Raw genomic sequence first — 111,283 nt, forward strand, 5'->3', positions numbered from 1 at the left:
AGCGTCGACCGCGACCAGCTTGCCGCCGCCGCGGGCCTCGACACCCGCACCGCCGCGCAACGCAACCACGACGCAGTCAAGGAAGCACTGCGCGCACTCCTCGCATCCGGCATCCTCGGTTCCCATCGCGGGCTTCCCGCGACGACGATCATCACCATGACCCTCGATCAGCTCGAACACGCCACGGGTGTCGCCACCACCGCGTCCGGCGGGATCCTCCCCATTCGAGACGCACTGAAGATGGCCGAACGCTCGCACCCAGTACTGGTGCTCTTCGACCACAACGGCAGACCCCTGCACCTCGGACGTTCGAAACGCCTCGCCACCGCAGACCAACGACTCGCGTTGATCGCCGCCGATCGAGGTTGCACCCGACCCGGCTGCGACGCCCCCGCCACGATGACCGCCGTCCACCACGTCCATGACTGGTCCAAGGGCGGCGCCACCGACATCGGCAGCATGACCCTCGGATGCGACGGCTGCCACGCACTCATCCACGACGGCCCCGGCGGCTGGCAAACCCGCACCGCGTCCAAAGCCTCCGAATACGCCGGACGCACCGAATGGATCCCACCGCCGCACATCGACCCCGAACAGAAACCCCGGATCAACCACCGCCACCACCCGAAAGAGCTCCTCGAACGCGCCCGGCGAAAAGCGCAGGCGCGTCGAAAGACAGCGAGCGCCCACAATGCAGCCGTACGTTCAGCTCGCGGGGTCGTAGTGGAACGCGCGTACCTCCTGCGCGCACTGGCAGGCAACCGCGATCTTCGCAGCCCATTTCAGTGCCGCCTCGCGGGAGGGCAACTCCAGCACCGTGTAACCGCCTTCGAGCTGCTTCGTCTGCGGGTACGTGCCCTCGGTCACCGTGCCATCCCCATCGACCAGGACAGGCGGAACGCTCTCGTCGATTCCACCGCCGAACACCCAGACGCCGGCGTCCTTCGCCTCCTCCACCACCGCGTGCGACGCATCCGACGCTGCCTGCAGAACCTCGTCGGGAAAGTCCATGGCGCCACTCGGGAACGAGATCAGGTACTTCGTCATCGCGTCGACTCCTTCTTGACGTTTCAGGGATCGGATCCAATCCTCGCCCACGCGGCGCGCGCTGCACACAGGAATGAGACCCGACTCGGACCCATTACCCGCACTCTCCGGATCCGACAGGGACGTGTCATCACCCCAGTTCAGGACCTGATTAGGATCTCCGGGTGACAGAGGAACGATTCGACACCAACGGGACTAACCGCATCACCGGCGTCGCCCTCACCGATGCCGCCGTCGTGCTGACCCTCGCCGACGGGCAAACACTCACTGAGCCGCTCCGGCGCCATGTTCGTCTGGAGAAGGCGACACCCGCGGAGCGGGAGCGGTGGGCGCTGACCGATGACGGTCACGGCGTGAACTGGCCGGAACTGTGGGAGCCGAGCCCGGAGGGAATGGTGAGCGTGTGGGAGATCCTGCAGGATCGCCTCTACGACGCCGCACTCGGCCGACTCATGACCGCCGATTGGAACGTGGATGCGATCTCGCCGCGCGACTGCGACCTGGTCGCGCTGTGGCGGGCGGAGGCCGACATCAACAACGGCGGGTTCCTGCAGTTCCTCGGGAACTGGGGCATCCGCAATCACGAGACCGCGGTCACCGCATTGGATGCGATCGGCGCGGCGGCGGCCGCCGGCATCCTGCGGGCGATGTTCATCGTCGTCGAGCCGCACCTCGCCGCAGGCGGGATCGAATCGATCTCGGACATCTACGGCCGCCTGACCGAAGCCGACAACGGACGCCTGGGCGAGCTGGACGAAGCCTTCTGGGAGTACCCAGACCCGCTCACCCGCCTCGTCGTGGAGCACTACGGCCCCTGATCTCAAGGCGAGACAAGCGTTCCTACCTGATGCTCAGTTCCCCCGACACCGTTGCATGAATATCAACCCACGGCGGGGCGATCGCTCAGGAGGGCAGCCGCCAGTCGACCGGCCCCTCCCCCAGTTCGTCGAGGAGCCGGTTGGCGCGGCTGAACGGCCGCGACCCGAAGAATCCACGCCGGGCCGACAGCGGCGACGGATGCGCGGACTCGATCACCGGCACATCGCCGAGCATCGGCTTCAGGGTGCCCGCGTCACGTCCCCACAGGATCGCCACCATCGGCTCGGGCCTCGCGACCAGTGCCCGGATGGCCTGCTCGGTCACGGCTTCCCAGCCCTTGCCTCGATGCGCGGCCGCCCTGCCGGACTCGACGGTGAGCACCCTGTTGAGCAGCAGCACGCCCCGCTCGGCCCACGACGTCAGGTCGCCGTTGCCGGGCGTGGGCAACCCCAGATCCTCGCTGTACTCGGCGAAGATGTTGCCGAGGCTGCGCGGCACCGGACGCACGTCCGGCGCCACCGAGAAGCTCAGTCCCACCGCATGTCCCGGCGTCGGGTAGGGGTCCTGGCCCACGATCAGCACCCGGACGTCACGAAACGGCTGCCGGAAGGCCCGCAGCACGTTCTCCTGAGCAGGCAGGGGGTCGCGGCCCCGCGCGGCCTCGTCACGCACGAACTCCTCCATCGCGGAGATCCGTCCCGCAACCGGCGCCAGGGCCTGCGCCCAGCCCGCCTCCATCAGCTCGTCGAGCGGTCGGGCCGGCATCAGTCGAGACGCCGGAGCGCGTCCCGGTAGAACGCGGCGTTCGCCGAATAGGTCTTCACGTTGATATCCAGGTGCCCCTCGGGCACCTCGTAGCCCTCGCGGATCTTCGCGGGCACGCCGAGCGCCATCCGGCGCGCGGGCACCTCGAACTTGAACGGGATGACGGCTCCGGCGCCGACGATCGCGCCGCTGCCGACCTTCGAACCGTTCAGCACGACCGATCCGGACGCGATCAGGCAGTTGTCGCCGATGGTGGCGCCCTCGATGTGCGCGCTGTGCCCCACCACGCAGCCCGACCTGATCACCGTCGGATCGATCGGGGTGCAGTGGATGACGGTGCCGTCCTGGATGTTGGTGTCCGCGCCGATCGTGATGGTGCCGTAGTCGCCGCGCAGCACCGCCTGCGGCCACACCGAGGCACCCGCGGCCAGGGTGACCGCACCGATCACCACGGCGTCGGGGTGGACGTACGCGTCCGGATGGATGTCGGGAACGCGGTCACCGAGGGCGTAGATAGGCATGCGGGCAATCTATCTAATCGAAGCTCTGCCATCCGCCGCCGCCCGCCCAGGAACGGCCGTCGACCTGCACGCCGTCACCGGCCAGGACCGACCCGATCCGACGCCAACCCGAAGGCAGCGACGCTTCGGCGGGGAAGGTCGCGGCCAGGGCATGGTCCTCGCCACCGGTGAGCACCCAGTCGAGCGCGTCCGCCCCCAGCGCCGTCGCGGCCTCGGAGAGCTCGGGCCCGGGTTCGAGCAGCGCGCTGTCCAGGTCCATCGCGACCCCCGAGGCTGTGCACATGTGCCCCAGATCAGCGATCAGTCCGTCGGACACATCGGTCATGGCGGTGGCCCCTGCGCGCGCCGCAACCGGACCGCTCTCGTAGGGTGGGAACGGAACCTTGTGCGCGGCAACAAGTTCCGGGAAACGATCCGATTCGGCGAGCAACGCGGCCAGTCCCGCCGCCGACCAGCCGAGCCGACCCGCGACGGCCACCTGATCGCCGGGACGCGCCCCGGACCGCAGCACCGGCGCGTGCCCGCCCAGGTCTCCGAGCACCGTGATCGAGACCACCAACTGCTCCGCCTGCACCATGTCCCCGCCGATCACACCCGCACCGAACCCGGCCACCTCGGCCCAGATCCCGTCCGTCAGCGCGTCGGTGACGGATACCGGCGTGCTCGGTGGGCACCCGATCGCGACCAGGAACGAGGTCGGCCAGGCGCCCATCGCGACGATGTCCGCGCCGTTCTGCGCGACCGCCTTGCGCCCCACCTGTTCGGGGGTCGACCAGTCCAGCCGGAAGTGCCTGCCCTCGACCAGCATGTCGGTCGAGGCGACCACCGCGCCGTCCAGCGCCCGCACCACCGCGGCGTCGTCTCCGGGGCCGAGCAGCGTGCTCTCGGGTTGCGCTCGACCCGCCACCGCCCGGTCGATCACCGCGAATTCGCCGATGTCGGCGACCGTGCGCCCGGCATCGGTGCCGCGATCAGTCGATTCGATGACGCACCTCCGAGGAATGAGAACCGGTACCCTTTATCGCAGCCGGGAGTGACCCGACCGTGCAAGTGGCAGGCCAGGGCCACCGCGACTCTACCGAGGTCGCGGGCACTGCACCGAGAAGGGGCGTCAGCGATGCAAGCTTTCGTTCTGATCCAGACCGAGGTCGGCAAGGCCCTGCTCGTCTCCGAGGTGATCAGCCAGCTACCTGGCGTTCTCAGCGCGGAGGACGTCCTCGGCCCCTACGACGTGGTGGTCCGGGTCGAGGCCGCGGACACGACCGAGCTACCAGGCGTGGTGCAGCGGATTCAACGCGTCCAGGGAATCACCCGGACCCTGACATGTCAGGTTGCGGCACACTAGTAACCGTGAACGACCCCGATCTCCCCGATTCCGCTGACGCTCCCGAACCCACAGAACCCCATCCCACCGCACGGCGCAGCCCGGCGCTGATCGCCGTCGCGGTCGCCCTCCCGGTCGCCCTTGTGGTCGGCGTGCTCGTCGCCGCCGTGATCGCCGGACGCGACCCCATCCAGGAGCCGGTCGCGCTCGGCACGGTGCCCGCCCCCGCCGCCGAGTCCCCCGAGTGCGCCGCCCTGATCGCGGCATTGCCCGAGAACCTCGGCGATTTCGAGAGAGCCGAACTGATGGATCCGGCCCCCGTTGGAGCGGCCGCCTGGCAGGCGGACGACGCCAAGGAGGTCGTGCTTCGCTGTGGGGTGGACCGTCCGCTCGAGTTCAACGCGGCATCGCCGTTGACGGTGGTCGACGCGGTGCAGTGGTTCGAGGTTCCCGGCGAAGAAGGACTGGACGCCAGCACCTGGTTCGCGGTCGATCGAGGCGTCTACGTCGCACTGACCGTGCCGCACGGATCGGGTCCGACCCCACTGCAGGACGCCTCGGCCGCAATCACCAGCACTCTGGAGCAGCGGCCGCTGGACCCGGCGCCCATTCCGACCCCATGACCCCGGGCCTGCCGGCCTGCGTCAGCGCAGGCCGGTCCCCCGGGCCAGCGCCGTCTCGACCAGAGTGGACACCAGGGTCCGGTAGTCGATCCCGGCGGCGTCCCACATCCGCGGGTACATCGAGATCGAGGTGAACCCGGGCATCGTGTTGATCTCGTTGATCACCGGGCCGTTCTCGGTGATGAAGAAGTCGACCCGGGCGAGCCCCTGGCAGTCGAGCGCGGCGAAGGCCCGCACGGCGATCGCCCGGATCTCCTCGCTGATCGCGTCGTCGAGCTTGGCAGGGACATCGAACTCGCAGATGTCGTCGAGGTACTTGGTGTCGAAGTCGTAGAAGGCGCCGTCGTCGCCAGCGAACTCCGGCATCCGGATCTCCGCCACGACACTGGATTTCACTGAGCCATCCGGGAATTCGAGGACACCGCACTCGACCTCGCGGCCGACGATGCCCGCCTCGACGATGACCTTCGGGTCGTGTCTGCGGGCCATTTCGATCGCCGCGTCGAGCTGATCCCATGATGACACCCGGGAGATACCGATCGAGGACCCACCGCGGGCGGGCTTGACGAACACCGGGAGGCCGAGCCGCTCGCGATCGGCGGGCGACACCGTCGCGGTGCCCGCGCGCAGCACCACCTGCTCACCGATCGGCAGCCCATCGGCCGCGAGCAGCTTCTTGGTGAACTCCTTGTCCATGCCCGCCGCGCTGGCCAGCACACCGGGACCGACGTACGGCAGGCCCGCGAGCTCGAGCAGGCCCTGGATGGTGCCGTCCTCTCCGTAGGCGCCGTGCAGGACCGGGAACACCACGTCCACCGACGCGAGGACCGCGCCCGCCTCGTCGTTGCTCAGCGACACAAGCGCGCCCGAACGGGTCGGGTCGGCGGTCAGGGTCAGTGCGGTACCCGCCGCGTCGACGGTGGGCAGTGAGCGGCCCGCGATGGTGAGGGCGTCGGGATCCGTCGGACCGAGCACCCAGGCACCGTCGGGGGTGATGCCGATCGGCACCACCTCGTAACGCTCGGGATCGAGGTTGCGAAGCACACTACCAGCGGAAACACAGGAGACCGAGTGCTCACTGCTACGGCCACCGAAGACCACAGCCACCCTCGTACGCGGATTACTCACGTACCGAACCGTACCGTTGGACCAACCGATCTGCCGCGTCAGGTCACCGCTGATCGGGACCGCGCGAACCGTTCGGGCCTGCTCACTCGGGCTTGGTGCGCCGCCCCAGGAGCAGTCCGACGGCATCCGGGACCGACATGCCCTCGTGGCAGACCCGATGAACCGCGTCGGTGAGCGGCATCTCCACGTCGTGACTCGCCGCCAGCGCCCGCACCGAGGTGCAGGACTTCACGCCCTCGGCCACCTGCCCCTTCGTGGCCCGTTGCGCGCTCTCCATGGAGCCGCCCGCACCGAGATGGTGTCCGAAGGTCCGGTTTCGCGAGAGCGGCGAGGAGCAGGTCGCGACGAGGTCGCCGACGCCCGCCAGCCCGGCCAACGTCGCCGGGTTCGCGCCGAGCGCCACCCCGAGTCTGATCATCTCGGCCAGCCCACGGGTGATGATGGTGGCGTTGGTGTTCTCCCCCAGGCCGATCCCCGACGCCATTCCGCAGGCAAGGGCGATCACGTTCTTGCACGCTCCTCCCACCTCGCAGCCGATCACGTCGGAGTTGGTGTACGGACGGAAATACCCGGTGGCGCAAGCCTTTTGAAGGTCCACCGCGCGAACGGAATCGGTGCACGCGATCACGGTGGCTGCCGGCTGGCCCGCGGCGATCTCCCTGGCCAGGTTGGGCCCCGACAGCACCGCCACCCGCGACGGATCCGCACCCGCCACCTGGCTGATGACCTGGCTCATCCGCATCAGTGTCCCGCTCTCGATGCCCTTCGCCAGGGACAACAGCGTCGAATCGGGCTCGATCGACGGCGCCCAGGCACCGAGGTTCTCGCGCAGCGACTGCGAGGGCACGGCAAGGACGACGATATCGGCACCCTCGAGCGCGACGCGATGATCACTGGTCGCCGACAGCGAGGGCGGCAACGCGATCCCCTCGAGGTAAAACGGATTCTGGTGATCGACCGAGATCGACTCGGCCACTTCGGGTCTCCGCGCCCACATCGTGACATCGGTGCCGGCATCGGCCAACACCTTCGCGAACGCCGTCCCCCAGGATCCCGCCCCCAGTACCGCTGCCTTGCTCATGGAATGTCCCTTCCCCTCGCCACCCGCTGCCACCGGGACCCAAGAGTAGACGGCCGCAGGGGCACCGCGGTCTGCTCGCCCGCTGCGGCGTGCTGGCAGGATTGCCGGTATGGACCCAGCGCATCGCACGCCGCCCGCGGGGCAGGCGCACGTGTTGATCGCGGTCAAGGAGCTCGGCCGGGCCAAGAGCAGGCTGGCCGCCCGCCTCGAGCCGCAGGAGCGGACCGCGCTCGTGCTGGCCATGCTGCGCGACACCTTGACGGCGGCCGCGAACGCGTCGGGGATCGCTGAGCTCACGGTCATCACCCCCGACCCGTCGGTGGCCCGCGTGGCGCGCGAGTGCGGGGCCGGGCACTACGCCGATCCGGCAGGCGAGGGCGGCGATCGCCTCAACACCGTCCTGCGGGCCGCCGCCACCCATGTGCGATCGACCCACGGCCGCGGACCCATCGTGGCGTTGCAGGGCGATCTCCCCTGCCTGCGCCCGGGCGAGCTGACGGCGGCGCTGGCCGCTGGCGCACGGGCACCCCGCTCCTTCGTGGTCGATCACCACGGCACCGGAACCGCGGCGCTGATCGTCGGGGATCCGGAGGCCGACCTCGACCCCGCGTTCGGCCCGGACTCGGCGCGGCGACACCGCCTTTCCGGGGCCGCGGAACTGACCGGCGACTGGCCGGGGCTGCGACTCGATGTCGACACCGCGGCCGACCTCGATGCCGCGGTGCTGCTGGGGCCCGGCCGGGCGACCGCCGCGGAGCTCGACCGGATCGGCTGGCCCGGCGTCGCGGGAACCGCCCGGCGAATTCACCGAAGATAAATGCGCATCGTTTGTCGCCCACTCGCGATCTGGGGGATGATCTACGCGTGAGTAACGGTGAGGTACGCGGACAGGACGCCGGGCAGCACACGGCGTCGGGAACCGGCGAGCGCGATTGGAGCGCACCGATCGTCAATCACCTTCCGGTGATCCCGACCGCGCCGCCCGCCGCCACCCCGGTGGTGGTCGACGGTTCGGTCATCCCCCTGCCGGAGGAGCGCTACCTCAACCGCGAGCTGAGCTGGCTCGACTTCAACTCCCGGGTGCTCAGCCTCGCCGAGGATCCGTCGCTTCCGCTGCTCGAGCGCGCCAAGTTCCTCGCGATCTTCGCCTCGAACCTCGACGAGTTCTACATGGTCCGGGTCGCGGGCCTCAAGCGCCGGGACGAGACCGGACTCTCGGTCCGTTCCGCCGACGGCCTGAGCCCGCGCGAACAGTTGGCGCTGATCGGCAGGCGGACCCAGGAGATCGCAGAGAAGCACGCCAGGACCTTCCTGGACAAGGTGCTGCCCCAGCTCGCCGAGGAGGGCATCTCCATCATCGGCTGGGCAGACCTCGATGCCGACGAGGAGGAGCGCCTGTCCGCGCACTTCCGCGAGCAGGTGTTCCCCGTGCTGACCCCCCTCGCGGTCGATCCGGCCCACCCGTTCCCCTACATCAGCGGCCTGAGCCTGAACCTCGCGGTGACCGTGAAGGATTCGTCGACGGGCGGCGAGCACTTCGCGCGGGTGAAGGTGCCCGACAACGTCGACCGGTTCGTCCGCGTCAACCGCACCGATTCCCCCGCGACCACCCCGGCTTTCCTGCCCATGGAGGCGCTCATCGCGGCGCACCTGAACGCGCTGTTCCCCGGGATGGAGATCGTCGAGCACCACGCCTTCCGTATCACCCGCAACGCCGACTTCGAGGTCGAAGAGGATCGCGACGAGGATCTGCTGCAGGCCCTCGAGCGCGAACTGGCCCGCAGGCGGTTCGGGTCGCCGGTGCGGCTCGAGGTCGCGGACGACATGACCGAGCACATGCTCGAACTGCTGCTGCGCGAGCTCGACGTGGATCCGGGCGACGTGATCCAGGTCCCCGGCCTGCTCGACCTGTCCTGCCTGTGGCAGGTCTACGGCGTCGACCGCGCCAACCTCAAGGACGCCCCCTTCGTGCCCGCGACCCATCCGGCATTCGGAGAGCGGGAGACCCCGAAGAGCGTGTTCTCGACGCTGCGCGACGGCGACGTCCTGGTGCATCACCCCTACGACTCGTTCTCCACCAGCGTGCAGCGGTTCATCGAGCAGGCGGCGGCCGATCCGCATGTGCTGGCGATCAAGCAGACGCTGTACCGCACCTCCGGCGACTCCCCGATCGTGAACGCGCTGATCGACGCCGCGGAGGCTGGCAAGCAGGTGGTGGCGCTCGTCGAGATCAAGGCACGGTTCGACGAGCAGGCGAACATCAAGTGGGCGCGCAAGCTCGAACAGGCGGGCGTGCACGTGGTGTACGGGCTGGTCGGGCTCAAGACCCATTGCAAGACTTGCCTTGTCGTACGCCGGGAGGGCTCGGCGATCCGCCGGTACTGCCACATCGGCACCGGGAACTACAACCCGAAGACGGCCCGGCTGTACGAGGACGTGGGCCTGCTCACCGCCGCACCCGAAATCGGTGCCGACCTCACAGACCTGTTCAACTCGCTGACCGGATACTCGCGTAAGGCGCAGTACCGGAACCTGCTGGTCGCTCCCTACGGCGTCCGCGACGGCATCATCAAGCGGATCGACGCGGAGGTCGCGCGCCAACTCGAGGGCAAGTCCGCGGGAGTCCGCCTCAAGGCCAACGCCCTGGTGGACGAGCAGGTGATCGACGCGCTCTATCGCGCCTCGCAGGCAGGCGTGCAGGTGCAGGTGGTGGTCCGCGGTATCTGTGCGCTCAAGCCAGGCGTGCCGGGACTGAGCGAGAACATCGAGGTCCGTTCGATTCTCGGGCGGTTCCTCGAGCATTCACGCATCCTGCATTTCGTCGGCGCGGAGGAATTCTGGATCGGCAGCGCCGACATGATGCACCGCAATCTCGACCGGCGGGTGGAGGTGATGGCCCAGGTGAAGGATCCGCGGCTGGCACGTCAGCTCGGCGACATCTTCGACTCCGCTCTCGACCCGACCACCAGGTGCTGGGTGCTCCAGTCCGACGGGCACTGGGCGGCCTCGCCCGCCAGGGGTGAAAGCGTCCGCGAGCACCAGCAGGAGCTGATGCGCGGCCGCCGTGCAATCGGCTCGTAGGAACGTTTTCCGGCCACCACAGGAAGGCAGCCAGTGAGCTCGAAGTCGGATCGACCCATCAAGGCCAATATCTTCGCGGCAGGTGCCGTGCTCTGGCGTAAGTCACCGACCAATCCCTACGAGATCGAGATCGCACTGATCCACCGGCCCAAGTACGACGACTGGTCCTTCCCCAAGGGCAAGCTCGACCCCGGGGAGACGCCGATCGTCGCGGCGCTGCGAGAGGTGCAGGAGGAGACCGGGCTACGGGTGCGCCTGGACCGGCGCGTGACCCGAGTCGCCTACGAGATCCCCGGCCACCGCAAGCGCAAGCGGGTCGACTACTGGGCCGCCGAATCACTCGGTGGCGAGTTCGTACCGAATTCCGAGGTCGACGAGCTCCGGTGGGTGGCACCCGAGGACGTGGCAGGCGAACTCTCCTACTCGGTGGACGGCAAGGTGATGCGCCGGTTCCTCCGTGTTCCCGCCGACACCACCACCATGCTCGTCGTCCGGCACGGCAAGGCCGGACGACGGAAGGACTCTCCGGACGACACGCTACGACCGTTGGATCAGCTCGGGCGCGTCCAGGCCGAGGCCCTGGTGCCCCAGCTCCTCGCCTTCGGTGCGACGGCGGTTCATTCGGCCGATCGCATCCGCTGCGAGCAGACGGTGGAACCGCTGGCGCGTGCGCTGGGCACCGAGATCGTGGCGGAGCCGCTGCTCTCGGAGGAGGCGTACGCGGAGGATCCGGCCGCGGCCCGGTCCCGCGTGCGAAAGATCGCCACGCTCGGCGGCGTCCAGGTGATCTGCAGTCAGAGCGGGGTCATCCCCGACCTGCTGAGCTGGTGGGCGGAACGGGACGGGATCACCCTGCCGCGTGCCCGCAACCGGAAGGCCAGCACCTGGGTTCTCTCGTTCTCCGGGGGCAAGCTGGTGGACGCCAGCCACATCGACAGCCCGCTGCCCGAGAACGCCTGAGGCGGCCACCGATCCGACAGAGGGCGGCGACGGTTTCCCGTCGCCGCCCTCGATCTCGTGCGGGGCACGAGTAGTCGGTCGTGCCTACTTCTTGCGAGCGGGCGCCTTCTTGGCCGGCGCCTTCTTGGCCGGAGCCTTCTTCGCCGGAGCTGCCTTCTTCGCGACGACCTTCTTGGCCGGAGCCTTCTTGGCCGGAGCCTTCTTCGCGGGTGCCGCCTTCTTCGCCACGACCGCCTTCTTGGCCGGTGCCGCCTTCTTCGCCACGACCGCCTTCTTGGCCGGTGCCGCCTTCTTCGCCACGACCTTCTTGGCCGGAGCCTTCTTCGCGGGCGCCGCCTTCTTGGCCGCAACCTTCTTCGCTGCGGTCTTCTTCGCCGCTGCCTTCTTCGCAGGTGCCGCGGCAGCCGAGCCACGCTTGACCGCGGGTCCGCTGGCCGGAAGCTTCTGGCTACCGGCGATCACGGCCTTGAACTGGGCGCCCGGACGGAACGCAGGCACCGAGGTCGGCTTGACCTTGACGGTCTCGCCGGTGCGCGGGTTGCGCGCGACGCGGGCCGCACGGCGACGCTGCTCGAAGACGCCGAAGCCGGTGATCGTGACGCTCTCGCCCCTGTGCACGGCGCGCACGATGGTGTCGACGATGTGCTCGACCGCATCGGTTGCCGTACGGCGATCCGAGTCCAACCGTTCGGTCAAGATGTCAATGAGCTCTGCTTTGTTCATGGAAGTCCTCCGCAAACTGATGGCCCATTGTCGGACCGACTAGCAAACACGGTAATCCGGAAAAGGGCAAGAGTCTATGTGCCACGCCAATTCTCATGTACCTCTCAGAGGCGTGGCACCCTCTTTCGTGCCTGAATCCCGTTAGTCGGTCGTATTAGTTTCCCTCGGCAACCCGTGCCGGGAGGGTGGCAGGTTTCCATGACGGCCTTGACTTTTCGAACTCCGAAATCGCATCTACCTGCCGCAATGTCAATCCGATATCGTCCAGACCCTCGAGCAGACGCCACCGCGTGTAGTCATCAATGTTGAAGCGCACCACCAGCGTTCCTGCGGTCACCGTGCGCTCCGTGAGATCCACAACAATTTCGAGACCGGGCTGCTCTTCAAGCAACTTCCAGAGCAGTTCGACGTCCGACTGGTCGACCTGAGCGGCCAGCAGACCGGCCTTGCCGGAGTTGCCGCGGAAGATGTCCGCGAAGCGAGAGGCGATCACTACGCGAAATCCGTAGTCCGATAGCGCCCACACCGCGTGCTCACGGGACGAGCCGGTGCCGAAGTCCGGACCCGCGACGAGAACCGAGCCCTTGTCGTACGGCGGAATGTTCAGGATGAACTCGGGGTCGGCCCGCCAGCCCGCGAAGAGGCCCTCCTCGAAACCGCTACGAGAGACCGACTTTAGGTAGACCGCCGGAATGATCTGGTCGGTGTCGACATTGGAGCGCCGCAGGGGGACGCCGATTCCCTTGTGTGTCGTAAAGGCTTCCATCAAATACTCCTGTCGTTCCGGTGGTCTTCAGTCCAGGTCCACGGGCGCCGAGAGCGTGCCTCGCACCGCCGTCGCCGCCGCAACCAGCGGGGAGACGAGATGGGTCCGCCCGCCCTTGCCCTGCCTACCTTCGAAATTCCGGTTGGAAGTCGATGCCGAGCGCTCACCCGAGGACAGCTGATCGGGATTCATGCCGAGACACATCGAGCACCCCGCCTGCCGCCATTCCGCACCCGCTGCGGTGAAGATCTCACCGAGGCCCTCCTTCTCGGCCTGCGCGCGAACCCTCATCGAGCCGGGGACGACCAGCATCCGCACGCCCTCGGCCACCTTGCGACCCTTCAGCACGCCCGCCACGGCCCGCAGATCCTCGATCCGGCCATTGGTGCAGGAACCGACGAAGACCGTGTCCACGGCGATCTCACGCAGCGGAGTGCCTGCCGTGAGGCCCATGTAGGTCAACGCCTTCTCGGCGGCCTGGCGTTCGCTCTCGTCGACCATCTGGGTGGGATCCGGCACCGAGTCGCCGAGCGGCGCACCCTGGGCCGGGTTGGTCCCCCAGGTGACGAACGGGGTCAGCGAGTTCGCGTCGATGTAGACCTCTTGGTCGAAAGTCGCACCTTCGTCGGTCTTCAGCTGCTCCCACGCGGCGACGGCGGCATCCCAGTCCGCGCCCTGCGGCGCGTGCGGCCGTCCCTTGATGAACTCGTAGGTGATCTCGTCGGGCGCGATCATGCCCGCGCGGGCACCGGCCTCGATCGACATGTTGCAGACCGTCATTCGGGCTTCCATCGACATTTGACGGATGGCCGATCCGCGGTACTCCAGGACATAGCCCTGGCCGCCGCCGGTGCCGATCTTCGCGATGACGGCGAGCACGACGTCCTTGCTCGTCACCCCGGGCTGGAGTTCGCCGTCGACGTTGATCGCCATCGTCTTGAACGGGCGCAGCGACAGCGTCTGGGTCGCCATCACGTGCTCGACCTCGCTGGTACCGATTCCCATTGCGAGAGCACCGAAGGCGCCATGCGTGGAGGTGTGGCTGTCGCCGCACACCACGGTCATGCCGGGCTGAGTCAGGCCCAGCTGCGGACCGACGACGTGCACGATGCCCTGGTCGAGGTCGCCCATCGGATGCAGGCGGACACCGAACTCCTCGCAGTTGCGACGAAGGGTCTCGACCTGGATACGGGAGACCGGGTCCGCGATCGGCTTGTCGATGTCGATCGTCGGGACGTTGTGGTCCTCTGTGGCGATCGTGAGATCGGGGCGGCGCAATGGCCTGCCCGCCAACCGAAGGCCGTCGAAGGCTTGAGGACTGGTCACTTCGTGAATGAGGTGCAGATCGATGTAGATGAGGTCCGGGTTACGCGATGCGCCCTCCCCCTCGCCCTGGACGACGACATGCTCGTCCCACACCTTCTCTGCCAGGGTGCGCTTTCTACTGACCATGTTCTCCACCTCTCAGTGTGACTAGTGCGTCCCGGACATCGGACGGCCTGGAGTGCGCCACTTCCATCATCTCCCCGATCACGCCCGATCGAAGCCGTCCGAATTTCCATCTCAGAATGCGAGACGGTAGTATCGCCCTATGAGACAGCATAGCGGCTCCCCCGCCTCGAGCGGGATCGGGGTGCTCGACAAGGCGATGACCGTTCTCCACGCCGTTGCGGAGCAGCCCTGCAATCTCGGAGAGCTGTGCGCCCGCACGGGTCTGCCCCGGGCGACGGCTCATCGACTGGCGGTCGGCCTCGAGGTGCACCGACTCCTCGCCCGCGACGGCGACGGACTCTGGCGCCCTGGCCCCGGCCTTGCTGAGCTGGCCCCGACCGCACACGACAGCCTCCTCGAGGCGGCCGCCATGATCCTGCCGCGACTGCGCGAGATCACCGGAGAGAGTGTGCAGCTGTACCGCAGGGAGGGCACCCAGCGGGTGTGCGTGGCCTCCATGGAGCCGCCCACCGGCCTCCGGGACACCGTACTGGTCGGCGCACGGCTGCCGATGACCGCAGGCTCGGGAGCCAAGGTGCTACTGGCATGGGCGGATCCGCAGACCCAGCGGGCGGTGCTGGCCGACGCGCTCTTCAGCGAACGGGCACTGCTCGAGGTGCGCAAGCGTGGCTGGGCACAGAGCGCCGCCGAACGCGAACCCGGCGTGGCGAGCGTCGCGGCGCCGGTGCGTGATGGCGCGGGCGTCGTGGTCGCGGCGATCTCGGTCTCGGGCCCGATCGACCGAATGGGCAGGCGCCCCGGCGCCCGCTGGGCCGCCGATCTCCTCGCCGCCGCGGACGCACTCCACAAACGTCTGTAGCCGCCTTCGCATCCGATGTGGCCCATATGGCCACAGTCACATGTGTGGCCCATGGCACAGTGCATGCGAGAACAGGTTCCAATCCCCATGGGAGGACAGCGCAGTGGGCACCAACCAACGTAGCCAGATCACGATGAACGACGACGAGATCGCCGGGTTCATCGAACGCAGCCGGATCGCCACCATGGCCACGGTCGGCGCGAAGGGCGCGCCGCACCTGATCGCCATGTGGTACGCCGTGATCGACGGCGAGATCTGGTTCGAGACGAAGTCGAAATCACAGAAGGCCGTCAACCTCCGCCGGGACAACCGGATCACCGTGATGATCGAGGACGGCAACACCTACGACACCCTGCGCGGCATCTCCATCGAGGGCACCGCCGAGATCGTCGACGACCGAGACGCCCTCTGGCAGGTCGGCGTCAGCATCTGGGAGCGCTACACGGGCCCGTACTCCACCGACGTGGACCCGGCGATCGAGATGATGCTCAACAAGCGGGTCGCCGTGCGGGTGAAGATCGATCGCATCCGGTCCTGGGATCACCGCAAGCTCGGATTGCCCCAGATGCCCGTGGGTGGCACCACAGCGGCTTTCCTGTAGTAGCGCCACCGCAGAAATCTGCGGGACTTCCCGCGGCGGCGGCGGTACCGTCACGGTGCGACCAAACAGAATGGGAGGAGCGCACCGTGACTGACTCCGCGAAGGATCAGAACGAGAACGATCAGATCAAGCAGCAGTTCCGCGAGGCACTAGAGCGCAAGAATCACAAGAACGCGAACCCGACGGCCGCCACGGCCGGCGATTCGAAGATTCATCACACGCACGGCCCCGCCGATCACAAACGAGAATTCCGCCGCAAGAGCGGCTAGCCGTTTCGAGCGAAGGCGCTCACCCGACTCGGGTGGGCGCCTTTTTTCGAGCGCCGCCGTTCGATCTGCCGGAGACAAGAAAAGACCCCCTGGCATGTGCCAGAGGGTCTTCTTCATTTGTAGCCCCGACGGGATTCGAACCCGCGCTACCGCCTTGAGAGGGCGGCGTCCTAGGCCGCTAGACGACGGGGCCAAGAACACGCTGTACTGATTTGTTGCGCTGCTGTGGAACTCTTCCGGAGAGAAGTTCCGCATCAGTGGAAGCTCGGCTAGCTTAGCTGGCCGGAGTTCAGAGTCAAAATCGTCTGAACTCTCCGCTGGGGTACCAGGACTCGAACCTAGAATGGCGGTACCAGAAACCGCTGTGTTGCCAATTACACCATACCCCAATGACCTCGGCGGCTCGCTCAACCTTGCGGCTGTGCTCTCCGTTTCGGACGAGGAGAACAATAGCAAAGCCCTAGGGCCATTCTCCAAATCGGCTGGTCAGGGGCCTGAAATTGCCCCTGGCCAGCCGACAGGAACTCCTACTGACCCACCTGAGCGCGTGCCGAGCGCAGCCGGGCCATCGTCTTCTCCCTGCCGAGCAGCTCCATCGACTCGTACAGCGGCGGGCTGATGTGTGAGCCGGTCACCGCGACCCGCACGGGCGCAAAGGCCTTGCGCGGCTTGAGTTCCAGGCCATCGATGAGAGCGGCCTTGAGAGACTCCTCCAGGTCCGCGCTCGCCCAGTTCGGCGTCGCCTCGAGCGCGGCGATCGTGGCGTCGAGCACGGGAGCGGAATCCGCGCCCAGGTTCTTCGCGGCCGCGGCCGGATCGATCGCGAACTCGGACTCGTCCACGAAGAGGAACTTGAGCAGATCCCACGCATCGGCGAGGACGACGATGCGCGTCTGCACGAGTTCGGCCGCGACGGCGAACGAGGCCTCGTCAAGCGCCTCAACGGGATGACCGTGACCGGCCAGGAACGCCCGCAGCCGCGCCGTGAAATCGGCGGGGTCGAGCAACCGGATGTGCTCGGCGTTGATCGCGTCGGCCTTCTTCTGGTCGAAACGCGCCGGATTGGAGTTGACCTTCGAGATGTCGAAGGCCTCGACCATCTCCGTGAGCGAGAACACGTCGCGATCGTCCGCGATGCCCCAGCCGAGCAGGGCCAGGTAGTTGAGCAGGCCCTCGGGAATGAAGCCGCGGTCCCGATGGATGAACAGGTTCGACTCGGGGTCGCGCTTCGAGAGCTTCTTGTTGCCCTGTCCCATCACGAACGGGAGGTGACCGAACTCCGGGGTGAGCTCCGCGACGCCGATCCGCTGCAGCGCCTCGTAGAGGGCCAGCTGGCGCGGCGTCGACGACAGCAGGTCCTCGCCACGCAGCACGTGAGTGATCTTCATCAGCGCGTCATCCACGGGGTTCACCAGGGTGTACAGCGGGATGCCGTTGCCCCGGGTGAGCGCGAAATCGGGCACCGTGCCCGCCTTGAAGGTGGTCTCGCCGCGAACCAGGTCGTTCCAGGTCAGGTCGTGGTCGGGCATCCGCAACCGCACGACGGGCTTACGCCCCTCGTCGAGGTACGCCTGACGCTGCTCGGCGGTCAGATCGCGATCGAAATTGTCGTACCCGAGCTTGGGGTCACGGCCGGCCGCCTTGTGCCGCTCCTCGACCTCCTCGGGGGTGGAGAAGGACTCGTAGGCCTCCCCCGCCGCCAGCAGCTTCGCGACGACCTCGAGGTGCAGGTCTCGTCGCTGCGACTGGCGGTACGGCGCGTACGGGCCGCCGACCTCGGGACCCTCGTCCCAGGTCAGGCCGAGCCAGTTCAGCGCGTCGAGGATCGCCTGGTAGGACTCCTCCGAGTCCCTCGCGGCGTCGGTGTCCTCGACACGGAAGACGAACTTGCCGCCGTGGTGCCGGGCATAGGCCCAGTTGAACAGGGCCGTACGGATCAGCCCGACATGGGGCGTGCCGGTCGGCGAGGGACAGAAACGAACACGCACTTCGCTGGAGGTCATGGCTCACTTGGGTCGGAGGGGGGAATCGGTCCCCTACAGGCTAGTCTTCCCCGCCCCCACCCGGCCCGGCAGTGACCACCGACCGTCGCAACGCCGCCGGACTCAGCCCTTGGCGGCCACCGGGTTGGCGAGGGTACCGATCCCCTCGATGGTGACGCTCACGGTGTCGCCCGCAACGATCGGACCGACCCCCTCGGGGGTGCCGGTCAGGATGACGTCACCGGGGAGCAGCGTCATCACCGCGGAGACCCACTCGATGATCTTCGGAATGTCGTGCAGCAGAAGCGAAGTCCGGCTGCGCTGCTTGACCTCACCATCGACATCCGTCTTGATCTCGAGATCTGAGGCGTCGAGGGTGGTCTCGATCCACGGGCCGAGTGGGCAGAACGTGTCGTGCCCCTTGGCCCTGGTCCACTGACCGTCCTGGCGCTGTTGATCGCGCGCGGACACATCGTTCGCGGCGGTGTATCCGAGCACCACGTCGAGCGCCTTCGCGGCGGGCACGTCCTTGCAGGGACGCCCGATGACGATCGCGAGCTCGCCCTCGTAGTGCACCTCATTCGAGCTGGGCGGCAACATGATCGGCACGCCGGGGCCGATGATCGAGGTGTTCGGCTTGAGGAAGATCACCGGATCCTCGGGCGCCTCGGAGCCCATCTCGGCCGCGTGCGCCGCATAGTTCTTGCCGATGCAGATCACCTTGCTGGCCAGGATCGGCGCGAGCAGCCGGACATCGGCGAGCGGCCAGCTCCTGCCGGTGAATGTCGGGTTGCCGAACGGATGCTCGGCGATCTCCTTCGCGGTCTGCGCGTCACCCTCCCCTTCGATGGAAACAAAGGCGACCCCATCGGGGCTGGCGATTCGACCTAGACGCATGGCGGCAGTCTATCGGCCGCCACCGGACCCCCGCGTCCGCCCGTGGCGCGCGGCCGGGAACGGCGCGATACACTCGATCTCAAATTCCATTGTATAAGATTCTCATTCCACATCTTGGGACGGCTTGCATGAGTGTTCAGGAACAGAACAGACAGGATCCGCAGATCACCGCGCCCAGGCGGTGGTCCATGCTCGGCCTCGGTGTCCTCGCCCAGGCTGCGGGCGGCGTATTCGCCAACGCGCCCGCCTTCCTCATCCCGACCCTGCACGACGCGCAGGGCATGAGCCTGGCCCGCGCCGGGCTGATCGCGGCCGCCCCGACGGTCGGCTTCCTCGTCAGCCTGTTCGCGTGGGGTGTGGTGGTCGACCGGATCGGCGAACGCCGGGTGCTGGCCATCGGACTCGGCGCCGCCGCCCTCGCGACTGCCGCGGCCGCCGCACTGAGCGCGTCCTTCCTGGCACTGGGGGTGTTCCTGTTCCTCGGCGGTGTGGCCGCCTCGAGTGCCAACGCCGCCAGCGGGCGGGTTGTGGTGGGCTGGTTCCCGCCGCACCGGCGCGGATTCGCGATGGGCGTGCGCCAGATGGCACTGCCCCTCGGGGTTGCGGTGGCCGCGCTGACCGTCCCGAACCTGGCCGCCGACCACGGGATCGGCTGGGCGCTGGCCGTGCCCGCGATCATCTGCGCGGTCGCCGCACTGGCCTGCCTGGTGTTCGTGGTCGACCCACCGCGACCCAGCCGCGCGGCCGCGTCGTCGCAGGGCCTGTTGGCCAACCCGTACCGGAACCAGAGCGTGCTGTGGCGAATCCACTCGGTCTCCGCGGTGCTGGTGGTGCCGCAGTACCTGGTGTGGACCTTCGTCCCGGTCTGGCTGATCACCGACCAGCACTGGTCGGCGGCGTCGGCGGGCATCCTCATCACCGCGACCCAGCTGCTGGGCGCGCTTGGCCGGATCGGCGCGGGGATCTGGTCGGACCGGGTCGGCAGCCGGATGGGCCCGCTGCGGACCGTCGCGGTCGCCGCGGCGCTGTCCATGGCGGCGCTGGCGATCACGGACTGGCTCGACTCGCCGATCTCCGTCGCCCTGATGGTGGTGGCCTCGGTGATCACGGTGGCCGACAACGGACTCGCCTTCACCGCGGTTGCGGAGATCGCGGGCCCGTATTGGAGCGGCAGGGCCCTCGGCGCCCAGAACACCGGCCAGTTCCTGGTTGCCGCGTTCGTGCCGCCGGTGTTCGGCGCGGTGATCGGGACTCTCGGCTTTCCTGCCGCCTTCGCGCTCGCCGCCGCGCTACCGCTGGCCGCCGCCCCGCTGGTCCCCGCCGACCCGCCGACATCGACGTGAACCAACCCCGAACGCACTCCGCCCGCGAACCTTTCGGTTCGCGGGCGGAGTGCTACTACGGAGTTTTCGCCGAGCCTAGAGGCTCGCGGCGATGCGGTCGCCGACCTCGGAGGTCTTGATCGGACCGTCACCGCGGGCCGCGAGATCGGCCTCGACGGCCTGCTCGACGCGGGCCGCATCCTCCTCGCGCCCGAGGTGACGCAGCATCAGTGCCACCGACAGGATCGCGGCGGTGGGATCGGCGATGCCCTTACCCGCGATGTCAGGAGCCGAGCCGTGCACGGGCTCGAACATCGACGGGTTGGTGCCCGAGGCGTCGATGTTGCCGGACGCCGAGAGACCGATACCACCGGTGACCGCGCCTGCCAGGTCGGTGATGATGTCGCCGAACAGGTTGTCGGTGACGATCACGTCGAAGCGCGACGGGTCGCTGACCATGTAGATGGTGGCGGCGTCGATGTGGCAGTACGCGGTCTCGACGTCCGGGTACTCGGCACCGACGGTCTCCACCGCACGAGACCAGATCGCGCCCGCGTTGGAGAGCACGTTGGTCTTGTGGATCAGCGTGAGGTGCTTGCGCCGCGTCTGCGCCAGCTCGAAGGCGTAGCGGACGACGCGCTCGGCACCGAACCACGTGTTGATCGACACCTCGGTGGCGATCTCGTGCGGCGTCCCGACGCGGATGGCGCCGCCGTTGCCGGTGTACGGGCCCTCGGTGCCCTCGCGCACCACCACGAAATCGATGTCCGGGTTGGCTGCCAGCGGCGACGTCGCGCCCGGGTACAGCCGCGACGGACGCAGGTTCACATGGTGATCGAGCTGGAACCGCATGTTCAGCAGCAGGCCACGCTCGAGGATGCCGGGGCCGACCAGGCGCGGGTCGCCGATCGCGCCGAGCAGGATCGCGTCGTGCTCGCGAATCTGCGCGAGCTCCGCGTCCGGCAGCAGTTCACCGGTCGCGTTGTAGCGCGTCGCACCGAGGTCGTACTCGGTGGTCTGCAGGTCGGGGACCAACTTGCGCAGCACCTTGAGCGCCTCTGCCGTGACCTCGACCCCGATGCCGTCGCCGGGAATGACTGCAAGCTTCATGTACTTACCCACTTCCTCGCAGAGACGAAATCAGGACAGGTCGACCTGGGCCACGCGGGCGTCGAGCTGGGCGACGACCTCCGCGACCTCGGCATCGCCGACCACGCGGTCCACGCGCAGGATGACGGTGGCGCCCTCGCCCTCCACGTCCTGGCTCAACGCCGCGGCCTGGATGTCGATGCCTGCGTTGCCGAGCACAGTGCCGAGGGTGCCGAGCACGCCCGGACGATCCTGGTAGTGCACGACGATGTTGTGGCCCTCGGCGCGCAGGTCGAAGCTGCGACCGTTGACGTTGACGATCTTCTCGATCTGCTGCAGGCCGGTCAGCGCGCCCGCGACGGCGGTGACGGTGCCGTCGGCCGCGACGGCCCGCACCTCGACCGCGCTGCGGTGCGTGAGCGCCTCGCTGTGCTTGTCGACCTCGACGCTCACGCCACGCTGCTCGGCGAGCGCGGGCGCGTTGACGAAGGTGACCGGCTCGTCGCTGCTGGCCGAGAAGAGTCCGCGCAGCGCGGCAAGGCCGAGGATCTCGACGTTCTCCGCCGACAGCTCACCGCTGACGATGACCTGGATGTTCTGCACGGCCTCCGGGGAGAGGGTGCCCGCGAGCAGACCGAGCTTGCGGACCAGGTCGAGCCACGGCGCGACCTCCTCGCCGACCGGGCCACCGGAGACGTTGACGGCCTCGGGCACGAACTCGCCCGCCAGCGCGAGCAGCACGCTCTTGGCGACGTCGGTGCCCGCGCGGTCCTGGGCCTCCGAGGTGGACGCGCCGAGGTGCGGGGTGACGACGACGTTGTCGAGGTCGAACAGCTTCGAGTCGGTGCACGGCTCGGTGTTGAACACGTCCAGGCCCGCGGCGCGGACCTTGCCGGAGACGAGCGCGTCGTACAGCGCATCCTCGTCGATCAGGCCGCCGCGGGCGGCGTTGACGATGATCAGCCCGTCCTTGGCAGTGGCGAGACGCTCGGCGTTGATCAGGCCGGCGGTCTCCTTGGTCTTCGGCAGGTGCACGGAGATGAAGTCCGAGCGCTTGACCAGCTCGTCGATGTCGACGAGCTCGATGCCGAGCTGCGCGGCGCGGGCCGCGGGCAGGTAGGGGTCGTACGCGATGACGTGGGTCTCGAACGCCGCGAGGCGCTGCGCGAACAGCTGCCCGATCCGGCCGAGGCCGACGACGCCGACCGTCTTGCCGAGGATCTCGGTGCCGTTGAAGCTCGAACGCTTCCAGGTCTTCTCGCGGAGGGTGCGGTCGGCGGCCGGGATCTGGCGCGCGGTGGCCAGCAGCAGGGCGACGGCGTGCTCGGCTGCGGTGTGGATGTTCGAGGTCGGCGCGTTGACGACCATCACGCCGCGCTCGGTGGCGGCCGGGATGTCGACGTTGTCCAGGCCGACGCCTGCACGGCCGACGATCTTCAGCTTGGTGCCCGCGGCGAGGACGTCCGCGTCGACGGTGGTCGCCGAGCGGACCAGGATCGCGTCGGCCTCGGGGACGGCGGCCAGCAGGGCGGGACGGTCGGGACCGTCGACCCAGCGCACTTCCACGCCATCGCCGAGCGCCTCGACCGTGGACGGCGCGAGCTTGTCTGCGATCAGAACAACGGGACGGCCTGGCTGGCTCACGAGTGAACTCCTGTGTTAGGTGTCGGGCGGATCGTCCGCGGCCCGGCGCCGCCTCGGGCGCCCACGTGAGGCCGTGACCGAAGACAGCTTAGTGTGCGGGCCCCCGGGTTTCGGCACCCTGGGTGCGCCGATACCAGATAGTGGACACCTCGTGGGACGGATCACTCAGCCGGAGCGGCCGGCCTCGAACGCCTCCACCGCGGCGTCGAGGGTCGGATAGAACCTGTCGTGGCCGAAACGGTCGCCGACCCCGAACAGGATCAGCCGATCCTTCACCGGTCCCTTCATCTCGGCGAAGACCAGTCGCACCCCGTGGCTGTCCAGGTACTGGTCGAGCTCCACCAGTTCGTCCACCGCCGTGGTGTCGAGCCCGGTCAACGGCTCCGAGGCGATCACCACCCATCGGACCGGATCGGGCGCGTCGGTGACGAGCCCCCGCACGTAGTCATCGAACAGCGCACCGTTCGCGAAGAAGAGCTGTGCGTCGAACCGCGCGATGACCAGGCCCGGGATCCGGTGGCCCTCGGGGTGCCTGGCGAGGTCGTGGTAGCCGTCGAGGTCGGGTACCACCACCAGTTCCGCACGGTACGGCTGCCACGCGTGCACGACGACGGCCACGAAGGACAGGGCGATCGCCACCACGATGCCCTCCAGCACCCCGACCAGCGCGACGCCGAGGAACGCGGCGATCGCCAGGGACGCCTCCACCTTGCTCATCCGCCACATCGCCACCATCCCGCGGACGTCCACCAGCGAGGTCGCCGCCACGATCACCACCGACGCCAGCACCGCCGACGGCAGGTAACCGGTGACGCCGGGCGCGACGAGGATGAACAGCACGATGGCCAGCGCACCGACCACCCCGACGAGCTGGGTCTTGGCACCGTTCTGTTCGGCGACCGGGGTGCGCGAGGAGCTCGCGGACATCGGGAATCCGCCGAGCAGCCCGCTGGCCACGTTGGCGGTCCCGATCGCGCGCATCTCGATGCTGCCGTTGACACTCTCGCCGCGCCGCGCCGCGAAGGTGCGCGAGAGCACCCCGGTGTCGGCGAACGCGATCAGCGCGATGCCCGCGGCCGGGACGATCAGGTCGGCGACGTCGGACCAGGCCAGCCCACCGAGCGCGGGTGCAGGCAGGCCCTGCGGCAGCGCGCCGACCATCGGGAGGTCGTCCTGCAGACCCAGGACGTAGGCCAGGATGATCGCGCCAACCACCGCGACCAGCACACCGGGGATGCGGCTGTGCAGCAGCTTGAAGGCCAGGATGACCGCGATGCCCCCGATGCCGAACGCGGCGGCGGTCGGGTCGATCTCGCCGTCGGCGATCGCGACAACGGTGTTGCGGGCCTCGTCGATGAGGTTGACGCCGTCGACGGAGAAGCCGAGCAGCTTCGGTATCTGGCTGACGACCACGACAAGGGCGATGCCGTTGAGGTAGCCGAGCCGAATCGGTTTGGACAGCAGGTCCGTGACGAAGCCCAGGTTCAGCAGGCCACCGGCGACCAGGATCAGGCCCATCAGGATCGCGAGCAGTCCGGCGAGGGCGACGGCCCGGTCAGGATCTCCTGCGGCGAGCGGCAGTACGGCCGCGCCGATGATCGGGGCGAGCGAGGAATCGGGGCCGAGCACCAGGATCTTCGAGGGCCCGACCAGTGCGTAGACGAGCAGCGGCACGATGGTGGCGTATAGGCCGGTCTCCGGGGGCAGGCCTGCCGCCTCGGCGTACCCCATGCCCGCGGGGATCAGCAGCGCGGTGAGCGCGACCCCGGCGGTGAGGTCGGGGCGCAACCAGGACCGCTCGTATCGGCGGGCGACCTCGACACCAGGAAGCCATGACCCAAGGGACGATTGTCGTGCCATCCATCACCTACCCCGGACAACGCAAGGGCCCGATGCCCTCCGTGACAGTCTGCACTGTCACGGGGTGACATCGGGCCCCGAAATGCGCTTCGCGCCCCGTGAGTCTTTTCGGCCCCCTACGGGACCAAAAGGACTCACGGGTGGCGCAGCCGCCTAAGCGGTTTCGGTGATCGGGCGATCGACCCAGCTCATCAGGTCGCGCAGCTTCTTGCCGGTGACCTCGATCGGGTGCTCGGCGTTGGCCTTGCGCAGGCCCTCGAGCTCGGTGTTGCCGTTCTCGACGTTGGCGACCAGCCGACGGGTGAACTCGCCGGACTGGATGTCGGCCAGGATCGCCTTCATGCGGTCCTTGGTGCCTGCGTCGATGACGCGCGGGCCGGAGAGGTAGCCACCGAACTCGGCGGTGTCGGACACCGAGTAGTTCATGCGCGCGATGCCGCCCTCGTACATGAGGTCGACGATCAGCTTGAGCTCGTGCAGAACCTCGAAGTACGCCATCTCGGGCGCGTAGCCGGCCTCGACCATGACCTCGAAGCCCGTCTTGACGAGCTCCTCGGTGCCGCCGCAGAGCACGGCCTGCTCGCCGAAGAGGTCCGTCTCGGTCTCTTCCTTGAAGGTGGTCTTGATGACGCCGGCGCGGGTGCCACCGATCGCCTTGGCGTAGGACAGCGCCAGGGCCTGGCCCTCGCCCTTCGGGTCCTGGTCGACGGCGATGAGGGCGGGAACGCCCTTGCCGTCGACGAACTGACGGCGCACCAGGTGGCCGGGGCCCTTCGGGGCGACCATGCCGACGGTGACGAACTCCGGGGCCTTGATCAGGTCGAAGTGGATGTTCAGGCCGTGCCCGAAGAACAGCGCGTCGCCGTCCTTGAGGTTCGGCTCGATGTCGTTGGTGAAGATCGACGCCTGCGCGGTGTCGGGTGCCAGCACCATGATCACGTCTGCCCACTCGGCGACCTCGGCGGGCGTGCCGACGGTCAGGCCCTGCTCCTCGGCCTTGGCCCGAGACTTCGAACCCTCCTTCAGGCCGATGCGCACATCGACGCCCGAATCACGCAGGCTGAGCGAATGCGCGTGTCCCTGGCTGCCGTAGCCGATCACAGCGACCTTGCGGCCCTGGATGATCGACAGGTCGGCGTCATCGTCGTAGAACATCTCGACTGCCACTGGTATTACCTCTCCTCGGTTATCTGAAGACTTGATTCGTGAATAGAAAGTACTAGCGGGCCGCGGTGATGGACTTCGGCCCACGGCCGACAGCCACGACACCGGACTGCACGATCTCCCGGATCCCGTAGGGATCGAGCATCCGCAGCAGCGCGTCGAGCTTCGACCGGGTGCCGGTCGCCTCGATGGTCACCGACTCGGGCGAGACGTCGATCACCTTGGCGCGGAACAGGTTCACCGTCTCGAGGACCTGCGTCCGAACGCTGGCGTCGGCCCGCACCTTGATCAGCACGAGCTCGCGGGCCACCGAGGCCTCGGTGTCCTGCTCGACGATCTTGAGCACGTTGATCAGCTTGTTGAGCTGCTTGGTCACCTGCTCGAGCGGGAACTCGTCGACGGTCACGACGATGGTCATGCGGGAAACGTCGGGGAGTTCGGTCCCCCCGACCGCGAGGGACTCGATGTTGAAGCCCCTGCGCGAGAACAGCGCGGCCACCCTGGCCAACACTCCCGGCTTGTCCTCGACGAGAACGCTGAGGGTGTGGCTGGTGCTCACTGGTTGTCCTCCCTTGCGGCGGCAGCGGCCTGGCCGGACTGCTGCTCGCGCTCCATGGCCTCGTGGATGACGGCGGGCTCGTTGACGGCCTCGTCGTCGTCGAACAACGGCCGGATGCCCCGCGCCGCCTGGATCTCGTCGTTGCTGGTGCCCGCGGCCACCATCGGCCACACCTGGGCGTCGGCGCCGACGATGAAGTCGATCACCACCGGCTTGTCGTTGATGGACTGCGCCTCGCGGATCGCAGCCTCGACGTCCTCCTCGCGCTCGACGCGGATGCCGTGGCAGCCCAACGCCTCGGCGAGCTTGACGAAGTCCGGGATCCGGATCGCGCCGTGGGTGCCGAGGTTGGTGTTGGAGTAGCGCTGGTCGTAGAACAGCGTCTGCCACTGCCGCACCATGCCGAGGTTGCCGTTGTTGACCAGCGCGACCTTGATCGGCACGCCCTCGACCGCGCAGGTCGCGAGCTCCTGGTTGGTCATCTGGAAGCAGCCGTCACCGTCGATGGCCCAGACTTCCTTGTCCGGCATGCCCATCTTGGCGCCCATCGCGGCTGGCACCGCGTAACCCATGGTGCCGAGGCCGCCGGAGTTGAGCCAGGTGCGCGGCTTCTCGTACTTGACGAACTGCGCCGCCCACATCTGGTGCTGGCCGACGCCCGCGCAGTAGATCGCGTCCGGGCCCGCGAGCCTGCCGACCGCCTCGATCACGTACTCAGGGGACAGCGCGCCGTCCGACGGCTTGCCGTAGGCCAGCGGGTAGGTGTCGCGCAGACCGTCCAGGTACGACCACCACTCGACGTAGTCGAGGGTGGTCCCGGTGGCCTGATCCGCCTTGATCGCCTCGATCAGCTCGGTGATCACCTCGCCGCAGTCACCGACGATCGGGACGTCCGCGTACCGGTTCTTACCGATCTCGGCCGGGTCGATGTCGGCGTGGATGACCTTGGCGTCGGGTGCGAACGAGTCGAGCTGACCGGTCACCCGGTCGTCGAAACGCGCGCCGAGGGTGATCAGCAGGTCGCTCTTCTGCAGCGCGCCGACCGCCGCGACGGTGCCGTGCATACCCGGCATGCCGCAGTGCAGCTGGTGGCTGTCGGGGAACGCGCCGCGGGCCATCAGCGTCGTCACGACGGGGATGCCGGTCAGTTCCGCGAGCTCGAGCAGCTCGGCGGACGCGTCGGCCTTGATGACACCGCCACCGACGTAGAGCACCGGCGCCTTCGACTCGGCGATCAGCCGGGCCGCCTCGCGGACCTGCTTACCGTGCGGCTTGCTCACCGGGCGGTAGCCGGGCAGGTGCATCTCCGGCGGCCACGAGAACGTGGTCTGCGCCTGCAGCACGTCCTTCGGGATGTCGACGAGGACGGCACCGGGACGACCGGAGGCCGCCAGGTAGAAGGCCTCCGCCATGATCCGCGGGATGTCAGCGCCGTCGGTGATCAGGAAGTTGTGCTTGGTCACCGGCATGGTGATGCCGGAGATGTCGGCCTCCTGGAAGGCGTCGGTGCCGATCAGGCTGCGACCGACCTGGCCGGTGATCGCGACGATCGGGACCGAGTCCATCTGCGCGTCGGCGATCGGGGTCACCAGGTTGGTGGCGCCGGGGCCGGAGGTCGCCATGCAGACGCCGACCTTGCCGGTGGCCTGGGCGTATCCGGTCGCGGCGTGTCCGGCTCCCTGCTCGTGCCGGACGAGGACGTGCCGAACCTTCTTCGAGTCGAAGAGCGGGTCGTAGACGGGCAGAACGGCGCCGCCGGGGATGCCGAATACAGTGTCGACCTCGAGCTCCTCGAGGGCCCGAACCACGGACTGGGCGCCGGTCACTCGCTCGGGGGCGACTTGACGGCGGGTACCGGGTTGGGCGGCCGGCGCTGCCGCGGGGCTGGGCTGACCCGTTCCCCCCGACTTGCGCGGCGTGGGCTGCGGCCGTGCGGTTGGTGCGCTCACTGCATAATCCTCTGGTCTTGACGGTTCAAGCTGGCTCCGGGCAAGAAAAAACCCCCGTCAGCAATCTTGCTGTACGAGGGTGGCGCGTCGTGCTTGTGAGTTGACGAAATCGACTCAGGCGGCGACGCGCCGGCCGATTACGAGCAACTCATTCTGCTTCACGCGCTCGAAGGTAGGCGCGTCAAGGGTGAACAGTCAACTTGGTGAGTCGGCTGTCCCAGAATGTGAGAAGCGCTGACCGCAATGCAAGGATGGTGCGGTGTCATCCTCATCGCAGCCCGTGCCACCGAACTCATCCTCGCACACCGCCGAACCGATCGAGCAGTCCATACACATCTCGAAGCTCGGACTCCTCGCGGTTGGCCTGCTGGCGATCTGCCTGAGCCCGGTCGTGCTCACCAAGCCGGTCCCCCTTCTGCTCCTGCTGCTGATCCCGGTCGCGGTCGCCTGGTGGATGCTGCGGGTACGGACCACGGTCACCGCCGAGGGACTGCGCCTGCGCCGGATGTTCTCCACCGAGAACATCGAGTGGCGCCAGATCAAGGGCTTCCGCTTCCCCAAGCGCGGATGGGCGCGCGCCGACCTGACCGACGGCCGCGAGGTGAGCCTGCCCGTGGTCACCTTCGGCCGGCTCCCCCAGATCGCGGCGGCCAGCGGCGGCCGGGTGACCGACCCCTACGCGGCCGCGGATCGCGCGGCCCGCGAGAAGGCCGCTGCCGAGAGGGCCGCCGCAGAGAATGACGAGACCGAGTCCGGCACGGAGTCGGATCCGGGAACGAAATAGCCCGCGAGTAGCGTTGCTACGGACACTCGACGCCAGGGCGCCGACGGCAGCAACCCCATGCCGAGGACCCGCCCACCGGCCCAGCCCGCCGGAGCCGCTCGAGTCACGGCAACGTTCGCAGTTCGACGATTAAGGACAGTCCTATGCCCCCGTTGAGGTCCCGCACCACCACCGTCGGACGCAATGCCGCCGGAGCCCGCGCCCTGTGGCGCGCCACCGGAATGACGGACTCCGATTTCGGCAAGCCGATCGTCGCGATCGCGAACTCGTACACCCAGTTCGTCCCCGGGCACGTGCACCTCAAGGACGTCGGCGAGATCGTGGCCGAGGCCGTGCGCGCCGCGGGCGGCGTGCCCCGCGAGTTCCACACCATCGCGGTGGACGACGGCATCGCGATGGGCCACGGCGGCATGCTCTACTCGCTGCCCAGCCGCGAGATCATCGCCGACTCGGTCGAGTACATGGCGAACGCACACACCGCCGACGCCCTCGTCTGCATCTCCAACTGCGACAAGATCACCCCCGGCATGCTCAATGCCGCGATGCGCCTGAACATCCCGACCGTCTTCGTCTCGGGCGGTCCGATGGAGGCAGGCAAGGCCGTCGTCGTCGGCGGCGTCGCGCAGGCCCCCACCGACCTGATCACCGCCATCTCGGCATCCGCGAACGACGCGGTGTCCGAGGAAGGCCTCGACGAGGTCGAGCGCAGCGCCTGCCCGACGTGTGGCTCCTGCTCCGGCATGTTCACGGCGAACTCGATGAACTGCCTCACCGAGGCACTCGGCCTTGCGCTGCCCGGCAACGGCTCCACCCTGGCCACCCACGAGGCCCGCCGCGCGCTGTTCTCCCGCGCGGGCACCACGGTCGTCGAGGCCGCGCTCAAGTACTACCGCGACGAGGACGAGTCGGTGCTCCCCCGGAACATCGCCACCCCCAAGGCGTTCCGCAACGCGATGGCCCTCGACGTCGCGATGGGCGGCTCGACCAACACGGTCCTGCACACCCTCGCCGCCGCCCAGGAGGGCGAGGTCGACTTCGACCTCGACACCATCGACGAGATCAGCCGCCTGGTGCCGTGCCTGTCGAAGGTCTCACCCAACTCCGATTACCACATGGAGGACGTGCACCGGGCAGGCGGAATCCCCGCACTGCTCGGCGAGCTGCGTCGCGCGAACCTGCTCGAGACCGATGTCTCCACAGTCCACACCAAGAGCTTCGACCAGTGGCTCGACGACTGGGACATCCGCTCCGGCAAGGCAACCGACGAGGCGATCGAGCTCTTCCACGCCGCACCGGGCGGGGTCCGCACCACCGAGCCGTTCTCCACGTCCAACCGCTGGAGCGCGCTGGACACCGACGCCGCAGGCGGGTGCATCCGGGACAAGGAGCACGCGTACACCGTCGAGGGCGGACTCGTGGTGCTGCGCGGCAACATCGCGCTGGACGGCGCCATCCTCAAGACCGCGGGCATCGACGAGGAGCTGTTCTCCTTCCAGGGTCCGGCGCTCGTCGTCGAATCGCAAGAGGAGGCCGTCTCGGTGATCCTGCAGAAGAAGATCAAGTCCGGCGACGTCCTCGTGGTCCGCTACGAGGGCCCCAAGGGCGGACCGGGCATGCAGGAAATGCTGCACCCCACCGCATTCCTCAAGGGTGCGGGCCTCGGCAAGGAGTGCGCGCTCATCACCGACGGCCGCTTCTCCGGCGGCACCTCCGGCCTGTCCATCGGGCACATCTCCCCTGAGGCCGCGGCGGGCGGCGTGATCGGCCTGGTGGAGAACGGCGACCAGGTCCGTATCGACGTCGCGACCCGGACCCTCGAGATCCTCGTCGACGACGCCGTGCTCGCCGAGCGCCGCGCCAAGATGGAGGCGTCCGAGCGTCCGTGGCAGCCGGTCGACCGCCAGCGCACCGTCACCACCGCGCTGCGTGCCTACGCGGCGCTGGCGACCTCCGCGGACAAGGGTGCCGTTCGCTACGTGCCGTAGTCCTGACCGTTCACAGACAGCGCCCCTGCGGTGCCGGGAATGCCCGGAACCGCAGGGGCGCTGTCGTATCGGCGGGATGCTCCCGCTCTTGCCCCGGCTCAGGCCGCGCGGACCTCCGCGATCCGCCGCTCGGCCAGCTCGATCGCGGCGGTGGAGGTGTCCACCCCGGTCACCCGGGCCCGGTCGAGGATCTCCATCACCACGTCCGCAATCCGGTCCACCTTGCCGACGAAGTCCGTCAGCCCGTTCACCTCGGCGTCGCAGGAGATCAGGCCGCCCGCGTTCGACACGAAATCCGGGACGTGCACGATGCCGCGGGCGGTCAGCGCGTCACCCGCGGCCTGCGAGGCGAGCATGTTGTTGGCCGCTCCGACCAGCGCCACCGCCTTGAGCCGGTCGACTGCACGCTCGTCGATCACCAGACCCGGACCCGCGGGGCAGACCACATCGACGTCGGTCTGCAGGATCTCGTCCAGCGAACTCGCCTGCGCACCAAAACCTTCCACCGCGAGCCGCACCCGCTCCGGATCGGGGTCGGCCACCAGCACCGTGGCCCCGGCCGCGGAGAGGAGCTCGACGATCCCGAGGCCGACGTTGCCGGCACCCTGCACGGCTACCCGCAGCCCGTCGACGCCGTCGCGCCCCAGATGGTCGGCGACCGCCGAGATCGAGGCGACCACTCCCCTGGCCGTGTACGGCGAGGGATCGCGGCCGTCGCTGGAGACCCGGGGGGCGTGCTCCGCGATCACCTTCAGGTCCGCGGGTCCGGTGCCCATGTCGGCGCCGGGGATGTAGCGGCCACCGAGCAGCCCAATGTGCCTGCCGTGCGCCTCCAGGAGCGAACGCGTCTTCTGGCTGCGGGGATCGGCGTTGATCACACTCTTCCCGCCGCCGAGCGCCAGGCCGGCGAGCGCCGCCTTGTAGGTCATCGCGCGTGCGAGGCGCATCGCGTCCGCCGCGGCCGCATCGTCGGATTCGTACTGGCGGATCCGGACTCCCCCGAGCGCGGGCCCGAGGGTGGTGTCGTGCACGGCGATGATGCTGGCGAGCCCGTTCTCCACGCGCTGGATCGACAGCTGCTCGAAGTCCTGCTCGGCCAGGGAATTGATGGCGCTCACTACTGCTCCTGAGGTCAGCCCACGACAGATGACACCCTTGTGGGGCTGATCCGTTGCGGGACAGAGAGTTACGGCACTTGTGGCCGCGACGGGCGGAGTACCTGCCCGGCATGAACTGTAAGGCGCGTCACACGGATGTCAAGCCGTTGCCTGTTCCGCGCACGGCGACCCCGGGGTCGCGATCACGGGCCAAGGCAGCAGAATTGGCGAATCGGCCTAAACCAGGTGTGCACATCGCGCAGTTCGCCCGAGCGATTCGGCGCGCAGCTGAGCAGGATGCGCCATCGAGCGATCGGGTGTTGCGCATCGGGTTCACAGGTGGTTCTCTCTTCACGCCGATGAGACACAGATCACATCCGGTCAAGCACAGCCCCCACCCGGCGACCCACAAGGTCATCGGGAGTCAACCAAGGAGCCCATCCATGCCCGGAGTCGGTATTTGGCGCACCAAGTCCGTCGAACAGTCGATATCAGATACCGATGAACCCGGTACCCGCCTACGCAAAGAGCTGACCGCCTGGGACCTGACCGTCTTCGGCGTCGCCGTGGTCATCGGGGCGGGCATCTTCACCCTCACCGCGAGGACGGCAGGCAACGTCGCAGGGCCGTCCATCTCGCTCGCCTTCGTCCTCGCCGCCATCGCGTGCGGGCTCGCGGCCCTCTGTTATGCCGAGTTCGCCTCCACCGTCCCGGTCGCAGGCAGCGCGTACACCTTCTCCTATGCGACGTTCGGCGAGTTCGTCGCCTGGATCATCGGATGGGACCTCATCCTCGAGTTCGCGCTCGCGTCGGCAGTTGTCGCCAAGGGATGGTCGCTGTATCTGGGGAACGTGCTCGGAGCCAGCGGTTCGACCACCGCGCATCTCGGCCCGATCGACTTCGACTGGGGCGCCCTGCTGATCATCGGCGCGATCACCACCGTGCTCGCCATCGGTACCAAGGTGTCCTCGCGGGTGTCGGCCATCATCACCGCCATCAAGATCGCCGTGGTCCTGCTCGTCATCGTGGTCGGCGCGTTCTACATCAACAAGGACAACTACTCCCCGTACATCCCGCCGGCCGAGGGCGCGGCCAGCACGGCCAGCGGCATCCACCAGACCCTGTTCTCGTTCCTCACCGGCGCCGACGGCAGCAGCTACGGCTGGTACGGCCTGCTCGCCGCGGCCAGCCTCGTGTTCTTCGCGTTCATCGGGTTCGACGTCGTTGCCACCACCGCCGAGGAGACCAAGAACCCGCAGAAGGCGCTCCCCCGCGGCATTCTCGGTTCGCTCGCCATCGTCACCGTCCTGTACGTCGCGGTGACCCTGGTCCTGACCGGCATGGTCAAGTACACCGACCTGAAGACCGGCAGCCCGCTCGTCGGCGACAGCAGCGCCACCCTCGCGACCGCATTCGAGGCGCACGGGATCACCTGGGCTCAGTGGGTGATCAACTTCGGTGGCCTCGCCGGACTGACGACCGTCGTCATGGTCATGATGCTCGGCCAGACCCGGGTGTTGTTCGCGATGTCGCGGGACGGGCTGATGCCGCGCGGTCTCGCCAAGACCGGCACCAAGGGCACCCCCGTTCGGATCACCGTCGTGGTCGGCGTGATCGTGGCGCTGCTCGCCGCCTTCTTCCCGATGGGGACCCTCGAGGAGATGGTCAACATCGGCACCCTGTTCGCCTTCGTCCTGGTCTGCATCGGGGTCGTGGTGCTGCGCAAGACGCGACCCGACCTGCCGCGCGGATTCCGGGTCCCGCTGGTTCCCCTCGTGCCGATCCTCGCGGTGCTGGCCTGCGGGTGGCTGATGCTGAACCTGTCCGTGGAGACCTGGATCCGGTTCCTGGTCTGGATGGCGATCGGCGTGGTGATCTACTTCGCCTACGGCAAGCGCAAGTCGGTGCTCGGCCAGCGGCTCGCCGCCCAGTCCACACCGCCCCCGGAGGAGCAGCTGGAGACGGTCACCGCCTGACCGCCCCGATCGCGAACCCCCTGATCACTCAGATCAGGGGGTTCGCCCCGTTGAAGAAGATCCAGAGGCAGACGCCTGCCGCGACGCCGAGGATCAGCGCGACGAAGGAACCGATGTGCGGCCTGGTCGCCCACTTCCGGCCACCGTCCAGCGAGAACCGGCCGGGGCCGGTCAACACCACCGCGACGGCCGCGGCGACCAGCATCGTCTCGTGCTCGACGCCGGACGGTGCGAAGAACTGCAGTCCCGGCTCGGCCACCTGGCGAACGCACCACGCGTTGATCAGCACCGCGAGCACCGCGGCGCCGGCCAGCGGCGTCACAAGACCGATGATCAGGAGGGCGCCTGCCGCGACCTCACCGACCGCGGTGAGGATCGAGAGCAGTCGGGCCTGCTCGAAGCCGGCATCGAGGAGCGTCGTCTCGAAGCCGTCGAGTCCGGGGCCGTTCCACCAGCCGAACAGTTTCTGCAGCCCGTGGAACAGCGCGACCGTCCCGAGCCCGACCCGGAGGACGAGCAGGCCGAGGTCGAGCGTGCCTCGCCCGGACGGCGTCTCCGGCGCGATCGTCTCCGGCATCGCCTGCTGGACGGGCGAGGTGAATGCCGACACAACGGCAGGCTCGGACGGATCGGCGAACCGCAGTTCCTCGGTGGGATACACCTCGTCCGTGGGATACACCTCATCGACCGAACTGCCCCGGTAGGTCGGGATCTGCTCGGTGGGCATCAGCCCGAGGTCGTCGTCCGATACGGGCAGCGCGCCGCCGGCGGAGGTGGGAAGTTGCTCGGTCGGCAGGTCGAACGGACTGGAGGCGGTGCCATCGGCGCCGTCGCGGTCCGGGTTCCCTTGCTGCTTCGCTGTCACGATGGACAGCGTAAGGGCGAGCGGCAGATACGCGCTCCGGCGCGCCGCACCGGGCCGCCGTGGCGCCGCCCGCACCGGATTCCGTACCGTTTGCAGTCATGGGAGCAAGTCGGGTCAGGGTGTTGGCGGCCGTGTCGATCGTCGTCGCGGTGGCGGGCTGTGCCCGGTTCGACGACTCGGCAACGAGCCCGTTCACCCCCGCGCCGACGTTCGACGCCGGCGGCGAGCTCCGGCCCCGACCGCCCGGCACACCCCCGACCAGCCCCCGCGAGCCCCTCCCGACCGTCGAACCGGCGCCCTGCATCGACCCCGACCCCGCCGTCGTTGCGACCTGCCTCGACACCACCGGCGGCATGGTCATGCTGCCCGGCGGCGATTCGGCGCTGGTCACCGAGCGCCGCACCGGCCGCATCCTCCGCGTCACCCCCGGCAAGCCCACCGAGGAGTTCGCCCGACTCGACGTCGACGGCTCCACCGACGGTGGCCTGCTCGATGTCGCGCTGTCGCCGACCTTCGTCGAAGACAACCTGGTGTACGCCTATGTCTCCACCCCCGGCGACAACCGGGTGGTGCGGGTCGCACCGGGCGATGTGCCCAAGGACGTCCTGACCGGTATCCCGCGCGGATCCGTCGGCAACACCGGAGCCCTGACCTTCGCAGGCCCCAATGAACTACTGGTACTCACCGGCGACGCCGGAAACCCCTCCGCCGCAACCGATCCCGGCTCACTGGCCGGAAAGCTGCTCCGCGTGACCGCGCTGACGCCCGGGCCCCCCGGGTCACAGCCCTTCCCCCAGGTCGCGCTGTCGGGCATCGGCGGCGCGGGCGATGTCTGCGTGGACCCGACCGACCAGAACATCTGGGTGACCGACCGAACCCCGCTCGAGGACCGACTGCAGAAGGTCGCGCCGAACGGCGCGGCAGGCGTCCCGGTCTGGACCTGGCCGGACCGGCCCGGCGTCGCAGGCTGCACGGCGGGCGGCGGGTCGGTCGCCATCGCGCTGACCGAGGGCCGGGCACTCGCGCTGCTCGACACCGATCCGCAGACCGGCGCCGTGACCGCGGCGCCGTCGCTGATCGCCCAGGACCGGTACGGCCGGCTGGGCGCGGCCGCGCTCGGGGCCGAGAACACGATCTGGGTCTCGACCGTCAACAAGGCCGACGGCCATCCCGGCGGCCCGACCGATGACCGGGTGGTCAAGATCCCCGCACCGCAGGGCGGCGGCGGCTTCGACTGACCGTCGAGTGTGCAGCTGCCGGGGCATCGGCCGAGAACACCCGCCGGCAGGTGCACACTCGGCGCTAGCCGGTGGCGGGGGCCGGGACCTTCTTCGGCGCCTTCGGCGCGAGCAGCGAAGCGGACAGCGGCAACACCAGCACGGTGATCGCGCCCGCGGCGACCAGGATCGAGGCGTTCGACTCGGTCATCTGTCCGGCGTTCACCGCGACCCCCGTCACCGCGACGATCAGCGGCAGACCGGTCGCGGCGTACAGCGCAACCTGCCCCCGCTCCCGCACGGTCGGCTGCGGATCCTTGAGCTCCGGACCCCGGTCGAAGCGTTCGGCGAAGAACACAGGCAGCCCGCGCACCAACAGGATCAGCACCAGGAACGCGAGCAGGATGCCCGGCGCAGCGGCCACGGCCTTGACGTCGATCGCCATGCCCGAGGTGACGAAGAAGATCGGGATGAGCAGCCCGAAGGCCAGCCCGTCCAACTTCGCCTCCAGCTTCTCGTCGCCCGACGGCATCGCGCGGCGCAGGATGAAGCCCGCGGCGAAGGCGCCAAGGATGATGTCGAGGTCGAAGATCGTCGCGACCGCGATCAGCGTGACCAACAGCAGGATCGTCAGCCGCACGGTCGTCTGGGCGGTGGTCTCGGAGCCCAGCCGGATGATCGAGGCCAGCTTCGAGCCCTCGCGGCGCAGGCCCGCGGGGATGAACGCGACCCCGACCGCAGCCGCCGCGAACGCCGCCAGCACGACCAGCGACGCGCCCGCACTCCGCGAGCTCAGCAGGATCGCCATCGCGATCACCGGGCCGAGCTCACCGAAGGCGCCGTGGTTGAGAACGGTTCGGCCCAAGCGGGTTCCGAGCATGCCGCTGTCCTTGAGGATCGGCAACAGCGTGCCCAGCGCCGTGGAGGTCAGGGCGATGGCCACCGCGATCTCCGCATTGATCGCGCCGGTGAGGCCGAGCAACCCGACCACCACGAAGGCCAGCACCAGGCAGGACAGCCAGGTGATCAGCGCCCGACGCCCGCCCCGACCGGTCAGCTCACTGGTGTTGATCTCGTAGCCGGCGAGCAGGAAAAGCATGCCGAGGCCGAGCTCGCGGAGCAGGTCGATCTCGCTGCCCATGACCGCGAGGTCGAGCACGTGCGGCCCGACGATGACGCCCGCGATCAGCAGCAGCACGACCTCCGGCACCAGCTTGCGTGGCACCAGCCCGGCGACCAGCGGAGCGATGACGGCGCAGAGCGCTATCCAGAAGAACGAAGCGGAAACTGAGGGCACCCGCCTGATTCTGCTAGACGGGGACCACCATCGACGACAGGACCCTCACGCCGTGTGTCGGCTCAGGAGCAGGCCGCGATGACCAGGTCCTTGACCTGAGCCGGGTCTGCCTGGCCCCGGGTCGCCTTCATGACGTCGCCGACGATCTTGCCTGCCGCCGCAACCTTGCCCGCGCGGATCTTCTCGGCGATGTCCGGGTTCGCGGCGAGCGCGGCGTCGACCGCGGCCTGCAGCGCCGAGTCGTCGCGCATCACGGCGAGTTCCCGCTTCGCCACGACCTCGTCCGGCTCGCCCTCGCCTGCCAGCACACCGTCGACGGCCTGCCGCGCCTGCTTGTTCGCCAGTGTGCCGTCGGCGACGAGCGCGATGATCCGCGCGAGCTGGGCCGGGGTGATCGGCAGCTCGGCCAGCGCCACGCCACGGGTGTTCGCCTGCTGCGAGAGGTACGCCACCCACCACGAGCGGGCCGCGTCCGCGGGCGCGCCTGCCTCGGTGGTCGCGATGACCAGTTCCAGCGCACCGGAGTTCACCAGGTCGCGCATCTCCTCGTCGGAGACGCCCCAGTCGGCCTGGATGCGGGCGCGGCGGATCCACGGCAGCTCGGGCAGCGTGCCGCGCAGCTCCTCGACCCACTCTGCTCTCGGGGCGACGGGCTCGAGGTCCGGCTCCGGGAAGTACCGGTAGTCCTCCGCGGTCTCCTTGCGGCGCCCGGCGGAGGTGGTGCCGTCGGCCTCCTGGAAGTGCCGGGTCTCCTGGATGACCTCACCGCCCGAGCTGAGCACGGCGGCCTGGCGGCGCATCTCGTAGCGGACGGCCACCTCGACGCTCTTGAGGGAGTTGACGTTCTTGGTCTCGGTGCGGGTGCCGAACTCCTTGGCGCCGATCGCCATCAGCGAGATGTTGGCGTCGCACCGCATCGACCCCTGGTCCATCCGGACGTCGGAGACGTCGAGCGACTTGAGCAGATCACGCAGCGCGGTGACGTACGCGCGGGCGACCTCGGGGGCGCGCTCGCCCGCACCGGAGATGGTCTTGGTGACGATCTCCACCAGCGGGACGCCTGCGCGGTTGTAGTCGAGCAGCGAGTGGCTGGCGCCGTGGATCCGGCCGGTGGCGCCGCCGACGTGCAGCGACTTACCGGTGTCCTCCTCCATGTGCGCGCGCTCGATCTCGACCCGCCAGGTGGTGCCGTCGTCGAGCACCACGTCGAGGTAGCCCTCGGTGGCGATCGGCTCGTCGTACTGCGAGATCTGGTAGTTCTTCGGCTGATCCGGGTAGAAGTAGTTCTTCCTGGCGAAGCGGCCCCACGGGGTGATCGAGCAGTTCAGCGCCAGACCGATGCGGATGGCGGACTCGACAGCCGACTGGTTGACCACCGGCAGCGAGCCCGGAAGGCCCAGACAGACCGGGCACACCTGGGTGTTGGGCTCGGCACCGAAGGTCGTGGGGCACGGGCAGAACATCTTCGTCGCGGTGTGCAGCTCGACGTGCACCTCCATGCCCATGACGGGCTCGAAGCGGGCGAGCACCTCGTCGTAATCGAGAAGGTCAGTACTTGTCGCCACCCGGCCGGCTGCAGTCATGGTCACGAGTTTATGCGCCCCGCTTCGGCAGCAGCAGGTCGGCCAGGTTGTCGATCTGCTCGTGCGCATCCGGCCAGGCATCGCGGGCCGCATCCGCGTGCGGATAACGGGTTTGCGCGAGCCTCAGCGCCACCATGCCGTGCGTCGCGCTCCACAGGTGCATCCCGAGCAGCACCGTCTCCTTCGCGTCCGCAGGCAGGTCCAGGTATCGCCCCACCTCCTCGGTGATGAGCCGGATGGCGCGGTGCGCGTGCGAGTCGGCCATCCTCTCGCCGGCCTGATGACGCAGGTTGGAGACGAACAGCACCCGGTAGTGACCGGGATTGGCCAGCCCATAGCCGACGTAGGCGTGCCCCATCGCCCGCAGCCGAGCGCCCGGGTCCTCCCCCGCCTCCTCGGCGGCCGCCTGCAGCACGGCGGCGAACTCCTCGAACCGGAGCTGCTTCACCGCCAGGTGGAGCTCCTCGCGATCGGCGAAGTGCAGATAGATGGAGGTCGGTGTGACGCCGACGCGCCTGGCGACGCCGCGCAGCGACACCGCGTCGACGTCGCCGGTCTCACCGAGCATCTCCGCGGCTGCCGCGAGGATGTCCGTTCGCAGCGACTCGCCCGCGCCCCGCCTGGACGGCGTGCGCTGGGTCTTCTTCCTCGTCGAAATCACGCGAGCCACCTTAGTCGCGGGGGTCAGCCGACCCGGGCCGGGCGTTCCGCATTGACACCCGTAGGGCTACGACTGTTAATTTACACCCGTAGCGCTACCCGATCCGGCACGGCGCGTCCGCAGAGGAGGACCGATGGCCGGTACCGGCTCGCTCACCGACATTTCCGACCGGCTGTCTCGAGCGACCTGCAAGCAGTCGCCAGCGGAGGCCACCGCGGAGTCGACCGCCGCCCATCCGACCGCCACGCTGATCACGGTCTGCATCGGGATGTTCATGCTGATGCTGGACATGACGATCGTCGCGGCCGCGCTGGCCAACATCCAGTCCTCCCTCGACGCCTCCCTCAGCGGACTGCAGTGGGTGGTCGACGCCTACACGCTGCCGGTCGCGGCGCTGCTGCTGACCGCGGCCACCCTCGGCGACCGACTCGGCCGACGCCGCCTCTACATCGCGGGCATGTCGATCTTCACGCTCACCTCGCTCGGCTGCGCGCTCGCGGGCGACATCGTGACACTCAACGTGGTGCGGGCGGTCCAGGGCGTCGGCGCGGCGCTGCTGTTCGGCGTCTCCCTGCCCCTCGTTGCCGTCGCCTTCCCCGATCCGATGAAGCGGGCAAGGGCGATCGGCATCTACGGCGCGGTGATGGCATCGGCGACCGCCGCCGGTCCCCTGGTCGGCGGGGCCCTCGTCACGGCGATCGGCTGGGAGTGGATCTTCCTGATCAACGTTCCCATCGGCATCGCCGCGGTGGCGTTGGCGTACCGGTACGTCACCGAATCCCGTGCGGACAGTGCGGCGCCCGCGGACTGGGCGGGTACAGGGCTGCTCACCCTCGCGCTCCTGTCCGGGGTGCTGGCGCTGATCGAGGGCAACGAGTGGGGCTGGTCGTCCACGCGGGTGATCGCCCTCGGCGCCACCTCGATCGCCGGACTGCTCGCCTTCATCGCCTGGGAGCTACGTGCCGCACACCCGATGCTGGACCTTCGCCTGGTCGTCCGGCCCGCCTTCGCGGCAAACGCGCTCGCGGCCTTCGCCGGAGCCGGAACACTCGTCGCCGCAACGAATTTCCTGGCGCTGTACTTCATCAACACACTCGGCCACGACCCGTTCCAGGCGGGTCTGCGGGCCCTGCCGCTCACCCTGTCCGCGCTCGTCGTCGCCCCGCCGATCGCCGTGCTGCACGACCGCCTGCCCGCGAGGTGGTCGCTGCCGGTCTCGATGGGGGTCGTCGCGGCTGGCCTGTGGCTGTGCACCGGTGCGGACGCGTCCACCACGTGGACGCACTACATCGCCGGGTCGATCCTCGGCGGCGCCGGACTCGGCGCGGTCACCGTGATCGCCTCGCAGTCCGCGCTGACCTTCGTCGAGGTGGACCGGGCAGGCATGGCCACGGGCGCGGTCAACACCGCCCGCCAGGTCGGCATCGTGGTCGGGGTGGCCGGCCTCGGCGCGGTCTTCTCGCACGCGGTCGCCGCCGAGGCGGGTGCCGGGCTCGCCTCGCTGACCGTCGGGACGATGACCGTCTCCGTCCCGGACGAGCAGGCCGACATGATCACCGAGGCACTCGGTTCCGGTGCCGGACAACGGGTCATCGAGTTCGTCCCCGATCAGTTCGCGGCCGCGGTGCCCGCGCTGTCCGAACTGGCACGCGGGGCGACCGCGCAGGGACTGGACGCCGTCATGGCGACGAGTTCGGCGATCGCGGCCGTGGCCACCCTCGCGGTCTTCGTGCTGCTGCGGATCGGGCGGCGCTGACCCGGGTTCACCCGAAGATCACCCGCATCTCCTGATACCGGTGCGCGGGTACCGACTTGTGGTCGACGAGCGCCTCGTCGAAACCCACCCGCACGATCTCCGTTCCGTGCAGCGCCACCATGTGGCCCCACTCCTCGTCCGCCACCAGATCGGTGACCGCCATGCCGAGCCTGGTCGCGAGGACACGGTCGAACGCGGTCGGAACGCCGCCCCGCTGGATATGGCCCAACACCGTCGCCCTGGTCTCGATTCCGGTGCGCTCCTGGATGATCGGCGCCAGCAGCTCGGCGATCCCACCGAGCCGCGGGCGGTCGAAACCGTCCATGCCCTTCGTCGAATGGGCCGCCGTCATGTCCGGCAGGGTGAAGCCCTCCGCGACGACAACCATCGGCGACCGGCCGCGTTCGCGGACGCTGTTCACCCACGAGCAGATCTGCTCGACACTCTCGGGCTGTTCGGGGATCAGGATCGCGTGCGCGCCGCCGGCCGTCCCCGAGTGCAGGGCAATCCATCCGGCGTTGCGCCCCATCACCTCGAGGACCATGCACCGCTTGTGCGAGTTGCCCGTCGTCCGCAGCCGGTCGATCGCCTCGGTCGCGATCTCTACCGCCGTGTCGAATCCGAAGGTGTAGTCGGTCTGGTCGAGGTCGTTGTCGATGGTCTTCGGGACCCCGACGATCCGAATGCCCTCGTCGAACAGGCGCTGCGACGCGGCGGCGGTGCCCTCGCCACCGATGGCCACCACCGCATCGACCCCGAGCCGCTCCATGGTGCGGGCGATGTTCTCCGCCCCACCGTTCGGTCCCTGATACGGACCGATGCGGCTGGTCCCGAGAATGGTCCCGCCCTCGTGCGAGAGTCCGCGGACGCGGCTGCGGTCCAGGGGCATCGCGTCGCCCTCGACCAGACCGCGCCACCCGTCGAGGAATCCGACGAACTCCTGACCGTGCACCTCGGAGCCCTTGAGCACCGCACCCCGGATCACCGCGTTGAGGCCGGGGCAGTCGCCGCCGCTGGTGAGAATGCCGATCGTCGTCATCGTCAATCGCCCGTTCTACGTGCAGGTGGATGCTCAGTGTCCCACTGCATACTGCCCTCGCCCGGCGGTTCGGGCACGCCGGCGGGTCAGCCGGGGGTGACCAGGCCCGTCTCGTAGGCCAGCACCACGGCCTGCGCCCGGTCCCGCAGGTGCAGCTTGCCGAGCACCTTGCCGACGTGCGTCTTGACGGTCTGCTCGGCCACGAACAGCGACTCCGCGATCTCGACATTCGACAGCCCGCGGGCGATCAGTTCCAACACTTCCCGTTCGCGGGGCGTCAGCGCCGCGAGCTGCGCAGGCTCGCGCCGTGCGGGCGCGCGCCTGCTGGTGACGTCGGCGATGAGCCTGCGGGTCACGGTCGGCGCGAGCAGTGCCTGCCCGTCCGCCACCACCCGGACCGCCCGGATCAGTTCCTCGGCGGGGGCGTCCTTGAGCATGAAGCCACTGGCACCGACGCGCAGCGCCTCGTAGACGTAGTCGTCGATGTCGAAGGTGGTGAGCATCAGCACCCGCACCGGCTTGTCGAACGAGACCGACAGGATCTGCTGCGCCGCCTCCAGCCCGTTCAGGTTCGGCATCCGCACGTCCATCAGGACGACGTCCGGGCGAAGGCGCATCACCTCGTCTACTGCGATCTTCCCGTCTGGGGCGTCGCCGACCACGCTGATGTCGGGCTGCGCGCCGAGCAGCGCGCCAAAACCCTGGCGCACCATCGCCTGATCGTCCGCAATGAATACCGTGATCGCCACCCGATCACCCTATGCCGGGGTGACGTGGCCGCTCGACACCGCCGTCCCCGGCATCGCCGGCACTCGCGCCAGCACCTCGAATCCGCCGTCGGGGCGCGGTTGCGCGACCAGGCTTCCACCCACCGACGAGGCCCGATCGATCATGCCGGTGATGCCGTGCCCACCGGCATGATCGGCGACGGTCGACACAGTGGTACCGACGGGCGGGTCGTTGACCACCGCCATGGTGGCGAGGCCCCCGTCCCGGCCGAGGATGACGCGAACCGGCGCCCCCGGCGCGTGCCGGGCCGCGTTGGACAGCGATTCCTGCAGGATCCGGTACATCGTCAGTCCCGCCGAATCGGACAACCGCTCGGGCATCCCGATCCTGTCCACCTGCACCTGCATGCCCGCCCGCCTGCTTCCCTCCACCAGCTCGTCGATCCGGTCGAGGCCCGGCATCGGGGCGTCCTCGGCGAGCTGGCCGTCGCTGCGGAGCACACCGAGCATGCCCCTGATCTCGTTGAGGGCATCGCGGGCGGTGGCACCGATCGATTCGAACTCCGCCCGTGCCGCGGGCGAGACGTCGTCGATCCGGTACGGCGCGCTCTGCGCCTGCACCACGACCAGCGACATGTGGTGCGCGACGACGTCGTGCAGGTCGCGGGCGATGCGCGCCTTCTCCTCGAGGATCGCCCGCCGCGCCCGCTCGACCTCGGTGACCTCCTCCTGGCGGGCGAGCTGCCGGCGGGAGAGCACCAGCCAGCGGATCAGCAACCCGAACAGCACCAACGCGGTCAGCCCGACCGCCCAGCCCCTGCCGTCCTGGCCAGGGGCGTTCGCGAGGAACAGCAGCGCAGTCGCCATCCACGAGACGCCGACGACGGCGAGCGGCGAGCGCATGCTGACGGCGAGGAGCAGCGCCATGATCACCATGACGTGCACGACCTGCCACGGAAAGTCGTAGTCGTCGGTGCGTTCGAACACCAGTGGGATCACCAGCGCGCCCGCCGCCGAGATCGCCCATCCCAGGGCGGGATTCGACCGAACCAGCAGCAGGGGCAGCGCCGCGAGCCCGGCGATGACCGGCTGCACCCCGGCCGGCACGTGGTGCGTAACCTGCAGCGTCGGCCAGGCGATGGCGAAGAGCACGCCCGTGACGAATACGATGAAGATGTCCACCCACAGACTCGAGCTCACCCGCTTGAGTCGCGGCGCGGCCGCCACGGCGGCGTCATTCGCGACCTTCTTGAGCGCACGATTTGTCTTACTCACATCCAGAACAGTAGGAACCGGGACCCGAAAAGTCCTCATACTGCGGGGTGAGACCGGCGCGGCACCAGGGTATGAGGGCGCCGCACCGACGCCCCCTGCGCGGGGACCCGGGAACCACGCTGCGGGGTGATGTGCCCTGGTCCCGCCGATTCCTAGCGTCTTCTTCATGCGGAAGACGACCTGGACAGCACTGACGGTGGCCGCGGCGGCCGCCCTGACGACCACCCTGATGGCCGACCCGGCCGCTGCGGAGCAGCCTCGCGAGAGCACCCCCACCGCGGCCGCGATCGCCTCGCTCACCACAGCCGATCACGCGGCGCCCGCGTCGTCGATCCCGGCGGACTTCGCCGCCACGATGGGCTACCGCCCGGCCGTCGAATCCGGGATGCTCGTGAACCCGAGCGGCGACTGCTCCTCCCCGGTCACGCTGCCCACCGAGTTCGAGACCGCCTGCAAGGCCCACGATCTCGGCTACGACCTGCTGCGCTATGCAGACCGCCACGGCGCCGCGCTCGGACCGTGGGCACGGAAAAGCCTTGACGCGCAGCTGGACCGGCGGATGCACGGCGCCTGCGACGCGCGCACGGTCGATGCGGCGCGGACCTCCTGCTACGTGATGGCCAACATCGCGAGCGCCGCGGTGACCTCGAACTCCTGGCGGCAGGGATATGTCGCACCTCGACCCGAGCCGATGACCGGTTACGCGCTCGCGGGCGGCGTGGGGGCCGTGCTGATCGTCGGTGCGGTCGCCGCGACCAACCGGCGCGGGCGGGGTACCACCACCGCCGTCGGCGCGGCGACCCGATCGGCGCTCGCATGACCGCCGTGATCGATCGGCCCACCGCGACCGTTGACATCGCCGCCGTCGCGCTGCCCCGGGTACTCACCAGCGTCGCCGTCACGTCGATGGTCGCGGTCTCGCTCGCGCCCTCCCTGCTCCCCCGCAGCGCGGTGGTCCAGGCGGTCCTCACCGGACTGCTGGCGGCGCTCGGCTGGGGTCTCGCGAGCGCGTGGCATCACCTGTCCCGCAGGCTCGGGGCCGGCCGTCCCGCGCCGTCGCGGGAGTCCGCACGGCTGCTGGTGCTGCTGGCGGGCGCGGTGACCGTGGCAGCGGCGATGCTGCTGGCCGATCACTGGCAGGACTCGCTGCGCGTCGCGATGGGCGTGCCGACGGTCGGCGGCGGACATTGGGCACAGGTGGTCGTGGGCGCCGCCGCCATCGCGCTGATCCTGGCGGCCGGGACGAGGGCCGTGGCGGCCGGTGTTCGTCGACTCGGCGCGGTGCGGTCGGCCGCGGTCGTCGCCGCGCTCGCGATCGCAACACAGTTCTGGGCCGGGCCCGCGCTCTGGCAGGCGCGCGCCCAGTCGTATCACGCGGCGAACACGACCGTCGACACCTCACTGCGGCAACCGGTTTCGTCGTCGATCTCCGGAAGCCCCGACTCGCTGACGTCCTGGTCCTCGCTCGGCGCCCAGGGACGCAAGTTCGTCGCCGCCGGGGCGGCCTACGGCGCGGTGCGCACCTACGCGGGCATCGACAGCGCCCCCGACCAGGACGGCCGGGTGCGCCTTGCCGTCCACGAGCTGGAACGCGCAGGCGGCCTGGCCAAGTCCACCGTCGTGGTGGCCGTGCCCACCGGATCCGGCTGGATCGACGGCAACGCCGCGGAGGGTCTCGAGCAGCGCTTCGGCGACGACGTCGCCCTCGTGGGGGTGCAGTACTCCAGCGCCCCGAGCTGGGTGACCTTCCTGTTCGATCGCGATGCGGCCGAGCAGTCCGCGCGGGCGCTGTTCACCGCGGTCTCGGACCGGATCTCGCTGCTGCCCGTAGGGGAACGCCCCCGGCTGTACGTCTACGGGCAGAGCCTCGGCGCGGTGGGCGCGAGCTCGATCTTCCGGAACGAGGAACTGGGCGAGCGGGCCTGCGGCGCCCTCTACGCGGGACCACCCGCAGGCTCAGCCCGCACCGCTGGGGCGGTGGTGCTGGCCAACTCGTCCGATCCGGTGGTGCGATGGTCGCCTCGGCTGTTGCTGCACCCGCCTGCACTGGACCGGACCCGGACCGACGCGCCGCGCCCGGCCTGGCTTCCGGTCGTCAGCTTCGTGCAGACCAGCGTGGACCTGCTCTCGGCCCTGGATGCCCCGGCCGGGCACGGCCACCGGTACGGCACCGACCAGGGCACGGCACTGCCCGACGGCGGCTGCGCCACCGGTGCGGCCCCTGCATGACGTCGATCGCCCGGCATCGCGGTCTTCTTACCGATCAAGGCGGCGGGCACTGGGGCGTCCGTAGCCCCTGGAGCGGATGGTCGGCAGTTCCAACGGCGCCGGCAACGAAGCGCCCACTCGCAGCCCGCACCGACGGTCACTCACGACCACGACGCCCTACCTGGCCGGGCCGCCTGGCGCCGGCAAGTCCAGCGCGCACGAGCACCTGTTCAGCGGCGGCGACCGCACCCATTGGCGCGAACTCGATTCCGACGTGTTCAAGGGCTATCTCCTCGAGGCAGCCATCGACAATGGCTCGCTTCAAGAGATGCTGCCCGAGAACCTCCGAGTGTCAGACCACCAGGGCTACTTCTACCCGAACGAGCTGTCCGCGCTCGTCCATCACGAATCGACCGACCTGGTCGCGACCGCCGCGAAGGACGTGATCGGCCGCGGCGACAACCTCGCTGTTCGCGACGGTGCGGCGCGCTGACGAGCCGGGGTGATCCCCGCAGTCGGCTTCGTGTTCGTCGCCGACGCAGCCTCGATCGTCAGTCGAGGCCTTCGATGATGCGGAAGTCGCGCTCGACGCCGTCAGCAAGTGCGGCCAGCGCCTCCTGGTAGGCCGCACTCGCATGTGCGGCGACGGCCTGTTCGAAGCAATCGAACTCGATCAGGACGGTCCGCTCGCCGATTCCGGCGTCGTGTGCGACGACCCGACCGTCGCGGGCGAGCACCCGCCCGCCCCCGGCCTTGACGGCCGGAGGGGCCAGCTTGTTGTAGGCAGCCAGCTTCTCGGGGTCTGCAATGGTGCGGTAGGCGCTGACCCAGTAGCCCTTGGGCATGGAACCTCCAGTGTTGGGATGAGTGCATCTGACTTACGGGTTGGTCTCGGACGAGCGTCGGCGGGCGAGAGCGACGCTTGTCAGCGTCGTGATCGCCATGGCGCCGATGCCGACCAGCGCCGCGGTGGTGTAGGCGCTGTCGTCGGGGAAGACGTGGCCGGGGCCGGTGCCCGCGGCGAGGATCAGGCCGCCGATGGCGCTGCCCAGGGAGTACCCGACGCTGCGGACGACGTAGTTGAAGCTCATGGCGCTCGACGTCTCGCTCTTGGGGGTGACGGCCAGGATGACACCGGGCATGGCGGCCGAGAAGCTGCCGACGCCGAAGCCCAGCACGCCCATGGCCGCGAGCAGTTCGGCCAGGTTGGACCGGGCGGTGGCGAACAGGACGAACCCGCCGCCGACGATGGCGGCGCTGCCGGCCAGGAGCAGGGGGCCGTCGATCCGTTCGCGGACCCGCGGCGTGAGCTTGCCGGCGACGAATCCCAGCACGGAGAACGGGATGAGGACCAGCCCCGCCACGAAGGTGGTCAGTCCGAAGCCGTAGCCGGCGCTGTGCGGCGTCTGCGCGTAGCGGGTGATGAGCGTGAGCAGGAGGTACATGCCGCTCCCGCCGACGAACATGGCGATGTTCGCCCCGGCGACCGCCGGGTGCCGTACCGCCCGGACGTCGACCAGGGGCGACTTGGTTCGCAGTTCGGAAACGGTCCAGACGCAGAGCAGGAGTAGGGCGGCGACGGCAAGGGTCACCGCCACGGCGAGGTGTCGGCTCCACAGGCTCCCCTCGCCGGCCAGGAACAGGACGAGGAGCAGTCCACCCGCCAGGACGAGCGCACCGGCCACGTTCACGTGAGCGGAGCGGCCTTCGGGAGCTGCGGGCATGGAGCGCCACGCGGTCACGAAGGCGATGGCGGTGACGAGCAGGCCGAGGCCATAGGCGGCTCGCAGTCCGCCGAACTCGGCGAGCAGCGCGGCCAACGGGTAGCCGACGCCGGCTCCGATGATGGAGACCACTGAGATCAGGGCGATCGTGGCCGCGCTGCGCTCCTCGGGAAGATGGTCGCGGGCCACGCCCATCATCAGCGCAGTGAGACCGAGTCCGACGCCTTGGGCCGCTCTGCCCACGAGCAGCCAGGCGAACGGCAGCGGCAGCACGGTGAGCGCGCTGCCGACGACGACGATCGCCAGCGTGGCGAGAATCGTGCCCCGCCGGTGCGGACCGGCTCCGAGCCGGCCGAGGACGGGTGTGGCGACGGCGCCGCTGAGCAGGGCGATGGTCAGCGTCCACTGCGCGCTGTCGAGGGAGACCTGGAACGTGGTCGCCACGCTGGTGATGAGCGGCGTCCCGAGGCTGGCGACCGCCGCAACGACCAGGACGATGAACATCAGGGCGGGGACCAGCAGACGTGCCTCGGAACGTATCCGGGCAGTGCTCATGGTCTGGTCATGAGCCTGGGCCGCGGTCACCGGTCCGACTCCTCTCGGGCGTGGCCTTCGAGCTCCGCCAGATGCAGCAGCGCCGGAAGGGCTGCTGCCAAGGCCTCGATCTCGTCACCGGTGAGTTCGTCGATCAACCGCGCGTACGCGTCGACGCCCGCCTGGCGTCGCGTCCGGACGTACGACGCGCCGGCCTCGGTCAGGCACACCAGCGTGACCCGCTTATCGGACGGATCGCCCTTCCGCTCGACCAGCCCGGATGCCTCCATCACCCGGACCAGGACGGTCATCGCGGGCTGGGTGACGGCCTCGGCCACCGCCAGATCGGTGATCCGTCGCGGGCCGGTCTTGTCCAGGGTGGCCAAGGTGGCGGCGGACGTCAGGCTCATGTCGCGGGGAAGGCGTCTCACGGCCCTGGTGGCCAGACCGTAGAGGGCTGACCCGATGGCATCGGAAGCGCCGTGCGCGGCGTCTCGGCGACTCATGCCTGAAGCATAGCAACTTTATATAAATCCTTTATGCATCTCCCGATCGGGGTTCGGCGAAATCGACACTTTCTTCGTCGTACCGGACACTCCCCCGGCCGAGTGCTGTATTTGAAAACCTGGCTATTTGGGTATCCGGTAGGCATGTTCACTGGATACGCGCGGTGCGCCGCCCAGGGCGATGACGAACGCGAGCAGCGTGCGGCACTCGTCGAGCTCGGGGTGCCAGCGGACCGGATCTTCGTCGATCACGGGTTGACCGGCACCGACCGTGAACGCGAGGGATTGCCTGCCGCGCTCGCCGGGTTGTCGACCGGCGACACCCTGGTCGTCACGAAGCTGGAGCGTCTCGCGTGGTCAGTAGCCGACCTGAGTCACACGGTCACCAAACTCGAGGACCGGGGCGTGAAGCTGTCGTTCGACGGCGAGACGTACGACGCCGCGGATCCGATCGGGCGGAAGGTGTTCGCCATTCTCGGCACGACGTTCGCCGAGTTCGATTCCGGGCTGATCCGCCTGCGGACCTCGGGCGGGGTGGCCAAGGCCAAAGCTGAGGGGAAGTACCGGGGCCGCGTGCTCAAGCTCTCTCCCGAGCAGCAGAGCGAGCTGTTCGACCGGCACCAGTCCGGCAAGTACAAGATCGCCGAGCTGCAGAGCATGTACGACCTCAGCATGAAGGCGGTCTACAACTACGTGGACAGGGAAAGGCCGCCCGCGCAGCGAAGTAGATGCTGCGGTAGCTAGCGGCGACGACGCTGGCCGCGCATTGCCCCACTGAAGCGGTCGAGCTTCCCAGGGTCAGGACGGTGCGCAGGGCGTTGTGAACGGCGGTGGGGACCTTATCCCGTCCCGCCTGGGTGTAGCTGGCTGCGATGATCGTCGGGTCGTGCGGCTGACTGGCTGCGAGTGCGTCGCCGATCGCGGTGAAGATCGGGCGGTGGAAGGGGTTCTCGAAGTTGTCTTCCCGCATGTGGGTGAACAGGAATCGCAGGGTCGTTTCGTCGCGGGACCACAGGGCCGCGCACAGCAGATGTGCTTCTGGGTCCAGATCCATTTCGACATAGTCGATTTCCGGATCCGCGTCTGGCTCGTGTGTGTGGTGTTCCGTCATGTCTCCCCCCTCCCCCCCTCGGGGCGGGCCAGGCGTCTCGCACCCGGCCCGCCAGTCTCGATCAAGCGTTGCTGCTGGCCTTCTCGACCTTGGCCGACCAGGACCGGTAGCCGGTGTCGGCGGTGCTCGACCACCATGGCCCGGCGCGCCCGTAGGCGCCGTCCTCGAGCACCTTCTCAGCCTTCTCGATGTTCCAGATGGACGGATCCACCTGCGGGGCAATCAGCTCGGGCGCACCGCCGCCAGGACCAGGTCGAGCAGGGAGTCCACATACGCCTCGGTCAGGCCTCCCAGCCCGAGCGCCCAACGGGTTTGGACAGGCCCGACCAGCAGGTCGACCGCGACCTCCAGGTCGGCGTCCGCCCGGATCGCGCCGGACAGGGCCGCGACCCGGAGCCGCTCGCGAATCGCCTCGCGCTGCGGCGCGAGCAGCCGATCGCGGTAGATCTCGGCGAGGTCCGGATCCGACTGGATCTCGATCATGACCGCGCGGAGGAAGGCATCGAAGCGCGGTTCGGTCATCTCCGCCACGGTGGCGCGCAGGAACAGCGCGAGATCCGCACGCAGGTCACCGGTTTCGGGCAGGGCGACCCCGTCCGGGCCGCCGGACAGCTCAAGCAGCGCGTCGAACAGCACCGCCCCTTTGGTCGGCCACCAGCGGTAGATCGTCTGCTTGCCCACGCCCGCGCGCGCCGCGATCGCCTCGATCGTCAGCCGGCCGTAGGGCACCTCGAAGACCAGCTCCGCGGTGGCGGTGAGGATCGCCGACCGGGCGCGCTCGCTGCGCCGCGCAGGCGCGGCCTTGGGTTCGGGTGTCATTCGCCCACCGTATCAGCGAGACGAGACGTTGCGTCTTGACACACCCTCATTGCGATGCCACTGTGGTTCACGAGACGCACCGTCTCGCGAACTCACCCGAGGAGGCCACGATTCCCACCACCGAACCCCGCACCTGGTTCATCACCGGCGCCGGACGCGGACTCGGACACGCCTTCGCCACCGCCGCGCTCGACGCAGGCGATCGGGTGGTCGCCACCGCCCGCGACGCGACGACCCTCCTGAACCTGGAGGCCGCCCACCCGGGGCGCGTGGCCGCGCTACGACTGGACGTGACCGATCGCGACGCCGCCGCCGAGGCCGTTGCGCGGGCCGTCGACCGGTTCGGCCGGATCGACGTCGTCGTCAACAACGCCGGGTACGGACTGATGGGCGCCGTCGAGGAGATCACCGAGGACCAGGCCAGGTCCCAGATGGAGACGAATTTCTTTGGCGCCCTGTGGGTCACCCAGGCCGTCATACCGCAGCTGCGAGCGCAGGGATCGGGACACATCATCCAGATCTCCAGCGTCGGCGCGGTCGGCGCGATGCCCACCTTCGGCCTCTACAACGCGAGCAAATGGGCCCTCGAGGGCTTCAGCGCCTCGGCAGCCGAGGAGCTCCGCCCGTTCGGGATCTCGGTGACGATGGCGCAACTCGGCGGTTTCGACACTGATTGGGCGGGCTCGAGCATGAGGTTCGCGACCGCGAACCCCGCCTACGACGAGACCCGTCTCGCCATCCTCGGGACCGCGGCATATCCGGACCCGAGCGCCCCGCCGCAGGCGGAGCCCGAGGACTCCGATCCCGAGTGGGTCGACGCCCCACCCGCGGAGGCGGCGGCCGCGCTCCTCGCATTGGTGGACAACCCGCACCCGCCGGTACGCCAGATCATCGGCACCGGCGCCCATCAGATGGTGAACATGGCCCTCGCCGCCCGCCGAGCGGATTACGAGGCGGACGCCGAGTTCGTCTGGCCGTAGCGCTCACACCCTTGCCTCCTCGCCCCCGGCGGGGGGAGCCTTGATGAATGCACACCGTGCTGATCCTCGGCGCCGGGTTCGGAGGACTCGAGCTGGCCGCGTGTCTGTCCGAATCGGTCGCCGACGAGGCCCGCGTCGTGCTCGTCGACAAGAGCGACTCGTTCATGTTCGGGTTCGCGAAGATGGACCTCCTCTTCAAGGGCGCGACCGAAGAATCGGTCCGGATTCCGTACCGCGACCTCACCCGGCCGGGCGTCGAGTTCCGGCAGGAGACGGTGACCTCGATCGATCCGAGAAACCGCCGGGTGATCACCGACCGGTCCGAGTACGAGCCGGACACCCTGGTGGTCGCGCTCGGCGCCGACTACGAGCCCGGCGCGACCCCGGGATTCCTGGCGGACGGGCACGAGTTCTACTCGGTCGACGGCGTCGGCCGGCTGCGCGCCCGGCTCGACGAGTTCACCGGCGGCAGGGTGGTGCTCGGCATCCTGAGCGTCCCGTTCAAGTGCCCGCCCGCACCCTATGAGGGCACCCTGCTCCTGCACGACGAACTGGTCCGGCGCGGACTGCGCGACCGGACGAGCATCCACGTGCTCAGCCCGATGGACTCGCCGATCCCGGTGTCGGCGGGAACCTCCACAGCCCTCGTCGAGGCGCTCGTGGAACGCGGCATCGAGTACTCGCCGGGACGCCTGGTCCACGCGCTCGACCCGTCGGCGCACCGCGCCCGCACGCGTGCAGGAGACCTCGATTACGACCTGTTCATCGGGATCCCGGCACACCGCGTGCCTGCCGTCGTCGCCGCCTCCGGCCTGACGGAGGGCGGAACGGACGGCTGGATCGCCGTCGACCAGTGCACGCTCGCCACGCCCTTCCCTGGCGTCTATGCCATCGGGGACTGCGCAGACGCCCCCGTCCCCCTGGCCGGGGCGTTCGCCGAGGACGCCGCCCGCACGGTCGCCCCGGTCATCGCCGCCAGGGCGCGATCAGAGCCTCAACCCGAGGTGAAGTACAGCGGCAGGGGCGCCTGCCACATCGAGTTCGGCGGCGGCCTGGTCGGCAAGGTGGACGCGGACTTCCTGTCCGGTCCGGCGCCCGTCGCTCCGTTCGTCGCGCCGTCGGCCGAGTTGGCCCGAGAGAAGGCGGAATTCGCCGCGGCCCGGCGTCGCCGGTGGTTCTCCGGCTGACCCGGCAGGAAAACGCCGAACGGGCGGTTATCGGGACATCGGTCTAGTGACCGAACCGATAACCGCCCGCTCGTGAGCGCGCGACGAATGTCAGCGCACGATGGGTCCGCGCGCGGCCTCGTAGGCCGCGCCCACCCGGTACAGCCGCTCGTCGGCCATCGCCGGGGCCATGATCTGCAGGCCGACGGGCAGCCCGTCGTCCGAGGACAGACCCGAGGGCACCGACATCGCGCAGTGCCCGGCCAGGTTGGTCGGCAGGGTGCACAGGTCGGAGAGGTACATCGCGAGCGGATCGTTGACCTTCTCCCCCAGCTTCCATGGGGTGAAGGGGCTGGTGGGCGAGACCAGCACGTCGACCGACTCGTAGGCCTTGTCGAAGTCGCGCGCGATGAGCGTGCGGACCTTCAGCGCCGAGCCGTAGTAGGCGTCGTAGTAGCCGGAGGACAGCGCATAGGTGCCGATCATGATGCGGCGCTTGACCTCCTTGCCGAATCCGGCGGCCCGGGTCGCGGCCATCACCTGGTCGGCGCTCATGTTGCCGTCGTCGACCCGCATGCCGTACCGCATCGCGTCGAAGCGCGCCAGGTTCGAGGAGACCTCGCTCGGCAGGATCAGGTAGTAGGCCGCGAGCGCGTGCAGGAAGTTCGGGCAGGAGACCTCGACGACCTCGGCACCGAGCTCGGTGAGCTGCGCGACGGCCGCGTCGAAGGAGGCGATGACGCCGGGCTGGTAGCTCTCCGAGTGCAATTCCTTGACGACGCCGACGCGCACGCCCTTGAGGTCGCCGCTCGCACCCTGACGGGCGGCCTCGACCACGGGACGGACCGGCGCGTTCACCGAGGTGGAATCGCGCGGGTCGTGGCCTGCGATCACCTCGTGCAGGAGCGCGGTGTCGAGGACGCTGCGGCCACACGGGCCGCCCTGGTCCAGCGAGGACGCGCACGCGACCAGACCGAACCGGGACACCGTGCCGTAGGTGGGCTTGGTGCCGACGGTGGCGGTCACGGCCGCGGGCTGACGGATCGATCCGCCGGTGTCCGTGCCGATGGCCAGCGGCGCCTGGTTGGAGGCGAGCGCGGCGGCCGAACCGCCGCCGGAGCCGCCCGGGATCCTGGTGGTGTCCCACGGGTTGCGGGTGGGTCCGTAGGCCGAGTTCTCCGTGGACGATCCCATCGCGAACTCGTCCATGTTGGTCTTGCCCAGCACCGGGATGCCGGCCTCGCGCAGCTTGGTGGTCAGCGTCGCGTCGTACGGCGACGCCCAGCCCTCGAGGATCTTCGATCCGCAGGTGGTGGGCATGTCGGTGGTGGTGAACACGTCCTTGAGCGCGAGCGGGACACCGGCAAGCGCGGAGGCGGGCGCCTGGCCGGAGCCGATGGCGTCGTCCACGGACTTGGCGGCGCTCAGCGCCTGCTCCCCCGCCACGTGCAGGAAGGCATTGATCTCGCCGTCGACCGCGGCGATGCGGTCCAGGTGCGCCTGGGTGACCTCGACGGAGGACACCTCGCGGGCATGGATCTTCGAGGCGAGGACGGAGGCGTCCAACGCGGTCAGGTCGGTGGTCACTGCTCTTCCCCCAGGATCTGCGGCACGGCGAAACGGTCCTGCTCGACGGCGGGCGCGCCGGAGAGCGCCTGCTCGGGGGTGAGTCCTGGAACGATGACATCCGGGCGCGTCACGTTGGTGATCGCATTGGGGTTCGCGGAGGGCGGCACATCGTCCGTGGCGACCTCGGCCACCGTCTTGACATGGCTGAGGATCGAATCGAGCTGACCGGCGAACTCGTCGAGTTCGGCGTCGGACAGCGCGAGCCGGGACAGCCGGGCGAGGTGGGCGACCTCGTCACGGGAGATGGCAGGCACCGCGTGGGCCCCTTTCAGGTCGGAGACAGCGATCGGCCCCTAGCCTAGAGCGTCACCGCCCGGCCGCCACAGCCAGAGCCGGGGCCGGACGCGCCCCGGCGCGCGATGCGACTTCATTTCCGCGGCGGAACGATCACATGTCGCCCGTGTCACCGAACCGCGGCGAGCTGGGAGTCCGACAGGCAGCGGCGAATTCGCGGACACGTCCGGGCGGCACGCGGACCGCCAACGGTGCAAGGATGGGGTCACGGCGAACCCACCGTTCCCCGACCACCCGCAATAGAAGGAACGCCCCGTGTCGTATCTCCTGCGTGTCCAGCTCCCCGATCGTCCAGGAAGCCTGGGCTCGCTGGCCGTCGCGCTCGGCTCGGTCGGAGCCGACATCCTCTCCCTCGACGTGGTCGAGCGGGGCGCCGGGTACGCGGTCGACGACCTCGTCGTCGACGTGGCGCACGGCTCGTTGCCGGACACCCTGCTGACCGCCGCGGAACAGCTCGCCGGCGTGCGCGTCGACTCGATCCGGCCCTACACCGGAATCCTCGACACCCACCGGGAACTGGAGCTGATCGATCAGGTCGCCACGGCCACCGACGACCGGCTCCAGGTCCTCGTCGACGGCGCCCCCCGAGTGCTGAGGGTCGGCTGGGCGACGGTGATCGGTATCGGCTCGCGCGGGACGTACCGGGTGGTCGGCAGCTCGGGAGCCCCCGAAACCCATGCCGGGGAAGCGCCGTGGATGCCGCTGACCAAGCCGACGGTCCTCGACGGCGAGGACGACTGGGTGCCGACGGTGTGGAAGGACATGAACACCACGCTCGCGGCGGCCCCCCTCGGGCATTCCGATCAGGCGCTGCTGCTCGGCCGCCCGGGCGGACCGGAGTTCCGGCCGTCCGAGATCGCGCGGCTCGGCTACCTGGCCGGCATCGTGGCGACCGTGCTCAGCTAGTCCCGCCCTGCCGGCTCAGACGAACTCGCGCACCAGCACGGTGAGCGCGACGCCCGGCATCGGCTCCCAGTCGCGCTGGGGCGCGGGGACGAAGTCGTTGCGATCGTAGATGCGGCGAGCGTCGACCATGTCGGCCTCCGTCGAGATCACCACGCGCGCGAGCCCTCGGTCGTAGGCCTCGTCCAGGACGTGCTTCACCAGAGCCGAGCCCACGCCCTTGCCGCGGGCGGTCGGCGCGACCGCGAGCATCCGGAACTCCAGTTCGCCCGGCTCCGCGACATCGGCGAAGGGAGTGCCGGGCTCCGCGATCGTCAGCGAACCGACGATCTCGTCGCCTGCGACGGCCACCACGACCTCGGCGTGCTCCGCGCGGGTCGCGGTATCGCGCAGGCGGTTCACGTACGTGCTCGTGTCCGACACGAATCCACCGTCGACGTAGACGTCGACGGTCAGCTCGCCGATGGTGTCGTAGTCGGCTGGCGTTGCGGGGCGAATCTCGATCATGGCGTCACTATCGCAGGACTTTCGTGAGATCCGGTCACGCGTGCGGGCCGATTGTGAACAACCTCACCCCCCGACCAGGGCCGACGTGAGGGGCGCGAGCAGGCCTTATGCCCGCAGCAGCAACGCGCTGTCCCCGAACTCGTGCCACAGGTATCCCTCCGCGAGCGCGGCCTCGTAGGCCCTGCGCACCGCCGCTGGGCCCACCACCGACTCGAGCAGCATCAGGTGCGACGCGCCGGGGGCATGCCAGCCGGTGATCAGGCCGTCCACCACCCTGGCCGGCCGCCGCCCGCTCAGCACCAGGTCCGTCCAGCCCGCCCCGGCCACCGCCGTCCCGCCCTCGGTGGCCCCGGTTTCGAGCGCACGGGTCACCGTGGTGCCGACCGCGATGACCCGGCCGCCCGCGGCGCGCCGGTCGTTGATCAGCCGGGCGGTCCACTCGGGGAGCTCGTACCGCTCGGGAATCGGCGGCTCGCCTGGCTCGGCCGAGGAGACCGAGGTGTGTAGCAGGATCGGCGCGACCGCCACCCCGGACACGGCCAGGTCGGTCATCATCGGGTGCGTGAACGGCCTTGCCGCGCTGGCCATCTCCGCACTTCCCCGATCCTTCCCGAAGATGGTCTGGTAGTACGGCAGTGGCCACCGCTCCCGCACGTACGCATAGGTGATCGGCCGGCCGGCAACCGCGAGCAGATCCCGCGCGACGTCCGCGACGCCGTCGATCTCCGCGCGCCACAGCCGGATCGACGTCCGCGGCCAGGGTTCCCGCAGCGTCGCCTGCGCGCCGAGTGGAAGGCGAATGCGCATGCCGGCGGAGGCGGCACCGAGCGGCCCGGTGACCGGACCCGGCGCGCGCACCTCCACCACCCAGGCGCCGTCGTCGAGTGGCGTGGAGAAGTGCACGACCACCCGGCCCACACCGTCGACGGTGCCGTCGACCGCGGCGGCGAGGGTGGCCGACGTGTTCACAATCACAACGTCGCCGCCGCGCAGATACCGCGGCAGCTCGTGGAAACGGGCGTGTTCCACCCGGTCCCCCTCGGCCACCAACAGGCGCACGGTGTCCCGCAGCTGCCCGCGACTCTCCGGTGGGCCGCTCGCCTCCAGCCGGTTCGGCAGCACGAAGTCTGGCCCGGCCGCGGCCTCGACCCTCACCTCGGTCACGACGATGCCGCCGTGGTCAGCAGGTCCGCCGCGCGATAGCGGCCGCTCGCCGGTCGGGTATCGAGCAGCCACATCAGCGCGGGCACCACCGCCTCGGGTTCGGGCCGGTCGGAGATGTCCTCGCCCGGGAACGCCGCCTGGTGCATCGCGGTGCGCATGTCGCCCGGGTCGAACGCGTACACCGAGAGCTGCGGATGCTCAACCGCGAGCACCGCCGTCGCGTGATCGAGGGCGGCCTTCGCCGCACCGTATCCGCCCCACCCCTCGTAGGCCTCGACCGCCGCGTCCGACGACACGTTCACGATCGCACCGCCAGCGCGGCTCACCGGTTCGAGCAGCGCGGAGATCAACGCCAACGGCGCGAGCACGTTCGTCGCGAACACTTTCGTCAGCTCGGCCTCGGGGTACCGTGCGAGCGCAGGCATCGGGCTCGGCCCGAGCGCGCTGGCATTGTTGAGCAGCAGGTCCAGCCGCCCGCGGGCGGCGATCTCCCCGCGGAGCCGTTCTCTGTGACGGGCATCGGTGACATCGCCCTGACACGTGGTGATCCCGTTCGCCTGCGCCGCGACCCGTTCGAGTGGCGCCGTGTGGCGGCCGGTGATGATCACCTGCCAGCCCCGCTCGGCCAGCGCGAGCGCCACCGCCCTGCCGAGGCCGGCCGATCCGCCGGTGATCAACGCCGTACTGGTGTCCTTCATCAGAGCTCCTTGCGTCCGGTGACTTCTGAGACCATCCTGAAAGCTCAAGTTCACTTGATGTCAAGGACCGCAGGTGAGGAGCTCCCCATGCGCACCACGGATCTGCTGACCGTCGGCGAGGTCGCGCGGCGCAGCGGCCTTGCCCCGTCCGCACTGAGGTACTACGAGGACCAGGGCCTGATCGCGTCGAGCAGGACGTCCGGCAACCAGCGGCGCTACCAGCGCAGCGTGCTGCGCAGGATCGCCTTCGTCCGCGCCGCAAGGAGCATCGGGCTCAGCCTGGACGAGGTGGCCGAGGCGCTCGCGCAACTGCCGGACGGGCGCGCGCCGACCCGGGCCGACTGGACGAGACTCTCGCAGAGTTGGCGCGGCAGGCTCAACGAGCAGATCGACGCCCTCGTCGCGCTGCGCGACGGGCTCGACTCGTGCATCGGCTGCGGGTGCCTGTCCCTCAAGACGTGCGCGCTGTCGAACCCGGGCGATGCCGCCGCGAGCTACGGACCGGGCGCGGCGTACCTACCCAAGGCGCTGCACCCCGACGACGCGGACCGCTCCGCCTGATCGCCCCGCCGCTCAGACCCCGCGCGCCGACTCGAGGTCGAAGCGCAGCAGGGCATCCCTGATCGTCTGGGTCGCGGCATGCACTGCGAGACCGTACGTTTCGAACTTCTCGGCCGTTATCCGGCTCGTCGGACCGGACACCGACACCGATGCCAGCGGTTGTTCCTTGGCGTCGAGGATCGCCGCACCGATCGCGGTGATCCCGGTGCTCAGACCCTGATCGTTGATCGAGTAGCCGCGGCCCCGGATCTGCTCGATGGTCTCCCAGAGCACGTCGGCGTCGGTGATGGTGCTCGGCGTCCGCGGGGCGAGCCCGTCGGCCACATAGGACCGGACCGCATCGTCCGGCTGCGCCGCGAGAAAGGCCTGCCCGGTCGCGGAGGCGTGCATCGGGATCCGTTGCCCCAGTGGCATGAACGCGCGCAGGGCGTGCGCGGTGTCGAGCCGTTCGATGAGGACCATCTCGCGCCCGTCCGGGGCGCAGAGGTGGATGGTCTCCGTGGTCGCCAGCTGCAGCTCGTTCAGGGTGGGCAGCGCCGTTTCCCGGATCTGCTGATGGTCGCGCGCCTTGCTGCCCACCGAGAAGGCCCGGTACGTCAGGCTCCACCGCGTCGGCGCGGCGGAACTCGGCCGGAGCCAACCGAGTTCGTGCAGCGTCAGCAGGCACCTCTGCACGGTGCTCTTGGGCAGGTCCACCATCCTGCTGAGCTCCGACAGCCCGACCGGCTGCTCTTCGGCCACCGTCTCCAGCACCCGGAAGGCCGAAACGACGCTGTTGGTGGGCATGTGACCTCCGAGTTGATTGACGCTACGGCCCAATGTGAGCTAGCTTACACGGCATTGGTTCGCTAGGTAGACCAGTGTGCCACACAGTGGACCGAAAGGGAACACCCGCCCCAACACTCCTGGGAAAGGCAACCGCATGGCCCTACAGCTCACGGCGCTCGTCATCTTTGTCGGCGTCTTCTTGGTATCCACCCTCCGCAAGGTCCACATCGGGGTGCTCATGTTCGCCGCCGCGTGTGGCGTCGGGCTCTGGTTGGCCGACATGCCCATCGACGACATCATCGAGGGGTTCCCGCTGAGCATCCTGGTGCTGCTCGTGGGCGTGACCTACTTCTTCGCTATCGCCCAGGCCAACGGCACCATCGACCGCATCATCGAGGTCGCGCTCGCCAAGGTCGGCGACAACGCCGCCGTGCTCCCCTTCGTCTTCTTTGCACTGACGGCAGGGATCTCCGCGATGGGCTCACCGCTGGGCGGCCTGGTGATGGCCCCGATCGGCATGCCGATCGCCAGGAAGTACGGCATGGACCCGATGCTCATGGGCCTGGCGATCGGGACCGGCCTGAGCGCGGGCGCCTTCGCCCCGACCAGCCTCTTCGGGATCGTCAGCTACGGCACGGCACACGAGGCCGGGATCGAACTGAGCCCGCTCACCCTGTTCGCGGTTGCCCTCGTGGTCAACCTGGTGTTGCTGGTGGCCGCGTTCGTCATGTTCGGCGGGTCCAGGTTGCGGCAACGTCACCTCGCACTTGCCACCGAGATCGGTTCGAGAACACCGTCTTTCGTCACCAGCATCGCCACCGGCGCGGGAACGGCCCAGTACGAGGGCGACGTCACGCACCGCATCGCCGGCAGCCGGTTCGATGACGGACCGGGGCACCAGCACGGAACGCTCACAGAACGGGAGCCGTTCACGGGGATCCAGATCGCCACGGTGGTCTGCATGGCCGGGCTTGTCCTCGCCGTCATCGGGATCTCCCTCGCCGGCCAGGACCCGGACATCGGGGTGCTGGGTTTCGCCTTCGGTGCGGTGCTGACGCTGATCGACCCGAAATCCGGCAACAGCGCCGTCGCGAAGATCGACTGGTCGACGGTCCTGCTGGTGGGCGGCATCATCACCTATGTCGGTGTCCTGCAGCACATGGGGGCCGTCGACCTGCTCGGGGAAACGGCGGGCACGGTGGGCGTTCCGATCGTCGCGGCACTGATCATCTGCCTCCTCGGTGGCCTCATCTCGGCCTTCGCGTCGACCACGGGCATGCTGGCCGCGCTCGTACCGCTGGCGTTGCCGCTGGTCGCCGCCGGCGACATCCCGGGCTGGGCCCTGATCTGCGCGCTCGCCGTCTGCTCCTCCATCGTCGACGTCTCGCCGTTCTCGACCGTCGGAGCGACCCTCGTCGCCTCGGTCGCCGAGGACCAGCGCGCCCGGATGACCGGCCTGCTGACCCGATGGGGGATGTCGATGGTCGTCATCGGCCCGGTTGCGCTCGTCGGCACCCTGGTCCTGCCTGCGATGGTGCTGTGAGCGAGGTGACCGTCGTGGTGGACGCCGGCGTCGCCACCATCACGATGGACAACGCATCCAGGATGAACGCCCTGACGCGCCCGCTGCTCGAGGCCCTCGGCCGCCGGATCGACGAGATCGGGAGACACGACGGAGTCGCCGCGGTCGTCCTCACGGGCACCGGTGACAATTTCTCTGCCGGGCTGGATGTTTCGGAGATCACCACCGAGACATCTCCGCAGGTGCTCGACGAGTTCGTCCAGGTCGAGCAGGCACTGGCGCGATGTCCCAAGCCGACCGTCGCCGCCATTCGAGGACACTGCATCGGCGGCGGCGCTCAGCTGGCGATCGCGTGTGACCTGCGGATCGCGGCGGAGGGAGCGCGATTCGCGATCACCCCGGCGAAACTCGGACTGATCTATCCCGCCCCGTCCGTCGAACGCCTCGTGCGGACCGTCGGACCGGCCGCGACGAAGCGGCTCCTGCTCACCTCCGACACCATCGACACGGCCACCGCGCTGCGCTTCGGCCTCGTTACCGACGTCGTGGCGGCCACGGACTTCGATGCCGAGATCCGGCGCGTCGCGTCGACGATCGCGTCAAGGGCGCCCGCCACCGTGGCGGCCGCGAAGCAGATGGTCGACGACACCGCCACCCGCGGAGGGGTTTCCGACGAGTTGTCCTGCCGGTGGACTACCCACCCGAATCCGGACCTCGCCATCGGTCTCGCCGCCTTCGCCGATCGACGAACACCCGTCTTCGCGGGCCCGGGCGCAGCGCCGTCGGCACCCGACTCGCGTCGGGTCTGAAGAACCAACCCACCGAAAGGACTCACCAGTGCTTCTCTCGTCTTTGGATCCGTCTGGCCACCAGGCGGTGGACCTCGCCGATGCGATCACGCTCGGGGACACGAGCATGTCGCGGTCCGAACTGTTCTCCGCCGCAAGCGGCCTGGCGGCGGCGCTCCCCGACGCCGGTCCGGTGGCCGTCTGCGCGGAACCCACCCTCGAGACGATCATCGCCGTGACGGGCTGCCTGCTGGCCGGCGTGCCCGTGGTGCCCGTCCCGCCCGACTCGGGTCCGGCGGAACTCCGGCACATCATCGCGGATTCCGTTGCCACGCAATGGATCGGCCCCACGCAGATCGACAGCGGACTCCCGACCATCCCGGTGGACCGCAGGATTCGTGCAAGCAGACCGCTCGGGCGGCCGTCGATGGACGAGCTGGCCATGATCCTCTACACCTCCGGGACCACCGGCGCGCCCAAGGGCGTCCTGTTGACCCACCGCGCGCTCGCCGCCGGAATCGACGCCCTCGCCGACGCATGGCAGTGGACCGCCGACGACACCGTGGTGCACGGACTACCCCTGTTCCACATGCACGGCCTCGTGCTCGGAGTGCTCGCGTCCCTGCGGATCGGTTCCCGCGTCAACCACACGGTTCGGCCGAAACCGGCCGCCTACGCGGCCGCACCGGGGACCATGTACTTCGGTGTGCCCACGGTGTGGTCGCGGATCGCCGAGGACGAACAGTCCGCGCGGGCGCTGCGCGGGGCCCGACTCCTGGTGTCGGGAAGCGCCGCGCTCGCGGTCCCGGTTTTCGAACGGATCACCCAGCTCACCGGCCTCGCACCGATCGAGCGGTACGGGATGAGCGAGACCATGATCACCCTGAGCACCCGGCCGGACGGCGAACGCAGGCCGGGCTGGGTGGGGCAACCGGTTCGCGGTGTCGAGACCCGCCTGCGCACCGAGGACGGCCGGATCGTGGAGCACGACGGATCGAGCATCGGACGACTCGAGGTCCGGGGACCGATGCTGTTCGACGGCTACCTGAACCGGCCCGAGGCCACGGCCGCCTCGTGGACGGACGACGGCTGGTTCGTCACCGGTGACGTCGCCACCTGCGATCCGGCCGGACTCCATCGGATCGTCGGCCGCGAGTCGACGGATCTGATCAAGTCGGGCGGATATCGCATCGGCGCGGGCGAGGTCGAGGCGGCGCTGCTCGCACACCCCTCGGTCGCGGAGGTCGCGGTGGTCGGGGTCCCCGACAGCGACCTCGGTCAGCGGGTGGTCGCGTTCGTGGTCACGTCCGAGACGAGCCCCGGATCCTCGCTGGGCGATCGCCTGATCGACTACGTGGCGGGCGACCTCTCCCGGCACAAGCGGCCACGCGAGGTGCGATTCGTCGACGCCCTGCCGCGCAACGCGATGGGAAAGGTGCAGAAGGCGGCGCTCGCCCGGTAGCGGGGTCGACGGCGCCCGGCTCCCTACCCCGGCAGCCGGGCGCGCAGGGCCCGCACGAACCAGTCGAGTGCGGCCGCCGAACTGTCCGGCGCTACCCATCCGTTGACCACGGCGAGCAATCGGAGATAGCGCTCCCGGCGCGGGTCGTTCGCCGCCTCCAGCCGCGACAGCAGCCGCCGCCGAAGCGCGACGTCGTCGTCGGAACTGCCGCGCAGTCGGGCGTATTCCGCGGTCACGTCCGCCACCACCGGGTCGGCCGCGGACGAGGCCGGGTCGATGCCGGTGGCCAGCATCGGCTCGGCGTGGTCACGGAGGACCGCGACGATCTCGCGGTGCACGCCCGCGCAGCCGTCGTGCACGCGGTCGTCTGCATGGCCGCTCGCCATCTCCCGCATGACGGCGCGAAAATCCGGATCCCAGGACAACTCGGCCAGTTCCAGCCACGCCTCGACCTGTTCGGCCTCGGGATCGTCGGGCAGTTCGGGGGTCATCGAGCGCATCATCCCCTCGAACGCGGGATCGCCGTCCAGCCCGCCGAAGGCGTGGTCGAGGAAATCGCCTATCAGGCTTCGCCGTTCGGTCTCGGACAGCTTGGCCAACTTGTGCACGAGCCTCATCTCCTCCGGGCCGGAGCCGCGCTTGGCCACCACCGACAACACCGTCCGCCGCAGGCGCAGTGTCCGGATCTGCGCCGCCAGCGCCTCCGCGTGCGCCGCCGCGACCTCGGGCAGGGAGGTCTGGCGGTCCACGACGCCCTTGATCGTGGCCAGGTCCAGTCCCAACTCGCGCAGCGTCCGCACGAGGTCCAGCCGCGCGACCGAGTCGACGTCATAGAGCCGGTAGCCGGCCGGGCTGCGGCCGGTCGCAGGCACGATCCCCCGATCCGCATAGAACCGAATGGCCTTGACCGTCAGTCCGGTTCGCCTGGCCAGATCACCGATCGAGTAGAGCGCGTCGTCGTCCATGTCCCCACTCTCGCGTCTCCCCCGGCGGGAGACTCAAGTCCCGTGCCGCGGCCATCGCTCCGACCTGCGGAAACGAGCTCAAGAACCGCTGCGCCGATGCTAGCCTGGATGGACGCGGCGACCGGAAAGGCGCTTGTCGATGAATGGACACATTCGGAGATCGGCCACGGTGGCGCTGGCGCTGGCCGCCTCAGCGTTTGTTGTCGCTCCCCCGCAGGCGCACGGTTTCGCCGAGGACATCTGCTACTCCGAGGGTGGAGCCCCGCCGCACAACTGTGCGCCCCTGCCGCAGTCGTGTCCGCTCGACGATCCAGACGGGCCCCTGTGCGGACTCGAGGCGTTCGTTCGCTACGGGTACACGTTGCGTCAGCCGCTCGGCGGGCGCAGCCTCGTGCATTCCGACTCGACCTACCTCATCGCCCGCACCGTCGGCTTCTCGGAGCGGGATGCGTATTGGATCGCGGCATACGACGAGGCGACAGACCTGGGCACCTTCGCGCCACGAGACATGAACGGCCAACTCGTCGCCGACGCCGCCGCCTTGACCACCAAGGACATCGGCGGTCTCGTGCGAACGCATTTCGCCACCGGCGGCTTCCTCTTCCATTTCCTCCCGACGATGCGGGGACCGTTCGATCCCGAGCCCGACGGGATGCGACCCGACGTCGATGATCCCGCACACGAGATCATGCTCACGCACGTGCGGCGGTGGGCCATGGCCGGGCCGGGCGGCAGCGCCCCGTTGTGCACGGGAGGCTTCACCAATCGCTCGGCCGACGGCGACTACGCCACTGGCGCAGCCTGTTACGCGGACCCGGAGCCGGCACAGATCAACGGCGTGTACAGCGTGGAGACCCCGGTAGCGATCCCGTTCACCAACGTCACCGGAGAGCAGGTCATCTCCGACGGTGTGTCATCGTCGCAATTCGACTCCTGGATCGGCGGCGATTCGTGGGATGCGAGGATCGGCATCTACATCCACGCCCTCGGTGATCGCATCTCACACCATGCCTGCACCGATGCCGGCACGATCAGCGCGCCGTCGCCGGACCGGCAGGAGTTTCGCATCGATCTGAACAAACCCACCTGTGACCAGGGCCCGCACGCGGTCCGCCACGAGTACGAGACCGGAGTGGATTTCGCCGGGCTCGAGTCGGAGGACCAGACCACGGAAGCGGCGCTGTCGATGGTCTACGACGAGCTCGTCGAATTCGCACGAATCCGCGGAACCCTCGATGCCAACGCCACCATGCCGTCGACCAAGAGCGCACTGCTACAGGGTGGGCTGCTGCCGGCCTTGGAAGTCAGGAATCCGGTCGAGCGGATGGAAGCCGTCACCGCTGTCGGTTGCCGGTTCGGTGTGTCGGCATTTCCCGGAAGTCCCGCCTGTCGGGGGTGATTGATTGCTATCGCGCTCGGTACTGCAGGAACACCGTCCCGCCCTCGAACCGACGTTCGTCGGCGAGCCGTAGGTCCAGCCGAACGCCCGCGGGTAGCGCCGGGGTGCCGCCGCCCACCACGGCAGGGACGAGATACAGCTGCCACTCGTCGACGAGTCCCGCCCGGATCGCGCAGGCAGCAAGTCCGGGGCCGCCGATCGACAGGTCGCGCGGCGAGGACGCCTTCAACGCTCGGATCGCCGCGGGATCGAACTCCCGCTCGAGCCGGGTGCGGGAGGTCGACACCGCCTGCAGGGTCGTGGAGTACACGATCTTGTCGGCGGCCCGCCACAGCGCGGCGAAGTCATCCGCCACAGGCGGGCCCGCGTCGCCGGCAACCGACTCCCAGCCGGCCATCACCTCGTACATGCGGCGCCCATAGAGGTAGGTGCCGATCGATCGCTCGCGGTCGTTGACGAAACCGTGCACTTCCTCGTCCGGCATGGCCCAGTCGAAATTGCCGTCGCGGTCCGCGACGTATCCGTCGAGCGAACAGATCGACGAGTAGATCAACGCGCCCATGTCGTCCTCCCGCTGTGCCTGCTATCCGGCGGTGTCGGCGTCGCCTTCCCCGCCTGCAGGCGTCACCGCGTCCGGGCCGCGCTCGAGCAGCAGTCGGAACCCGTCCTCGTCGAGCACCGGCACCCCGAGCTCGATCGCCTTGTCGTGCTTGGAACCCGGCGCCTCGCCCACCACCACGAACGCGGTCTTCTTCGACACCGAACCGGCGGCCTTGCCGCCGCGGATCAGGATCGCCTCCTTGGCGCCGTCACGGGTGAACCCGACGAGCGAGCCGGTGACCACGATCGACAGGCCCTCGAGGTTGCGCTCGATCGACTCGTCGCGGGCGTCCTCCATCGACACCCCGGCGGCGCGCCACTTCGCGACGATCTCGCGATGCCAGTCCACCGCAAACCATTCGACCACGGCGGCGGCGATGGTGCCGCCGACGCCGTCCACGGCCGCCAGTTCCTCCACGGACGCGTTCTCGATCCGCTCGAGGCTGCCGAACTCGGAGGCCAGCGCCCGGGCCGCGGTGGGGCCGACGTGCCGGATGGACAACGCCACGAGTACCCGCCACAGCGGCTTGTCCTTGGCCGAGTGCAGGTTGTCGAGGAGCCTGCGCCCGTTCGCCGACAGCGCGCCCGCCTTGGTGGTGAACAGCGAGGTCTTCATCAGGTCGTCGGAGGTGAGCGAGAACAGGTCTCCCTCGTCGGCGATCACTCCCGATTTGAGCAGCTCGGTCGCCGCCTCGTAGCCGAGCACCTCGATGTCGAAAGCGCCACGCCCCGACACGTGAAAGACCCTCTCCCGCAACTGCGCCGGGCAGGACCGCTGGTTCGGGCAACGGATGTCCGCGTCGCCCTCCTTGGCGGGGGCCAGCTCGGTGCCGCACTCGGGACAGTGTGTGGGCATCACGAACTCACGCTCGTCCCCGGTGCGCACATCGACCACCGGACCGAGCACCTCAGGGATGACCTCGCCCGCCTTCCTGATGACCACCATGTCGCCGATCAGCACGCCCTTTCGCTTGACCTCGGACCCGTTGTGCAGCGTCGCGAGCGAGACGGTCGATCCGGCAACCGTCACCGGCTCCATGTAGGCGAACGGGGTGACCCGGCCGGTCCGGCCGACGCTGACACGGATGTCGAGCAACCGGGTGGTGGCCTCCTCCGGTGGGTACTTGTACGCGATGGCCCAGCGCGGAGCCCGTGAGGTGGAACCGAGCCGCCGATGCAGCGCCATCTCGTCGACCTTGACCACAAGGCCGTCGATCTCGTGTTCCACGTCGTGGCGGTGCTCGTCCCAGTACGCGACCCTCGCCACGACCTCGTCGACGCCGCGGACTCGCGCGGTGTGCGTGGACACGGGCAACCCCCAGGCCGCCAGCGCGGTGTAGGCGTCGTGCTGGGACGCCGGTGCGAAGCCCTCGATCCGGCCGAGCCCGTGGCAGATCATGCCGAGCCGCCGCTTGGCCGTGACCGCCGGGTTCTTTTGCCGCAGTGATCCGGCGGCCGAGTTGCGGGGATTGGCGAACGGCGCCTTGCCCTCCGCGACCAGGGACGCGTTGAGGGCCTCGAAGTCCTCGAGCCGGAAGAACACCTCGCCGCGGACCTCGAGCAGCGACGGGATCGGGAACTCCTCGCTCGGCGTCAGCACGTGCGGGATCTCCTCGATCGTGCGCGCGTTGAGGGTGACGTCCTCGCCGGTGCGGCCGTCGCCGCGGGTGGCGCCGCGCACCAGCCTGCCGTTCTCGTAGACCAGGTTCAGCGCGACACCGTCGATCTTCACCTCGCACAGGTAGTGCAGGTCGGAGCCATCAGGCGCGGAGCCTGCGGAGTGACCATCCAACACTGCGGCTTCCACCCGCCGCACCCAGGTGCGCAGCTCCTCCTCGTCGAAGACGTTGTCCAGGCTCAGCATTCGCTCGAGGTGGTCGACCGCGGTGAACTCGGTGGCGAACCCGCCGCCGACGAGCTGGGTGGGCGAGTCCGGGGTGCGCAGATCGGGGCGCGCCTCTTCGAGCGCGATCAGCCGGTTCAGCAGGGCGTCGAATTCACCGTCGGAGATGATCGGCGAGTCCCGCACGTAGTAGCGGAACTGGTGCTCGCGCACCTCCTCCGCGAGCCGCTGCCATTCTTCGCGTTCGTCGGAGGTCGCTGCTGACAGTGCTGGTTCAGACCCCTGGGCTGCGTTCTCGTCCACGCCGGAAGGTTATCGCAGGAGGCAGACAACGCCGCCGCTCGAGCGGGCGCCCGCGGGTCCGATTCAGTCGAACTCGGCGCCGTCCGCGAATGCCCTCGTCAGCTCGGCGGCGCGACGCAGCGCCGTCCGCGCCCACTCCGGGCTCGCGCCCGCGAGGCCGCATCGCGGCGTCACCGTCACCTGCGTGGCGAGGACGGATCGCGGGAAGCCCAGCCGGTCGACGAGGGTCACCGCGGGCTCGGCGAGTTCGCGCCAGCCCGGCGCGGGCTCGGCACCAAGGGTCGGCACCAGCCCGAGGGCCAGCGCGATGCCGTCCTCGAGCAGTTCGCCGACGCCGTCGAGGTCCGCGACCGTCAGCTCGCTCAGGTCCAGTCCGATCATCGCGGCGCCGCTGCGACGCAGCAGCCCCAGCGGCAGACCGGCGGCGCAGGAGTGCACCAACACCGGCGACTCCAGGCGGCCGATCACGGACGACAGGACGGCGAGCGCCTCCGGTTCGGGCATTGCGCGGGGGGTCTGCAGGATCGAGACGCCCGCCAGCGAACCGGCCAGCACCGCGGGCAGTCCTGGTTCGTCGAGCTGCACCACGACGGGCGAGCCGAGCCTGCGGGCCACCTCGTCGACGTGCACGCGCAGCCCCTCGGCCAGCGATTCCGCGAGGTCGCGCAGCGCGCCCGCGTCGGTGAGCACGCGATGCCCGCCGGAGAGCTCGACCTGCGCCGCCAGCGTCAGCGGCCCGACCGACTGGACCTTCACCGGCTGATCGGTGCCCCGGCGCCCGGCGACCTCCCAGGCCTCCTCGAGCGCGTCCAGGTCACGCCGGAGCAGGTCGCGGGCCCGACGCGTGACCGCACCCGGACGCTGCGCGAGCCGGTAGGCGGTGGTGGAGGTGTCGAACGGCAGGTCGACCAGCAGCGCGGCCGCGCGGCCGATCATGTCGGCGCCGACGCCGCGGTCGGGCAGTTCGACCAGGTGCGGCAGGGCGGGCAGTTCGCCCACCACGATGGCGGCGGCCTCCCGCGGATCGGTGCCGGGCCAGGAACCGACGCCGGTCGCGACGCCGACCGGGATGGACGGTGCCGTCACCGGCGGTCCGCGCCGGTGCCGACGATGGTGCCGCTACCGAGGACCTCGTCGCCCGCGGCGTCCGGCCGGTACAGCACGACGGCCTGTCCCCTGGCCACGCCGGTCAGCGGCTCGCGCAGCTGCACGTCCAGTCCTCCGTCGACGGGCACGACCACGGCCTCGGCCAGTCCGCCGTGCGCCCGGACCTGCACCACGCACTCGATCGGTCCCTGCGGCGCCGCGCCGGAGGTCCAGATCGCGCGCTCGGCCGCGATCGTCCAGACCTGCAGGCGCTCGGCCGAGCCGACGGTGACGGTGCCGGTCTCGGGTTCGATGGCGGTGACGTAGCGCGGCTTGCCGTCGGCCGCCGGGCCCTGCACGCCCAGTCCCTTGCGCTGGCCGATGGTGAACCCGTGCACGCCCTCGTGATCGGCGAGCACCTCGCCGGAGTCCGCGTCGACGACCTTGCCGGGCCGGATCCCGATCTTGGCGCCGAGGAAGGCCCGGGTGTCCCCGGACGGGATGAAGCAGATGTCGTGGCTGTCGGGCTTGTCCGCGACCGCGAGCCCGCGCTCGGCGGCCTCGGCCCGAATCTGCGGCTTCGGGGTGTCGCCGACGGGGAACATCGCCCGGGAGAGCTGCTCGGCGGTGAGCACGCCGAGGACATAGGACTGGTCCTTGTCGGCGTCGACCGCGCGGCGCAGCACGCCGTCCTCCAGTCGCGCGTAGTGACCGGTCGCGACCGCATCGAAACCGAGCGCCATCGCGCGGTCCGCGAGGGCGGCGAACTTGATCTTCTCGTTGCAGCGCAGGCAGGGGTTCGGCGTCTCCCCGGCGGCGTAGGACTCGATGAAGTCCTCGATCACGTCTTCCTTGAAGCGATCCGCGAAATCCCAGACGTAGAAGGGGATACCGAGGATGTCGGCGGCGCGGCGCGCGTCCCCGGCGTCCTCCTTGGAGCAGCAGCCACGCGAACCGGTGCGCAGGGTGCCCGGCGCGGTGGACAGCGCCAGGTGCACGCCCACCACCTCGTGTCCGGCGGCCACCGCACGCGCCGCCGCCACCGCGGAGTCCACTCCGCCGCTCATCGCCGCCAGTACCCGCATCAGCGTGCCCCTCCCCTGGCCCCGGCGCCCGCCAGGCCCGCCATCCTGGCCCGCTCGACCACCTGCGGCAGCGCCGCGATCAACGCATCGACATCGGAATCAGTCGAGGTGTGCCCCAACGAGAACCGCAGCGACCCGCGCGCGATGGTCGCGTCGACGCCCATCGCAATGAGCACGTGACTGGCGCTGGCGACCCCGGCCGTGCACGCCGACCCGGTCGAGCACTCGATCCCCGCCGCGTCGAGCAGCATCAGCAGCGAATCACCCTCGCAACCGGGAAAGGTGAAGTGCGCATTCCCGGGCAGTCGCTGATCGCCGACCGGGCCGTTCAGCACCGCCGTTGGCACCGCCGCGCTCACCCCGGCGATCAGCCGCTCGCGCAGCCTGATCAGCTCGGAGGAGCGGGAATCCATGTCCGACACGGTCTTCCGCAGCGCGGTGGCCATCGACACCACCGCCGCGGTGTCCAGGGTGCCCGCCCGCAGGTCGCGCTCGTGGCCGCCGCCGTGCAGCAGCGGCACGCACGGCACCTGGCGGCCGAGCAGCAGCGCTCCTGCGCCCTGCGGCCCGCCGAACTTGTGCGCGGCGACGCTCAAGGCGGAGAGCCCGCTGGCCGCGAAGTCCACCGGCAGCTGCGCCACGGCCTGCACCGCGTCGCTGTGAATCGGGACCCCGAACTCGGTGGCGACGGCGGCGAGTGCGGCGATCGACATGATCGAGCCGACCTCGTTGTTCGCCCACATGACGGTGACGAGCGCGACCTCGTCGGCGCCGGCGGCCAGCTCGACGCGCAACGCATCGGGGTCGATGCGGCCATGCCGGTCCACCGGCAGCCACGTCACCTCGGCGCCCTCGTGCTCCACCAGCCACTCGACCGCGTCGAGCACGGCGTGGTGCTCCACGGCGCCCGCGATGATCCTGCGGCGGCGCGGGTCGGCGTCGCGGCGGGCCCAGTAGATGCCCTTGACGGCCAGGTTGTCGCTCTCGGTTCCCCCGGAGGTGAAGATGACCTCCGACGGCCGTGCGCCCAGGTCGGCCGCGATGGACTCCCGTGCCTCCTCCACCCGGCGGCGGGCCGCGCGGCCCGAACCGTGCAGCGAGGACGCGTTGCCCACCGTGGCGAGGACCGCAGTCATCGACTCGATGGCCTCGGGCAGCATCGGCGTCGTCGCGGCGTGATCGAGATAGACCTGGGATGGCGCGCTGGACCGCAGGGTGGCATCACTGCGGTTGGAGGCGCTCGGGTGGGGCGTTGTCATGACCTGACCAGGATAGCCCGTCGGCCGGGGGCCGCTGCGACCGCGACTGTGCTGGTAGGCGCGCTCACGCCGCCGCGGTCTGACGCTCCTCCATGCCGTCGAGGATGTCCTGCACGGTCAGGTTCGCGCCGAGGATCACGCGCGCCGCCCGCTCGCAGCGCCGCGCCAGCTCCCTGCGGTCGGCGCCCGGCTCCTCCAGCGGCGCGAGCAGCACCTCCACGTCGAGCCTGCGCAGCCCGACCGTCCGGCGCAGCGACGCGGCCAGCGTCTGGTCCCCGACGAAGCAGGCCGTGGTGTCCAGCCGCCCGTCCGGCGTGCAGTACCTGATCCCGACGGGCTGCACCAGCGCGCCTGCCTCGACCGCGGACTGGAACAGGGCTGGGCGGAAGCTGCCGTAGGCGCGCCCGCACCAGGTGGTCCCCTCGGGGAAGGCCACCACCCGCCCACCTGCCCGCAGCCGCTCCGCGGCCTCGTCGACCGCGCCGGGCAGCTCGGACAGCCGCGCCCGGTCGATCGGGATGATCCGCATCCGCCGTGCCAGGGTCCCGAGCAGCGGCCAGTCCAGCAGGTCCGCCCTGGCCACGAAGTCGGCGGGCCCGAGCGCGCAGAGCACCAGCACATCGGCCCAGGAGACGTGCCCGGCCACCACCAGCACACCCCGTTCCCCAGGATCGATGTCGAGGCCGCGCTCGTCGCGCACCCGCAGCCGCATCCCCAGCCCGCTCAGCGCGGCCCGCGCGTAGCCGCGCTGCACCGAGCGGCGCCAGGATCCCGGCAGGACCCCACCCGCCAGCAGAACGGGCAGCGAGAGCAGCATCGCCGCGAGCATCACGAACCGCGCGGCCACCCGGGCCAGGCCGGCCCGCTCCACCGCGGTCGGCAGGCAGCCGTCGCCGCAGGGGCTCGAGGGCATCCAGTCGTGCGTCATCGGAGGATCATCGGGACGGCGGCGGCGGCCGACCGCAGCCGGCTCAGGTAGCGCTCGTCGGCCTCCGCCATGCCCAACAGGGCCACGAAGTCGGCGACGCCGAAGTCGGGGTCGTGCGCGGGCTCGCCGCAGATCGAGGCGCCAAGGCGCAGGTAGCCGCGCAGCAGCGGGGGCAGCGCCGTGCGGGCGGGGGCCGCGATCTCGTCCAGGCCGGGCACCGGCCGCAGCGGACGCACCCGGAGGTCAGGGGCGGTGGCGTGCGCGTCGAGCAGTCGGTCGCGGACCCCGCGCACGTTCGCGCCCGGCAGATCACTCGGCCGCGCCTGCATCGGCACCGACACGCACCCCATGGCCCAGCGGTAGCCGGTGAGCTCCAGGTAGTTGAGGATGCCCGCCCACATCAGGCCCAGCACCGAACCGGAGCGGTGATCGGGGTGCACGCAGGCCCGGCCCATCTCGACGAGCTGTGGGCGGAGCGGGTCGAGCGCGGCGAGGTCGAACTCGGTGGCGGTGTAGAGCCCGCCCGCGGCGATCGCGGCGTCCGGGGTCAGCATCCGGTAGCAGCCGACGACCTCGTCGGCCAGCTCGTCGCGCACCAGCAGGTGATCGCAATATTCGTCGAAGTGGTCGGCGTCGAGACCGTCGGAGATGCCGCGGACCGCGCCTTCGAAGCCCGGTTCGGCCGCGAACACCTGGTACCGCAGCCGCTGCGCTGCGATCCGGTGCTCGCGGTCCGAGGACAGCAGCAGGGTGTATCTGGGGACGGTGGTGACGCTCGGAAAATCGTTGATGAGGACCGGCGTTGTCGTCATGCCCCGAAGGGTCACCGAGCCGGGCGGCCTCCCGGCATCAGGTCGGTGTCGTGTCGATGCAACTTCGGTGAACACGACGGCGGCCCCGCTCCCAACCAGGGAACGGGGCCGCCGAAAGGTGACGCGGGATCAGCCCTTGTGAGCCTTGACCGCCTCGGTGAGCTGCGGTGCGACGTTGAACAGGTCGCCGACGACGCCGTAGTCCGCGATCTCGAAGATCGGGGCCTCTTCGTCCTTGTTGACGGCGACGATGGTCTTCGACGTCTGCATGCCTGCGCGGTGTTGGATGGCGCCGGAGATGCCGAGCGCGATGTACAGCTGCGGGGAGACCGTCTTACCGGTCTGACCGACCTGGAACTGGCCCGGGTAGTAGCCCGAGTCCACGGCGGCACGCGAGGCACCGACCGCGGCGCCGAGCGAGTCGGCGAGCTCCTCGACCACGCTGAACTTGTCGGCGCTGCCGACGCCACGGCCACCGGAGACGACGACCGACGCCTCGGTGAGCTCGGGGCGGTCGCCGCCGACGATCGGGTTGCGCGAGGTCACCTTGACGGCACTCTCGTCCTGAGCCGGCACCTCGACGGTGACCTGCTCGGCGGCACCGGCCTGCGGCTGGGCCTCGACGGCACCCGGGCGAACCGAGATGACCGGGACCTCGCCGTTGGCCTTGGCCTCGACGGTGAACGCGCCACCGAAGATCGAGTGCACGGCGCTGCCGTCGGCCTTGACCTCGATGACGTCGCTGAGCAGGCCGGAACCGATCCGTGCGGCCAGACGTCCGGAGACCTCTTTGCCCTCGGTGGTGGCGGCGGTGATCACGGCAGCCGGTCCGGCGGACTCGACCAGGGCGGCGAGGACGTCGACCTTCGGGGTGATCAGGTAGCCGTCGATGTCATCGGACTCGGCGACGTAGATCTTCGCGGCGCCCGCGGCGGCCAGCGCCTCGGCGAGCTTGGCCGCGGTTCCGGCCGGGCCCGCGACGACCGCAGCCGGCTCACCGAGCGCGCGCGCTGCGGTGATGAGCTCGGTGCTGACCTTCTTGAGCGCACCCTCGGCGTGCTCGACGAGCACAAGTACTTCTGCCATTGCTGTCTTCTCCTACGTGTGGGTCTGCTGGTTGAGGGGCGCGATCAGATGATCTTCTGGCCGACGAGGTAAGCGGCGATCTTGCTGCCGCCATCACCCTCGTCGGTGACGCGCTCACCAGCGGTACGCGGGGGCTTGGGGGTGGACGCGGTGACGGTGGTGCCCGCGTTCGCGACGCCAACGGTCTCCGGGTCGACGCCGAGGTCGGCGAGGGTGAAGACCGAGACTTCCTTCTTCTTCGCGGCCATGATGCCCTTGAAGGACGGGAAGCGCGGCTCGTTGATCTTCTCGGTGACCGAGACGATGGCGGGCAGCGAGGCCTCGAGGCCGAAGATGCCCTCGTCGGTCTCGCGCTCGCCGGTGACCTTGCCGTCGGCGACGGTGAGCTTGCGCAGCTGGGTGAGCTGCGGGATGCCGAGGTACTCGGCGATGATGGCCGGAACGGCGCCGACGCGGCCGTCGGTGGCCTCGTTGCCTGCGATGATCAGGTCGGCCGGCTCATCGTTCTCGAAGCCGATCTGGCCGAGCGCGGCGGCCAGGGTCCAGCCGGTCTGGATGGCGTCGGAGCCGTGCAGAGCCGGGTCGTTGATGTGAACGGCCTTGTCGGCACCCATGGACAGCGCCTTGCGGATGGCATCGGTGGCGCGGTCCGGGCCGGCGGACAGCACGGTCACCTCGCCCCCCTGCGCCTCCTTGATGAGCAGGGCCTCCTCGACCGCGCGCTCGTTGATCTCGTCGAGCACGGCGTCCGCGGCCTCGCGGTCCAGCGTGAAGTCACCATCGGTGAGCTTGCGCTCGGACCAGGTGTCAGGAACCTGCTTGATCAAAACGACGATGTTCGTCATGGGTCTTCGTCGACCTCCTGTGTATTTCTGCCTGATGATCGAGAGCAGCTCCACGTCGAGGAGGAGCGCTCGCGTAACCGTCTCGTTCGCACGTCGGGTGTGCGTCAGATTACCCCATGTTAAGTTACCCGCTAGTAACTTGGGTGGGAAACCTCGTCCACCATAACGGCCAGGAGGATCATTCATGCCTGTGATGTGGACCACCCCGACCAGTTCTGACACCGAGGGCACTAACCTCCCAACGGTGAGCGATTCATCTGTCTCGACCCCGGCCATGTCCGTCGACGCCGATAACAACCCGACGGCTGCCGAGGCGACCCCGCAGCCGAGCGAAGCGACCCTGCCGCTGACCGGCGAGCGCACCGTCCCGGGCGTGCCCGAGGAGAACTACTGGTTCCGCCGTCACGAGGTGGTGTACCGGCAGCTGCTCGAGCGCTGCGCCGGCCGCGTCGTCCTCGAGGCCGGGTCCGGAGAAGGCTACGGCGCCAACATGATTGCCGACGTCGCCGAGAAGGTCATCGGGCTCGACTACGACACCTCCGCCGTCGACCACGTGCGTGCCCGCTACCCGCGAATCGACATGCGCCAGGGCAACCTCGCGGACCTCCCGCTGCCGGACGCCAGCGTCGGGATCGTGGTCAACTTCCAGGTGATCGAGCACCTGTGGGACCAGGCCCAGTTCCTGGCCGAATGCTTCCGCGTGCTGACCCCCGGCGGCGAGCTGCTGATCAGCACCCCGAACCGGATCACCTTCTCCCCCGGACGGGACACCCCGCTCAACCCGTTCCACACCCGCGAACTCAACGCCGCCGAGATGACCGAGCTCCTCGAGGAGGCCGGCTTCGTCGTCGACCTGATGACCGGCGTGCACCACGGCCCCCGTCTGCGCGAGCTCGACGCCAAGCACGGCGGCTCCTTCATCGACGCCCAGATCGACCGCGCGCTGGCGGGCGAGCCGTGGCCTGCGGACCTCGTCGCCGACGTCGAGGCCATCACCGTGGACGACTTCGCGCTCACCGAACCCGACATCGACGCCAGCCTGGACCTGGTCGCCATCGCACGGAAGCCCGCGGTGTCAGGGTGAACAAACCGACCGGAGTTGCGCAGGAACCGGGCATGTTCTGCCTGGTCCTGCACTCACACCTGCCGTGGTTGGCCAACCACGGCCGGTGGCCCGTCGGCGAGGAATGGCTCTACCAGTCCTGGGCGGCCACCTACCTGCCCGTGGCCCGCGTGCTGCGCACGCTCGCCGCGGAGGGCCGCACCCGGCTGCTCAGCCTCGGCATCACCCCGGTGCTGGCGGCCCAGCTCGACGACCCGCACTGCCTGGCCGGGATGCACCACTGGCTGGGCAACTGGCAGCTGCGCGCCCACGAGGCCGCAGGCATGCGCGACCAGCCGCACCGCGACCTCGGCGCCCGCGAGCACCGACTCGCCGCGGAGGCGCTGACCGACTTCGAGGAGCGCTGGGCGCACGGCGGCTCGCCGGTGCTGCGCGGGCTCGTCGACGCCGACGCCATCGAGCTGCTCGGCGGACCGTTGGCCCACCCGTTCCAGCCGCTGCTGCATCCGCGGCTGCGCTCGTTCCAGCTCAGCGAGGGCCTCGCCGACGCCAAGGCGCGTTGGGGCACGAAGCCCTCCGGGATCTGGGCACCCGAATGCGGCTACACGCCCGGGATGGAACGGGAGTACGACGCCGCGGGCGTGCAGCACTTCATGGTGGACGGCCCGTCGCTGCGCGGGGACACCTCCCTCGGCCGCCCGGTTCGCGAATCCGACGTGGTGGCCTTCGGCCGCGACCTGCAGGTCTCGTACCGGGTGTGGTCGCCGAAGTCGGGCTACCCGGGCGACGGCGCCTACCGCGACTTCCACACCTACGACCACGACACCGGGCTCAAGCCCGCGCGCGTCACCGGCCGCACCGTCGACTCGAAGGACAAGGCGCCGTACGACCCCGAACTCGCGGCCGCCGCCATCGACCGGCACGTCGCGGACTTCGTCGACACGGTCAGGTCCCGGATGCGCTCGGAGAGCGAGCGCATCGGCAGGCCCGCGCTCGTGGTGGCCGCCTTCGACACCGAACTGTTCGGACACTGGTGGTTCGAGGGTCCGCAGTGGCTGGAGAAGGTCCTGCGCGCGCTGCCGGAGGCGGGCATCCCGGTCGGCACCCTCTCCGATGCAAGGGCGGCCGGCTTCGTCGGCGAACCCGTCCAGCTCGCCGACTCCTCCTGGGGCAGCGGCAAGGACTGGCGGGTCTGGGCGGGCGATCAGGTCGCCGACCTGGTCCAGCTGAACACCGAGGTCGTGCAGACCGCGCTGGACGCGGTGGACAAGGCCCGCGGGGCGCAACGCGCGCCCGGCCGGCCGGAGCTGCGCGATCAGGTCAACGACCAGATCCTGCGCGAGGCCATCATGACCGTGCAGAGCGACTGGGCGTTCATGGTCAGCAAGGACTCCGCCGCCGGGTACGCCCGTGACCGTGCGCACCTGCACGCCCACGCCACCAGGGAGATCGCGGGCGCCGTCGCAGCGGGTCACCTGGACCGGGCGCGGCAGCTGGCCGACGGCTGGAACCACGCCGACGGGCTGTTCCCCTCGCTGGACGCCCGACGACTCCCCGACGACGCGATCGGCGGTCCCGCATGAAGGTCCTGATGGTCTCCTGGGAGTACCCGCCGGTGGTGGTCGGCGGGCTCGGCAGGCACGTGCACCACCTGGCCACCGAGCTGGTGCAGGCAGGCCACGAGGTGGTCGTGCTCTCGCGGCGCCCCACCGGCACCGACGCGTCCACCCACCCGACCATCACCCACATCTCGGAGGGCGTACTGGTGGTGGCGGTCGCCGAGGACCCGGCGCACTTCGTGTTCGGCGAGGACATGCTGGCCTGGACCCTCGCGATGGGGCACGCCATGGTGCGCGCGGGCGTCGCGCTCGGCAAGCCAGGGCTCGGCGACGGCTGGCAGCCCGACGTCGTGCACGCGCACGACTGGCTGGTCGCGCATCCCGCGATCGCGCTGGCCGAGTACTTCGACGTGCCGCTGGTCTCCACGCTGCACGCCACCGAGGCCGGCAGGCACAGCGGCTGGATCTCAGGGACGATCAACCGTCAGGTGCACTCCGTCGAGTGGTGGCTGGCCAACGAGTCGGACGCGATCATCACCTGCTCCGCCTCGATGGAGGAGGAGGTCACCGAGCTCTACGGTCCGCAGTTGCCGCCGATCACGGTGATCCGCAACGGGATCGACGTCACCACCTGGAACTACCGGCAGCGCGCGCCGCGCTCCGGCCCGCCGCGGCTGCTGTTCGTCGGCAGGCTCGAGTACGAGAAGGGCGTGCAGGACATCATCGCCGCGCTGCCCCGGATCCGTCGCAGCCACCCGGGCACCACGCTGGCCGTCGCGGGTGAGGGCACCCAGTTCGAGTGGCTGCAGCAGGAGGCACGGTCCAACCGGGTCCTGCGCTCGGTGGCCTTCCTCGGCAGTCTCGACCACACCGAGCTGCTGGGCTGGTTGCACGCGGCGGACGCGATCGTGCTGCCCAGCCGGTACGAGCCGTTCGGCATCATCGCGCTCGAGGCGGCGGCGGCGGGCACCCCGCTGGTCACCTCCACCGCGGGCGGGCTCGGCGAGGCCGTGGTCGACGGCGTCACCGGGATGTCGTTCCTTCCCGGCGACGTCGAGGGACTGACGTCGGCGGTGCGTGAGGTGCTCGACGATCCCGCGGGCGCGCAGCGCCGGGCCGAGGCGGCCCGCGAACGGCTCACCGCCGACTTCGACTGGCACAGCGTCGCGCTCGACACCGCGCAGGTCTACCTGAGCGCCAAGCGACGGGTGCGACACCCGTTGGCGCGCCCCGACATCCCCCAGCGGCCGCTCCCCGGCCGGTAGGCGGCTCCGCCGCCTGTGTGCGGTTGACGAGTCCCTGGACTCGTCAACCGCGCACAGGCGCGCAGCGCCTCAACGTGCTGCGGCGGCCTTCTTGCGCTCGATGTCCTCGAGGGCGGCGATGTACTTGGCCCGCTCGGCCGCGCCTGCCTCCCAGGCCTCCTTGCGGTTCTTGACGACCTTGACGGGCGCGCCGACCGCGATGCTGTAATCCGGGATCTCGCCCTTGACCACCGCGTGCGCGCCGAGCACGCAGCCGCGGCCGACGATCGTGTTCCTCAGCACGGTCACCTTGGCGGCGACCCAGGTGTCCGGACCGATCCGAACCGGGCCCTTCACGATGCCCTGATCCTTGATCGGGACGTTGACGTCGTCCATCCGGTGGTCGAAATCGCAGATGTAGCACCAGTCGGCGACGAGGGTGGAGGCGCCGATCTCGATGTCGAGGTAGGTGTTGACGACGTTGTCCTTGCCGAAGACGACCTTGTCGCCGATGCGCAGGGAACCCTCGTGGCAGCGGATCGCGTTGCCGTCGCCGATGTGCACCCAGCGGCCGATCTCGAGCCGCGACAGTTCGGGAGTCGAGTGGATCTCCACGTTCTTGCCGAGGAAGACCATGCCGCGCAGGATCACGTGCGGGTTCGCGAGCTTGAACTTGGCCAGCCGGTAGTAGCGCACCAGGTACCAGGGCGTGTACGCCTTGTTCTCGAGCACCCATCGCAGGGAATCACGGGTCAGGAACTTTGCCTGCTCGCTGTCGGTCCGACGTGATCCCCGCCACCTCGTGCGCAACGGTGCGCCCCACATGCTGGTCATGCCATGCAGCCTACGGTCAGCGGATGTGAGCTCCGCGACGGCCCACTCCGCCGCCCCCGCCGAGCCATCCGCCGCCGCCAAGCAGCGCCGCGACCAGCGCCGCCGTCACCGCGACCACGATGACCGCGAGCAGGGAGTTCGTCATCACGCCGATCAGCGTCGCGGCGCCGACGATCAGGCCGACGACGATCACCACCCCCGCCTGAGGCGTGCCGAGCAGGTGATTGTCGTTCGCGTCGACGCGCGGCGATCGGCGCGGCGCACTCAAATCTCCACCCCCTGACCCTTCCATGTCGCCATTCAAACACAATTGCGACCGGAATTGTGCGTTTCTGTCGGCTAATTATCGCAATTCGATACGGAATGTACCGAAATAACAGTCCAATCACAGGAGGCGCCGGACCTGCTCCGTCGCGCCACAATTGGACGCTTGTGATCACGCAGTCCCTTGAATTCTGAACCACTCACATTTTGCCCGCCGACCCCGCCCGGCGATCGGAACACGCGATTGTCCTGCGTTCAACGGATAGTCGATCCGCATTCTGCGAAGGGGCGGGTTCACACCCCGCGGTGCTCGGCCGGATAGTCTGCACCGAGCGAAATCCACACGAGGAGTGTTGAATGCGGCGTGTTCTCCGGTCGGCAGCGGTGTCGCTGACGGCAGTTTCGGCGCTGATCATCGGCGGCTGCAGCAGCGCACCACCGCTCGACGACGCCTACGCACCGAGCGGATGGCCCGCCATGCACGCGGACGCCCGCAACAGTGGCACCAGCCCCGCTGAGGGGGCCCGGTCGATCTCCTTCGACTGGTCGCGCCCGATCGGCGCACCGACCGCGACGGCCGCCTCGGTCGCGTCGAACGGCCAGATCTTCGTCACCTCGCGCAGCGAGAACGGCTGCAACCTCTTCTCGTTCGAGATCGAGACCGGCCGCAAGCGCTGGTGCAACCGGCTCGGCCCGGGCGTCGCGGTCTCGACCCCGCTCGTCGACCGCGTCACGAACGTGTACGTCGGCGAGGACGGCGCCATGAACTCCTTCAACGAGCACGGTCAGCTGCGCTGGCGCACCGTGGTGAGCGGGACGCCGCTGTCCGCCCAGTTCACCGCCGACGGAAACCTGCTGTTCGTCACGCATTTCGGCGTCGTCTCGGTGCTCAGTACCCAGACCGGCAAGGAGATCGTGCCGTCGTACCAGCTGATCCCGACCCCGACCTATGACGTCGCCCAGAACGTCCCGCTGCCGCCCGCAGCGCAGGGACTCGAGCAGTGCTTCTTCGGCGCCCCCGAGTGCCCCGTCTCCACGGCCCCGGCCATCGACCTCGCCACCGGCAGGTTCTTCGTGACCGTCTGGCGACCGGGCCGCCCGCACACCGAGCTGGTCGGCCTGCGCTACGCCGACGGCCGGATCAGCGAGGACTGGTCCTCCGCCGCACTGCCCGGCGGCGTGACGTCCAGCCCGGTGATCTCCGCCGACGGGACGACGCTGTACGCGAACGACAGCGCGGGCACGCTGTGGGCGCTCGATTCCGAGACCGGCGACCCCCGCTGGAGCCACGACCTCGGGTTCGCCGCCGCGGGCAGCCCCACCGTCGCCGCGGACGGCCTGATCATCCCGGCCGGCTCCGACAAGGGCCGCTTGCTCGCCCTCGAGGACAAGGGTGACCACGCCGAGTTGCTGTGGGAGCGAAAGGACGTCGTCCAGCTCGGCGTCCCGGCGCAGACCGGCGGCTCGACCGGCTACACCGTCGTCCGCGAGGGCGACACCGGTCTCGCGGTGCTCACCTTCGACACCGATACCGGCGAGACGCTCGACCAGGACACCCTGCCGGGCGCCGAGGGCTTCACCGTCGGCACGTCGATCGGCCCCGGTGGCGAGGTCGTCACCCCCACCCTGATCGGCGAGGTGTTCGTCCTCCGCTAGACCCGGACGCCCGCGGCGCAGACGAACGCCACCGGGGTGCGGCCGATCCGCGTCAGCACGACGCTCAGCGACGCCGAGCCGCGCAGCTTCAGCCGCGGGCGCAGCACCGCGGGGTCCACGTCGACCCCGCGCACCAGGATCTCGGCCACCCCGCAGTCGAGGCGGGCGAGCTCCTGACGCAGCGCCTTCTCGGAGTACTTGAGCTGCTCGATGATCCGGAACCCGCGCACGCCCGCGGGCACCGCGTCGCCGGTGAGGTACGCGATCCGCGGGTCGAGCTGCCAGAGCCCGTGCCGGGCCGCGTAGTGCCGCACCAGGCCCGCGCGCACCACCGCCCCGTCCGGGTCGACGATCCACTCCCCCGGTCCGCGCTCGGGGATCTCGTCCGGTTCGGCGTCGGTGAGCTCCAAGGCGGTGTCCGCGGTCAGCACGGTCGCGCGACGGCGAACCCCCGCCCCCGCGAGTCCGGGCGACCACAGGCAGGCCTCGCGCACGCCACCGTCGAGCGAGACGATCTCCACCTCGCCGGGCCACTCCAGCGCATCGTAGTCCAGTCCGGGAGCGCATTTCACCGACAGGTCGCGGCCGCGGTACGCCTCCAGCAGGTCCGGCAGGGGCGGCTGCAGGGCGGCCGGGTCGTGCCTGCGCCTGCCGCCCGCCCGCCTGGCCGGATCGGCGAGGACGACGGTGTCCCGGGTGCAGGGCACCAGCGCGTCCGCACGGACGACCGTCGCGCCGGGCACGTTGTGTTGCGCCATCGCCAGGCGCACCGGGTCGAGATCGCTGCCGATCACCGCGCTCGCGACGCCGACAAGGGCGGACAGTTCCGCGCCAACCGAGCAGGTGACGTCGTGTACGGCCCGGCCCGCCACCCGGTGGGCTCGCCTGCGCGCGACCACCGAGGGCGTCGTCTGTTGCAGCGCGTCGTCGGTGAACAGCCAGTCCCGGCCACCGTCGATCTTGCCGACGGCTTTACGCCGCAGCAGCACCGTCTCGACCAGGGCAGCGGACCGGTCGACAAAACGCGCACGCACCCGGCCGATGTCGGCCAGGTGCGTGCGCGTCGAGAGTTCGAGCCGATCCACCTCGGTGAGGGCGGCGATGCCGTCCTCGGACGTCAGGTACCGCACGTCCTCCCGGGTGAACTCGTATCCCACTACTTCGGTTCGGGCTTCACGCCGGTGATCATCACGTTGTAGAAGAAGTTACGCGGGACCACGTGCTTGAGGATCTTCTCGTCCACCCAGCTCAGCGTCTTGAACCCACCGAACGCGAACTTGGCCCAGCCCCAGCCGAGCTTCTCCGGCGGAACCGCGGCCTCGAAGGTCCGGACCGGCCAGCCGAGCAGCGCCGCGGCGAACTCCTCGGTGATGGCCCGTACCTCGGTGCCGCCTGCCGACTTCGCCATGTTCTCGAGGTCGGTGGGGTCGAAGGTGTGGATGTCGACGACGGCCTCGAGCGCCGCGGCGCGGGAGGACTCGTCGAGCTCTTCCTGCGGACGACGCCAGCTGGCCAGGAACGGCAGCTTGGTGACCGTGGTGGTGGCCTCCCAGGTGGCGCGGCCGAGCCAGCGGGCGTAGAAGTTGCCGACCGTGGAGGGCTCGCCTGCGAAGACGAATCGGCCGCCCGGCTTGAGCACCCGAAGGACCTCGCGCAGCGACTGCTCGACATCCGGGATGTGGTGCAACACCGCATGTCCGACGACGAGGTCGAAGGTGTTGTCGTCGTACGGGATCCGCTCGGCGTCCGCGACGCGACCGTCGACCTCCAGGCCGAGGTGCTCGGCGTTGCGCAGCGCGACCTTGACCATGCCGGGCGAGAGATCGGTGACGGAGCCGGTCTTGGCGACCCCGCCCTGCATCAGGTTGAGCAGGAAGAAGCCGGTGCCGCAGCCCAGTTCCAGCGCCCGCTCGTACGGCAGCGGCAGGTCCCCTGCGACGGCGTCGAACCGGCCCTTTGCGTAGTCGATGCAGCGCTCGTCGTACGAGATGGACCACTTGTCGTCGTACGTCTCGGCCTCCCAGTCGTGGTACAGGACCTGGGCGAGCTTCGTGTCCTTACGAGCGGCCTCGACCTCTTCGGCGGTGGCGTGCGGACGCGGCGCGGGATCGATTCCGTCATTCGGGCTTGCAGTCATGGGTGAGAGCCTACCGGGTAGTAAGGAGTGTGAACAGGTTCTAGTTTTGCGGTGACATCCGGGCCGCTACTTGCCCGTGAACTGCGCCTTACCCGGGCCGTTCGCCACGAAGGACTCCATGCCGATCGTCCGGTCCTCGGTCGCGAAGAGCTGCGCGAACTGCTGTGCCTCGATCTTCAGGCCGGTGTTCAGGTCCGTGTCGAGGCCCTGATCGATCGACGCCTTGGCGGCGGCGAGGGCGCGGCTCGCGGCACCGACGAACTGCGAGGCCCACTTGCGGGCCGCGTTGTAGACCTCGTCGGGGGCGACCATCTCGTCGATCAGGCCGATCGCGAGGGCCTCCTCGGCGCCGACGAAGCGTCCGGTGAACACCAGGTCCTTGGCCTTGCTGGGGCCGATGAGGCGGGCCAGGCGCTGGGTGCCGCCGCCGCCGGGGATCACGCCGAGCAGCACCTCGGGGACGCCGACCTTGGCGTTGTCGCCCGCGATCCGGCGATCCGCGCCGAGCGCGATCTCCAGGCCGCCACCGAGGGCGTAGCCGGTGATCGCGGCGACGGTCGGCTTCGGGATCTCGGAGATGCAGCCGAGCGCCGACTGCAGGTCGCCCGCGACCGGGCTCATCTCGGCGAAGGACATCTCCGCCATCTCCTTGATGTCCGCGCCCGCCGCGAACACCTTCTCGCCGCCGTACACGATGACCGCCTTGACGTCGGCGTTGACGGTGGCCTCGCGGGCAGCGGCCCGGAGCTCCTCCTGCAACTGACGGTTCAGCGCGTTCATCGGGGGGCGCGCGAGCCGGATGGTGCCGATGCCGTCGGATACCTCGAGAGTCACAAACTCAGCCATGAAGCGAAGGCTACCTTTCGCCCCACGGGTGCGCCCCGGCGGCGTAGTACGGCTCCTGACCGGGGAATCGCACCCGCCACGAGCCGTCCTCCTCCTGGTACAGCGTCGGCAGGATCACCGGGATCTCCGGCTCGGCGGCGAGAACGTCTGCGACGGTGGCATATTGGCCGATCGCGCTCAGCTGGCTCCAGGTCGGCGGGAGCAGCATGGTGCGGCCCTCGATCCAGTCCGTGATGGCCTGCGCCGGGGTCTGCCAGGTGACCTCGGCGGCCTCCGACGTCTCGCCGTCCGCGATCTGACCGGCGGGGGCCGCGGCAACGAAGAAGCGGGTGTCGTAGCGCCTGCCCTCGCCGACCGGGGTGATCCAATTCGCCCACGGCCGAAGCAGATCCGCGCGCAGTACCAGGTTCTCGCGGGCGAGGAACTCGCTGAAGGAGAACTCGCGGGCCTCCAACTGCTTCCGTGCCTGCGCGTAGCCGGCGGTGTCCGCGACGACGGTGTCTGCGGTCGGCCCGGCCAGCAGCACGCCGCACTCCTCGAAGGTCTCCCGCACCGCCGCACAGACCAGCGCCTTCGCCCTGCCCTCGTCGACGCCGAACCGCTCGGCCCACCAGGAGACCGGGGGTCCGGTCCAGGCCACGTCCGCGTCGGCGTCCTGCGGGTCGACGCCGCCGCCGGGGAACACGGTCATGCCACCCGCGAAGGCCATCCCACCCACGCGCCGGAGCAGGAACACCTCGGGCCCGGACTCGGAGTCGCGCACCAGGATGACGGTGGAGGCGTCCTTCGGGGGAACTTCGGGGTGTGCTTCAAAAGTGGCCATGTGTCGGACGTTACAACGCCACCGCACCCATTAGTTCGCGCGGCTCAAGAAAGTGGCCTCCCGCGGGGCGCCTCAGCGGCGGTGCTGGCCAGGGAGCCGGGTGCGCCTGGCGAAGAACCGGCCGTCCACCTTGTCCAGGCTGATCGCCTGACTGAACGCGTGGGTCAGGTTCTCCGCCGTGATCACGTCGTCGATCAGACCCTGCGAGACGACCTCGCCCTCCTTGAGCAGCAGCGCGTGCGTGAAGCCCGGCGGGATCTCCTCGACGTGGTGGGTGATGAGCACGGTCGCGGGTGCGTCCGGGTCGGCGGCCAGGTCCGAGAGCCGCGCGACGAGCTCCTCACGCCCGCCCAGGTCCAGCCCGGCCGCCGGCTCGTCGAGCAGCAGCAGCTCCGGATCGGTCATCAGGGCCCGCGCGATCAGCACGCGCTTGCGCTCCCCCTCAGACAGCGTGCCGTAGGTCCGGTTCGCCAGGTGCTCGGCGCCAAGGCTCTCGAGCATCTCCACCGCGCGAGTGGTGTCCATCTCCTCGTAGCGTTCCCGCCACCGGCCGAGCACGGCGTAGCCGGCCGAGACCACGAGGTCGCGCACCACCTCGTCGGCGGGCACCCGGTGCGCGAGCGAGGAGGACGATAGCCCGATCCGCGGTCGCAGCTCGGTGACGTCGACGCGGCCGAGGACCTCGCCGAGCAGGTGCGCCTTGCCCGACGTCGGGTGCACCTCGGCGGCCGCGATCCGCAGCAGCGAGGTCTTGCCCGCGCCGTTGGGCCCGAGCACAACCCACTTCTCGTCGAGCTCCACCTTCCACGTCACGGGGCCGACCAGGGTCACACCGCCACGGCGGATGAGCACGTCGTCGAAATCGATGAGCAGATCGGGATCAAGTTCGGACACGACGCCCATCTTGACCTACCCGCTCGCGGCGCACGCGTCAGGACCGGGTTGCGTGTCGCCGGTCCCGGCTGCCGCGCAGGTCAACGGGCCGGGCAATCCTCGCGTGCGACGGCGGGCACCGACATCGCCGGTGCGACACCGCCGCCGCCCCGGTTCTGACCGAGCCGGTTCAGGAGGCCCATCATCAGCTGGATCAGGGGCCCGATGCCGAGCGCATAGACGACGGTGCCCACCCCGACGGTGCCGCCGAGCATCCAGCCGGTCGCCAGCACGGCCACCTCGAGTCCGGTGCGGACCAACCGCACCGACAGTCCGGTACGCGCGACCAGCCCGGTCATCAACCCGTCGCGCGGACCGGGGCCGAGACCGGCACCGATGTAGAGCGCCGCCGCGAACGCATTGAGGACGACCGCGATCAGCATCACCGGAATCCGGGTGGCCAGCGCGTCCAGCTCGGGGAGCATGGCCAGCGAGGTATCCACCGCCACCGCGATCACCACGACATTCGCGACCGTGCCGAAGCCGGGGCGCTGGCGGATCGGGATCCACAGCAGCAGCACCGCGGCACCGGTCAGCGCGGTGACGGTGCCGAAGCTCAGCGACGTCCGCTGCGCCACACCCTGGTGAAACACGTCCCATGGATCGAGCCCGAGCCCGGCAACGACCATCAGCGCCATCGAGAAACCGTAGAGCCAGAGGCCGACGAAGAGCGCGACGAGACGGGAGGGCAGGCGGGTGAGCATGGTGGCCAGTCTCCCGAGAACTGGACCGGCAATAAAGTGCCACTTCGCCATCGCTGGACTGCACGAGTGGTATTCGTGGTACGCCAACCGGTCAGGTCGTCACGGCATCGAGCCGATCGAGCATCGCCCGCGGATCGTCCACATGCAGGCTCACGCCCGTGATCATGGTCGGTTCGTCACTGCGGAAGGCGATCGGGACGCCGCTTCGAAAGTCGATGTCGAGGACCGTGCCGTCCGGGCCCGGCAGATGCAGGCGGCCGTCGCGTACTTCCTCGTCGGTGCGATCGAACCGCCTGATCAGCCTCGTGGCGCCGATCTCGGTGAGATCGACGGTCGCCACGACAGCCGACCCCGATCGGAGGACGAGCTCGTCCTCGGTGACCAGGTGCGGGTGCACCGCTCGCCCGGCGAGCCAGCCGACGACCGCGAGGAGGGAGACAACCGTCGCGATCAGCAGCGTCACCCGCAGCCACTGCCACGGCACCAGCAGGTGGATGGCCACCGCCTCGATCAGCCCGGCGACCATGAACGCGAGCGGGAGCGCGACGGTGCCCTTGCTGTACCCGAACGCGGCCGCCTGGCCGTGTCTGTCGTCCACCTCACCTCGGACCCACATCCACATTGCGGCGATCACGGGGTGGCCCCATCGGGCGACATCCCGAGCCGTGCGAGGACCCGCATGAGGACCTCACACTGCGCCCGGTCGGGTACCAACTCGGCGACGGTCATCATCGGCCGCACCATCGGTGCCGCGGACTCCGCGTCCTCGACGATCAGGACCATATCGCCGTACTCCCGAGCGATCACCGACGCGAGTGCCTCAGCGAGAGAGTCGATCTCCTGCTTCGCCGCGGCGGGATCGGCGCCGACCAGTGCCGCGAACCGCCGGTACAGGCCGATCACCACCGCGCGCGAGTCCGGATCCGAGAGCACCCGCGTCGCGGCGTCGAACAGCGAGGAGGGACCCGTCCCGGAAACGGCGAGCAGTTCCCAGGCGTCCCGCTCGCGTTCGAACTCACGGCGGGTTCTGGGATCGCCTTCCGCCGAGATCAATTCGGCAAAGGCCACGGCCAGGTCGGCGGGCAGCGGCGAGACCGGCCGACCCTCGCGGTGTGCGTCGAGCATCTCCCGCAGCCGCAGGCGTTGGCCGCCCAGGCGATCGAGTTCGGCATCGATGCCGTCGATGAGCACCGTCAGGTCATCGCCGAGGTCATCCGTATCACCCTCCGCGCGGGCCGATTCCATGATCGTGGCGATCGAACCGAGCGGGATCCCCGCGGCGGCCAGCCATCGAATGCGGAGCAGCCTGATCAGATCCGGCAACTCGTAGGCCCGATAGCCGTTGGAGAGCCGTCTCGGCTCCTCGAGAAGCCCGAGACGGTGATAGTGCCGGATCGTCCGAGGGGTGATTCCGGCCGTCTGGGCAAGGTCGCCGATTCGCATGAACCCAGCATCAACCATGACGCTGCGTCATGGTCAAACTCGGCGGTTCCTAGCCGAGCGCCGCGATCACGGTCATCGAGCCCGGGGCCACTTCGGTGTACCCGGCGTCGCGCACAGCGATCGCCCGCCGCTGCGCCACCAGCTCGCCGAGGGCCGCCCAGTGCGCCGGATCGGCGTCCCGCACGCTGCAGCGGTAGCCGTCGAGCGACCACGCCAAGGCCCGCTCGGGGTCCATCGCACCCGCCAACAGCATCGAGGCGTGCCCGACCTGGGCCGCGGCCTTGCCGACGGTCATCTCCAGGGAACGGTTCACCCATAGCACCGGCAGGCCCGACACCGGTTCGCCCGGCTCGTCGTGCTCGAGGTCGGTGCCCCCGATCTGGAGTTTGCGGACGCGCTGATCGACCTCGCCGACCGGGCCTGGCACGATGGCCCGGGCCTGCGCCCCGTCGACCTCGACCGTGACGCCGTCCACCTGCTGCGCGGCGAGCCACTGCGATCCCCTGGCCCGGCGCGCGACCTTCCGGATCCGCGAGCCCGTCCAGTCGAGCAGGGGCTGCTGCCACGGGCCCGGTTCGCCGTCGTCGGTCGCGCCTGCCCGCTCGTCGAGGCACAGCGCGACGGTCGCCGCGGCCGCGGCCGCCAGCAGTGCGCTGCGCGCGGGCGGGTGCACCTTGGTGATGTGCAGGACCATCGGCATCGCCAGCACCTGCGCCGGGTCTTCCGGGTCCGCGCGGCCGCCGTAGCCTGCCGCGAGCACCGCATGCCGGTCAAGGAAGGCGGCGGGGAGGCGCTCGTCCATCAGAGCGGCACCCGGCGCACCAGTCCGTCCTCGGCGTCGGCCGCCTCCACCTCGTGGCGGGTCACGCCGAGGATGAACAGCACCGCATCGAGGAACGGATGCGAGAGCGCCGCGTCCGCCACCTCCCGCAGTGCCGGCTTGGCGTTGAACGCGACCCCAAGGCCCGCGGCATTGAGCATGTCGATGTCGTTGGCGCCGTCCCCGACGGCGACGGTCTGCTCCATCGCGACGCCGGACTGGGCGGCGAACTTGCGCAGCGCGACGGCCTTCGCGGCCCGGTCGACGACATCGCCGATCACCCGGCCGGTCAGCTTGCCGTCGACGATCTCGAGGGTGTTCGCCTCGACGAAGTCCAGCTCCAGCTCGTGCGCGAGGCCCTCGATCACCTGGCGGAAGCCGCCGGAGACCACGCCGCAGTGGAACCCGAGTCTGCGCAGCGTCCGGATGGTGGTGCGGGCGCCGGGGGTCAGCTCGAGCGACTCGCCCACCTCGTCGATGACCGAGGCGTCCAGCCCGGCCAGCACCGCGACCCGCTGGTGCAGCGACTCGGTGAAGTCGATCTCGCCGCGCATCGCGGCCTCGGTGACGGCGCGGACCTCCTCCTCCTTGCCTGCGCGGGCGGCGAGCATCTCGATGACCTCGCCCTGCACCAGGGTGGAGTCCACGTCGAAGACGATGAGCCGCTTCGCGCGTCGGGCCAGCCCGGCGCGCTCCACGGCGACATCCACGGCCTCTCCGACGGCCACCTCGGACAGTCCGGTGCGCAGGGCGGCGTCCGCCTCGGCACCGGTGTTGGCGGCGGTCACCATCAGCTCGAGACCGGTCACCGGGTAGTCCGCGATACCGCGGATGGAGTCGATGTTCGCACCCTGCTTCGCGAGTTCACGGGCGATCGTGCTGAACGAGCGGGCCGTGACCGGGCTGCCGAGCACCACCACCGCGTGGGTGGACGGCGCGGGCCGGGCCGCGGCGAACGAGCCGGACTCGACGTCGACCTGCATGCCGACGGTGGCCATCGCCCCCTCGAGCTCGTCCTGGAGGGCGTCGGCGTCGTTCGGGTAGGACACCAGGACGCCCAGCGTCAGGCGCCCCCGGATGACCACCTGCTCCACGTCCAGCAGGCTCACGCGGTGACGCGAGAGCGCCGCGAGCAGCACGGACGTGACGCCGGGGCGGTCCGGTCCCGTGACCGTGACCAACACCGTGGTGTCTGAACCCACCGAGAACTCCCTCCATCCCGCGGCCCAGACCGCGGATTCGAACCCATTGTGCCAATCACAAGGCCCCGCCCGAAGCTCGGGCGGGGCCTTGTGAGTTGTTCATTGCGGCTAGTGCGCGTCCTCGAGGACCGCGGTGGCCTTGCTGCCGTGGCCGGGCCCGACGTGCGCCTCGGCACGCATCCGCTCGACCATGTGCGGGTAGTGCAGCTCGAACGCCGGACGCTCCGAACGGATCCGGGGCAGCTCGGTGAAGTTGTGCCGCGGCGGCGGGCAGGACGTCGCCCACTCCAGGGAGTTGCCGTAGCCCCACGGGTCGTCGACCGTGACGATCTCGCCGTAGCGGTAGCTCTTGAAGACGTTCCAGATGAACGGCAGCGTGGAGGCACCGAGGATGAACGCGCCGATCGTGGAGATCGTGTTCAGCGTGGTGAATCCGTCGCTGGGCAGGTAGTCCGCGTAACGACGGGGCATGCCCTCGTTGCCCAACCAGTGCTGCACCAGGAACGTGGTGTGGAAGCCGATGAAGGTCGTCCAGAAGTGCCACTTGCCGAGGCGCTCGTCGAGCAGGCGGCCCGTCATCTTCGGGAACCAGAAGTAGATGCCCGCGTAGGTGGCGAACACGATGGTGCCGAAGAGCACGTAGTGGAAGTGCGCGACCACGAAGTACGAGTCGGTGACGTGGAAGTCGAGCGGCGGGCTGGCGAGCAGCACGCCGGACAGACCACCGAAGAGGAACGTCACCAGGAAGCCGACGGAGAACAGCATCGGCGACTCGAAGGTCACCTGGCCCTTCCACATCGTGCCGATCCAGTTGAAGAACTTCACGCCGGTCGGGACCGCGATCAGGAACGTCATGAAGGAGAAGAACGGCAGCAGCACGGCGCCGGTGGCGTACATGTGGTGCGCCCACACCGCGATGGAGAGGGCCGCGATACCCAGCGTGGCGTAGACCAGGCCGCTGTAGCCGAAGAGCGGCTTACGGCTGAACACCGGGAAGATCTCCGAGACGATGCCGAAGAACGGCAGCGCGATGATGTAGACCTCGGGGTGACCGAAGAACCAGAACAGGTGCTGCCAGAGCAGGACGCCGCCGTTGGCCGGGTCGAAGATGTGTGCCCCGAAGTGCCGGTCCACGAACACACCCAGCAGTGCTGCGGTCAGCAGCGGGAAGGCCAGGAGGATCAGGACGCTCGTCACCAGGATGTTCCAGGTGAAGATCGGCATGCGGAACATGGTCATGCCGGGGGCGCGCAGACAGATCACCGTGGTGATCATGTTGACGCCACCGAGGATGGTGCCGAGACCACCGACCGCGAGGCCCAGGATCCACAGGTCCGCGCCGACGCCGGGCGAATGCAGGGCGCTGGTCAGCGGGCTGTAGGCGGTCCAACCGAAGTCGGCGGCACCACCGGGGGTGATGAAGCCGGCGGTGGCGATGAGCGCACCGAACAGGTACAGCCAGTAGCTGAACGCGTTCAGGCGCGGGAACGCCACGTCGGGGGCGCCGATCTGCAGCGGCAGGATGTAGTTCGCGAAACCGAACACGATCGGGGTCGCGTACAGCAGCAGCATGATCGTGCCGTGCATGGTGAAGAGCTGGTTGAACTGCTCGTTCGACAGGAACTGCATTCCCGGAACCGCGAGTTCTGTTCGCATCAGCAGGGCCATGAGGCCACCGACGAGGAAGAACGCGAACGACGTCACCATGTACATGATCCCAAGAACCTTGGGGTCAGTGGTGGTGATCATCTTGTAGATGTACGAGCCCTTGGGTCCCAATCGCGCCGGGTAGGGCCTGGCGGCGTTTATCTCGGGGACTGGCTGGGGCGCTACGGCAGTCACTGATCCTCCTGAATGTGCCCTTGGTCGCTCCGCAGGCTCCGCTCAGGACGTCCGGCCCCGGGCTGCGAGGCGAACGTCCTCTTGCTTGCGCTCTGACGAATCGTAGACCGTCCCTCCACGATCCGCGGAGCCGGTCCTACCCATCGTCGTACTTCGTGTCGCGTACAGCCGTCACGCAGGCTCCGACCAGGGAGTACGCGGCCGCACCATCGGCGCTCCATCGACGATAACGTCGAGCCGCTCCTGAAAGAAGGCGACCAGTCCGGCGATCTGCGGACAGTCCGGCAGCGGGCGTTCGTAGCTCCACGCGACGTCGACTCCAGGCTCGCCCGCCTGCTCCACGGTGAAGTACGACGCCTCCCCCTTGTAGGCACACCATGTCCTGGTCGCCGTCGACGTCATGGCGACGCGGACATCCTCGCGCGGGAGGTAGAAGCGGGTCAGCGGCAGGCCGGTCTCGAAGAGCATCATCGACCGATCGGACTCGGCGATCAGAACACCGTCGAGCTCCATCCGGACGCGCCGGGAGCTGCGGCGGACGTCGACCCGATGGAACGGGTCGCGCGGATGCCCCCGGATCGGTTCGTCCTCCTCGAGCCAGTCGAAGGCCTCGAAGTCCAGCAGCACCAGGTCGGCCAGTTCGGGATCGTCGGGACGGAACGCGACGCCGTCGAGAGCGGTTCCGTCGACCTCGATGGTCAGCGCGGTGCCCGGGCAGCTGTGGAAGCCGAATCCGGTCCGCGGATCGAGGACGGGATCGCCGCCACCGAGCGGAACGGGGACCGCAGGCGCGGCCGCGGCCGACGAGGCGGTCATCGGTGCCGCGACGTCCGCGACGGGCAGCGCGTAGACGGGGACCACGCGCCGCGGCTCCCACACCAGCGCGGCGCGGGTGGAGTCGGCCACGACCACGTCGCCGCGCAGCGCCCGGATCCGCTTGGCGGTCGGCTGAAACCTCAGCTCGTCCAGGCCCTGCATCAACATCTGGCTCACCGAAACGGCCATCGCACCATTGTGCCCCCGCTCGACCGCGCGGGCGGGGCTTCCCACAGCAAAGGTCAGCCTTGCTAAGGTTTCGCTTACCTAATGATCTGACAGGAGTTCTCTGTGAAGGCCCGCAAGAATCCGCTGCTCACGCTCGTCGCGGGAGCCGCAGCCGCAGTCTTCGTCCTGACCGGCTGTTCGACCACGAACACCGAGTCGGCCCCGGAGTCGGCCGCACAGGCGCAGTTCCCCCGCATCGTCGAGCACGCGCTGGGATCGACCGAGATCCCCGCCGCCCCGAAGCGGGTCGTCGCCCTCGACACCAGCTATTCCGACGCAGTCCTGCTGCTCGAGACGGACCTGGTCGGGTACGTCACCTATCGCACCGACACCCTGCCGGACTACCTCGGCGACGCCCGCGAGGAGTTCGCGAAGGACGCCGTCGCGGTGGGTCCCCTGGCCACCCCCAGCCTGGAGAAGATCGCCGAACTGCAGCCCGACCTGATCGTGTCCGCGAAGGTCCGGCACGGCGACATCTACGAGCAGCTGTCCAAGATCGCGCCAACGGTGATGTCCGAGACCACCGGGCCGACGTGGAAGGACAACATCCGTCTACTCGGCCAGGCGCTGGGCAAGGAGGACCTGGCCGAGCAGAAGATCGGCGCCTACGAGGACCGGGCGGCCGCCCTCGGCCGCGAGATCAACGCGAAGGCGAACAACCCGACCGTCTCGGTGGTCCGCTTCGCGGGTGAGCCGACCGCACGGATCTACCGGACCACCTCGTTCAGCGGCATCGTGCTCGCCGACGCCGGGCTGGCCAGGCCCGCCAGCGCGGCTCCGGACCCGGCGAAGCCCTCGAGCATCGCCAACGACATCAGCCCCGAGCTGATCACCGAGGCCGAGGCCGACCTGATCCTGGTCTCGACCTACCACGCCCCCGACGGCAGCACCGCGGTGGCCGACCACGCCAAGCCGTTCCTCACCAACCCGCTCTGGACGGGCCTGCGCGGCCGCAAGATCGACGTCGACGACACCGTCTGGATGTCCGCGGTCAGCGTGCAGGGCGCGGGCGGGATCCTCGACGACCTGGCCGCGGCCTACGACGTCGACCCGCGCCGCGGCTAGTCTCGACACCGCCCGTCAGCTCAGGAGGACCCCCACATGCGTAAGCCTCATCTCGTCCGCCGCGTCGTGCCCGCGGCCCTGCTCACGGCGTCGGCCGTGCTGCTCGCCGCGTGCGGCGGGTCCGGCACCGACGACGCCGCCGACGGCATCGTGCGCAGCACCACCACCGTCGCGGGCGCGGGCGTGCTCGGCAACGACCGAGATACCGAGAACGTCTGCGGCCCAACCGCTCCCGTGGACCCCGCGGGCGTGACGGGCACCACCCGCAAGGTCGTGCACGCGGCGGGCGAGACCGAGATACCGGCGGATCCGCAGCGGATCGTGGTGCTCGACACGGACAAGCTCGACACCGTCTGCGCGCTTGGCCTGCAGGACCGGCTGGTCGGCGCCGCGGTGACCGGGGCGGTCGGGTCCCAGCCCGAGTACCTCGGGCCGACGATCGCGGGCGTCGAATCGGTCGGGACGGTGCAGGAACCGGACATCGAGAAGATCGCGACTCTCAAGCCGGACCTCATCCTGGGCTCGAAGTTCCGCACACCGGAGCTGTACCAGCGGCTGAGCGCGGTCGCCCCCACCACGTTCACCGAGAAGGTCGGCACGACGTGGAAGGACAACCTGCTCCTCGACGGCGCCGCGCTCGGCCGCGGCGCGGCCGCCCGCCAGGCCCTCGACGACTACCAGGGCGCCGCCACCGCGACGGGCAACACCCTCGACTCCTCCCAGACGCAGGCCTCGGTGGTCCGCTTCATGCCCGGCGCCATCCGGATCTACGGGCCGGACAGCTTCTCGGGCCAGGTCCTCGCCGATGCGGGCGTCCAGCGCCCGACCTTCCAGCGCCTCGAGGACGCCAAGGACAAGCGCTTCGCGGAGCTCAGCGAGGAGCAGCTGAGCAATGCCGAGGGCGACGTCATCTACGTGAGCTTCTACGGCGACGAGGCCAGGGGCCAGGGCGTCGAGGTCATGAACGGCGGTCTGTGGCAGGGCCTTGGCGCCGTCAAGGACAAGCGCGTGTTCACGGTGGACGACGAGATCTGGATGACCGGCATCGGTGTGATCGCCGCCCGCGGCATCCTCACCGACCTGGAGGCCTCGCTCAATGGCTACGTCAACTAGGCGCCGCGGCGCCCTCCCCGCGCTCGCGGCCGCGCTGATCGGGTCGCTGACGTGGGCGGCCCCGGCCGCTGCCGTGCCTGCCGAACCGACCGGGCACGCCAGGATCGAACTGTTCGCCGCCGACGGCACCACCGCGCTCGGCGACACCGCCCTGCACGAGGGTGACCGGATCGTGGTGCGCGGCACCGGGTTCGATCCGCAGGCCAACACCGGCGGACTGCCGGTACCGGTGCCGCCGGGCGTCCCGCACGGCACCTTCGTCGCATTCGGTGCGTTCGCCCCGCAGTGGCGTCCGTCCGAGGACGCACCGGCGCAGGCCCGGGTCGGGCAGCAGCGCTCGGCCACCGCGTGGGTGATGTCCGAAGACGCACTGAACCGGGTTCCGGACGCACCCTTCGATTTTCGTCGCACCATCCGTCAGCAGTGGGTCCCCCTCGCGGGCGACGGTTCCTTCACCGCCACGCTCACGGTGAAGAAGCCGGCGACCGCCGCCCCCGACGCGGTCTACGGGGTGTACACCTACGCCGCCGCGGACGCCGTCAACGCCGCGGAGGAGCTGTCCGTCCCTGTGAACTTCGACCCGGCTCCCGGGCCGAACGCGCCGACGCCGCCGGCGCAGGACCTGCTGTGGGCCCTCGCGCCCGGCTACACCGAGCTGGTGCAGCGCGGCACCCAGGGTTCGGTTGTGGTCAGCGACGGCGGGACGGTCCGCAAGGACGGCCGCCTCGCGTTCGAGCTCGAGTCCGCCGACGTCGATCCCTCGAGCGGCCACGGCACCGTTCGCTATCGGGGCACCGTGGTCTCCTTCACCCGCTTCCACCTCGCGGAGATCGCGCTGGCCGATCCGTGGATCGAGTTCACGCCCGAGGGCACGTTCCTGTCCGCGGAGACCTCCGAGGGCAACATGGTCGGCACCGACGCCATGACCCGGATCCGGTTCGCGCAGTTGGACGTTCCTGCTAACGCGGGCGTGTCCGAGTTCACCGATGTTCCCGCCCGGTTCGCGGCACCGCTGCAGCCGAGCATCCTGCTGCCGTACTCCGGCGGGCAGGCCGCCCCGATCACCTTCCGGTACTAGCCGTGCCGATCCCCCGGTTCGTCAGCGACCTCCGCGCTCACGTCGGACACGCCCCGTTGTGGCTGTCCGGCGTGAGCGCGGTCGTCGTCGACGATACGGGGCGAATCCTGTTGACCCGCAGGGCCGACAACGGGTTGTGGGCGGTGGTCTCCGGCATCCTCGAACCCGGTGAGGAACCCGGCCCTGCGGCTCTCCGCGAGATCCTCGAGGAGACCGGGGTCGAGGCGGACCTCGTGCGCATCACCAGCGTCGACACCGCCGGGCCGATCACCTACCCGAACGGGGACGTCGCCAGCTACCTCGACGTCTGCTTCCTGGCACGACACACCGCGGGCGAGGCGCGCGCCGCCGACGAGGAGAACCTCGAGGTCGCCTGGTTCGCGCCGGACGCGCTGCCCGCGGACCTCACCGACAGCTCGACGCGGCGAATCGAGAAGGCCCTCCGCGACGTGCCCGAGGCATGGTTCAGCCGGCGTTCTCCCACAGACCCATGATGTTGCCCTCGGTGTCCTTGAAATAGGCCGCGAACCCCATCTCACCGACCGGCTGCTTCTCCCCGACCGTCGACCCGCCCAACTCGGCGATCTTGGCCAGGGCGGCGTCGATGCTCGGCACGTCGATGGTGATCACCGGCCCCTTCGGATACTCCGGGACGCGCTCGAACATGCCGCCGCCGATGTAGCCGGGTTCCGCGGGCATCCCCGACTCCGCGGCGGGCCCGGTCGAGACGATCGTGTAGCTCATCTCGGGCATCTCGACGGTGTTCCATCCGAACGCCTGCTGGTAGAACGTCCTCGCCCGGTCCCCGTCGTCGAACGGGACCTCGAAGTGCACAACTTTTCCACTCATCGCCGCCTCCTCACCTGGGTGAATCCGACGTCCTCGACGCTAGACCTGATCCCCACGCAGGTGAAGGCATTTCGATTTCGGGTGGGCGCCCGATGAATGCCGTCTCCTCGACAACGCGATAATGTTCAGCTGCTCGGTCACGTCTGGTCGAGCACCGCTGGGGGCGGGCAACATCGCACGGGGGGCAGATGAACGAGGACAGTGTGCAGGATCTGCACGCACGGGGAAATGCACTGCAAGATCAGATCGACTCGATGCTGGACACTCTCGATCGGCAAGCCCGAGACCTGAGCGGGGCACGGGCACAGATTGCCCAGCTTCGCCTGCGCGGCGAATCGGTCGACAGACTCGTTCGCGTCGAGACGGATTCGACGGGCTCGGTGTTGAGCGTCGACATCTCACCGGATGCGTTCCGCCGGTCGACGCCGGACTCCCTTGCACTGTCGGTCGCAGACGCGGCACGCGACGCCGCCGCTTCCGCACAACGAGAAATGATGCGACTCATGGGGTCGGTTGTCGCTGCCGGCCACGAGGTGCCCGACCTGCCGGACCTCGTTCCCGGAGCCCCGAGCCTTCGCGACCTGCTTCCGAGCCTCGGGACAGAAGACAGCCCCGGCGACCCGGCCGCGGACCTTCAGGACGACGCGGACGACTACTACCGGGGCGGATCGATTCTCGAGGATCCCCGACGGTGAGCGGCAATGTGTGGGTCGACCCCGACCACCTTCGCAACCAGGCGCCGCGACTCGATGAGCTGGCGGAACGCACGGCAGGCATCCTTGCGGCCCTGCGTGCGGTCATCGCGAGCGAGGGTTCTTGCTGGGGAGAGGACGAGACCGGTATGGCATTCGCGGGCGGTTATCTGCCGGGTGCCGAGGTCGGCGAGGAGAGCATCGGCTTCGCGGCGGCGGCGATGGAGCAGATCGGAACAGGGCTCCGGGCCACGGCGGACGCCTTCGAGAACACCGACCGGACATCCAGTGCCGGCTTCGACGGGATCTCCTGATGGGTATCGAGGTTCCGGGCAGTGTGCGGTGGCTGTCCGAGACCGTGGTCGGATCCGACTGGCCCGATGCGGACGAAACCGCGATGCTGCGCCTTGCACACGGTTGGTACGAGGCAGCTTCGTCCCTGGGCGAGGTGACAGACGAGAGCGACGCGGTGATCCGGACTGCCCTCGGCGGGATCGAGGGCGATGTGAGCATCGCGATCGCGGACCGCTGGGCGAGGATCGGCCCCGAGGGGGCTCTCACGGAGATCATCGCGCTGTGCAGCGCACTCGGCGAGTCCCTCGAGGGTGCGTCCGAGGACGTGCGGATCGCGAAGCTGACGATCATCGCCGCACTCGTTGCGCTGGCGGTCGAGTTGGCGGCGATCGCTGCCGCAACGATCATGACTGCCGGTGCTGCGAGTCCCGCAGCTGTCGTCGCGCAGACCGCCACCCAGATCGCAGTCCGGATGGCCATCAAACAGCTGGTCCTCTCCTTGCTCAGGCGGGCCGCGGTCGGCGCGGCAAAGGGTGCCGCGATCGGGGCGGGCCTCGAGGCGCTCAAAGAAGCGGGCCTGCAGACCTACGAAATCCACCGGGATCGTCGCGACGGCTACGACTGGGGCGATGTCGCCGAGTCGGGCGGCCAGGGTGCCGTCAAGGGCACTGTGAGCGGCGCGCTCAACGGCGCGATGGGCATCGGTCTGCTCGACCCACGCAAACTGCTGACCGGGCAGGCGGGTGCCGAGGTCCAAGGCGCGACCGTCGGGGAAACCCGATTCACCGATGCCCTCATCGCGGAGGTCGCGGCGTCCACGGGGATCGACGAAGGCATCGCCGAGAAGCGGCGCGAGTTCGATGAACTACTCGACAGATTGGGGCCATGACCGATGGGCACACCCGGTTACGGAACAGGTAGCCCGCCACTTCAGGCGACGCGCGGAGCATCGGGAGACCCCCGATACCCGTCGCCGAGGATGCTACGTCGATACATCGCATTCGTCATCGACTTCGTACTGCACGTCGGGATCGCGTTCGGGGTGTACGCAGCATGCGATGCGATCGCCGACCTGTCGGCGTTGGCGTTGCCCGCGGCAGCCCTTGCATGGGTGACAGCGTCCTTCGTCCACCGCGTGATCATCCAGCGGATCTTCCACACGACCGCGGGCAAGGCCCTGTGTGGGTTGGTGATGATCAGGCCTGACGACGGGCGCTGGCCCACAGCCGGATTCCTGGTGAAGTGGTGGCTGATCGGCGTGGTCGTGATCTTCATCGACAACATGGCACCGACTGACGAGAACGGATTCCCGCCAGCCGTGCGACGGTGCGATGTGGAGGCGCTGGGCGCCCGCTAGAAGTCCCAGTCCTCGTCCTCGGTGTTCACGGCCTTGCCGATCACGTAGGAGCTGCCCGACCCGGAGAAGAAGTCGTGGTTCTCGTCCGCGTTCGGGGACAGCGCCGACAGGATCGCCGGGTTCACGTCGGTCTCGTCCTTCGGGAACAGTCCCTCGTAGCCGAGATTCATCAGCGCCTTGTTGGCGTTGTACCGCAGGAACTTCTTGACGTCCTCGGTGAGCCCGACCTCGTCGTAGAGGTCCTGGGTGTACTCGACCTCATTGTCGTACAGCTCGAAGAGCAACTCGAAGGTGTAGTCCTTCAGGTCGTCGCGCTCGGCCTGGTTGAGCTGCTCGAGGCCCTTCTGGTACTTGTATCCGATGTAGTACCCGTGCACGGCCTCGTCGCGGATGATCAGCCGGATCAGGTCGGCGGTGTTGGTGAGCTTGGCCCGCGAGGACCAGTACATCGGCAGGTAGAAGCCCGAGTAGAACAGGAACGACTCGAGCAGCGTCGAGGCGACCTTGCGCTTGAGCGGATCTTCGCCACGGTAGTAGTCCATGACGATCTGCGCCTTGCGCTGCAGGTTCGGGTTCTCCTCCGACCAGCGGAAGGCGTCGTCGATGTCGCGGGTCGAGCACAGCGTCGAGAAAATCGAGCTGTAGCTCTTCGCGTGCACCGACTCCATGAACGCGATGTTGGTGTACACCGCCTCCTCGTGCGGGGTGATCGCGTCCGGGATCAGGCTGACGGCACCGACGGTGCCCTGGATCGTGTCCAGCAGCGTCAGGCCGGTGAAGACCCGCATGGTCAGCTGCTTCTCGTTCGGAGTCAGGGTGTTCCACGACGGGATGTCGTTGGACACCGGGACCTTCTCCGGCAGCCAGAAGTTACCGGTGAGGCGATCCCACACCTCGGCGTCCTTCTCGTCGGGGACGCGGTTCCAGTTGATCGCCGACACCCGGTCGATCAGCTTGATCTTCTCGCTCACGATTCCCTCACTCCATTCGAGCCGTACGCCACGGTCACAGCATGCACGAGACGCAACCCTCGACCTCGGTGCCCTCCAGGGCCATCTGACGCAACCGGATGTAGTACAGCGTCTTGATGCCCTTGCGCCACGCGTAGATCTGGGCCTTGTTGATGTCCCGGGTGGTGGCGGTGTCCTTGAAGAACAACGTCAGCGACAGGCCCTGGTCCACGTGCTGGGTGGCCGCGGCGTAGGTGTCGATGATCTTCTCGTACCCGATCTCGTAGGCATCCTGGTAGTACTCCAGGTTGTCGTTCGTCAGGTAGGGCGCCGGGTAGTAGACGCGGCCGATCTTGCCTTCCTTGCGGATCTCGATCTTCGACGCCACCGGGTGGATGGAGCTGGTGGAGTTGTTGATGTAGGAGATCGATCCGGTCGGCGGGACCGCCTGCAGGTTCTGGTTGTAGATGCCGTGCTGCTGCACGGACGCCTTCAGCTCACGCCAGTCGTCCTGGGTCGGGATGTGCAGGCCCGCATCGGCGAACAGCTGCCGCACCCGCTCGGTCGCAGGCTCCCACACCCGGTCGGTGTACTTGTCGAAAAACTCACCGGAGGCGTACTTGGACTCCGGGAAGCCCGCGAAGTACGTGCCGCGCTCCTTGGCGATCTCGTTGGACGCCCGGATCGCGTGGAACACCACTGTGTAGAAGTAGATGTTCGTGAAGTCGATGCCCTCGTCGGAGCCGTAGTGGATCCGCTCGCGCGCCAGGTATCCGTGCAGGTTCATCTGCCCGAGACCGATGGCGTGGCCGTCGTCGTTCGCCTTCCGGATCGACGGGACGGAGTCGATGGAGGTCTGGTCGGCGACGGCGGTCAGCGCGCGGATCGACGTCTCGATGGTCTGCGCGAAGTCCGGCGAGTCCATCGTCTTGGCGATGTTCAGCGAACCGAGGTTGCAGGAGATGTCCTTGCCGATGTGGCTGTAGGACAGGTCGTCGTTGAACGTCGACGGCGTGGAGACCTGCAGGATCTCCGAGCACAGGTTCGAGTGGGTGACCTTGCCCGCGATCGGGTTCGCGCGGTTCACCGTGTCCTCGTACATGATGTACGGGTACCCGGACTCGAACTGCAGCTCGGCGACGGTCTGGAAGAACTCGCGCGCCTTGATCTTCGACTTGCGGATGCGCTTGTCGTCGACCATCTCGTAGTACTTCTCGGTGACGTTGATGTCCGCGAACGGCTTCCCGTAGATCCGCTCCACGTCGTACGGCGAGAAGAGGTACATGTCCTCGTTCTTCTTCGCCAGCTCGAAGGTGATGTCGGGGATGACCACGCCGAGGGACAGCGTCTTGATGCGGATCTTCTCGTCCGCGTTCTCCCGCTTGGTGTCGAGGAAGCGGTAGATGTCCGGGTGGTGCGCGTGCAGGTACACCGCGCCTGCGCCCTGACGCGCGCCGAGCTGGTTGGCGTACGAGAACGAGTCCTCGAGCAGCTTCATGATCGGGATGACGCCCGAGCTCTGGTTCTCGATCTTCTTGATCGGGGCGCCGTGCTCGCGAACGTTGCTGAGCAGCAACGCGACTCCGCCGCCGCGCTTGGACAGCTGCAGGGCGGAGTTGATGGAGCGACCGATCGACTCCATGTTGTCCTCGATGCGGAGCAGGAAGCAGGACACGGGCTCGCCGCGCTGCTTCTTGCCCGAGTTGAGGAACGTCGGGGTGGCCGGCTGGAACCGGCCGGCGATGATCTCGTCGACCAACTGGGTCGCCAGGTGCTCGTCACCGGCGGCGAGGGTGAGCGCGACCATGCAGACGCGGTCCTCGAACCGCTCCAGGTACCGCTTACCGTCGAAGGTCTTGAGCGTGTAGGAGGTGTAGTACTTGAAGGCGCCGAGGAACGTCGGGAAGCGGAACTTCTTCGAGTAGGCGTGGTCGATCAGCGACTTGACGAACTCACGGCTGTACTGGTCGAGGACCTCGGGCTCGTAGTAGTTCTCCTTGACCAGGTAGTCCAGCTTCTCGTCCAGGTTGTGGAAGAAGACGGTGTTCTGGTTGACGTGCTGGAGGAAGTACTGGTTCGCGGCCTCGCGGTCCTTGTCGAACTGGATCTCGCCATTCGGGCCGTACAGGTTCAGCATCGCGTTGAGCGCGTGGTAGTCGAGCTCCCCCGCGGACGCGTCGGGTCGTGCCGCAGCGCGCTCTACACTCGCTGCCGGGGCTGCGTCTGTGATTGTCGGTGCCACTGTTCACTCTCCATGAATTGTTCGAGCCCGTCCCGGACTGCTACTACGTCTTCGGCGGTACCCATGAGCTCGAAGCGGTACAGGTACGGAACCTTGCACTTCTGCGAAATCACGTTTCCGGCATAGCAATACGACTCGCCGAAGTTCGTATTGCCGGCAGCGATCACCCCGCGGATGAGGGAGCGATTGTGCTCGTTGTTGAGGAATCTGATGACCTGCTTGGGCACATAACTCGTGTCGCGACCCGTCGCGGTGATCCCGCCCCCATAGGTCGGCAGGATCAGGACATACGGCTCATCGACCTCGAATGCGCCTTCGCGGTCATGCAGCGGAATGCGCGCTGCCGGGACACCCAGCTTCTGCACGAAGCGGTGGGTGTTCTCCGACGCGCTGGAGAAGTAGACCAGCGATGTCACAGCCGATCATCTCCGTGTGGTCTTCAGGCGGCGGCCGCGACGAGCGACTTGATCCGGTCCGGACGGAAACCCGACCAGTGATCCTCGCCCGCCACCACGACGGGGGCCTGCAGGTAACCCAGGGCCATCACGTAATCGCGGGCCTCCGAGTCCTCGGTGATGTCGATGACGGAGTACTCGATACCGGCCTTGTCGAACGCCCGGTAGGTCGCATTGCACTGAACGCACGCCGGCTTGGTGTAGACGGTGATGCTCATGTAAGTCCCTCTTTCTCTGGCTTACGGAACTGATGGTCAGTGACGCGGAAGATCATGTGGATCCCACCTACTGGACAGCGCTCCGGCCTGTGTTTCTCGACCGTTCCGGCTATGCCCTCTCGGTGTTCTAGACACTACACCTAGTGTCCGACATATCCATATAACGCGAGATGTTGTGAACCACATCCTTGAAATTCCCAGGTCGTAAGGCATCTGACCCCGCCACAAACGACCCGTCTCGGCGTGTCGCAGGTCACATTTCCGCCTTGCGGTGCGCGGCGCTTCCCCTCTGTGCATGCGGTCGGTGGCGACGGGCCTAGGGTGGGGCGGTGCCGACCGCCGAGGATCCCCAATTCCACGCCGCGGTGGTGTCGACCACCCACCTGTCCCCCAGCCTGCGCCGAATCCGATTCGCGCTCGCGGACCCCGCCGCGTTCGCCTCCAGCGGCGATCCCGACGAGCGACTGCTCGTCGAGTTCGGCGAGGACCACTGGCGCAGTTACACCGTGCGCCGCTGGGACTCCGGCACCGGCAACGTCGACATCGACTTCGCGGTGCATGCGGGCGGGCGGGCCGCCGAGTGGGCGCGGGCGGCCGAGCCGGGCGAGCCGGTCCGACTGTCCCACCCGAAGGGCTGGTACCGGCCGCCGCAGGACGCGCGCTGGCAGCTGCTGCTCGCGGACCTCAGCGCGCTGCCCGCCGCTGCTCGCATCATCGAGAACCTGCCGCCCGGCACCGGCGCCCACCTGGTCGCCGAGATCCCGGAGCCGGCCGACGAGCAGGACTGGGCCACCGACGCGGAGCTGACGGTGACCTGGCTGCACGACACCGGCAACGGCCGCACCCCGAGCGCACTGCCGGAGTGGCTGCGCGCGCACCGGCTCCAGGACGGCCCCGGCTACATCTGGTCGGCGGGCGAGACGGGCGCCTCGCGGCAGATCCGCAGGCACGTCCGCCGCGAGCTGGGCTGGGCGGCGGATCGATTCGACATCATGGGCTACTGGCAGGCGGACAAGGAACGCTGGCTGGCGCGGTACGCGGAGGTCGAGCCGCAGATCGAGGCGCTCACCATCAGCGAGCTGTCGGCCGGCCGCAGTATCGACGAGGTCCGCGACGCCGTCGACGACGCCCTCGAGCAGGCCGGGCTGTAGCCAGGATCGGGTCCTTGAGCTCGTCACCGAGCACGGCGGCCGGGTGCTGCAGCGGGCCCGCACCGACGGCACCGGGGATCAGCCCATGGAGATCCAGCTGTTCACGTTCGAATCCCAGTCGGCGTTGGACGGGTACATGCAGGACGAGCGCAGGCTCGCTCTCGCCGACGAACGCGACCGGGTTGTCGAACGCACCGCGATGATGCGGGTCACGCTCGATTGACCATGCACACGGGCCCGGGCGATGCGTGATGCACCGCCCGGGCCCGAATGGGAAAGATGCGTCAGGCGTCGACGAGCACCTTCGTGGCGTTCACCAGGTCGGCGACGACCTTGGCGAGCTGCGCCGAGACCTCGGCGTTCTCGCTGGCGTGCTTGTCGCCGAACTTCTCGAAGGCACCGCCGATGACGAGCGCGGTGTCCTCGACCACCTTGCCGCCCGCGATCCCGACGGCCTTGGTGGTGTCCTCGTGGGCCCACTTCGCGCCGTTGGCGCTCGGCGAGGCGCTGATCACGGCGACCGGCTTGCCCGCGATGGCACCGACGCCGTAGGGCCGGGAGATCCAGTCGATGGCGTTCTTGAGCACGGCGGGAATGGTCCCGTTGTACTCGGGCGTCACCAGCAGGAGGGCGTCGGCGGCACCGGCGGCCGCGCGCAGCGCCTCCACGCTGTCGATGGTGCCCGGGACGTCGATGTCCTCGTTGTAGAAGGGCACCTCGGCCAGGCCCTCGTACACCGTGACGTTCGCGCCCTCGGGTGCGACACCGACGGCGGTCTCGGCGAGCTGACGGTTGACGGAGGCGGCGCGCAGGCTGCCGACCAGGACGAGAACGTTGGCTTCAGACATTGGAGACTTCCTTCGATGATCCGGGGGCGCTTGCCGTTCTAGGTATATCAGCTAAGCGGACTACGGTCCACTTATATTCCGGGGAGGGTACGATCGGCCTCGTGCAGACCACCCCGATCCAGATGGCCGACCAGCCCGAGGCCGAACGGTGCGACGCCGTGCGCAACCGCGCGTTGCTGCTGAACGCCGCCGCCGCGCTGGTCGCGGAGCGGGGCGCGGACGCCGTGACGATGGATGCGGTCGCCACGAAGGCCGGTGTGGGCAAGGGCACAGTGTTCAGGCGGTTCGGCAGCCGGTCCGGTCTGATGCAGGCCCTCCTCGACCACACCGAGCAGGAACTGCAGCACGCCTTCATGTACGGGCCGCCGCCACTTGGTCCCGGCGCCGAGCCCATCGACCGCCTCGTCGCCTTCGGCCGGGCCCGCATCTCGCTCGTGGACCTCAGCGGCGACACCCTCCGCGCGGTGGAGGACTCCCCCGAACTCCGCTTCGGCAGCGCCCCGCGCCAGGTCAGCCTCACCCACGTAGCGATGCTGCTGCGCGCGGCGGGCACCGAGGGCGACATCCCACTGCTCGCCCACAGCCTGCTCGCGCCCCTCGAGGCCTCGCTGGTCATGTACCAGATCCGCACCATGCACATGCCGATCGAGCGGATCGCCGACGCCTGGGAGCACCTGGTCCGACGGGTCACGGCACGCCCGGCGGGTCACTAGGCTCCTGGCATGCGCCTTCGCCGTGTAGCCGGACTCGCCCTGCTCGCCGCCGCCCTCCTCACCGCCTGCAGTGCGGAGAGCGCCTCGACGCCGAACGGTGAGGACCTGCAGGGACGGACCTTCATCTCCACCGAGGTCACGGGCACCCCGATCCCCGGCGGCGGGCCGCTCACCGTCGAGTTCGTGGAACCGGACAGGATCTCCATGACCGCCGGCTGCAACCGCGGCAACGGCACGGTCGACCTGTCCGACGGCAAGGTCGTCACCGGACCGATCGCGACCACCATGATGGCCTGCGTCGGCGACACCGCAGGCGCCGACGCGTGGATGACCTCGCTGTTCGAGGCAGATCCGGCCTGGAGGCTCGACGGCGACACCCTCACGCTGACCACGAGCGACACCTCGGTCGCCCTGGTCGACAAGAAGGTAGCCACCCCGGACCGTCCGATCACCGGGACCACCTGGGTCGTCGACCAGTTGATCAGCCCGAGCGCGGTCACCACGTCGGTCGCCCTCGAGACCGCCGCCCCCACCCTGCTGATCGCCGAGGACGGCTCGGTCAGCGGATCAACCGGGTGCAACCGGATGACCGGCACCGCCCAGATCGCCGGAGACAAGGTGACCTTCGGCCCGCTCGCGACCACCAGGATGGCGTGCGAGCCCGACGTCGCCGAGGTCGAGCGGGCGGTACTGAACGTGCTCAGCGGCGAGACCACCTTCACCGTCGACGCGGACCGGGCCCGCGTGATGCAGGCGGACGGCGACGGACTGGGCCTGCGCGCCCAGTAGCGACGGCGGCGCTACAGGTTCTCGGTCAACCAGGTCGCGAGGATCCGGGCGCTCGCGTCCACCTGGGCAGGCCAGTCCATGGCCGATTCGTCGGCGCGATCGCTGACGTGCTTGACGATTCGGCACCCGACGCCCATCCGCGCGCAGGCCGCCGCCACCGCGAAGCCCTCCATGTCGACGAGGTCGGCCCTGGTCGCGAGCGCGTCCCGCACGACCGCATCGGAGATGAACACATCACCGGTCGCGAGCACCGAATCGTCGCCGTCGGGGAGCGTTATCCGGTCCGTCACCGGGTGTCCGAGCGAGCGCAGCACGTCCGCGCTGATGTCGTGATTGAGCACGGCCGACGGTACGAACAGACCGGCATGATGCTCGTGCAGCGCCCCCGCGGTGCCGATGTTGACCACCGCCGGGCGATCGTCGGATCGGTACCGCGCGAGCGCCTCCGTGACCGCGACCGCCGCGGCGACCTTCCCGATCCCGGTGACGACCACCTCGAATCCGTCTGGCACGTATGCGGCCTCCCCCTCGGTGGCGGACACGACGAGAAACCTGGGCGCGGTCACATTGGGCACGCGTGGCACTGTATCGCCCGCCCGACCGGCCGCCGTCCGGGTCCCCGCGCGCACCCGCGCGCACACCGCCGACCGTCGCTAGAGTGACGCGCATGGCGAATCTCCGTGCGGAAATCCTGCAAGAACTCGGCGCGAAGCCGACCATCGACGCCGAGGCTGAGGTGCGCGCGCGCGTCGACTTCCTCAAGGGCTACCTGCGCTCCACTCCTGCCAAGGGATTCGTCCTCGGGATCAGCGGCGGCCAGGACAGCACCCTGGCGGGCCGGCTGGCGCAACTGGCGGCCGCCGAGCTGCGCGAGGAGGGCCACGACGCCGAGTTCGTCGCGGTCCGATTGCCGTACGGCGTGCAGGCCGACGAGCACGACGCCCAGACCTCGCTCGAGTTCATCAAGCCGGACCGCTCGGTGACCGTGAACATCAAGCCGAGCACCGACGCCGCGGCCACCGAGAGCGCAGGGGGTCTCGCCGAGATCATCGGGCACGACGGCGAGCTGCGGGACTTCGTGCGCGGCAACATCAAGGCCCGCGAGCGGATGGTGATCCAGTACGCCATCGCCGGACAGCTCGGCCACCTGGTTATCGGCACCGACCACGCCGCGGAGGCGATCACCGGTTTCTTCACCAAGTACGGCGACGGCGGCGTCGACCTCACGCCGCTCACCGGTCTGAGCAAGCGACAGGGCGCCGCGCTGCTGCAGCATCTCGGTGCCCCCGCAAGCACCTGGGCCAAGGTCCCCACCGCCGACCTCGAGGACCACAGGCCGGCGTTGCCCGACGAGGAGGCACTCGGCCTGCGCTACAGCGAGATCGACGACTACCTCGAGGGCAAGGAGGTGACCGCGGCGGTGGCCGAGAAGCTCGAGTCCATGTACCTGGGCACCCGGCACAAGCGCTCGGTCCCCGTGTCACCGCTCGACGACTGGTGGAAGTGACGCGATGAGCACCGTCCTGGTCGCGGGCGGCACCGGCACCGCGGGCGCGGCGGCGGTCGCCGAACTCCGCGCGCGCGGGCATCGGGTGCTGACACTGAGCAGGCACGCCCCCGAGGGGCCCGCCGCCGACCACGTCACCGCCGACCTGCTCACCGGCGAGGGCCTGCCCGCGGCGCTCGACGGCGTCGACGCGGTGATCTCCGCGGTGAACGGCCAGACCCGGCGGACCAGGCCTGTGTTCACCACTGGCGCCAGGAACCTGGCGCGCGCCGCCGAGGCGGCGGGTGTGCGACGAGTCGTGCTGCTGTCGATCGTCGGTGTCGACCGGGTGCGGTTCTCCTACTACGAGGCGCTGACCGAGCAGGAGGGCATCTACTCCGACTCCGGCCTGGACGTCCGGATCGTGCGATCCACCCAGTTCCACCAGCTGCTGCGGTCCATCTTCGCCACGACCGCGCGGTTCGGGGTGATCCCGGCGGTCCGCGGCGCCCGCTTCCAGCCGATCGACCCGACGGACCTGGCCCGCGCCCTCGCGGACGCCGCGCTGACCGAGTCCACCGACGACGGCAGGATCGAGGTCGGCGGTCCGGAGGTACAAACGATGCGTGAGCTGGCCGAGTCCTGGAAGCGCGCAACCGGCAGCCGGGCCCTGGTGCTCCCTGTTCCGCTCCCCGGCGCACCCGGCCGTTTCCTGCGCGCCGGGCTGAACCTGACCCCGGAAAACCGCTACGGCGCTGTCACATTCGACGAGTGGCTTGCCGCCGAGGGCTGATCAGCCGCCTGCGAACGGGGGCAGCACGTCGACACGCGACGCGGCCACCAGGGCGAGGTCGCGGGTCAACTCGTCGTCCTGCAGGAACGCGGCGACCGTCAGCACCCGCTCCATCTTGGGCCCGTGCCGCTCGACGAGCACGGACCTCAGCGCACCGAGGTCGGCACCCGCACCGATCCGCACGGATTCCTCGGTGCACCCGGCCGCTTCCGCCGCCGCCGCGAAATAACGCACCAGAATCGCCTGTTCAGCCACCGATCGCCCCCATGCTGCGTTGCGGCGGTTCGAAACCCTCCGCATTGATCCCGTGACCAGCCCACTTGTTCCACATCGCGCCCCGCCACAACTGTGCGAGGTCGTCGTCGCTCGCGCCCGAGCGCAACCCCGCGCGGAGGTCGATCTCGTCGTCGCTGAACAGGCAGGACCGGACCGTCCCCTCCGCGGTGAGCCTGGTCCGGTCGCAGTCGCCACAG

General features: G+C 69.3%; 115 protein-coding genes, 2 tRNA genes and 1 pseudogene (1 of these 118 cut by a window edge). 46 read left to right on the forward strand and 72 right to left on the reverse strand.

Annotated features, from left to right (window positions below; translation table 11 throughout):
* Positions 1 to 87 precede the first annotated feature (87 nt).
* A pseudogene (locus C8K38_RS28015) lies at positions 88 to 441 on the forward strand (DUF222 domain-containing protein); the annotation flags it as partial.
* Between the two features lie 264 nt (positions 442 to 705).
* Here the strand turns inward: C8K38_RS28015 and C8K38_RS22075 are convergent.
* A complete protein-coding gene (locus C8K38_RS22075; RefSeq protein WP_097213551.1) occupies positions 706 to 1,047 on the reverse strand; it encodes a YciI family protein in 342 nt (113 codons plus the stop codon).
* 164 nt (positions 1,048 to 1,211) lie between these two features.
* Between C8K38_RS22075 and C8K38_RS22080 the strand changes: the two genes are divergently transcribed.
* Positions 1,212 to 1,865 carry a DMP19 family protein gene (locus C8K38_RS22080; RefSeq protein ID WP_097213552.1) on the forward strand — a complete coding sequence of 218 codons (654 nt, stop codon included), beginning with the start codon at positions 1,212 to 1,214 and terminating at the stop codon, positions 1,863 to 1,865.
* An 85-nt stretch (positions 1,866 to 1,950) separates the two neighbouring features.
* Here C8K38_RS22080 and C8K38_RS22085 read toward each other — a convergent pair whose 3' ends face one another.
* From C8K38_RS22085 to C8K38_RS22095, 3 genes are read right to left on the reverse strand one after another with little or no spacing between them, the layout of a single operon-like run.
* Positions 1,951 to 2,631 (reverse strand): uracil-DNA glycosylase, encoded by a 681-nt coding sequence (locus C8K38_RS22085; RefSeq protein WP_097213553.1) that lies wholly within the window; start codon positions 2,629 to 2,631, stop codon positions 1,951 to 1,953.
* Complete coding sequence (locus C8K38_RS22090; RefSeq protein WP_097213554.1) at positions 2,631 to 3,152, reverse strand: gamma carbonic anhydrase family protein; 522 nt, start codon at positions 3,150 to 3,152, stop codon at positions 2,631 to 2,633. The genes C8K38_RS22085 and C8K38_RS22090 overlap by 1 nt, the downstream gene beginning before the upstream one ends.
* 13 nt (positions 3,153 to 3,165) lie before the next feature.
* Positions 3,166 to 4,137, reverse strand: a complete 972-nt coding sequence (locus C8K38_RS22095) for a thiamine-phosphate kinase (protein WP_179800682.1) — start codon at positions 4,135 to 4,137, stop codon at positions 3,166 to 3,168.
* A 132-nt stretch (positions 4,138 to 4,269) separates the two neighbouring features.
* Here C8K38_RS22095 and C8K38_RS22100 point away from each other — a divergent pair, with 132 nt between their 5' ends.
* Both C8K38_RS22100 and C8K38_RS22105 read left to right on the forward strand, forming a co-directional pair.
* Positions 4,270 to 4,497, forward strand: coding sequence for an Lrp/AsnC ligand binding domain-containing protein (locus C8K38_RS22100; RefSeq protein WP_077041177.1), 228 nt, complete (start codon positions 4,270 to 4,272; stop codon positions 4,495 to 4,497).
* On the forward strand, positions 4,476 to 5,099 hold the full coding sequence (locus tag C8K38_RS22105) for a DUF3515 domain-containing protein (protein WP_097213556.1): 624 nt from the start codon (positions 4,476 to 4,478) through the stop codon (positions 5,097 to 5,099). Before C8K38_RS22100 ends, C8K38_RS22105 begins: the two co-directional genes overlap by 22 nt.
* Before the next feature lie 21 nt (positions 5,100 to 5,120).
* Here the strand turns inward: C8K38_RS22105 and C8K38_RS22110 are convergent, their stop codons facing one another.
* Together C8K38_RS22110 and C8K38_RS22115 are read right to left on the reverse strand one after the other, a co-directional pair.
* Positions 5,121 to 6,227, reverse strand: a complete 1,107-nt coding sequence (locus tag C8K38_RS22110) for a D-alanine--D-alanine ligase family protein (RefSeq protein WP_097213657.1) — start codon at positions 6,225 to 6,227, stop codon at positions 5,121 to 5,123.
* Positions 6,228 to 6,309: 82 nt separating this feature from the next.
* Positions 6,310 to 7,308, reverse strand: coding sequence for an NAD(P)H-dependent glycerol-3-phosphate dehydrogenase (locus C8K38_RS22115; protein WP_097213557.1), 999 nt, complete (start codon positions 7,306 to 7,308; stop codon positions 6,310 to 6,312).
* Between the two features lie 109 nt (positions 7,309 to 7,417).
* Here C8K38_RS22115 and cofC point away from each other — a divergent pair, with 109 nt between their 5' ends.
* From cofC to C8K38_RS22130, 3 genes are all read left to right on the forward strand, one after another.
* On the forward strand, positions 7,418 to 8,125 hold the full coding sequence (gene cofC / locus C8K38_RS22120) for a 2-phospho-L-lactate guanylyltransferase (protein WP_097213558.1): 708 nt from the start codon (positions 7,418 to 7,420) through the stop codon (positions 8,123 to 8,125).
* A 128-nt stretch (positions 8,126 to 8,253) separates the two neighbouring features.
* Positions 8,254 to 10,389, forward strand: coding sequence for an RNA degradosome polyphosphate kinase (locus tag C8K38_RS22125; RefSeq protein WP_373560289.1), 2,136 nt, complete (start codon positions 8,254 to 8,256; stop codon positions 10,387 to 10,389).
* Positions 10,390 to 10,422: 33 nt separating this feature from the next.
* On the forward strand, positions 10,423 to 11,349 hold the full coding sequence (locus C8K38_RS22130) for an NUDIX hydrolase (RefSeq protein WP_097213560.1): 927 nt from the start codon (positions 10,423 to 10,425) through the stop codon (positions 11,347 to 11,349).
* Positions 11,350 to 11,433: 84 nt separating this feature from the next.
* Here C8K38_RS22130 and C8K38_RS22135 read toward each other — a convergent pair whose 3' ends face one another.
* The 3 genes from C8K38_RS22135 to leuC form a co-directional block, all read right to left on the reverse strand.
* Entirely contained in the window at positions 11,434 to 12,072 is a 639-nt protein-coding gene (locus C8K38_RS22135) for an HU family DNA-binding protein (RefSeq protein WP_097213561.1), read from the reverse strand.
* Positions 12,073 to 12,226: 154 nt separating this feature from the next.
* Positions 12,227 to 12,838 (reverse strand): 3-isopropylmalate dehydratase small subunit, encoded by a 612-nt coding sequence (gene leuD, locus C8K38_RS22140; RefSeq protein ID WP_097213562.1) that lies wholly within the window; start codon positions 12,836 to 12,838, stop codon positions 12,227 to 12,229.
* A gap of 27 nt (positions 12,839 to 12,865) precedes the next feature.
* Positions 12,866 to 14,290, reverse strand: coding sequence for a 3-isopropylmalate dehydratase large subunit (gene leuC / locus C8K38_RS22145; RefSeq protein WP_179800677.1), 1,425 nt, complete (start codon positions 14,288 to 14,290; stop codon positions 12,866 to 12,868).
* Between the two features lie 139 nt (positions 14,291 to 14,429).
* Here leuC and C8K38_RS22150 point away from each other — a divergent pair, with 139 nt between their 5' ends.
* From C8K38_RS22150 to C8K38_RS22160, 3 genes are all read left to right on the forward strand, one after another.
* Positions 14,430 to 15,149: an IclR family transcriptional regulator gene (locus tag C8K38_RS22150; RefSeq protein WP_097213564.1), complete on the forward strand. Its 720-nt coding sequence runs from the start codon at positions 14,430 to 14,432 to the stop codon at positions 15,147 to 15,149.
* A 103-nt stretch (positions 15,150 to 15,252) separates the two neighbouring features.
* Positions 15,253 to 15,750, forward strand: a complete 498-nt coding sequence (locus tag C8K38_RS22155; RefSeq protein ID WP_097213565.1) for a pyridoxamine 5'-phosphate oxidase family protein — start codon at positions 15,253 to 15,255, stop codon at positions 15,748 to 15,750.
* Between the two features lie 86 nt (positions 15,751 to 15,836).
* The gene (locus tag C8K38_RS22160; protein ID WP_077041171.1) at positions 15,837 to 16,019 is read left to right on the forward strand and encodes a DUF5302 domain-containing protein; all 183 of its coding nucleotides are present in this window, start codon (positions 15,837 to 15,839) and stop codon (positions 16,017 to 16,019) included.
* A gap of 120 nt (positions 16,020 to 16,139) precedes the next feature.
* On the opposite strand, the gene C8K38_RS22165 is transcribed toward C8K38_RS22160, so the two are convergent.
* The 4 genes from C8K38_RS22165 to C8K38_RS22180 form a co-directional block, all read right to left on the reverse strand.
* A tRNA-Glu gene (locus C8K38_RS22165) sits at positions 16,140 to 16,212 on the reverse strand.
* Positions 16,213 to 16,336: 124 nt separating this feature from the next.
* Positions 16,337 to 16,408: transfer RNA gene (locus C8K38_RS22170), tRNA-Gln, on the reverse strand.
* A gap of 138 nt (positions 16,409 to 16,546) precedes the next feature.
* Positions 16,547 to 18,022, reverse strand: coding sequence for a glutamate--tRNA ligase (gltX, locus tag C8K38_RS22175; RefSeq protein ID WP_097213566.1), 1,476 nt, complete (start codon positions 18,020 to 18,022; stop codon positions 16,547 to 16,549).
* A gap of 102 nt (positions 18,023 to 18,124) precedes the next feature.
* Positions 18,125 to 18,898 (reverse strand): fumarylacetoacetate hydrolase family protein, encoded by a 774-nt coding sequence (locus tag C8K38_RS22180; protein ID WP_097213567.1) that lies wholly within the window; start codon positions 18,896 to 18,898, stop codon positions 18,125 to 18,127.
* 128 nt (positions 18,899 to 19,026) lie between these two features.
* On the opposite strand from C8K38_RS22180, the gene C8K38_RS22185 reads away from it, so the two are divergent.
* A complete protein-coding gene (locus C8K38_RS22185; protein WP_181320864.1) occupies positions 19,027 to 20,241 on the forward strand; it encodes an MFS transporter in 1,215 nt (404 codons plus the stop codon).
* A 75-nt stretch (positions 20,242 to 20,316) separates the two neighbouring features.
* Here the strand turns inward: C8K38_RS22185 and C8K38_RS22190 are convergent, their stop codons facing one another.
* From C8K38_RS22190 to C8K38_RS22215, 6 genes are all read right to left on the reverse strand, one after another.
* Positions 20,317 to 21,330, reverse strand: a complete 1,014-nt coding sequence (locus C8K38_RS22190) for a 3-isopropylmalate dehydrogenase (RefSeq protein WP_077041169.1) — start codon at positions 21,328 to 21,330, stop codon at positions 20,317 to 20,319.
* Positions 21,331 to 21,360: 30 nt separating this feature from the next.
* Positions 21,361 to 22,953, reverse strand: coding sequence for a phosphoglycerate dehydrogenase (serA, locus tag C8K38_RS22195; RefSeq protein ID WP_097213568.1), 1,593 nt, complete (start codon positions 22,951 to 22,953; stop codon positions 21,361 to 21,363).
* A 165-nt stretch (positions 22,954 to 23,118) separates the two neighbouring features.
* Positions 23,119 to 24,813, reverse strand: a complete 1,695-nt coding sequence (locus C8K38_RS22200) for a SulP family inorganic anion transporter (RefSeq protein ID WP_097213569.1) — start codon at positions 24,811 to 24,813, stop codon at positions 23,119 to 23,121.
* Positions 24,814 to 24,966: 153 nt separating this feature from the next.
* Positions 24,967 to 25,968, reverse strand: a complete 1,002-nt coding sequence (ilvC, locus tag C8K38_RS22205; protein ID WP_179800683.1) for a ketol-acid reductoisomerase — start codon at positions 25,966 to 25,968, stop codon at positions 24,967 to 24,969.
* A 64-nt stretch (positions 25,969 to 26,032) separates the two neighbouring features.
* Entirely contained in the window at positions 26,033 to 26,536 is a 504-nt protein-coding gene (ilvN, locus tag C8K38_RS22210) for an acetolactate synthase small subunit (protein ID WP_027499209.1), read from the reverse strand.
* Positions 26,533 to 28,485 (reverse strand): acetolactate synthase large subunit, encoded by a 1,953-nt coding sequence (locus tag C8K38_RS22215; protein WP_097213570.1) that lies wholly within the window; start codon positions 28,483 to 28,485, stop codon positions 26,533 to 26,535. The genes ilvN and C8K38_RS22215 overlap by 4 nt, the downstream gene beginning before the upstream one ends.
* A 259-nt stretch (positions 28,486 to 28,744) precedes the next feature.
* Here C8K38_RS22215 and C8K38_RS22220 point away from each other — a divergent pair, with 259 nt between their 5' ends.
* Both C8K38_RS22220 and ilvD read left to right on the forward strand, forming a co-directional pair.
* Entirely contained in the window at positions 28,745 to 29,269 is a 525-nt protein-coding gene (locus tag C8K38_RS22220) for a PH domain-containing protein (protein WP_257017719.1), read from the forward strand.
* 143 nt (positions 29,270 to 29,412) lie between these two features.
* Positions 29,413 to 31,254, forward strand: coding sequence for a dihydroxy-acid dehydratase (gene ilvD, locus C8K38_RS22225; protein WP_097213571.1), 1,842 nt, complete (start codon positions 29,413 to 29,415; stop codon positions 31,252 to 31,254).
* Between the two features lie 98 nt (positions 31,255 to 31,352).
* Here ilvD and C8K38_RS22230 read toward each other — a convergent pair whose 3' ends face one another.
* Positions 31,353 to 32,372, reverse strand: coding sequence for a Glu/Leu/Phe/Val dehydrogenase family protein (locus C8K38_RS22230; RefSeq protein WP_257017720.1), 1,020 nt, complete (start codon positions 32,370 to 32,372; stop codon positions 31,353 to 31,355).
* Positions 32,373 to 32,794: 422 nt separating this feature from the next.
* On the opposite strand from C8K38_RS22230, the gene C8K38_RS22235 reads away from it, so the two are divergent.
* Positions 32,795 to 34,327 (forward strand): amino acid permease, encoded by a 1,533-nt coding sequence (locus C8K38_RS22235; RefSeq protein WP_097213573.1) that lies wholly within the window; start codon positions 32,795 to 32,797, stop codon positions 34,325 to 34,327.
* Positions 34,328 to 34,355: 28 nt separating this feature from the next.
* Here the strand turns inward: C8K38_RS22235 and C8K38_RS22240 are convergent, their stop codons facing one another.
* The gene (locus C8K38_RS22240) at positions 34,356 to 35,192 is read right to left on the reverse strand and encodes a DoxX family protein (RefSeq protein ID WP_257017721.1); all 837 of its coding nucleotides are present in this window, start codon (positions 35,190 to 35,192) and stop codon (positions 34,356 to 34,358) included.
* 98 nt (positions 35,193 to 35,290) lie between these two features.
* On the opposite strand from C8K38_RS22240, the gene C8K38_RS22245 reads away from it, so the two are divergent.
* Entirely contained in the window at positions 35,291 to 36,430 is a 1,140-nt protein-coding gene (locus tag C8K38_RS22245; protein WP_097213574.1) for a PQQ-dependent sugar dehydrogenase, read from the forward strand.
* Between the two features lie 64 nt (positions 36,431 to 36,494).
* On the opposite strand, the gene C8K38_RS22250 is transcribed toward C8K38_RS22245, so the two are convergent.
* The 3 genes from C8K38_RS22250 to C8K38_RS22260 form a co-directional block, all read right to left on the reverse strand.
* On the reverse strand, positions 36,495 to 37,706 hold the full coding sequence (locus C8K38_RS22250) for a cation:proton antiporter (protein WP_097213575.1): 1,212 nt from the start codon (positions 37,704 to 37,706) through the stop codon (positions 36,495 to 36,497).
* A gap of 62 nt (positions 37,707 to 37,768) precedes the next feature.
* The gene (gatB, locus tag C8K38_RS22255) at positions 37,769 to 39,289 is read right to left on the reverse strand and encodes an Asp-tRNA(Asn)/Glu-tRNA(Gln) amidotransferase subunit GatB (protein ID WP_097213661.1); all 1,521 of its coding nucleotides are present in this window, start codon (positions 39,287 to 39,289) and stop codon (positions 37,769 to 37,771) included.
* A gap of 10 nt (positions 39,290 to 39,299) precedes the next feature.
* Positions 39,300 to 39,950 (reverse strand): TetR/AcrR family transcriptional regulator, encoded by a 651-nt coding sequence (locus C8K38_RS22260; protein WP_097213576.1) that lies wholly within the window; start codon positions 39,948 to 39,950, stop codon positions 39,300 to 39,302.
* Between the two features lie 133 nt (positions 39,951 to 40,083).
* Between C8K38_RS22260 and C8K38_RS22265 the strand changes: the two genes are divergently transcribed.
* Positions 40,084 to 41,706, forward strand: coding sequence for an MFS transporter (locus C8K38_RS22265; protein WP_108168846.1), 1,623 nt, complete (start codon positions 40,084 to 40,086; stop codon positions 41,704 to 41,706).
* Between the two features lie 7 nt (positions 41,707 to 41,713).
* Here C8K38_RS22265 and C8K38_RS22270 read toward each other — a convergent pair whose 3' ends face one another.
* From C8K38_RS22270 to C8K38_RS22280, 3 genes are all read right to left on the reverse strand, one after another.
* Positions 41,714 to 42,745: a 6-phosphofructokinase gene (locus C8K38_RS22270; RefSeq protein ID WP_097213577.1), complete on the reverse strand. Its 1,032-nt coding sequence runs from the start codon at positions 42,743 to 42,745 to the stop codon at positions 41,714 to 41,716.
* 86 nt (positions 42,746 to 42,831) lie between these two features.
* Entirely contained in the window at positions 42,832 to 43,494 is a 663-nt protein-coding gene (locus C8K38_RS22275) for a response regulator (protein WP_097213578.1), read from the reverse strand.
* A 9-nt stretch (positions 43,495 to 43,503) separates the two neighbouring features.
* Positions 43,504 to 44,748, reverse strand: a complete 1,245-nt coding sequence (locus C8K38_RS22280) for a sensor histidine kinase (RefSeq protein ID WP_373560288.1) — start codon at positions 44,746 to 44,748, stop codon at positions 43,504 to 43,506.
* A gap of 166 nt (positions 44,749 to 44,914) precedes the next feature.
* On the opposite strand from C8K38_RS22280, the gene C8K38_RS22285 reads away from it, so the two are divergent.
* The 3 genes from C8K38_RS22285 (at position 44,915) to C8K38_RS22295 (ending at position 47,449) form a co-directional block, all read left to right on the forward strand.
* The gene (locus C8K38_RS22285; protein ID WP_097213580.1) at positions 44,915 to 45,568 is read left to right on the forward strand and encodes a hypothetical protein; all 654 of its coding nucleotides are present in this window, start codon (positions 44,915 to 44,917) and stop codon (positions 45,566 to 45,568) included.
* Positions 45,565 to 46,977, forward strand: a complete 1,413-nt coding sequence (locus C8K38_RS22290; protein ID WP_097213581.1) for an alpha/beta-hydrolase family protein — start codon at positions 45,565 to 45,567, stop codon at positions 46,975 to 46,977. The genes C8K38_RS22285 and C8K38_RS22290 overlap by 4 nt, the downstream gene beginning before the upstream one ends.
* A gap of 76 nt (positions 46,978 to 47,053) precedes the next feature.
* Positions 47,054 to 47,449 (forward strand): hypothetical protein, encoded by a 396-nt coding sequence (locus tag C8K38_RS22295; protein WP_097213582.1) that lies wholly within the window; start codon positions 47,054 to 47,056, stop codon positions 47,447 to 47,449.
* Positions 47,450 to 47,507: 58 nt separating this feature from the next.
* Here the strand turns inward: C8K38_RS22295 and C8K38_RS22300 are convergent, their stop codons facing one another.
* The 3 genes from C8K38_RS22300 to C8K38_RS22310 are packed head-to-tail and all read right to left on the reverse strand — an operon-like array spanning position 47,508 to position 49,720.
* Positions 47,508 to 47,801, reverse strand: coding sequence for a DUF1330 domain-containing protein (locus C8K38_RS22300; protein ID WP_097213583.1), 294 nt, complete (start codon positions 47,799 to 47,801; stop codon positions 47,508 to 47,510).
* Between the two features lie 33 nt (positions 47,802 to 47,834).
* Positions 47,835 to 49,265, reverse strand: coding sequence for an MFS transporter (locus C8K38_RS22305; RefSeq protein WP_209925888.1), 1,431 nt, complete (start codon positions 49,263 to 49,265; stop codon positions 47,835 to 47,837).
* Entirely contained in the window at positions 49,262 to 49,720 is a 459-nt protein-coding gene (locus tag C8K38_RS22310; RefSeq protein ID WP_245220878.1) for a MarR family winged helix-turn-helix transcriptional regulator, read from the reverse strand. The genes C8K38_RS22305 and C8K38_RS22310 overlap by 4 nt, the downstream gene beginning before the upstream one ends.
* Positions 49,721 to 49,864: 144 nt before the next feature.
* Here C8K38_RS22310 and C8K38_RS22315 point away from each other — a divergent pair, with 144 nt between their 5' ends.
* On the forward strand, positions 49,865 to 50,464 hold the full coding sequence (locus C8K38_RS22315) for a recombinase family protein (protein WP_097213585.1): 600 nt from the start codon (positions 49,865 to 49,867) through the stop codon (positions 50,462 to 50,464).
* Here the strand turns inward: C8K38_RS22315 and C8K38_RS22320 are convergent.
* The 3 genes from C8K38_RS22320 to C8K38_RS22325 all read right to left on the reverse strand — a co-directional run bounded on the left by C8K38_RS22320 (position 50,388) and on the right by C8K38_RS22325 (position 51,650).
* Complete coding sequence (locus tag C8K38_RS22320; protein ID WP_097213586.1) at positions 50,388 to 50,831, reverse strand: DnaB-like helicase N-terminal domain-containing protein; 444 nt, start codon at positions 50,829 to 50,831, stop codon at positions 50,388 to 50,390. The genes C8K38_RS22315 and C8K38_RS22320 overlap by 77 nt on opposite strands.
* Positions 50,832 to 50,892: 61 nt before the next feature.
* Positions 50,893 to 51,042 carry a hypothetical protein gene (locus C8K38_RS27300; RefSeq protein WP_179800678.1) on the reverse strand — a complete coding sequence of 50 codons (150 nt, stop codon included), beginning with the start codon at positions 51,040 to 51,042 and terminating at the stop codon, positions 50,893 to 50,895.
* A gap of 11 nt (positions 51,043 to 51,053) precedes the next feature.
* Positions 51,054 to 51,650 (reverse strand): TetR/AcrR family transcriptional regulator, encoded by a 597-nt coding sequence (locus tag C8K38_RS22325; RefSeq protein ID WP_097213587.1) that lies wholly within the window; start codon positions 51,648 to 51,650, stop codon positions 51,054 to 51,056.
* 110 nt (positions 51,651 to 51,760) lie between these two features.
* On the opposite strand from C8K38_RS22325, the gene C8K38_RS22330 reads away from it, so the two are divergent.
* Positions 51,761 to 52,630: an SDR family NAD(P)-dependent oxidoreductase gene (locus C8K38_RS22330; protein WP_097213664.1), complete on the forward strand. Its 870-nt coding sequence runs from the start codon at positions 51,761 to 51,763 to the stop codon at positions 52,628 to 52,630.
* 47 nt (positions 52,631 to 52,677) lie between these two features.
* Positions 52,678 to 53,817: an NAD(P)/FAD-dependent oxidoreductase gene (locus C8K38_RS22335; RefSeq protein ID WP_097213588.1), complete on the forward strand. Its 1,140-nt coding sequence runs from the start codon at positions 52,678 to 52,680 to the stop codon at positions 53,815 to 53,817.
* 90 nt (positions 53,818 to 53,907) lie between these two features.
* On the opposite strand, the gene gatA is transcribed toward C8K38_RS22335, so the two are convergent.
* Positions 53,908 to 55,383: an Asp-tRNA(Asn)/Glu-tRNA(Gln) amidotransferase subunit GatA gene (gatA, locus tag C8K38_RS22340; RefSeq protein ID WP_097213589.1), complete on the reverse strand. Its 1,476-nt coding sequence runs from the start codon at positions 55,381 to 55,383 to the stop codon at positions 53,908 to 53,910.
* Complete coding sequence (gene gatC, locus C8K38_RS22345) at positions 55,380 to 55,679, reverse strand: Asp-tRNA(Asn)/Glu-tRNA(Gln) amidotransferase subunit GatC (RefSeq protein WP_027499190.1); 300 nt, start codon at positions 55,677 to 55,679, stop codon at positions 55,380 to 55,382. The genes gatA and gatC overlap by 4 nt, the downstream gene beginning before the upstream one ends.
* 295 nt (positions 55,680 to 55,974) lie before the next feature.
* On the opposite strand from gatC, the gene C8K38_RS22350 reads away from it, so the two are divergent.
* Positions 55,975 to 56,625, forward strand: a complete 651-nt coding sequence (locus C8K38_RS22350) for an amino acid-binding protein (RefSeq protein WP_097213590.1) — start codon at positions 55,975 to 55,977, stop codon at positions 56,623 to 56,625.
* A 15-nt stretch (positions 56,626 to 56,640) separates the two neighbouring features.
* Here the strand turns inward: C8K38_RS22350 and C8K38_RS22355 are convergent, their stop codons facing one another.
* The 3 genes from C8K38_RS22355 to C8K38_RS22365 all read right to left on the reverse strand — a co-directional run bounded on the left by C8K38_RS22355 (position 56,641) and on the right by C8K38_RS22365 (position 58,991).
* Positions 56,641 to 57,129 (reverse strand): GNAT family N-acetyltransferase, encoded by a 489-nt coding sequence (locus C8K38_RS22355; RefSeq protein ID WP_097213591.1) that lies wholly within the window; start codon positions 57,127 to 57,129, stop codon positions 56,641 to 56,643.
* Between the two features lie 105 nt (positions 57,130 to 57,234).
* Positions 57,235 to 58,293, reverse strand: a complete 1,059-nt coding sequence (locus C8K38_RS22360) for an S-adenosylmethionine:tRNA ribosyltransferase-isomerase (RefSeq protein ID WP_097213592.1) — start codon at positions 58,291 to 58,293, stop codon at positions 57,235 to 57,237.
* Positions 58,290 to 58,991, reverse strand: coding sequence for an SDR family NAD(P)-dependent oxidoreductase (locus C8K38_RS22365; RefSeq protein ID WP_097213593.1), 702 nt, complete (start codon positions 58,989 to 58,991; stop codon positions 58,290 to 58,292). The genes C8K38_RS22360 and C8K38_RS22365 overlap by 4 nt, the downstream gene beginning before the upstream one ends.
* An 87-nt stretch (positions 58,992 to 59,078) precedes the next feature.
* On the opposite strand from C8K38_RS22365, the gene soxR reads away from it, so the two are divergent.
* Positions 59,079 to 59,552 (forward strand): redox-sensitive transcriptional activator SoxR, encoded by a 474-nt coding sequence (soxR, locus tag C8K38_RS22370; protein ID WP_097213594.1) that lies wholly within the window; start codon positions 59,079 to 59,081, stop codon positions 59,550 to 59,552.
* Between the two features lie 12 nt (positions 59,553 to 59,564).
* Here the strand turns inward: soxR and C8K38_RS22375 are convergent, their stop codons facing one another.
* Entirely contained in the window at positions 59,565 to 60,338 is a 774-nt protein-coding gene (locus C8K38_RS22375; protein WP_097213595.1) for an IclR family transcriptional regulator, read from the reverse strand.
* A gap of 136 nt (positions 60,339 to 60,474) precedes the next feature.
* Here C8K38_RS22375 and C8K38_RS22380 point away from each other — a divergent pair, with 136 nt between their 5' ends.
* Genes C8K38_RS22380 through C8K38_RS22390 form a run of 3 tightly spaced genes read left to right on the forward strand, consistent with a single transcriptional unit; the run spans position 60,475 to position 64,092 of the window.
* Positions 60,475 to 61,863, forward strand: a complete 1,389-nt coding sequence (locus tag C8K38_RS22380; protein ID WP_097213596.1) for an SLC13 family permease — start codon at positions 60,475 to 60,477, stop codon at positions 61,861 to 61,863.
* Complete coding sequence (locus tag C8K38_RS22385) at positions 61,860 to 62,651, forward strand: enoyl-CoA hydratase/isomerase family protein (protein ID WP_257017729.1); 792 nt, start codon at positions 61,860 to 61,862, stop codon at positions 62,649 to 62,651. The genes C8K38_RS22380 and C8K38_RS22385 overlap by 4 nt, the downstream gene beginning before the upstream one ends.
* A gap of 28 nt (positions 62,652 to 62,679) precedes the next feature.
* Positions 62,680 to 64,092 (forward strand): acyl-CoA synthetase, encoded by a 1,413-nt coding sequence (locus tag C8K38_RS22390; protein WP_097213598.1) that lies wholly within the window; start codon positions 62,680 to 62,682, stop codon positions 64,090 to 64,092.
* A gap of 23 nt (positions 64,093 to 64,115) precedes the next feature.
* Here the strand turns inward: C8K38_RS22390 and C8K38_RS22395 are convergent, their stop codons facing one another.
* Positions 64,116 to 65,057 carry a MerR family transcriptional regulator gene (locus tag C8K38_RS22395; protein ID WP_097213599.1) on the reverse strand — a complete coding sequence of 314 codons (942 nt, stop codon included), beginning with the start codon at positions 65,055 to 65,057 and terminating at the stop codon, positions 64,116 to 64,118.
* Positions 65,058 to 65,196: 139 nt separating this feature from the next.
* Between C8K38_RS22395 and C8K38_RS22400 the strand changes: the two genes are divergently transcribed.
* On the forward strand, positions 65,197 to 66,456 hold the full coding sequence (locus tag C8K38_RS22400; RefSeq protein WP_097213600.1) for a hypothetical protein: 1,260 nt from the start codon (positions 65,197 to 65,199) through the stop codon (positions 66,454 to 66,456).
* A 7-nt stretch (positions 66,457 to 66,463) separates the two neighbouring features.
* On the opposite strand, the gene C8K38_RS22405 is transcribed toward C8K38_RS22400, so the two are convergent.
* The 9 genes from C8K38_RS22405 to C8K38_RS22445 form a co-directional block, all read right to left on the reverse strand.
* Complete coding sequence (locus tag C8K38_RS22405) at positions 66,464 to 67,018, reverse strand: dihydrofolate reductase family protein (protein ID WP_097213601.1); 555 nt, start codon at positions 67,016 to 67,018, stop codon at positions 66,464 to 66,466.
* Between the two features lie 21 nt (positions 67,019 to 67,039).
* Positions 67,040 to 69,202, reverse strand: coding sequence for an NAD-dependent DNA ligase LigA (gene ligA / locus C8K38_RS22410; RefSeq protein ID WP_257017731.1), 2,163 nt, complete (start codon positions 69,200 to 69,202; stop codon positions 67,040 to 67,042).
* A gap of 63 nt (positions 69,203 to 69,265) precedes the next feature.
* A complete protein-coding gene (locus C8K38_RS22415; RefSeq protein ID WP_097213602.1) occupies positions 69,266 to 70,288 on the reverse strand; it encodes a methionine synthase in 1,023 nt (340 codons plus the stop codon).
* On the reverse strand, positions 70,285 to 71,373 hold the full coding sequence (gene mnmA, locus C8K38_RS22420; RefSeq protein WP_097213603.1) for a tRNA 2-thiouridine(34) synthase MnmA: 1,089 nt from the start codon (positions 71,371 to 71,373) through the stop codon (positions 70,285 to 70,287). Before mnmA ends, C8K38_RS22415 begins: the two co-directional genes overlap by 4 nt.
* Complete coding sequence (locus C8K38_RS22425) at positions 71,373 to 72,632, reverse strand: cysteine desulfurase family protein (protein ID WP_097213604.1); 1,260 nt, start codon at positions 72,630 to 72,632, stop codon at positions 71,373 to 71,375. Before C8K38_RS22425 ends, mnmA begins: the two co-directional genes overlap by 1 nt.
* A 64-nt stretch (positions 72,633 to 72,696) precedes the next feature.
* Positions 72,697 to 73,560 (reverse strand): lysophospholipid acyltransferase family protein, encoded by an 864-nt coding sequence (locus C8K38_RS22430; RefSeq protein WP_257017733.1) that lies wholly within the window; start codon positions 73,558 to 73,560, stop codon positions 72,697 to 72,699.
* On the reverse strand, positions 73,557 to 74,372 hold the full coding sequence (locus C8K38_RS22435; RefSeq protein ID WP_097213605.1) for a GNAT family N-acetyltransferase: 816 nt from the start codon (positions 74,370 to 74,372) through the stop codon (positions 73,557 to 73,559). The genes C8K38_RS22430 and C8K38_RS22435 overlap by 4 nt, the downstream gene beginning before the upstream one ends.
* A gap of 129 nt (positions 74,373 to 74,501) precedes the next feature.
* A complete protein-coding gene (locus tag C8K38_RS22440; protein WP_097213606.1) occupies positions 74,502 to 75,458 on the reverse strand; it encodes an electron transfer flavoprotein subunit alpha/FixB family protein in 957 nt (318 codons plus the stop codon).
* Between the two features lie 44 nt (positions 75,459 to 75,502).
* Positions 75,503 to 76,303 carry an electron transfer flavoprotein subunit beta/FixA family protein gene (locus C8K38_RS22445; protein WP_097213607.1) on the reverse strand — a complete coding sequence of 267 codons (801 nt, stop codon included), beginning with the start codon at positions 76,301 to 76,303 and terminating at the stop codon, positions 75,503 to 75,505.
* A 274-nt stretch (positions 76,304 to 76,577) separates the two neighbouring features.
* Here C8K38_RS22445 and C8K38_RS22450 point away from each other — a divergent pair, with 274 nt between their 5' ends.
* Genes C8K38_RS22450 through C8K38_RS22460 form a run of 3 tightly spaced genes read left to right on the forward strand, consistent with a single transcriptional unit; the run spans position 76,578 to position 80,190 of the window.
* Positions 76,578 to 77,387, forward strand: a complete 810-nt coding sequence (locus C8K38_RS22450) for a class I SAM-dependent methyltransferase (RefSeq protein ID WP_097213608.1) — start codon at positions 76,578 to 76,580, stop codon at positions 77,385 to 77,387.
* A gap of 32 nt (positions 77,388 to 77,419) precedes the next feature.
* A complete protein-coding gene (locus C8K38_RS22455; protein ID WP_097213609.1) occupies positions 77,420 to 78,949 on the forward strand; it encodes a 1,4-alpha-glucan branching protein domain-containing protein in 1,530 nt (509 codons plus the stop codon).
* Complete coding sequence (locus C8K38_RS22460; RefSeq protein WP_097213610.1) at positions 78,946 to 80,190, forward strand: glycosyltransferase family 4 protein; 1,245 nt, start codon at positions 78,946 to 78,948, stop codon at positions 80,188 to 80,190. Before C8K38_RS22455 ends, C8K38_RS22460 begins: the two co-directional genes overlap by 4 nt.
* 69 nt (positions 80,191 to 80,259) lie before the next feature.
* Here the strand turns inward: C8K38_RS22460 and C8K38_RS22465 are convergent, their stop codons facing one another.
* Both C8K38_RS22465 and C8K38_RS22470 read right to left on the reverse strand, forming a co-directional pair.
* Positions 80,260 to 81,003, reverse strand: coding sequence for an acyltransferase (locus C8K38_RS22465; RefSeq protein WP_097213611.1), 744 nt, complete (start codon positions 81,001 to 81,003; stop codon positions 80,260 to 80,262).
* A gap of 16 nt (positions 81,004 to 81,019) precedes the next feature.
* A complete protein-coding gene (locus C8K38_RS22470) occupies positions 81,020 to 81,271 on the reverse strand; it encodes a hypothetical protein (protein WP_077041130.1) in 252 nt (83 codons plus the stop codon).
* 353 nt (positions 81,272 to 81,624) lie between these two features.
* On the opposite strand from C8K38_RS22470, the gene C8K38_RS22475 reads away from it, so the two are divergent.
* On the forward strand, positions 81,625 to 82,923 hold the full coding sequence (locus C8K38_RS22475; protein WP_097213612.1) for an outer membrane protein assembly factor BamB family protein: 1,299 nt from the start codon (positions 81,625 to 81,627) through the stop codon (positions 82,921 to 82,923).
* On the opposite strand, the gene C8K38_RS22480 is transcribed toward C8K38_RS22475, so the two are convergent.
* The 12 genes from C8K38_RS22480 to C8K38_RS22535 all read right to left on the reverse strand — a co-directional run bounded on the left by C8K38_RS22480 (position 82,920) and on the right by C8K38_RS22535 (position 94,678).
* On the reverse strand, positions 82,920 to 84,080 hold the full coding sequence (locus C8K38_RS22480; RefSeq protein ID WP_097213613.1) for a class I SAM-dependent methyltransferase: 1,161 nt from the start codon (positions 84,078 to 84,080) through the stop codon (positions 82,920 to 82,922). The genes C8K38_RS22475 and C8K38_RS22480 overlap by 4 nt on opposite strands.
* The gene (locus C8K38_RS22485; RefSeq protein WP_097213614.1) at positions 84,080 to 85,060 is read right to left on the reverse strand and encodes a class I SAM-dependent methyltransferase; all 981 of its coding nucleotides are present in this window, start codon (positions 85,058 to 85,060) and stop codon (positions 84,080 to 84,082) included. The genes C8K38_RS22480 and C8K38_RS22485 overlap by 1 nt, the downstream gene beginning before the upstream one ends.
* Before the next feature lie 66 nt (positions 85,061 to 85,126).
* Positions 85,127 to 85,906: an enoyl-CoA hydratase/isomerase family protein gene (locus C8K38_RS22490; RefSeq protein WP_077041129.1), complete on the reverse strand. Its 780-nt coding sequence runs from the start codon at positions 85,904 to 85,906 to the stop codon at positions 85,127 to 85,129.
* Between the two features lie 10 nt (positions 85,907 to 85,916).
* Positions 85,917 to 86,729, reverse strand: coding sequence for an NUDIX hydrolase (locus C8K38_RS22495; protein WP_097213615.1), 813 nt, complete (start codon positions 86,727 to 86,729; stop codon positions 85,917 to 85,919).
* Positions 86,730 to 86,801: 72 nt separating this feature from the next.
* Entirely contained in the window at positions 86,802 to 87,632 is an 831-nt protein-coding gene (locus C8K38_RS22500) for an ABC transporter ATP-binding protein (protein ID WP_027499165.1), read from the reverse strand.
* 71 nt (positions 87,633 to 87,703) lie between these two features.
* Positions 87,704 to 88,366, reverse strand: a complete 663-nt coding sequence (gene yczE / locus C8K38_RS22505) for a membrane protein YczE (protein WP_257017736.1) — start codon at positions 88,364 to 88,366, stop codon at positions 87,704 to 87,706.
* 91 nt (positions 88,367 to 88,457) lie between these two features.
* Complete coding sequence (locus C8K38_RS22510; protein WP_257017737.1) at positions 88,458 to 88,964, reverse strand: hypothetical protein; 507 nt, start codon at positions 88,962 to 88,964, stop codon at positions 88,458 to 88,460.
* 32 nt (positions 88,965 to 88,996) lie between these two features.
* Positions 88,997 to 89,809 carry a MerR family transcriptional regulator gene (locus C8K38_RS22515; protein ID WP_097213616.1) on the reverse strand — a complete coding sequence of 271 codons (813 nt, stop codon included), beginning with the start codon at positions 89,807 to 89,809 and terminating at the stop codon, positions 88,997 to 88,999.
* 49 nt (positions 89,810 to 89,858) lie between these two features.
* Entirely contained in the window at positions 89,859 to 90,611 is a 753-nt protein-coding gene (locus C8K38_RS22520; protein WP_097213617.1) for an aminoacyl-tRNA hydrolase, read from the reverse strand.
* A complete protein-coding gene (gene serB / locus C8K38_RS22525; RefSeq protein WP_097213618.1) occupies positions 90,611 to 91,831 on the reverse strand; it encodes a phosphoserine phosphatase SerB in 1,221 nt (406 codons plus the stop codon). The genes C8K38_RS22520 and serB overlap by 1 nt, the downstream gene beginning before the upstream one ends.
* Positions 91,832 to 91,939: 108 nt before the next feature.
* Entirely contained in the window at positions 91,940 to 93,673 is a 1,734-nt protein-coding gene (gene ctaD, locus C8K38_RS22530) for an aa3-type cytochrome oxidase subunit I (protein ID WP_097213619.1), read from the reverse strand.
* Between the two features lie 171 nt (positions 93,674 to 93,844).
* Entirely contained in the window at positions 93,845 to 94,678 is an 834-nt protein-coding gene (locus tag C8K38_RS22535; RefSeq protein ID WP_097213620.1) for a DUF427 domain-containing protein, read from the reverse strand.
* A gap of 102 nt (positions 94,679 to 94,780) precedes the next feature.
* Between C8K38_RS22535 and C8K38_RS22540 the strand changes: the two genes are divergently transcribed.
* The 4 genes from C8K38_RS22540 to C8K38_RS22555 are packed head-to-tail and all read left to right on the forward strand — an operon-like array spanning position 94,781 to position 98,467.
* Entirely contained in the window at positions 94,781 to 95,782 is a 1,002-nt protein-coding gene (locus tag C8K38_RS22540; protein WP_097213621.1) for an ABC transporter substrate-binding protein, read from the forward strand.
* 36 nt (positions 95,783 to 95,818) lie between these two features.
* Entirely contained in the window at positions 95,819 to 96,895 is a 1,077-nt protein-coding gene (locus tag C8K38_RS22545; RefSeq protein ID WP_097213622.1) for an ABC transporter substrate-binding protein, read from the forward strand.
* The gene (locus C8K38_RS22550; RefSeq protein ID WP_097213623.1) at positions 96,879 to 97,973 is read left to right on the forward strand and encodes an HtaA domain-containing protein; all 1,095 of its coding nucleotides are present in this window, start codon (positions 96,879 to 96,881) and stop codon (positions 97,971 to 97,973) included. The genes C8K38_RS22545 and C8K38_RS22550 overlap by 17 nt, the downstream gene beginning before the upstream one ends.
* 2 nt (positions 97,974 to 97,975) lie before the next feature.
* On the forward strand, positions 97,976 to 98,467 hold the full coding sequence (locus C8K38_RS22555) for an NUDIX hydrolase (protein ID WP_097213624.1): 492 nt from the start codon (positions 97,976 to 97,978) through the stop codon (positions 98,465 to 98,467).
* Here the strand turns inward: C8K38_RS22555 and C8K38_RS22560 are convergent.
* Complete coding sequence (locus tag C8K38_RS22560) at positions 98,439 to 98,822, reverse strand: VOC family protein (protein WP_097213625.1); 384 nt, start codon at positions 98,820 to 98,822, stop codon at positions 98,439 to 98,441. The two genes, C8K38_RS22555 and C8K38_RS22560, sit on opposite strands and share 29 nt — an antisense overlap.
* A 188-nt stretch (positions 98,823 to 99,010) precedes the next feature.
* Here C8K38_RS22560 and C8K38_RS22565 point away from each other — a divergent pair, with 188 nt between their 5' ends.
* The 4 genes from C8K38_RS22565 (at position 99,011) to C8K38_RS22580 (ending at position 101,165) form a co-directional block, all read left to right on the forward strand.
* Positions 99,011 to 99,517, forward strand: coding sequence for a YbaB/EbfC family nucleoid-associated protein (locus tag C8K38_RS22565; protein WP_097213626.1), 507 nt, complete (start codon positions 99,011 to 99,013; stop codon positions 99,515 to 99,517).
* On the forward strand, positions 99,514 to 99,828 hold the full coding sequence (locus C8K38_RS22570) for a WXG100 family type VII secretion target (RefSeq protein WP_097213627.1): 315 nt from the start codon (positions 99,514 to 99,516) through the stop codon (positions 99,826 to 99,828). Before C8K38_RS22565 ends, C8K38_RS22570 begins: the two co-directional genes overlap by 4 nt.
* Complete coding sequence (locus C8K38_RS22575) at positions 99,828 to 100,697, forward strand: WXG100-like domain-containing protein (protein WP_097213628.1); 870 nt, start codon at positions 99,828 to 99,830, stop codon at positions 100,695 to 100,697. Before C8K38_RS22570 ends, C8K38_RS22575 begins: the two co-directional genes overlap by 1 nt.
* 90 nt (positions 100,698 to 100,787) lie before the next feature.
* Entirely contained in the window at positions 100,788 to 101,165 is a 378-nt protein-coding gene (locus tag C8K38_RS22580) for an RDD family protein (RefSeq protein WP_257017738.1), read from the forward strand.
* On the opposite strand, the gene nrdF is transcribed toward C8K38_RS22580, so the two are convergent.
* The 4 genes from nrdF to nrdH are packed head-to-tail and all read right to left on the reverse strand — an operon-like array spanning position 101,162 to position 105,030.
* A complete protein-coding gene (nrdF, locus tag C8K38_RS22585; RefSeq protein WP_097213630.1) occupies positions 101,162 to 102,136 on the reverse strand; it encodes a class 1b ribonucleoside-diphosphate reductase subunit beta in 975 nt (324 codons plus the stop codon). The genes C8K38_RS22580 and nrdF overlap by 4 nt on opposite strands.
* Positions 102,137 to 102,170: 34 nt before the next feature.
* Positions 102,171 to 104,357, reverse strand: coding sequence for a class 1b ribonucleoside-diphosphate reductase subunit alpha (nrdE, locus tag C8K38_RS22590; protein WP_077041116.1), 2,187 nt, complete (start codon positions 104,355 to 104,357; stop codon positions 102,171 to 102,173).
* On the reverse strand, positions 104,315 to 104,773 hold the full coding sequence (gene nrdI / locus C8K38_RS22595; RefSeq protein WP_097213631.1) for a class Ib ribonucleoside-diphosphate reductase assembly flavoprotein NrdI: 459 nt from the start codon (positions 104,771 to 104,773) through the stop codon (positions 104,315 to 104,317). Before nrdI ends, nrdE begins: the two co-directional genes overlap by 43 nt.
* A 23-nt stretch (positions 104,774 to 104,796) precedes the next feature.
* Positions 104,797 to 105,030, reverse strand: coding sequence for a glutaredoxin-like protein NrdH (gene nrdH, locus C8K38_RS22600; RefSeq protein ID WP_077041114.1), 234 nt, complete (start codon positions 105,028 to 105,030; stop codon positions 104,797 to 104,799).
* 329 nt (positions 105,031 to 105,359) lie between these two features.
* On the opposite strand from nrdH, the gene C8K38_RS22605 reads away from it, so the two are divergent.
* Complete coding sequence (locus C8K38_RS22605; protein ID WP_097213632.1) at positions 105,360 to 106,181, forward strand: siderophore-interacting protein; 822 nt, start codon at positions 105,360 to 105,362, stop codon at positions 106,179 to 106,181.
* A gap of 43 nt (positions 106,182 to 106,224) precedes the next feature.
* Positions 106,225 to 106,404, forward strand: coding sequence for a hypothetical protein (locus C8K38_RS22610; protein WP_179800680.1), 180 nt, complete (start codon positions 106,225 to 106,227; stop codon positions 106,402 to 106,404).
* A gap of 61 nt (positions 106,405 to 106,465) precedes the next feature.
* Here C8K38_RS22610 and C8K38_RS22615 read toward each other — a convergent pair whose 3' ends face one another.
* On the reverse strand, positions 106,466 to 107,029 hold the full coding sequence (locus C8K38_RS22615) for an NAD(P)H-dependent oxidoreductase (RefSeq protein WP_097213633.1): 564 nt from the start codon (positions 107,027 to 107,029) through the stop codon (positions 106,466 to 106,468).
* A gap of 122 nt (positions 107,030 to 107,151) precedes the next feature.
* Between C8K38_RS22615 and C8K38_RS22620 the strand changes: the two genes are divergently transcribed.
* Positions 107,152 to 107,742, forward strand: a complete 591-nt coding sequence (locus C8K38_RS22620; RefSeq protein WP_097213668.1) for a TetR/AcrR family transcriptional regulator — start codon at positions 107,152 to 107,154, stop codon at positions 107,740 to 107,742.
* Between the two features lie 9 nt (positions 107,743 to 107,751).
* On the forward strand, positions 107,752 to 108,531 hold the full coding sequence (locus C8K38_RS22625) for an META domain-containing protein (protein WP_097213634.1): 780 nt from the start codon (positions 107,752 to 107,754) through the stop codon (positions 108,529 to 108,531).
* Between the two features lie 11 nt (positions 108,532 to 108,542).
* Here C8K38_RS22625 and C8K38_RS22630 read toward each other — a convergent pair whose 3' ends face one another.
* Positions 108,543 to 109,097 carry a nucleosidase gene (locus tag C8K38_RS22630; RefSeq protein ID WP_097213635.1) on the reverse strand — a complete coding sequence of 185 codons (555 nt, stop codon included), beginning with the start codon at positions 109,095 to 109,097 and terminating at the stop codon, positions 108,543 to 108,545.
* A 101-nt stretch (positions 109,098 to 109,198) separates the two neighbouring features.
* On the opposite strand from C8K38_RS22630, the gene nadE reads away from it, so the two are divergent.
* Together nadE and C8K38_RS22640 are read left to right on the forward strand one after the other, a co-directional pair.
* Positions 109,199 to 110,038 (forward strand): ammonia-dependent NAD(+) synthetase, encoded by an 840-nt coding sequence (gene nadE / locus C8K38_RS22635; RefSeq protein WP_097213636.1) that lies wholly within the window; start codon positions 109,199 to 109,201, stop codon positions 110,036 to 110,038.
* Positions 110,039 to 110,042: 4 nt separating this feature from the next.
* Positions 110,043 to 110,810, forward strand: coding sequence for an SDR family oxidoreductase (locus C8K38_RS22640; RefSeq protein WP_097213637.1), 768 nt, complete (start codon positions 110,043 to 110,045; stop codon positions 110,808 to 110,810).
* On the opposite strand, the gene C8K38_RS22645 is transcribed toward C8K38_RS22640, so the two are convergent.
* Together C8K38_RS22645 and moaA are read right to left on the reverse strand one after the other, a co-directional pair.
* Positions 110,811 to 111,110, reverse strand: a complete 300-nt coding sequence (locus C8K38_RS22645; RefSeq protein ID WP_097213638.1) for a MoaD/ThiS family protein — start codon at positions 111,108 to 111,110, stop codon at positions 110,811 to 110,813.
* On the reverse strand, positions 111,058 to 111,283 hold the final stretch of the coding sequence (gene moaA / locus C8K38_RS22650) for a GTP 3',8-cyclase MoaA (RefSeq protein WP_097213639.1). 848 nt of this gene lie beyond the right edge of the window; 226 of the gene's 1,074 nt are visible here — the last part of the coding sequence; its start codon lies off the right edge, out of view — the gene reads right to left on this strand; the stop codon is at positions 111,058 to 111,060. The genes C8K38_RS22645 and moaA overlap by 53 nt, the downstream gene beginning before the upstream one ends.

The sequence above is a fragment of the Rhodococcus sp. OK611 genome (genome assembly GCF_003050885.1).
GTDB classification, from domain to species: Bacteria; Actinomycetota; Actinomycetes; order Mycobacteriales; family Mycobacteriaceae; genus Rhodococcus_G; species Rhodococcus_G oryzae.

What these genes read in the sequence shown, in the direction of transcription:
- C8K38_RS22440 (WP_097213606.1), bottom strand. Translation starts at nt 75,458, where the DNA reads ATGGCAGAAGTACTTGTGCTCGTCGAGCACGCCGAGGGTGCGCTCAAG.
- nrdH (WP_077041114.1), bottom strand. Translation starts at nt 105,030, where the DNA reads ATGAGCATCACCGTCTACACCAAGCCGGCGTGCGTTCAGTGCAATGCG.
- C8K38_RS22315 (WP_097213585.1), top strand. Translation starts at nt 49,865, where the DNA reads ATGTTCACTGGATACGCGCGGTGCGCCGCCCAGGGCGATGACGAACGC.
- C8K38_RS22495 (WP_097213615.1), bottom strand. Translation starts at nt 86,729, where the DNA reads ATGGCCACTTTTGAAGCACACCCCGAAGTTCCCCCGAAGGACGCCTCC.
- C8K38_RS22245 (WP_097213574.1), top strand. Translation starts at nt 35,291, where the DNA reads ATGGGAGCAAGTCGGGTCAGGGTGTTGGCGGCCGTGTCGATCGTCGTC.
- C8K38_RS22375 (WP_097213595.1), bottom strand. Translation starts at nt 60,338, where the DNA reads ATGCCCACCAACAGCGTCGTTTCGGCCTTCCGGGTGCTGGAGACGGTG.
- C8K38_RS22335 (WP_097213588.1), top strand. Translation starts at nt 52,678, where the DNA reads ATGCACACCGTGCTGATCCTCGGCGCCGGGTTCGGAGGACTCGAGCTG.
- C8K38_RS22500 (WP_027499165.1), bottom strand. Translation starts at nt 87,632, where the DNA reads ATGGGCGTCGTGTCCGAACTTGATCCCGATCTGCTCATCGATTTCGAC.
- C8K38_RS22295 (WP_097213582.1), top strand. Translation starts at nt 47,054, where the DNA reads ATGGTCGGCAGTTCCAACGGCGCCGGCAACGAAGCGCCCACTCGCAGC.
- C8K38_RS22115 (WP_097213557.1), bottom strand. Translation starts at nt 7,308, where the DNA reads ATGAGCAAGGCAGCGGTACTGGGGGCGGGATCCTGGGGGACGGCGTTC.
- ilvC (WP_179800683.1), bottom strand. Translation starts at nt 25,968, where the DNA reads ATGTTCTACGACGATGACGCCGACCTGTCGATCATCCAGGGCCGCAAG.
- C8K38_RS22325 (WP_097213587.1), bottom strand. Translation starts at nt 51,650, where the DNA reads ATGACACCCGAACCCAAGGCCGCGCCTGCGCGGCGCAGCGAGCGCGCC.
- C8K38_RS22190 (WP_077041169.1), bottom strand. Translation starts at nt 21,330, where the DNA reads ATGAAGCTTGCAGTCATTCCCGGCGACGGCATCGGGGTCGAGGTCACG.
- C8K38_RS22310 (WP_245220878.1), bottom strand. Translation starts at nt 49,720, where the DNA reads ATGAGTCGCCGAGACGCCGCGCACGGCGCTTCCGATGCCATCGGGTCA.
- C8K38_RS22185 (WP_181320864.1), top strand. Translation starts at nt 19,027, where the DNA reads ATGAGTGTTCAGGAACAGAACAGACAGGATCCGCAGATCACCGCGCCC.
- C8K38_RS22270 (WP_097213577.1), bottom strand. Translation starts at nt 42,745, where the DNA reads ATGACGACGATCGGCATTCTCACCAGCGGCGGCGACTGCCCCGGCCTC.
- C8K38_RS22625 (WP_097213634.1), top strand. Translation starts at nt 107,752, where the DNA reads ATGCGCCTTCGCCGTGTAGCCGGACTCGCCCTGCTCGCCGCCGCCCTC.
- C8K38_RS22490 (WP_077041129.1), bottom strand. Translation starts at nt 85,906, where the DNA reads ATGGCTGAGTTTGTGACTCTCGAGGTATCCGACGGCATCGGCACCATC.
- C8K38_RS22460 (WP_097213610.1), top strand. Translation starts at nt 78,946, where the DNA reads ATGAAGGTCCTGATGGTCTCCTGGGAGTACCCGCCGGTGGTGGTCGGC.
- leuC (WP_179800677.1), bottom strand. Translation starts at nt 14,290, where the DNA reads ATGGTCAGTAGAAAGCGCACCCTGGCAGAGAAGGTGTGGGACGAGCAT.
- C8K38_RS22400 (WP_097213600.1), top strand. Translation starts at nt 65,197, where the DNA reads ATGAATGGACACATTCGGAGATCGGCCACGGTGGCGCTGGCGCTGGCC.
- C8K38_RS22520 (WP_097213617.1), bottom strand. Translation starts at nt 90,611, where the DNA reads ATGGACGAGCGCCTCCCCGCCGCCTTCCTTGACCGGCATGCGGTGCTC.
- C8K38_RS22090 (WP_097213554.1), bottom strand. Translation starts at nt 3,152, where the DNA reads ATGCCTATCTACGCCCTCGGTGACCGCGTTCCCGACATCCATCCGGAC.
- C8K38_RS22565 (WP_097213626.1), top strand. Translation starts at nt 99,011, where the DNA reads ATGAACGAGGACAGTGTGCAGGATCTGCACGCACGGGGAAATGCACTG.
- C8K38_RS22380 (WP_097213596.1), top strand. Translation starts at nt 60,475, where the DNA reads ATGGCCCTACAGCTCACGGCGCTCGTCATCTTTGTCGGCGTCTTCTTG.
- C8K38_RS22455 (WP_097213609.1), top strand. Translation starts at nt 77,420, where the DNA reads ATGTTCTGCCTGGTCCTGCACTCACACCTGCCGTGGTTGGCCAACCAC.
- C8K38_RS22300 (WP_097213583.1), bottom strand. Translation starts at nt 47,801, where the DNA reads ATGCCCAAGGGCTACTGGGTCAGCGCCTACCGCACCATTGCAGACCCC.
- C8K38_RS22615 (WP_097213633.1), bottom strand. Translation starts at nt 107,029, where the DNA reads ATGTCTGAAGCCAACGTTCTCGTCCTGGTCGGCAGCCTGCGCGCCGCC.
- C8K38_RS22465 (WP_097213611.1), bottom strand. Translation starts at nt 81,003, where the DNA reads ATGACCAGCATGTGGGGCGCACCGTTGCGCACGAGGTGGCGGGGATCA.
- C8K38_RS22395 (WP_097213599.1), bottom strand. Translation starts at nt 65,057, where the DNA reads ATGGACGACGACGCGCTCTACTCGATCGGTGATCTGGCCAGGCGAACC.
- C8K38_RS22365 (WP_097213593.1), bottom strand. Translation starts at nt 58,991, where the DNA reads ATGAAGGACACCAGTACGGCGTTGATCACCGGCGGATCGGCCGGCCTC.
- C8K38_RS22100 (WP_077041177.1), top strand. Translation starts at nt 4,270, where the DNA reads ATGCAAGCTTTCGTTCTGATCCAGACCGAGGTCGGCAAGGCCCTGCTC.
- mnmA (WP_097213603.1), bottom strand. Translation starts at nt 71,373, where the DNA reads ATGCGGGTACTGGCGGCGATGAGCGGCGGAGTGGACTCCGCGGTGGCG.
- C8K38_RS22405 (WP_097213601.1), bottom strand. Translation starts at nt 67,018, where the DNA reads ATGGGCGCGTTGATCTACTCGTCGATCTGTTCGCTCGACGGATACGTC.
- C8K38_RS22180 (WP_097213567.1), bottom strand. Translation starts at nt 18,898, where the DNA reads ATGCGTCTAGGTCGAATCGCCAGCCCCGATGGGGTCGCCTTTGTTTCC.
- gltX (WP_097213566.1), bottom strand. Translation starts at nt 18,022, where the DNA reads ATGACCTCCAGCGAAGTGCGTGTTCGTTTCTGTCCCTCGCCGACCGGC.
- C8K38_RS22580 (WP_257017738.1), top strand. Translation starts at nt 100,788, where the DNA reads ATGCTACGTCGATACATCGCATTCGTCATCGACTTCGTACTGCACGTC.
- C8K38_RS22285 (WP_097213580.1), top strand. Translation starts at nt 44,915, where the DNA reads ATGCGGAAGACGACCTGGACAGCACTGACGGTGGCCGCGGCGGCCGCC.
- C8K38_RS22430 (WP_257017733.1), bottom strand. Translation starts at nt 73,560, where the DNA reads ATGACGCACGACTGGATGCCCTCGAGCCCCTGCGGCGACGGCTGCCTG.
- C8K38_RS22435 (WP_097213605.1), bottom strand. Translation starts at nt 74,372, where the DNA reads ATGACGACAACGCCGGTCCTCATCAACGATTTTCCGAGCGTCACCACC.
- leuD (WP_097213562.1), bottom strand. Translation starts at nt 12,838, where the DNA reads ATGGAAGCCTTTACGACACACAAGGGAATCGGCGTCCCCCTGCGGCGC.
- soxR (WP_097213594.1), top strand. Translation starts at nt 59,079, where the DNA reads ATGCGCACCACGGATCTGCTGACCGTCGGCGAGGTCGCGCGGCGCAGC.
- C8K38_RS22550 (WP_097213623.1), top strand. Translation starts at nt 96,879, where the DNA reads ATGGCTACGTCAACTAGGCGCCGCGGCGCCCTCCCCGCGCTCGCGGCC.
- gatB (WP_097213661.1), bottom strand. Translation starts at nt 39,289, where the DNA reads ATGACTGCAGCCGGCCGGGTGGCGACAAGTACTGACCTTCTCGATTAC.
- nadE (WP_097213636.1), top strand. Translation starts at nt 109,199, where the DNA reads ATGGCGAATCTCCGTGCGGAAATCCTGCAAGAACTCGGCGCGAAGCCG.
- C8K38_RS22150 (WP_097213564.1), top strand. Translation starts at nt 14,430, where the DNA reads ATGAGACAGCATAGCGGCTCCCCCGCCTCGAGCGGGATCGGGGTGCTC.
- cofC (WP_097213558.1), top strand. Translation starts at nt 7,418, where the DNA reads ATGGACCCAGCGCATCGCACGCCGCCCGCGGGGCAGGCGCACGTGTTG.
- C8K38_RS22425 (WP_097213604.1), bottom strand. Translation starts at nt 72,632, where the DNA reads ATGACAACGCCCCACCCGAGCGCCTCCAACCGCAGTGATGCCACCCTG.
- C8K38_RS22265 (WP_108168846.1), top strand. Translation starts at nt 40,084, where the DNA reads ATGGCCGGTACCGGCTCGCTCACCGACATTTCCGACCGGCTGTCTCGA.
- C8K38_RS22450 (WP_097213608.1), top strand. Translation starts at nt 76,578, where the DNA reads ATGTCCGTCGACGCCGATAACAACCCGACGGCTGCCGAGGCGACCCCG.
- ilvD (WP_097213571.1), top strand. Translation starts at nt 29,413, where the DNA reads ATGCCCCCGTTGAGGTCCCGCACCACCACCGTCGGACGCAATGCCGCC.
- C8K38_RS22235 (WP_097213573.1), top strand. Translation starts at nt 32,795, where the DNA reads ATGCCCGGAGTCGGTATTTGGCGCACCAAGTCCGTCGAACAGTCGATA.
- C8K38_RS22640 (WP_097213637.1), top strand. Translation starts at nt 110,043, where the DNA reads ATGAGCACCGTCCTGGTCGCGGGCGGCACCGGCACCGCGGGCGCGGCG.
- C8K38_RS22475 (WP_097213612.1), top strand. Translation starts at nt 81,625, where the DNA reads ATGCGGCGTGTTCTCCGGTCGGCAGCGGTGTCGCTGACGGCAGTTTCG.
- C8K38_RS22515 (WP_097213616.1), bottom strand. Translation starts at nt 89,809, where the DNA reads ATGCGAATCGGCGACCTTGCCCAGACGGCCGGAATCACCCCTCGGACG.
- C8K38_RS22200 (WP_097213569.1), bottom strand. Translation starts at nt 24,813, where the DNA reads ATGGCACGACAATCGTCCCTTGGGTCATGGCTTCCTGGTGTCGAGGTC.
- C8K38_RS22535 (WP_097213620.1), bottom strand. Translation starts at nt 94,678, where the DNA reads ATGGCCGTTTCGGTGAGCCAGATGTTGATGCAGGGCCTGGACGAGCTG.
- C8K38_RS22445 (WP_097213607.1), bottom strand. Translation starts at nt 76,303, where the DNA reads ATGACGAACATCGTCGTTTTGATCAAGCAGGTTCCTGACACCTGGTCC.
- C8K38_RS22560 (WP_097213625.1), bottom strand. Translation starts at nt 98,822, where the DNA reads ATGAGTGGAAAAGTTGTGCACTTCGAGGTCCCGTTCGACGACGGGGAC.
- C8K38_RS22105 (WP_097213556.1), top strand. Translation starts at nt 4,476, where the DNA reads ATGTCAGGTTGCGGCACACTAGTAACCGTGAACGACCCCGATCTCCCC.
- C8K38_RS22545 (WP_097213622.1), top strand. Translation starts at nt 95,819, where the DNA reads ATGCGTAAGCCTCATCTCGTCCGCCGCGTCGTGCCCGCGGCCCTGCTC.
- C8K38_RS22620 (WP_097213668.1), top strand. Translation starts at nt 107,152, where the DNA reads ATGGCCGACCAGCCCGAGGCCGAACGGTGCGACGCCGTGCGCAACCGC.
- C8K38_RS22575 (WP_097213628.1), top strand. Translation starts at nt 99,828, where the DNA reads ATGGGTATCGAGGTTCCGGGCAGTGTGCGGTGGCTGTCCGAGACCGTG.
- C8K38_RS22645 (WP_097213638.1), bottom strand. Translation starts at nt 111,110, where the DNA reads ATGCGGAGGGTTTCGAACCGCCGCAACGCAGCATGGGGGCGATCGGTG.
- C8K38_RS22320 (WP_097213586.1), bottom strand. Translation starts at nt 50,831, where the DNA reads ATGACGGAACACCACACACACGAGCCAGACGCGGATCCGGAAATCGAC.
- C8K38_RS22290 (WP_097213581.1), top strand. Translation starts at nt 45,565, where the DNA reads ATGACCGCCGTGATCGATCGGCCCACCGCGACCGTTGACATCGCCGCC.
- C8K38_RS22485 (WP_097213614.1), bottom strand. Translation starts at nt 85,060, where the DNA reads ATGACTGCAAGCCCGAATGACGGAATCGATCCCGCGCCGCGTCCGCAC.
- yczE (WP_257017736.1), bottom strand. Translation starts at nt 88,366, where the DNA reads ATGCTCACCCGCCTGCCCTCCCGTCTCGTCGCGCTCTTCGTCGGCCTC.
- C8K38_RS22355 (WP_097213591.1), bottom strand. Translation starts at nt 57,129, where the DNA reads ATGATCGAGATTCGCCCCGCAACGCCAGCCGACTACGACACCATCGGC.
- C8K38_RS22075 (WP_097213551.1), bottom strand. Translation starts at nt 1,047, where the DNA reads ATGACGAAGTACCTGATCTCGTTCCCGAGTGGCGCCATGGACTTTCCC.
- C8K38_RS22085 (WP_097213553.1), bottom strand. Translation starts at nt 2,631, where the DNA reads ATGCCGGCCCGACCGCTCGACGAGCTGATGGAGGCGGGCTGGGCGCAG.
- C8K38_RS22135 (WP_097213561.1), bottom strand. Translation starts at nt 12,072, where the DNA reads ATGAACAAAGCAGAGCTCATTGACATCTTGACCGAACGGTTGGACTCG.